This window comes from Deinococcus sp. JMULE3 (assembly GCF_013337115.1).
GTDB lineage: Bacteria > Deinococcota > Deinococci > Deinococcales > Deinococcaceae > Deinococcus.
The window spans coordinates 1,710,001-1,795,000 of sequence record NZ_SGWE01000004.1 but is presented as its reverse complement, the minus strand read 5'-3'; the positions used below and the strand labels follow the sequence as shown (position 1 = coordinate 1,795,000).

The 85,000-nt window shown below is 70.2% G+C and carries 87 protein-coding genes, 2 tRNA genes, 1 other RNA gene, 1 pseudogene and 1 riboswitch (1 of these 92 cut by a window edge); of the genes and pseudogenes, 50 read left to right on the top strand and 41 right to left on the bottom strand.

Annotated elements, in window-relative coordinates; all coding sequences use genetic code 11:
- Positions 1-172 precede the first annotated feature (172 nt).
- Positions 173-442, bottom strand: a complete 270-nt coding sequence (locus EXW95_RS11605) for a GlsB/YeaQ/YmgE family stress response membrane protein (RefSeq protein WP_058974243.1) — start codon at positions 440-442, stop codon at positions 173-175.
- Between the two features lie 324 nt (positions 443-766).
- Here EXW95_RS11605 and thrB point away from each other — a divergent pair, with 324 nt between their 5' ends.
- Positions 767-1,702, top strand: coding sequence for a homoserine kinase (gene thrB, locus EXW95_RS11600; protein WP_174367581.1), 936 nt, complete (start codon positions 767-769; stop codon positions 1,700-1,702).
- Between the two features lie 114 nt (positions 1,703-1,816).
- On the opposite strand, the gene EXW95_RS11595 is transcribed toward thrB, so the two are convergent.
- Positions 1,817-1,893, bottom strand: a tRNA-Pro gene (locus EXW95_RS11595).
- A 108-nt stretch (positions 1,894-2,001) separates the two neighbouring features.
- Between EXW95_RS11595 and EXW95_RS11590 the strand changes: the two genes are divergently transcribed.
- Positions 2,002-3,237: an aminopeptidase gene (locus EXW95_RS11590; protein WP_174367580.1), complete on the top strand. Its 1,236-nt coding sequence runs from the start codon at positions 2,002-2,004 to the stop codon at positions 3,235-3,237.
- A gap of 80 nt (positions 3,238-3,317) precedes the next feature.
- On the opposite strand, the gene EXW95_RS11585 is transcribed toward EXW95_RS11590, so the two are convergent.
- Entirely contained in the window at positions 3,318-4,040 is a 723-nt protein-coding gene (locus tag EXW95_RS11585; RefSeq protein WP_174367579.1) for a carbonic anhydrase, read from the bottom strand.
- 79 nt (positions 4,041-4,119) lie between these two features.
- Here EXW95_RS11585 and EXW95_RS11580 point away from each other — a divergent pair, with 79 nt between their 5' ends.
- Together EXW95_RS11580 and EXW95_RS11575 are read left to right on the top strand one after the other, a co-directional pair.
- Positions 4,120-4,473 (top strand): hypothetical protein, encoded by a 354-nt coding sequence (locus EXW95_RS11580; RefSeq protein WP_160977635.1) that lies wholly within the window; start codon positions 4,120-4,122, stop codon positions 4,471-4,473.
- A gap of 88 nt (positions 4,474-4,561) precedes the next feature.
- Positions 4,562-4,780 carry a hypothetical protein gene (locus tag EXW95_RS11575; RefSeq protein WP_174367578.1) on the top strand — a complete coding sequence of 73 codons (219 nt, stop codon included), beginning with the start codon at positions 4,562-4,564 and terminating at the stop codon, positions 4,778-4,780.
- 87 nt (positions 4,781-4,867) lie between these two features.
- Here EXW95_RS11575 and ffs read toward each other — a convergent pair.
- Together ffs and EXW95_RS11565 are read right to left on the bottom strand one after the other, a co-directional pair.
- Positions 4,868-4,966, bottom strand: an RNA gene (ffs, locus tag EXW95_RS11570) — signal recognition particle sRNA small type.
- Positions 4,967-5,071: 105 nt separating this feature from the next.
- Positions 5,072-5,155 (bottom strand) — tRNA-Leu (locus EXW95_RS11565).
- A 180-nt stretch (positions 5,156-5,335) separates the two neighbouring features.
- On the opposite strand from EXW95_RS11565, the gene rpsO reads away from it, so the two are divergent.
- Complete coding sequence (gene rpsO, locus EXW95_RS11560; protein ID WP_058974249.1) at positions 5,336-5,611, top strand: 30S ribosomal protein S15; 276 nt, start codon at positions 5,336-5,338, stop codon at positions 5,609-5,611.
- A gap of 53 nt (positions 5,612-5,664) precedes the next feature.
- Here the strand turns inward: rpsO and EXW95_RS11555 are convergent, their stop codons facing one another.
- Entirely contained in the window at positions 5,665-6,111 is a 447-nt protein-coding gene (locus EXW95_RS11555; protein WP_174367577.1) for a gamma-glutamylcyclotransferase, read from the bottom strand.
- 87 nt (positions 6,112-6,198) lie between these two features.
- Here EXW95_RS11555 and EXW95_RS11550 point away from each other — a divergent pair, with 87 nt between their 5' ends.
- From EXW95_RS11550 to EXW95_RS11540, 3 genes are all read left to right on the top strand, one after another.
- Entirely contained in the window at positions 6,199-7,350 is a 1,152-nt protein-coding gene (locus tag EXW95_RS11550) for a S1C family serine protease (protein ID WP_174367576.1), read from the top strand.
- Between the two features lie 232 nt (positions 7,351-7,582).
- On the top strand, positions 7,583-8,035 hold the full coding sequence (locus EXW95_RS11545; protein ID WP_174367575.1) for a multidrug DMT transporter: 453 nt from the start codon (positions 7,583-7,585) through the stop codon (positions 8,033-8,035).
- A 177-nt stretch (positions 8,036-8,212) separates the two neighbouring features.
- Positions 8,213-8,884, top strand: a complete 672-nt coding sequence (locus EXW95_RS11540; protein WP_174367574.1) for a hypothetical protein — start codon at positions 8,213-8,215, stop codon at positions 8,882-8,884.
- Between the two features lie 76 nt (positions 8,885-8,960).
- On the opposite strand, the gene EXW95_RS11535 is transcribed toward EXW95_RS11540, so the two are convergent.
- Positions 8,961-9,716, bottom strand: a complete 756-nt coding sequence (locus EXW95_RS11535) for a GNAT family N-acetyltransferase (protein WP_174367573.1) — start codon at positions 9,714-9,716, stop codon at positions 8,961-8,963.
- A gap of 95 nt (positions 9,717-9,811) precedes the next feature.
- Between EXW95_RS11535 and EXW95_RS11530 the strand changes: the two genes are divergently transcribed.
- The 5 genes from EXW95_RS11530 (at position 9,812) to EXW95_RS11510 (ending at position 15,415) form a co-directional block, all read left to right on the top strand.
- On the top strand, positions 9,812-10,285 hold the full coding sequence (locus EXW95_RS11530; protein WP_174367572.1) for a hypothetical protein: 474 nt from the start codon (positions 9,812-9,814) through the stop codon (positions 10,283-10,285).
- Positions 10,286-10,383: 98 nt separating this feature from the next.
- Positions 10,384-12,771: a glutamine--tRNA ligase/YqeY domain fusion protein gene (locus tag EXW95_RS11525; protein WP_174367571.1), complete on the top strand. Its 2,388-nt coding sequence runs from the start codon at positions 10,384-10,386 to the stop codon at positions 12,769-12,771.
- A gap of 66 nt (positions 12,772-12,837) precedes the next feature.
- Complete coding sequence (locus EXW95_RS11520) at positions 12,838-13,893, top strand: agmatine deiminase family protein (protein ID WP_174367570.1); 1,056 nt, start codon at positions 12,838-12,840, stop codon at positions 13,891-13,893.
- 3 nt (positions 13,894-13,896) lie between these two features.
- Complete coding sequence (locus tag EXW95_RS11515; RefSeq protein WP_174367569.1) at positions 13,897-14,280, top strand: hypothetical protein; 384 nt, start codon at positions 13,897-13,899, stop codon at positions 14,278-14,280.
- Between the two features lie 22 nt (positions 14,281-14,302).
- A complete protein-coding gene (locus EXW95_RS11510) occupies positions 14,303-15,415 on the top strand; it encodes a GNAT family N-acetyltransferase (RefSeq protein WP_174367568.1) in 1,113 nt (370 codons plus the stop codon).
- A 3-nt stretch (positions 15,416-15,418) separates the two neighbouring features.
- Here EXW95_RS11510 and EXW95_RS11505 read toward each other — a convergent pair whose 3' ends face one another.
- From EXW95_RS11505 to EXW95_RS11490, 4 genes are all read right to left on the bottom strand, one after another.
- A complete protein-coding gene (locus EXW95_RS11505) occupies positions 15,419-15,814 on the bottom strand; it encodes an Ig-like domain-containing protein (protein WP_174367567.1) in 396 nt (131 codons plus the stop codon).
- Positions 15,815-15,877: 63 nt separating this feature from the next.
- Positions 15,878-15,962, bottom strand: a riboswitch (cyclic di-GMP riboswitch).
- A 286-nt stretch (positions 15,963-16,248) separates the two neighbouring features.
- A complete protein-coding gene (locus tag EXW95_RS11500; protein ID WP_174367566.1) occupies positions 16,249-16,899 on the bottom strand; it encodes a DsbA family protein in 651 nt (216 codons plus the stop codon).
- 37 nt (positions 16,900-16,936) lie between these two features.
- Positions 16,937-17,920, bottom strand: a complete 984-nt coding sequence (locus EXW95_RS11495) for a TrkA family potassium uptake protein (protein WP_174367565.1) — start codon at positions 17,918-17,920, stop codon at positions 16,937-16,939.
- A 106-nt stretch (positions 17,921-18,026) separates the two neighbouring features.
- On the bottom strand, positions 18,027-19,259 hold the full coding sequence (locus tag EXW95_RS11490) for a phosphotransferase (RefSeq protein WP_174367564.1): 1,233 nt from the start codon (positions 19,257-19,259) through the stop codon (positions 18,027-18,029).
- Between the two features lie 140 nt (positions 19,260-19,399).
- Here EXW95_RS11490 and EXW95_RS11485 point away from each other — a divergent pair, with 140 nt between their 5' ends.
- Both EXW95_RS11485 and EXW95_RS11480 read left to right on the top strand, forming a co-directional pair.
- Entirely contained in the window at positions 19,400-19,645 is a 246-nt protein-coding gene (locus EXW95_RS11485) for a hypothetical protein (RefSeq protein WP_174367563.1), read from the top strand.
- Positions 19,642-20,265 (top strand): phosphoribosylanthranilate isomerase, encoded by a 624-nt coding sequence (locus EXW95_RS11480; RefSeq protein WP_174367562.1) that lies wholly within the window; start codon positions 19,642-19,644, stop codon positions 20,263-20,265. Before EXW95_RS11485 ends, EXW95_RS11480 begins: the two co-directional genes overlap by 4 nt.
- 261 nt (positions 20,266-20,526) lie before the next feature.
- On the opposite strand, the gene EXW95_RS11475 is transcribed toward EXW95_RS11480, so the two are convergent.
- Positions 20,527-21,399 (bottom strand): metalloenzyme domain protein, encoded by an 873-nt coding sequence (locus EXW95_RS11475; protein WP_174367561.1) that lies wholly within the window; start codon positions 21,397-21,399, stop codon positions 20,527-20,529.
- A gap of 135 nt (positions 21,400-21,534) precedes the next feature.
- On the opposite strand from EXW95_RS11475, the gene EXW95_RS11470 reads away from it, so the two are divergent.
- The 6 genes from EXW95_RS11470 to EXW95_RS11445 all read left to right on the top strand — a co-directional run bounded on the left by EXW95_RS11470 (position 21,535) and on the right by EXW95_RS11445 (position 28,724).
- Entirely contained in the window at positions 21,535-21,939 is a 405-nt protein-coding gene (locus EXW95_RS11470; RefSeq protein ID WP_217449191.1) for a hypothetical protein, read from the top strand.
- 951 nt (positions 21,940-22,890) lie between these two features.
- On the top strand, positions 22,891-24,882 hold the full coding sequence (locus EXW95_RS11465) for a DUF4132 domain-containing protein (protein ID WP_174367560.1): 1,992 nt from the start codon (positions 22,891-22,893) through the stop codon (positions 24,880-24,882).
- 188 nt (positions 24,883-25,070) lie between these two features.
- On the top strand, positions 25,071-25,946 hold the full coding sequence (locus EXW95_RS11460; protein WP_174367559.1) for a DNA polymerase beta superfamily protein: 876 nt from the start codon (positions 25,071-25,073) through the stop codon (positions 25,944-25,946).
- Positions 25,947-26,095: 149 nt separating this feature from the next.
- Positions 26,096-26,677, top strand: a complete 582-nt coding sequence (locus tag EXW95_RS11455; RefSeq protein ID WP_254605597.1) for an RNA ligase family protein — start codon at positions 26,096-26,098, stop codon at positions 26,675-26,677.
- Positions 26,674-27,960: an AAA family ATPase gene (locus EXW95_RS11450; RefSeq protein ID WP_174367558.1), complete on the top strand. Its 1,287-nt coding sequence runs from the start codon at positions 26,674-26,676 to the stop codon at positions 27,958-27,960. Before EXW95_RS11455 ends, EXW95_RS11450 begins: the two co-directional genes overlap by 4 nt.
- On the top strand, positions 27,927-28,724 hold the full coding sequence (locus EXW95_RS11445; RefSeq protein ID WP_174367557.1) for a DNA polymerase beta superfamily protein: 798 nt from the start codon (positions 27,927-27,929) through the stop codon (positions 28,722-28,724). Before EXW95_RS11450 ends, EXW95_RS11445 begins: the two co-directional genes overlap by 34 nt.
- Here the strand turns inward: EXW95_RS11445 and EXW95_RS11440 are convergent.
- On the bottom strand, positions 28,711-30,282 hold the full coding sequence (locus EXW95_RS11440) for a hypothetical protein (protein WP_174367556.1): 1,572 nt from the start codon (positions 30,280-30,282) through the stop codon (positions 28,711-28,713). The genes EXW95_RS11445 and EXW95_RS11440 overlap by 14 nt on opposite strands.
- A gap of 261 nt (positions 30,283-30,543) precedes the next feature.
- Between EXW95_RS11440 and EXW95_RS11435 the strand changes: the two genes are divergently transcribed.
- Positions 30,544-31,779, top strand: a complete 1,236-nt coding sequence (locus tag EXW95_RS11435; RefSeq protein WP_371810030.1) for a metallophosphoesterase — start codon at positions 30,544-30,546, stop codon at positions 31,777-31,779.
- Here the strand turns inward: EXW95_RS11435 and EXW95_RS11430 are convergent.
- Positions 31,709-32,644: a DMT family transporter gene (locus tag EXW95_RS11430; protein ID WP_174367555.1), complete on the bottom strand. Its 936-nt coding sequence runs from the start codon at positions 32,642-32,644 to the stop codon at positions 31,709-31,711. The genes EXW95_RS11435 and EXW95_RS11430 overlap by 71 nt on opposite strands.
- Before the next feature lie 233 nt (positions 32,645-32,877).
- Here EXW95_RS11430 and priA point away from each other — a divergent pair, with 233 nt between their 5' ends.
- Positions 32,878-35,355 carry a primosomal protein N' gene (gene priA, locus EXW95_RS11425; protein ID WP_371810029.1) on the top strand — a complete coding sequence of 826 codons (2,478 nt, stop codon included), beginning with the start codon at positions 32,878-32,880 and terminating at the stop codon, positions 35,353-35,355.
- Positions 35,356-35,358: 3 nt separating this feature from the next.
- On the opposite strand, the gene EXW95_RS20665 is transcribed toward priA, so the two are convergent.
- Both EXW95_RS20665 and EXW95_RS20660 read right to left on the bottom strand, forming a co-directional pair.
- Entirely contained in the window at positions 35,359-36,483 is a 1,125-nt protein-coding gene (locus EXW95_RS20665) for an ABC transporter ATP-binding protein (RefSeq protein WP_371810028.1), read from the bottom strand.
- Between the two features lie 130 nt (positions 36,484-36,613).
- Positions 36,614-37,120 (bottom strand): annotated as a pseudogene (locus EXW95_RS20660) (ABC transporter transmembrane domain-containing protein); the annotation flags it as partial.
- A gap of 231 nt (positions 37,121-37,351) precedes the next feature.
- On the opposite strand from EXW95_RS20660, the gene EXW95_RS11415 reads away from it, so the two are divergent.
- A complete protein-coding gene (locus EXW95_RS11415) occupies positions 37,352-38,317 on the top strand; it encodes a GTP-binding protein (RefSeq protein ID WP_174367554.1) in 966 nt (321 codons plus the stop codon).
- A gap of 47 nt (positions 38,318-38,364) precedes the next feature.
- Here the strand turns inward: EXW95_RS11415 and EXW95_RS11410 are convergent, their stop codons facing one another.
- Entirely contained in the window at positions 38,365-39,516 is a 1,152-nt protein-coding gene (locus EXW95_RS11410; protein ID WP_174367553.1) for a lipopolysaccharide assembly protein LapB, read from the bottom strand.
- 183 nt (positions 39,517-39,699) lie between these two features.
- On the opposite strand from EXW95_RS11410, the gene def reads away from it, so the two are divergent.
- The 4 genes from def to EXW95_RS11390 are packed head-to-tail and all read left to right on the top strand — an operon-like array spanning position 39,700 to position 42,131.
- Positions 39,700-40,353: a peptide deformylase gene (def, locus tag EXW95_RS11405; RefSeq protein WP_174367552.1), complete on the top strand. Its 654-nt coding sequence runs from the start codon at positions 39,700-39,702 to the stop codon at positions 40,351-40,353.
- Complete coding sequence (gene fmt, locus EXW95_RS11400; protein ID WP_174367551.1) at positions 40,350-41,303, top strand: methionyl-tRNA formyltransferase; 954 nt, start codon at positions 40,350-40,352, stop codon at positions 41,301-41,303. The genes def and fmt overlap by 4 nt, the downstream gene beginning before the upstream one ends.
- Positions 41,304-41,319: 16 nt before the next feature.
- Complete coding sequence (locus tag EXW95_RS11395; RefSeq protein ID WP_174367550.1) at positions 41,320-41,934, top strand: hypothetical protein; 615 nt, start codon at positions 41,320-41,322, stop codon at positions 41,932-41,934.
- A gap of 2 nt (positions 41,935-41,936) precedes the next feature.
- Positions 41,937-42,131 carry a hypothetical protein gene (locus EXW95_RS11390; protein WP_174367549.1) on the top strand — a complete coding sequence of 65 codons (195 nt, stop codon included), beginning with the start codon at positions 41,937-41,939 and terminating at the stop codon, positions 42,129-42,131.
- A 3-nt stretch (positions 42,132-42,134) separates the two neighbouring features.
- On the opposite strand, the gene EXW95_RS11385 is transcribed toward EXW95_RS11390, so the two are convergent.
- The 9 genes from EXW95_RS11385 to EXW95_RS11350 all read right to left on the bottom strand — a co-directional run bounded on the left by EXW95_RS11385 (position 42,135) and on the right by EXW95_RS11350 (position 49,653).
- The gene (locus tag EXW95_RS11385; RefSeq protein WP_174367548.1) at positions 42,135-42,674 is read right to left on the bottom strand and encodes an AAA family ATPase; all 540 of its coding nucleotides are present in this window, start codon (positions 42,672-42,674) and stop codon (positions 42,135-42,137) included.
- Positions 42,675-42,683: 9 nt separating this feature from the next.
- Entirely contained in the window at positions 42,684-43,406 is a 723-nt protein-coding gene (gene nth, locus EXW95_RS11380) for an endonuclease III (protein ID WP_174367547.1), read from the bottom strand.
- A gap of 7 nt (positions 43,407-43,413) precedes the next feature.
- A complete protein-coding gene (locus EXW95_RS11375; protein ID WP_174367546.1) occupies positions 43,414-43,593 on the bottom strand; it encodes a hypothetical protein in 180 nt (59 codons plus the stop codon).
- Positions 43,594-43,815: 222 nt separating this feature from the next.
- Positions 43,816-45,282 (bottom strand): dihydrolipoamide acetyltransferase family protein, encoded by a 1,467-nt coding sequence (locus tag EXW95_RS11370; protein ID WP_174367545.1) that lies wholly within the window; start codon positions 45,280-45,282, stop codon positions 43,816-43,818.
- Between the two features lie 163 nt (positions 45,283-45,445).
- On the bottom strand, positions 45,446-45,679 hold the full coding sequence (locus EXW95_RS11365; protein ID WP_058974346.1) for a hypothetical protein: 234 nt from the start codon (positions 45,677-45,679) through the stop codon (positions 45,446-45,448).
- Positions 45,680-45,708: 29 nt separating this feature from the next.
- On the bottom strand, positions 45,709-46,728 hold the full coding sequence (locus tag EXW95_RS11360; RefSeq protein ID WP_174367544.1) for an alpha-ketoacid dehydrogenase subunit beta: 1,020 nt from the start codon (positions 46,726-46,728) through the stop codon (positions 45,709-45,711).
- Positions 46,725-47,834: a thiamine pyrophosphate-dependent dehydrogenase E1 component subunit alpha gene (locus EXW95_RS11355; protein ID WP_174367543.1), complete on the bottom strand. Its 1,110-nt coding sequence runs from the start codon at positions 47,832-47,834 to the stop codon at positions 46,725-46,727. The genes EXW95_RS11360 and EXW95_RS11355 overlap by 4 nt, the downstream gene beginning before the upstream one ends.
- Positions 47,835-48,052: 218 nt before the next feature.
- Positions 48,053-48,529 (bottom strand): hypothetical protein, encoded by a 477-nt coding sequence (locus tag EXW95_RS20655; RefSeq protein WP_254605595.1) that lies wholly within the window; start codon positions 48,527-48,529, stop codon positions 48,053-48,055.
- Positions 48,530-48,570: 41 nt separating this feature from the next.
- Complete coding sequence (locus EXW95_RS11350) at positions 48,571-49,653, bottom strand: aminotransferase class V-fold PLP-dependent enzyme (protein WP_254605594.1); 1,083 nt, start codon at positions 49,651-49,653, stop codon at positions 48,571-48,573.
- A 135-nt stretch (positions 49,654-49,788) separates the two neighbouring features.
- On the opposite strand from EXW95_RS11350, the gene mnmG reads away from it, so the two are divergent.
- The 5 genes from mnmG (at position 49,789) to EXW95_RS11325 (ending at position 54,388) form a co-directional block, all read left to right on the top strand.
- The gene (gene mnmG, locus EXW95_RS11345; protein ID WP_174367542.1) at positions 49,789-51,600 is read left to right on the top strand and encodes a tRNA uridine-5-carboxymethylaminomethyl(34) synthesis enzyme MnmG; all 1,812 of its coding nucleotides are present in this window, start codon (positions 49,789-49,791) and stop codon (positions 51,598-51,600) included.
- A 105-nt stretch (positions 51,601-51,705) separates the two neighbouring features.
- On the top strand, positions 51,706-52,050 hold the full coding sequence (locus tag EXW95_RS11340) for a hypothetical protein (RefSeq protein ID WP_254605593.1): 345 nt from the start codon (positions 51,706-51,708) through the stop codon (positions 52,048-52,050).
- The gene (gene rsmG, locus EXW95_RS11335; protein WP_174367541.1) at positions 52,047-52,784 is read left to right on the top strand and encodes a 16S rRNA (guanine(527)-N(7))-methyltransferase RsmG; all 738 of its coding nucleotides are present in this window, start codon (positions 52,047-52,049) and stop codon (positions 52,782-52,784) included. The genes EXW95_RS11340 and rsmG overlap by 4 nt, the downstream gene beginning before the upstream one ends.
- A 34-nt stretch (positions 52,785-52,818) precedes the next feature.
- A complete protein-coding gene (locus EXW95_RS11330) occupies positions 52,819-53,568 on the top strand; it encodes a ParA family protein (protein ID WP_174367540.1) in 750 nt (249 codons plus the stop codon).
- On the top strand, positions 53,552-54,388 hold the full coding sequence (locus EXW95_RS11325) for a ParB/RepB/Spo0J family partition protein (RefSeq protein WP_174367539.1): 837 nt from the start codon (positions 53,552-53,554) through the stop codon (positions 54,386-54,388). Before EXW95_RS11330 ends, EXW95_RS11325 begins: the two co-directional genes overlap by 17 nt.
- Before the next feature lie 65 nt (positions 54,389-54,453).
- Here EXW95_RS11325 and EXW95_RS11320 read toward each other — a convergent pair whose 3' ends face one another.
- From EXW95_RS11320 to EXW95_RS11295, 6 genes are all read right to left on the bottom strand, one after another.
- Complete coding sequence (locus tag EXW95_RS11320) at positions 54,454-55,827, bottom strand: VanW family protein (RefSeq protein ID WP_174367538.1); 1,374 nt, start codon at positions 55,825-55,827, stop codon at positions 54,454-54,456.
- A 99-nt stretch (positions 55,828-55,926) separates the two neighbouring features.
- Entirely contained in the window at positions 55,927-56,925 is a 999-nt protein-coding gene (locus EXW95_RS11315; protein WP_119675122.1) for a YpdA family putative bacillithiol disulfide reductase, read from the bottom strand.
- Between the two features lie 58 nt (positions 56,926-56,983).
- Positions 56,984-57,514, bottom strand: coding sequence for a dihydrofolate reductase (locus tag EXW95_RS11310; protein ID WP_174367537.1), 531 nt, complete (start codon positions 57,512-57,514; stop codon positions 56,984-56,986).
- Positions 57,498-57,932, bottom strand: coding sequence for a deaminase (locus tag EXW95_RS11305; protein WP_062159585.1), 435 nt, complete (start codon positions 57,930-57,932; stop codon positions 57,498-57,500). Before EXW95_RS11305 ends, EXW95_RS11310 begins: the two co-directional genes overlap by 17 nt.
- Positions 57,929-58,747 (bottom strand): NUMOD3 domain-containing DNA-binding protein, encoded by an 819-nt coding sequence (locus EXW95_RS11300; RefSeq protein WP_174367536.1) that lies wholly within the window; start codon positions 58,745-58,747, stop codon positions 57,929-57,931. The genes EXW95_RS11305 and EXW95_RS11300 overlap by 4 nt, the downstream gene beginning before the upstream one ends.
- Positions 58,748-58,766: 19 nt before the next feature.
- The gene (locus EXW95_RS11295; protein WP_174367535.1) at positions 58,767-59,561 is read right to left on the bottom strand and encodes a thymidylate synthase; all 795 of its coding nucleotides are present in this window, start codon (positions 59,559-59,561) and stop codon (positions 58,767-58,769) included.
- A gap of 153 nt (positions 59,562-59,714) precedes the next feature.
- Between EXW95_RS11295 and EXW95_RS21360 the strand changes: the two genes are divergently transcribed.
- The 7 genes from EXW95_RS21360 to dprA all read left to right on the top strand — a co-directional run bounded on the left by EXW95_RS21360 (position 59,715) and on the right by dprA (position 66,316).
- Entirely contained in the window at positions 59,715-60,569 is an 855-nt protein-coding gene (locus EXW95_RS21360) for a GGDEF domain-containing protein (RefSeq protein WP_174367534.1), read from the top strand.
- A complete protein-coding gene (locus EXW95_RS11285; RefSeq protein ID WP_174367533.1) occupies positions 60,566-60,730 on the top strand; it encodes a hypothetical protein in 165 nt (54 codons plus the stop codon). Before EXW95_RS21360 ends, EXW95_RS11285 begins: the two co-directional genes overlap by 4 nt.
- A 154-nt stretch (positions 60,731-60,884) precedes the next feature.
- Complete coding sequence (fumC, locus tag EXW95_RS11280; RefSeq protein ID WP_160976062.1) at positions 60,885-62,279, top strand: class II fumarate hydratase; 1,395 nt, start codon at positions 60,885-60,887, stop codon at positions 62,277-62,279.
- Between the two features lie 260 nt (positions 62,280-62,539).
- On the top strand, positions 62,540-62,950 hold the full coding sequence (locus EXW95_RS11275; protein ID WP_046843738.1) for a hypothetical protein: 411 nt from the start codon (positions 62,540-62,542) through the stop codon (positions 62,948-62,950).
- 129 nt (positions 62,951-63,079) lie between these two features.
- On the top strand, positions 63,080-63,739 hold the full coding sequence (locus tag EXW95_RS11270; RefSeq protein ID WP_046843739.1) for a response regulator transcription factor: 660 nt from the start codon (positions 63,080-63,082) through the stop codon (positions 63,737-63,739).
- The gene (locus tag EXW95_RS11265) at positions 63,739-65,181 is read left to right on the top strand and encodes a HAMP domain-containing sensor histidine kinase (RefSeq protein WP_174367532.1); all 1,443 of its coding nucleotides are present in this window, start codon (positions 63,739-63,741) and stop codon (positions 65,179-65,181) included. The genes EXW95_RS11270 and EXW95_RS11265 overlap by 1 nt, the downstream gene beginning before the upstream one ends.
- A 37-nt stretch (positions 65,182-65,218) precedes the next feature.
- Entirely contained in the window at positions 65,219-66,316 is a 1,098-nt protein-coding gene (gene dprA / locus EXW95_RS11260; protein WP_371810027.1) for a DNA-processing protein DprA, read from the top strand.
- 262 nt (positions 66,317-66,578) lie between these two features.
- Here the strand turns inward: dprA and EXW95_RS11255 are convergent, their stop codons facing one another.
- On the bottom strand, positions 66,579-66,866 hold the full coding sequence (locus EXW95_RS11255; RefSeq protein ID WP_174367531.1) for a hypothetical protein: 288 nt from the start codon (positions 66,864-66,866) through the stop codon (positions 66,579-66,581).
- Between the two features lie 18 nt (positions 66,867-66,884).
- Between EXW95_RS11255 and EXW95_RS11250 the strand changes: the two genes are divergently transcribed.
- From EXW95_RS11250 to pyk, 5 genes are all read left to right on the top strand, one after another.
- A complete protein-coding gene (locus tag EXW95_RS11250; RefSeq protein ID WP_174367530.1) occupies positions 66,885-67,844 on the top strand; it encodes an NAD-dependent epimerase/dehydratase family protein in 960 nt (319 codons plus the stop codon).
- 124 nt (positions 67,845-67,968) lie between these two features.
- Positions 67,969-69,342 carry a chromosomal replication initiator protein DnaA gene (gene dnaA / locus EXW95_RS11245; RefSeq protein WP_058978451.1) on the top strand — a complete coding sequence of 458 codons (1,374 nt, stop codon included), beginning with the start codon at positions 67,969-67,971 and terminating at the stop codon, positions 69,340-69,342.
- A gap of 359 nt (positions 69,343-69,701) precedes the next feature.
- Entirely contained in the window at positions 69,702-70,784 is a 1,083-nt protein-coding gene (gene dnaN, locus EXW95_RS11240; protein ID WP_046843743.1) for a DNA polymerase III subunit beta, read from the top strand.
- A gap of 130 nt (positions 70,785-70,914) precedes the next feature.
- Complete coding sequence (eno, locus tag EXW95_RS11235; protein ID WP_368667979.1) at positions 70,915-72,201, top strand: phosphopyruvate hydratase; 1,287 nt, start codon at positions 70,915-70,917, stop codon at positions 72,199-72,201.
- Between the two features lie 70 nt (positions 72,202-72,271).
- Positions 72,272-73,714: a pyruvate kinase gene (gene pyk, locus EXW95_RS11230; protein ID WP_174367529.1), complete on the top strand. Its 1,443-nt coding sequence runs from the start codon at positions 72,272-72,274 to the stop codon at positions 73,712-73,714.
- A gap of 278 nt (positions 73,715-73,992) precedes the next feature.
- Here pyk and tyrS read toward each other — a convergent pair whose 3' ends face one another.
- Positions 73,993-75,246 (bottom strand): tyrosine--tRNA ligase, encoded by a 1,254-nt coding sequence (gene tyrS, locus EXW95_RS11225; RefSeq protein WP_174367528.1) that lies wholly within the window; start codon positions 75,244-75,246, stop codon positions 73,993-73,995.
- Positions 75,247-75,421: 175 nt separating this feature from the next.
- Here tyrS and EXW95_RS11220 point away from each other — a divergent pair, with 175 nt between their 5' ends.
- The 3 genes from EXW95_RS11220 to EXW95_RS11210 are packed head-to-tail and all read left to right on the top strand — an operon-like array spanning position 75,422 to position 77,232.
- Positions 75,422-75,991 (top strand): MOSC domain-containing protein, encoded by a 570-nt coding sequence (locus tag EXW95_RS11220; protein WP_174367527.1) that lies wholly within the window; start codon positions 75,422-75,424, stop codon positions 75,989-75,991.
- A 22-nt stretch (positions 75,992-76,013) separates the two neighbouring features.
- Entirely contained in the window at positions 76,014-76,568 is a 555-nt protein-coding gene (locus EXW95_RS11215; protein ID WP_254605590.1) for a YqhA family protein, read from the top strand.
- Positions 76,555-77,232, top strand: coding sequence for a tRNA (adenine(22)-N(1))-methyltransferase TrmK (locus EXW95_RS11210; RefSeq protein WP_174367525.1), 678 nt, complete (start codon positions 76,555-76,557; stop codon positions 77,230-77,232). Before EXW95_RS11215 ends, EXW95_RS11210 begins: the two co-directional genes overlap by 14 nt.
- 630 nt (positions 77,233-77,862) lie before the next feature.
- Here the strand turns inward: EXW95_RS11210 and rny are convergent.
- From rny to rpsF, 5 genes are all read right to left on the bottom strand, one after another.
- Positions 77,863-79,590: a ribonuclease Y gene (rny, locus tag EXW95_RS11205; protein WP_174367524.1), complete on the bottom strand. Its 1,728-nt coding sequence runs from the start codon at positions 79,588-79,590 to the stop codon at positions 77,863-77,865.
- A 414-nt stretch (positions 79,591-80,004) separates the two neighbouring features.
- Entirely contained in the window at positions 80,005-80,445 is a 441-nt protein-coding gene (rplI, locus tag EXW95_RS11200) for a 50S ribosomal protein L9 (RefSeq protein WP_174367523.1), read from the bottom strand.
- Between the two features lie 11 nt (positions 80,446-80,456).
- Positions 80,457-80,732 (bottom strand): 30S ribosomal protein S18, encoded by a 276-nt coding sequence (gene rpsR / locus EXW95_RS11195; RefSeq protein ID WP_046843750.1) that lies wholly within the window; start codon positions 80,730-80,732, stop codon positions 80,457-80,459.
- A 42-nt stretch (positions 80,733-80,774) separates the two neighbouring features.
- On the bottom strand, positions 80,775-81,665 hold the full coding sequence (locus EXW95_RS11190) for a single-stranded DNA-binding protein (RefSeq protein ID WP_058974292.1): 891 nt from the start codon (positions 81,663-81,665) through the stop codon (positions 80,775-80,777).
- 136 nt (positions 81,666-81,801) lie between these two features.
- Complete coding sequence (gene rpsF / locus EXW95_RS11185) at positions 81,802-82,110, bottom strand: 30S ribosomal protein S6 (protein WP_046843752.1); 309 nt, start codon at positions 82,108-82,110, stop codon at positions 81,802-81,804.
- A 155-nt stretch (positions 82,111-82,265) separates the two neighbouring features.
- On the opposite strand from rpsF, the gene EXW95_RS11180 reads away from it, so the two are divergent.
- Positions 82,266-82,769: a DinB family protein gene (locus tag EXW95_RS11180; RefSeq protein WP_174367522.1), complete on the top strand. Its 504-nt coding sequence runs from the start codon at positions 82,266-82,268 to the stop codon at positions 82,767-82,769.
- Positions 82,766-83,719 carry a GNAT family N-acetyltransferase gene (locus EXW95_RS11175; RefSeq protein ID WP_371810026.1) on the top strand — a complete coding sequence of 318 codons (954 nt, stop codon included), beginning with the start codon at positions 82,766-82,768 and terminating at the stop codon, positions 83,717-83,719. The genes EXW95_RS11180 and EXW95_RS11175 overlap by 4 nt, the downstream gene beginning before the upstream one ends.
- A 22-nt stretch (positions 83,720-83,741) precedes the next feature.
- Here the strand turns inward: EXW95_RS11175 and EXW95_RS11170 are convergent, their stop codons facing one another.
- Positions 83,742-84,704, bottom strand: a complete 963-nt coding sequence (locus EXW95_RS11170; RefSeq protein ID WP_174367521.1) for a serine/threonine-protein kinase — start codon at positions 84,702-84,704, stop codon at positions 83,742-83,744.
- 171 nt (positions 84,705-84,875) lie between these two features.
- Positions 84,876-85,000 (bottom strand): peptide chain release factor 2 gene (gene prfB / locus EXW95_RS11165; protein WP_174367520.1) (it continues 971 nt past the right edge of the window). Within the gene, positions 84,876-85,000 belong to an annotated coding region that runs on past the window's edge; the region does not span the whole gene.

The window sequence follows — 85,000 nt, the reverse complement described above, 5'->3', positions numbered from 1 at the left end:
GGGGGGTACCCGTTCTGGGTGCCGTGCCGCGCCGGTCCAAATCAGACAAGCCGTCCGAATGTAGCACACCAGGGGGCCAGCAGGCAAAGGGGTCAGCCTCTACGCGGTCCCTCCTCCGAACTGCATGAAAAACCGGACGAGCACAGGGCCCGTCCGGAAGAGGAATCGGCTGTTAGCGCAGGACGCGCAGGGCCTTCAGGATGGCGATCAGGACGACACTGCCGACCACGCCCCACACGATGCTCCAGAAGCTGAAGCCCGCACCGGCCACGCCAGCGCCGCCGATGTTCAGCCAACTGCCGAAGATGGCCTGGGCCAGGAGGCTGCCGACAATCCCGATCAGAATGTTGGCGATCGCGCCCTGCTGGGCGTCCGTCTTCATGATGAGGCTCGCGAGCCAGCCGCACAGTGCACCAACCAGAATAGTAATGATCCAACCCATGATTCCTACCTCCGTTTACTAGTTACTTGTGATGGGATTCAACGATTCCTGCGTTCGCTGTGAACCGTTTCGTTGTGAGAGCAGCATGCGACCCGCCCAGAGTGCCGATTGTGGAGACCCGTACTTTCTCAAGAGGGGTTGAAGGTGGGATGGATGTCCCGCCAACCTGGGTTAAGGACTGGGGGCCTCCACGCCCTGTCTGACGCTCATTTCTGACCTGACCCGTAAGACAGTTATTCCCCGCCGGACCCCACTGCCCTATCCCGGCCCCCCCCGCTCGGCGGGCGGCTGGGTAGCATGGCGGGCACACGGAGGCCCCACCACATGCCCGGAACACCACCCCCACCCCAGACCACACCGTTCACGGTGCGCGCCCCGGCCAGCAGCGCCAACCTCGGCCCCGGTTTCGACAGCCTGGGCCTGAGCGTGCCGCTGTACACCACGCTGCGCGTCACGCCACAGGCCACCACCCAGGTCGTTCCCCTGGGACCGGAACTGGACGGCACGCCCGCCGACGAGACCAACTACGTGTACCGCGCCATGGAACTCGCCGCGCGGCGCGCCGGTCGCCCCCTGCCCCCCGCCCGTATAGAAATAGAGACCGACGTGCCCCTCGCGCGCGGGCTGGGCAGCAGCGCCGCCGCGCTGGTCGCCGGGATCGTCGCCGGGAACGAACTGCTGGGCCGCCCCCTGGACGACCTGGCGGTGCTGGACGTCGCCGCGCGCGAGGAAGGGCACCCGGACAACGTCGCCCCGGCCCTGTTCGGCGGGATCGTCGTCGCGACACTGGACAAGCTGGGCACGCACTACGTCCGGCTGGACCCGCCCACCCACCTGGGCGTGACCGTCCTGATCCCGGACTTCGAGCTGAGCACCAGCAAGGCCCGCGCCGTGCTGCCCAAGGAGTACAGCCGAGCCGACGCCGTGCACGCCCTGTCGCACGCCGCGCTGCTGGCCGCCGCGCTCGCGCAGGGGCGCCTGGACCTGCTGCGCCACGCCATGCAGGACTACATCCACCAGATCTGGCGCGCGCCACTGGTGCCGGGCCTGAGCGACATCCTGGAAGAAGCCTGGAAGCACGGCGCGCTCGGCGCGGCCCTCAGCGGCGCCGGACCCACCGTGCTGTGCTTCCACGACACCCGCGAACCCACCGCGCCCCTGCACGCCTACCTGCACGGCGTGATGAAGCGCAACGGCCTGGAGGGCCGCGTGCTGGACTTCCCCATCGACACCGCCGGAACACTGATCGAACGGGCGTAACCGCCCGGCCAAGTCGAAAGCGCCGCCCCATGAACAGGGACGGCGCTTTCGACTGCACGGAACAAGCTGTGCGGAACAAAAAGAAGGAAGCCCCTCTAGGAGGAGCTTCCGTGCTGGTCGAGGCGGCGAGATTTGAACTCACGACCCCTACCACCCCAAGGTAGTGCGCTACCAGGCTGCGCTACGCCTCGACATCCAGCCCCAAAACTATAGGGGGCGTTCCGGAATCCGTCAAGGGCATGCCGGGCTGGCGGGACGCGCTTTGTATCTGTGGGGGTGGCGTGGCTATCCTGCCGGGCATGACCCTGACTTTTGACGAGAAGCTGCGCAACTACGCGCGACTGGCGGTGCGGGTGGGCCTGGGCGTGAAGCCCGGGCAGCGCGTGCTGGTGCAGGCCCCGGTGGAGACGGCGCAGCTGGCGCGCCTGGTGGTGCGCGAGGCGTACGCGGCGGGTGCGAGCTTCGTGGACGTCCGCTGGGACGATGACGACGTGCAGCTGGCGCGCTTCGAGCTGGCACCGGACGGCACGTTCGAGCAGATCAGCCGCTGGCGGGTGGACGCCGAGATCGAGACCGCCGAGGCGGGCGGCGCGGTCCTGGCGATCCGCGCGACGAACCCGAACCTGCTGGGCGGCGTGAACCCCGAGCGGGTGGCGACTCACCAGCGGACGGTCGCGGCGTACCGCCGCCCGTACACCGCGCAGGTGATGACGAACCGCCTGAACTGGAATCTGATCAGCGCGCCGGTCAGCGGCTGGGCGGAGCTGATGTTCCCCGACGCGAGCGCCGAGCAGGCCGTCGCGCAGCAGTGGGACGCGATCTTCGCCGCGACCCGCGCCGATCAGCCCGACGCGGTGGCGCTGTGGGAGGCGCACCTGGGTGACCTGAAGCGCCGCCGCGACCTGCTGACCGGCAAGCAGTACGCCGCGCTGCACTTCCGGGGCGGCGGGACGGACCTGACGGTGGGCCTCGCGGACGATCACGTGTGGGGCGGCGGCGCGGCCGACACGCCCGGCGGGATCACGTTCACGGCGAACATCCCCACCGAGGAGGTCTGGACCGCCCCGCACCGCGAACGGGTGGACGGCACGGTCGTGAGCACCAAACCGCTGTCGTACAACGGCACGCTGATCGACGGCATCCGCATCGAGTTCAAGGATGGGCGCATCACGGGGGCCAGCGCTGAGAAGGGCGAGGGCGCGCTGCTGAAGATGATCGAGACGGACGAGGGTAGCCACCGCCTGGGCGAGGTGGCGCTGGTGCCGCACTCCAGCCCGATCAGCCGCTCGGGCCTGTTCTTCTTCAACACCCTGTACGACGAGAACGCCGCCTCGCACATCGCGATCGGCAGCGCATACCGCTTCAACGTGAAGGGCGGCGTGGACATGAGCCTCGAGGACTTCAATGCCAAGGGTGGCAACGACAGCCTGACGCACGTGGACTGGATGATCGGCAGTGATCAGATCGACGTGGACGGCATCACGAAGGACGGCCAGCGCGAGGCGGTCATGCGCGCGGGCGAATTCGTGATCTGAACGCAGAAGGCTCATGGCAGATGCCTGGTGGCTCACCAGCCCCGGCCATCTGCCATCTGCTTTCAGCCATCGGCACCCGGTCAGGGCCGCAGGTCTTCCTCGTCGACCAGGAAATCCACGGCGCCGCTGCCGATCTCGTAGTACGCGCCGATCACGCGGATCTGCCCGGTGGCCTCCGCCTCGCGGATGACAGGCTCGTCGCGCAGGAGGCTGACCTGGTAGCGGACGTTGTTCAGGACCGCCTCGCGCATGCGGGCCTTCTTGTCGCGGATGGCGGGCATGGCCTGCAGGCTGGGCTGGATGCGGCGGATCAGGTTCTGGAGGTGGTGGGGTTCCTCCGCGACGCGTTCCTCGGGCAGCAGCGCGGCGGCGACCGCGCCGCAGGCCTCGTGGCCCATCACGACCACGAGGTGCACGTCCAGGTGGCGGATGGCGTACTCCAGGGTGCCCAGTCCGGCCTCGCCGACGACGTTCCCGGCGACGCGCACCACGAACAGCTGCCCCAGGCCCTGATCGAACACCAGTTCGACCGGCACGCGGCTGTCGCTGCACGCGAGGATCGCGGCGTACGGCGTCTGGCCCATGATCTGCGCGCGGCGTTCGTTGGCGCTCATCTCCGGGCGGGTGGCCTGACCGCTGAAGAAGCGGGCGTTGCCGTCCTTGAGGGACTGGATGGCGGCGTCGGGCGTGGCGACGTCGGACTCCTTGATGTCCGCGATGTCCTCCATGCTCGCGCCCCGGCGGATGGCGTCCAGGATGCGGCGCTCGAGGTCGGCGGCGATCTGCGTGGCGGAATCGTCCATGCGCGGCATGCTACGCCCCGGCCCGGCGCGGCCGCTGAACCCCGTCCAGTCACGTCGGGCCCCCCGGTATGCTGCGCGGATGGACACGCTGACCGACCTGCTCGAGCGTTACGCGACCCTGCGCGACACGATCCTGGGCCTGGAAGCCGAACGGGACGAGCTGGGCGCGCAGATCAAGGCGGCGCTGCAGGGCGGCGAGCACGCCGAGACGGACCTGTACCGCGCGACCCTGAAGGCCTCGCGGCGCATCGAGTACCCGCTGGACCGCTTCCGGGAGGTGTTCGGGGACGCCGCCGCGCTGGAGGTCGCCACGATCGACCGCAGGCGCGCCGACGCGCTGGTGAAGGCCGGGGATCTGGACGGCGAGCGCCTGCGGGACCTGGCGGTCGTGAAGGAGACGCAGGCGCTGGTCCTGCAGCCCAAGACCCGCTGACCGGGCGCGCCGACGTGTGCGGGTGGGCGTGACGCGGGGCTGACCCTGCGGGGACGCGGGCCTGACCGGGCGGGGGCACGCTGGGCGCATGACGCTGATCTCCCCGCTCACCCTGCATCCGCTGCTGGACCCGGCCCTGCCCGCCCACCGTCAGCTGCCCGGCGACGTGCTGATCTGGACGGGGGTGGGCGCGTGGCCGGAGCGCGGCGAGGTCTTCACGAGGGCGGCGCACGTCCTGACGGAACGCGAGGTGCGGCTGGCCCGCCTGAGCGGCGCGCAGAGCGAACTGGACCGCCTGACCCGCTGACCCCCGACCCGGTTGCACAGCCGGTTGAACGCAGGGGCGGCCCCGGACATCGCGACGGGGCCGCCCCTGATGGTTGGCATGAAAAAAGCATTGCCGGTGAGCAGCGGCACCCGCGAATCATCCCTTATGGCTGCTGCCTTCCGGCCCTGACCAGGTTCGAGCGTCCGCGCTGCGCTGCGCCAGCAATGCGTTCAGACCATAGCACATGCCCGCCGGGGCTGTGCAGTCCCTCATGCAGGGGCCGGGCGGGCATCAAGAAGAAGCGCCGGAATCCGAAGATCCGGCGCTATCTGGTGCTCGGGATGGGACTTGAACCCACACAGCTAAGCTACACGCCCCTCAAACGTGCGCGTCTACCAATTCCGCCACCCGAGCATTGGGTGAGAGGCGAAAGCAATACTAGGGGGGAAGTTCCCGCGTGTCAAGACGCGCGCTTGCACCCGCGCGCGGACGTGATATGCTCGCGTTTGCCGTCGTGACGCGGTCAGGCCCCGGCCAAAGCCGGTTTTTTCCTGGCTGACACGCACGGGACACCACAACAAGAGAGGTATCACCATGATCGACAAGAAGCAGACCATCGAGACCCACGCCAAGCACGGCACCGACACCGGCAGCACCGCCGTCCAGATCGCCCTCCTGACCGAGCGCATCAACAACCTGTCGGTTCACCTGACCGCCAACAAGAAGGACAAGCACGGCCAGCGCGGCCTGCAGCTCCTGAACGGTCAGCGCCGCCGCCTGCTGAAGTACCTCGAGCGCACCAGCTACGACGAGTACATCGCCCTGACGGACCAGCTGAAGATCCGCCGCGGCCAGCGCATCGTCCGCTAAGACCCGCGCCCCGCACGCCGCCGCCCCCCGCAAGGAAGGGCGGCGGTGTTCTGTTACCGCCCGTCGGCGCCGCGCTGGTCCCGGTCCGGCACGTCCCGCCAGTCGCCGCTGGGCACCACGCTCGCGCCCGGCGCCCGGAGGCGGTCCGCGCGGGCGTACACGTACACCCAGGCGGTGAGGCCCTCTTCGCCGTCCACCTGCAGGGACGCGAGCTGGCGGGTGTACAGGGGCGGCGTGTCGTGCAGGCCCTCCAGGTCGTCCAGGCCGGGCAGGGCCACCTCCCACGCCGGGGGGTCGTAGGTCAGGACCGCGCCGCGCACCGCCGCGTCCGCCGGGCCGGGACTCAGGGCCGGGTACCCCTCGGGGTGGAGGTGGTGCAGGGTGAAGCCGCGCAGCGTGGCGGGGCGCGCCGTGAAACCGCGCGCGGCGACGTGGGCGTTGCGTTCGCCGGGCAGCAGGGTGCCGTACACGAACACGCGGGGGGGGCCGGGATCGGTCATGCCCGGACTGTAGCGCCCGAACTGGCCGGACGTTCAGATGGAGAGTTCCGCCACAGCCGACCCCCGACTCCTCCACGACAATGGCGCATGAACCTCAAGCGCGCGCCGGGCGTCCACGCCCGCCCTGCCCTGCTGGCCCCGCTGCTCACGCTGCTGCTCGTGGCGCCGCACGCCGCGGCCCAGACGACGCCTCAGACTCCGGCGCCCACGCCCCAGGACCGCCGCGTGAAGAGCGCCGCGCCCCTGAGCGCCGCCGAACAGGCCCGGCTGCAGGCGCTGGTCAGCCGCGTGCGGCCCGCTACCGTGCGCGTCGAGCAGTGCCGCGCCACCCAGTGCGACGACCCGGACGGCCTGGGCTCCGGCGTGCTGATCAGCGAGGACGGCCTGATCCTCACCGCGTACCACGTCATCCGGGGCGCGCCGGACCTGAGCGTGCAGCTGCTGAACAAGACCCGCTACCCCGCCGAGGTGATCGGGTACAACGACCAGGACGACCTCGCGCTGCTGCGCGTGAACGTGCCGAAGGGGACGCCGTTCCTGCCGCTGGCCGCCGCGCGCCCCGCCGTGGGCGACACCGCGCTGGCGATCGGCAACGGCGGCGGGGCGTTCCTGACGCCCAAGACCGGGCGCCTGCTGGGCTTGGACAGCGACCCTGGCCGCGCGGACTTCCCGCCCGGCACGCTGGAGATGAACGCCCCGCTGATCCCCGGCGACAGCGGCGGCCCGGTCGTGAACGTCAGGGGCGAGGTGACGGGCATCGTCAGTTACATCCGAGTCACGCAGAACGGCCAGCCCCGCTCGTACGCGGTGCCCGTGAGCACCACGGACGCGCGTGTGGCCGCCATGAAACGCGGTGAGAAGCGGGACGCGCCCGTGATCGGCATCGGGCTGGGCGGCCCCTTCTCGGAGCTGTTCTTCCTGCCCAGCGCGGGCTTTCAGGAACTGACGAAACTGCTGGACCTGGGCGACACGCCCGGCGCGTTCTTCACGAGCGTGTCGCGCGGCAGTCCCGCCGCGCAGGCCGGACTGAAACCCCTGATCCTGAACGGCGACTCGAAGCGGGTCTCCGGGGACATCGTGACCGCCGTCAACGGCAGACGGATCGTGAACTTCGCGGAATTCCAGTACGCCGTGCGGTCGTACCAGCCCGGCGATACGGTGACCCTGAGCGTCCTGCGGGACGGCAAGCCGCTGGAAGTCAAGGTGACCCTGGTGGGCCGCAGCAAGCTGAGCAACTGATACGGACTCCGATTGAATGGCTTATAAAGCCGTTCAATCCGAGCGGATGCGAGCAGGAGAGAAACGGGTTCCGGACGTGGAGTTGGCAACCCGGTGCGGTTCCGGGTTGTCAACGAAACAAACGGAATCCGTATGAGGCGCGAATACATCGGGACCGGGGTCATCACGCCCCGGTCTTCACATTGTCGTAATAGGCCTTGACAATTCTGCTTAAAACAGAATAATGCGGATTATGGACACCCTGAAAAAAGCCGGAGCGATGCTCGCCCACCTCGACCTCTTCCATCAGATGCTCGACCTGCGCGGCCTCCTGCAACTCGCCGCGCACATGGAGGAACGCGGCGACCGCGTCACCCTCATCAGCCCCGAGAGCATCACCCTGATCGGCACCGACATGCACACCAACCCCACCATCACCACCAGCAAGGGCGCCACCATCCACGCCCCCACCGCCTACCGCGTCCTGCACAGCCTCAAGGGCCACGAGGCGCCCGAGTACGCCGTCACCCGCGAGGAACTCGCCGCGCTGAACGCCCGCGCCGTCACCGAACTCGAAGGCAGCGACGCCCTGCGCGCCTTCGACGCCACCCTCACCCGCATCAGCACCCCCAGCGACACCGAGCGCCCCGCCCGCACCCGCCGCACCCCCGACACCGAACCCCCCACCGAGCAACCCGCCGCCTGAAAGAACGGATGCCGTCCGTTCCGTTCAGACTCCGGAACAACACCGCAGTCCGAACTCCACTTCCGGCCTCCGTTTCACTCCCACGCGCATCCGCTCGGGTGGAACGGTCAACAGCCACCGTTCCACCGGAGGCACCTCATCAGCCGCGCTTCACGCCCAGCCGCTAGCCTGGGAATCGTGAAGCGCGGCCTCCTGTTCCCCATCACCCTCCTGCTCCTGCTCGGCACAGGCGCCGCCCAGCCCACCCCGGACCCACTGAGCGGCGGCGACTACGCGCAGGTGTACGCCCGCGCCCAGGCGGCCGGGGACGCCGTGACCGCCAGCCGCGCCGCCGCCGCCATGACCGAATACCGCGCCGGAGGCCGCGACTGGACCACCCGCGCCGTCCAGGCCGCCCGGCAGGCCACCGCCACCCACCCCGGCGACCCCGACGCGCAGCTGGCGCTCGGCAGCGCCCTGGGCCTCCAGGCCCGCGCCGGAGGGTACACGCTGGGCGCGCTGAACACCGCGCAGCAGGCCCGCGCCGCGCTGGACCGCGCCCTGAACCTCGCGCCGGACCGCGCCGACATCCAGGCCGTCCTGGCAGAGTGGCACGCCGGAGCCTGGGCGAAAGCCGGAATCTTCAGCGGCGGCAACCAGGACCGCGCCCGGACGCTGGCCACCGCCGCCGCCCGCCGCGCCCCCGACACCCTGTTCGTCCAGGCCCACGCGGGCATCGCCCTGAGCCTCATCAAAGACACCCAGGCCCGCGCCACCCTGACCCGCGCCGTCACCCTGAACGCCGACACCCCCCTGGAACGCGACCTCCAGAGCCAGGCAAAACGCGTACTGGACGGACTGAAGCCGTAAGCAACGGCTGAGAGTCCGAAGGTCGAAGAGTCCAAGGGAAAACCGGCGCCCTAAACTCCTTCAGACCTTTTGACACTCAGACCTCCCGCCCTTCACTCCACCATGTCGCCGTGCTCGTGCCGGGCAGCAGGGGCACGTCCTGCGCGTGTCCGGCGCGGTCGGCGAGGGCCTGCGCTTCGGCCTGGGCGCGGTCCGTGCCGAGCCACCCGCTCCAGTAGGCGCGCAGGGTGCCGGTCACGAGGGCCAGCGGGACGGTCTGGGCGGGACGGGCGGGCTGGTACAGCAGGTCCAGGTCGGTGAGGGGACCGCCGTCGGGACCTCCCACGGGCTGCCAGTACGGGAGGTCCACGGTCCGCAGGCCCAGGGCGTGCAGCGCGGCCCGGCGCCCGGCGGGGTCCACGCCAGTCGCGGCCTCGGCGGCGCGGTCCTCTGCGTTCTGGCGGGTGGGGTGGACGCTGTCGGCGAACATGCCCGCCAGTCCGGCGTCGCGCACGACGCGCAGGGTCTCGTCGTGCAGGGCGCGGCCCACGCCCAGGCCGCGCGCGGCGCGGGTGACGGCCATGAACGAGTTGAAGCCCGCCCCGCGCAGACTGCCGGGGAGGGGCAGCAGGGCGTACAGGGTGCCGCCCAGCACCTCGCCGCTTTGGGTCTGCGCGACGAGCAGGCGGTCCTCCCGCTCCGGGGTGCGGCGGGTGATGAGGTGCGCGAAGACCTCCGGGGGGATCAGCATGTCCGGCGCGTAGTAGCTGGCCTCCTGCACGCGGCCGAACGCGGGAATGGCCGGATCACCGGGGTCGGTCACGTGCCGCAGCGTGAAGGCGGGTGGAGTCATGCCGCGCAGGGTACCGGGGCGGCGCGCGCGGCACTGCGAGCCAGCGCGGCATTCCGACCCGGCCTGTGGGGGCGCGCCCTGTATAACTGGAGGTCATGACCCCCACCGACCTGCTGACGACCCTGGTGACCGAACTGGGCTGGAACCTCGCCGTGTGGCTGCCCACCCTGCTGATCAGCCTGCTGTTCATCCGCGCGGTGCTGGGCGTGCGGGTGCGGGAACTGATCACCGAGATCGAGGAGCACCAGACGGCCGCGATCGGCGCGGTGTTCTTCTGGGTGTCGCTGGGCTTCAGCCTGCTCCTGAGCCGCACCATCGCCAGCCCCGTGCCCGAAGGTGGCACCTGGGCGGAGGCGTTCACGTGGCTGGCCGTGGCCGTGATCGTGACGCTGCTGCTGTTCACGCTGGGCGTCCTGGCCGTGTTCGGCACGCTGGCCCGCCGCAAGGGCGAGGGGGTGCTGCGCTACATCCGCCGCGAGATGCGCGAGGAGCACAACCTGGCGCTGTCGTTCATCATGGGCGCGCTGTTCCTGGTGCCTGCGGTCGTCACGTACCACGTCACGCTGTAAACCCGGACCTGCCCGCGCCCCCGGAGACACGATTCCGGGGGCGTGAACTGTTCCCGGGCTCGGGCGCCCCCGCACCTGCCCCCGCTATGCTGGGCGGCATGACGGCCCCCGACTCCACTCCTCCCGCCGCCGGTGACCGCGCGCCGCGCGTGGCCCCGAACTTCATCACCGAGATCATCGAACGCGACCTGCAGGGCGGCAAGTACCCGCAGGTCGTGACGCGTTTCCCGCCGGAACCGAGCGGGTACGCGCACCTGGGGCATATCTTCGCGTCGTTCCTGGATTTCCAGACGGCCGCGCAGTACGGCGGGCGCTACCACCTGCGCATGGACGACACGAACCCGGAACTCGCCACGCAGGAGTACGCGGACGCCATCGCGGACGACCTGCGCTGGCTGGGCTGGGACTGGGGCGAGCACCTGTACTACGCCAGCGACCATTTCGAGCAGTACTACGCCTACGCCGAGCAGCTGGTGCGGCAGGGTGACGCCTACGTGGACTCGGTGACCGGTGACGAGATGGCCCGCCTGCGCGGCGACGCCCGCACGCCCGGCACGCCCAGCCCGTACCGGGACCGCACGCCCGAGGAGAACCTGGATCTGCTGCGCCGCATGCGCGCCGGGGAGTTCGCGGACGGCGCGCACGTGCTGCGCGCGAAGATCGACCTGGGCAGCCCGAACATGAAGCTGCGCGACCCGGTGCTGTACCGCATCCTGCGCGGGCATCACTACCGTGCGGGCGACGCGTGGTGCATCTATCCGATGTACGACTTCCAGCACCCCCTGCAGGACGCGCTGGAGGGCGTGACGCACTCGATGTGCAGCCTGGAGTTCGTGGACAACCGCGCCATCTACGACTGGCTGATGGAACGGCTGGGCTTCAATCCGCGCCCGCACCAGTACGAGTTCGGGCGGCGCGGCCTGGAGTACACCATCACGAGTAAGCGCAAGCTGCGCAAGCTCGTGGAGGCCGGGGCGGTGCACGGCTGGGACGACCCGCGCATGCCCACCCTGCGCGCGCAGCGTCGCCTGGGCGTCACGCCGGAGGCCGTGCGGGCCTTCGCGGCGCAGATCGGCGTGAGCCGCACGAACCGCACCGTGGACCTCAGCGTGTACGAGAACGCCGTGCGCAGCGACCTGAACCACCGCGCGCCGCGCGTGATGGCGGTGCTGGACCCGCTGCCCGTCACGCTGGAAAACCTGACCGAGGCGCAGACGCTGAGTCTCCCCTACTGGCCGTTCGACGTGGTGCGCGACTCGCCCGACGGCTTGGTCGCCCTGCCTGGCGGGGAACGCGTGGCCCCCGAGGTCGCCGTGCGCGACGTGCCGCTGACCCGCGAACTCGTCATCGAACGCGACGACTTCAACCCCGAGCCGCCCAAGGGCTTCAAGCGCCTCACGCCGGGCGGCACGGTGCGCCTGCGCGGGGCGGGCATCATCCGCGCCGACCGCTTCGACGTGGACGACAGCGGGCAGGTCACGCGCGTGTACGCCACGCTGCTGGGCGAGGACGCCAAAGCGGGCGGCGTGATCCACTGGGTCAGCGCCGAGCAGGGCGTGCCCGCCGAGTTCCGCCTGTACGACCGCCTGTTCCGCGTGCCCAACCCCGAGGCCGCGACGCCCGAGGAGATCGGGCACGAGGACGAGACCAAACCCCTCGACGCGGGCTTCATGGCGTTCCTGAACCCCGACAGCCTGCGCGTCACGCGCGGACTGGTGGAGCCCAGCGTCACGCGCGACCCCGCAGGCACCCGCTACCAGTTCGAACGGCAGGGCTACTTCTGGCGTGACCCGGTGGACAGCCGCGAGGACGCGCTGGTGTTCGGGCGGATCATCACCCTGAAGGACGCCTGGGCGAAAGCCACGCAGAAGGCCGAGGCGCCCGCGAAGGCCCCCAAACCTGCCAAGGCCCAGGCTGTGAAACCCGAGCCGACCGAGAAGCCCGCGCCCGCCACTCTGACCCCCGAACAGGAGGCCGAGGTGGCCCGCCTGACTGCCCTGGGCGTTCCGGACGCCGAGGCCCGCACCCTCGCGCGTGACGCCGCGCTGCTGGCCTTCCTCGGCGGGGCCACGCAGGACAGCACGTTCGCGCAGGTCGCCAGCTGGACCGCGAACGACCTCGCGCCGGGCCTGCGCGCCGGTGAAGTCCGGGTGGCGGCCGCCGACCTCGCCCCGCTGGCTGCGCTGCTGAGTGACAAGAAGGTCACCACCCGCGTCGCCCGCGACGTCCTGGCACGCGCCGCGCAGACCGGCGAGGCCCCCGCCGCGATGGTCGAACGGGAGAACCTCGCCGGGGGCCTCAGCGAGGACGCCCTGAACGCCGCCATCGCGCAGGTCATGGCCGACCACGCCGACAAGGTGGACGCCTACCGCGCCGGGAAGACCGCGCTGCTGGGCTTCTTCACCGGGCAGGTCATGCGGCTCAGCGGCGGCAAGGCCGACCCCGCCACGCTGAACGCCGCCCTCCAGACCGCACTGAACGGCTGAAGCCCCCTCCGTTCCGTGTTCCCGGCCTTCCGTTTCAGGGAGGCCGGGTCTGTTTTAATGACCCCCATGTCTGACGTGACCCCCGCCGACCTGCCCCGCGACCTGGGCTTCGCCATGCCTGCCGAGTGGGCCGAGCACGCCGCCACCTGGATGAGCTGGCCCGCCGACGACGACCTGTGGTTCGGGCATCTGGAGGGCGTGCGCGCCGAGTTCGCCGAACTGGTGCGGACCATCGCCCGCTTCGAGCCGGTGCATCTGCTCGTGCGGGACGAGGAGAGCCGCGCGGACGCCCGCGCGCGCCTGGCCGGGGCGGACGTGACGTTCCACGACGTGCCGCTGGACGACGTGTGGATGCGCGACAACGGCCCCATCTTCGTGAAGCGTGACGCTGACCTGGCGCTGGTGGACTGGAAGTTCAACTCCTGGGGCGGCAAGTTCAACTGGGGCAACGACGACCGCGTGCCCGAGTACGTCGCCGGGCAGCTGGGCACGCACCGCTGGGCGCAGCCGTTCGTGCTGGAGGGCGGCGGGCTGGAGGTGAACGGCCTGGGCGTGGGCCTGACCACCCGGTCGTGCTTCCTGACCGACACCCGCAACCCGGGCCTGACCGAGGAGGGTTACGCTTTCCTGCTGGCCGACACGCTGGGCGTGCGCAAACTCCTGTGGCTGGACGGTGGGCTGGAGAACGACCACACCGACGGGCACATCGACACCATCACGCGCTTCACCGACGAGCGGACCATCGTCACCAGTGTCGAGCCGAACCCCGAGGACCCCAACCACGCGGTCATGGCGAAGAACCTCGCGGACCTGCGGGCCATGACCGACCAGGACGGGCAGCCCTTCCGCATCGTGGAGCTGCCGCTCCCCGCGACCTACCTGGAGGGCGCGGAGGGTCGCCTGCCGCCCACGTACGCGAACTTCTACATCGGGAACGGGTTCGTGGTCGTCCCGCAGTACGGCGACCCGAACGACGCCCGCGCCCTGGAAGTCCTGACGCCGCTGTTCCCCGGCCGCGAGGTGATCGGCCTGAGCAGCCGCGCGATCATCGAGGGCGGCGGGAGCTTCCACTGCGTGACGCAGCAGCAGCCCGCCGGGACGCCCTGGATGCAGGACGCCTGAGGCGTGCCGTTCCAGCCGCTGCCCGAGGATCAGCCGAGCTGCACCGTGGCGTGCCCCGCGTGCGGGCACCGCTGGCTGGTGTACGAGCAGCAGCTGGGCCTGCTGGGTCCCTGCCCGGCCTGCGGCGCGGCCCGCCCCCGGTATACGGGCAGCGTCGCGCCGGGCAGTGGACGGCAGGTGTCGTTCGGGAGCTTCCGTGCCCTGATGGATGAACCGCGCCTGCTGAGCCTGATCGAACAGGCGCTGGGACTGCGCCCGCTGGACGGCGAGCGCTTCGCGGACGCCCAGGGCCGCGAGGTCGCCCTGGAGGACGTCCACTACGCCCTCCAGGGGGACGCCGGGTGGCAGGGTCAGGTGTACAACCTCCACATGAGCCGCGCCCGCTGACGGCGCGTGCCAGAGTGACGGCGTGACTGACCTCGACCTGGGTGGCGGGTACTCGGCCCGCCCGATCTCGCTGGTGGAGTACCGGGCGGCGTGCGCGCGGCTGGAGGACCGGATCTTCGGCGGGAATTCGCTGTTCGCGTTCGATCCGCCGGTGCGGGCGGCCCCGCCGCTGGGCGAGTCGTGGAACTGGGGCGTGTACCACGGCGCGGAACTGATCGGCTGGCATCACGCGCACGCGCGGGACGAGCGGACGGTGTACATGGCCGACACCGGCCTGTTGCCCGAGCATCAGGGGCGCGGGGTGTACTCGCGGTTGCTGCCGCACCTGCTGGCCGCGTTCCGCGCGGCGGGGTTCACGCTGGTGCAGAGTCACCACCGCGCGACGAACAACGCCGTGATCATCCCGAAGCTCCGCGCCGGGTTTCACCTTCAGGGCCTGAATGCGTACGAGGGCGGGGTGAATGCCGCGCTGACCCTGAGCCTGGACGGAACGTACGGGCAGGCGATGCACGTCCGCAGCGGCTTCCGCGCGCCCTCAGGCGAGGCAGCGCGGCGACTGGGCGTCCCGGACGAAGGACTGCCCGGTCTGGCCGACGCGCCCGACCTCCCCCTCCCGGCGGACGCCGAGACGGGCGTGGACCTGGGCGGCGGGTACCGCCTGCACCGCGTGCCGACCGCCACGTACCGCGAGGTGTACGCGCAGCTGGAGGCCAGCGCGTACGAGACGGACTCGTTCGACTGGGGCGACCGTAAAGCCGCGCCCGCGCCGCGCGGTCCGCTGTGGAGCTGGCTGATCAGTCACGCGGGACGGGTGGCCGGGTGGCAGGCCAGCCGCGCGTGGGACACCCGCACCGCGTACATGGTGAACACCGCGCTGCTGCCCGCGCACCGGGGGCGGGGCGTGTACACCCGCCTGCTGCCCGTGGTGCTGGACGCCCTGCACGGCGAGGGTTACCCGCTGGTGCGCAGCCATCATCACCTGACGAACAACGCCGTGATCGTCCCGAAACTCCGCGCGGGCTTCCGCTTCCAGGGCGTGCAGATCGACGAGCACGGCGTCATGGCCATCCTGCTGCGCAGCGCCGACCCGGCGTACGCGGCGTACATGGACCGCCGCAGCGGCCTGACCCGCTGAACGTCAGGGGCCGATCTGGACTGTGAACGTCTGAGTCTGCTCAGTGACGTTCTGGGCGCGGTCGTACACACGGACGGTGACGGTGTGCTCGCCGTTGGCGGCCGCGTCAAAATACTGCGCGTAGGAGTTGTACGCGGTGGGGTCGTCCACGAACGTCTTCCCGTCGATGGTCAGGACGACGCGGTCCACGGCGGTGTTGTCCCGCGTGCCGAGCTGGAAGTTCACAGTGCCCTGCGCCCGCAGCGTCTTCGGGAACACGACCATCGTGACGGACGGGGACTGGGTGTCAAGTGCGGGCGCGGTGGTCTGGGTGGTGGCGGGGGTGGGGGCGGCGGGCGTGTTGGCCGCGCCGCAGCTGGTGGCCAGGACGGCCAGCAGTGCCGGAACGAGTATGCGCATGAGTACTCCTGCTGCGTTGCCGCAGTGGGTCTGGTCCGTCCCGGCCGGGGGCCGGTCTGGACAGGGTCGAAAAGTCGGTCGCACCACTGGCTCCGCGCGTCCCAGGTGCCCGGATAGGGGACCGCGCTTCATCGCCTCTTCTCGCCCGGTACTCCGCAGCGAGGCCTTCATGCTGCCTTCACCTTTCCGTCAGATCTGTCACGCGCGCCGCCATGAAGCCCCGCACAGGCCACCCACAGCAGCGGGACCCCGAGGTGACACAGACTCCGGTTGAAAGGTTTGCAAAAACTTGCAACCCGAGCAGAGCGAGCAGGAGAAAACCGGGTTCCGGGGTCCCGCCGATCTCCGACACTGCCTCAACCGGAGGCCGCCTCCTCCGTTGGTTCGGTTCACAGATCGGCACCCGCTGCTCTCCTGCTCAGCCGCAGTCCGGCTCAGGCGCGGCGGGGCGGGCGGTTCTTCGCGCGTTTGATCGTGCCGATGCCCGCCTCGCTGGTCAGCACGGCTCGGTACAGGTCCCACCACTGGCGCGCCTGGGTGGGTTCGCGGGTGAGGGTCTCGAAGCGGTAGTACGCGGCCTCGCCGGTCGGGAGGACGAAGGTGGGCGTGCCGAACACCCCGACCTCGCGCGCGGCGTCCAGGTCGGCGCGCAACTCGGCGCGGCGGGCCTGCTCGTCGGCCAGGGCCGCCGCGAAGGCGTCCAGGTCCAGACCGCCCTCCTGCGCCGCCGCGTGGATGACCCCCTCGGTCAGGGGCTCCTTGCGTTCGTGGTGGGCGCGGAAGAGGGCCAGCGTGAACGCCCAGTGGGCCGCCTCGCCCTGCAGGGCCGCCGCGTGGGACGCCAGGAACGCGCGCAGGCCGGGCTTCAGGTACTTCATGTACCCCTCGCCGTCCGGGGCGTCCAGGCTCTGATCCGTGACGCGCCACGACAGCTCCTTCGCGTTGTCCGCGTGGTTCCCCTCGACCAGCGAGTAGTGCCGCAGGGTGAACGCCTCGCCCTCCGTTTTCAGGACGGCGGCGAGTTCCACGCCACGCCACGCGTAGGGGCACAGGAAGTCGAAGTACAGCTCGGTCGCTCGGGTCATGCGGGGCACCGTACACCCTGAGGTGCGCGGCGGAACGTCACGCGGGCTGCACTCCGCCCGCCGGTCCGGACTGCACGGCCTCCACCTCCGCCGCCGCGCCCGCGACCAGCACGGCGTCCCCGGCCCGCAGGACGTCCTCGGCGCGGCTGCGTAGCGGCTGCCCGTCGCGCCAGATCGCCACGACCAGCGCGCCCGTCTCGCGGCCCAGGTCAGCGACCGTGCGGCCCACCATGCCCGGCGGGACGCTCAGTTCGCGGATCGTGAAGTGCTCGCTGGTCACGTCGCCGCTCAGCAGGCGACTCAGGCGCGGCGCGAGCATCATCGCCGCGATCCGGTTCCCGCTCAGCTGGTACGGATTCACGACCTCGTCCGCCCCGGCGCGGCGCATCTTGCGGGCCGCCGACTCGTCACTCGCCCGCGCGATCACCCGCACGCCCGGGTTCAGGCCCTTGGCGGACAGCACCACGTACAGGTTGCTGGGATCACTGTTGATCACCGTGACCAGCGACGCCGCCCGCTCGATCCCGGCGCGGCGCAGCACGTCCTCGTCGGTGGCGTCCCCGACCAGGGTGTGCAGGCCCTGCGTCTGCGCCCACTCCAGGTGCTCGGGGCGGTGATCGACCACGACCACCTGGCGCCGCGCGCCCCGCAGCGCCACGCTGACCGCCTCGCCCACCTGCCCGTACCCGCACACGATCGTGTGATCCTTCAGGCTCATGATCTTCCTCTCCTTGCGCCGCCGCGCCGCGTCCGGGTCGGTCACGGTCCGCAGCATCGTCTCGGCCAGCAGCGTCAGCAGGTACAGCATCAGCCCGATCCCGACCAGCATCAGCACCACGCTGAACACCTTCCCGTCCGTGTGCAACTCGCCCGGCGCGCCGTACCCCACGGTCGTCAGGGTCATGGCCGTCATGAACAGGCAGTCCAGCCACGACCAGCCCTCCAGCACCCGGTACCCGACCGTGCCGAACACCACCAGCCCCGCGATCAGGGCCAGCAGCACGGCGGGACGGCGGTTCATGCCTCCAGTGTAGAGGGGCGCTCAGCGGTGAGTCGCGCCGAACGCGGGCACCGGGCAGCGCGCCTGCCGGACGCGGATCAGGCTCTGTCCCACGTCCGGCGGACGGTCAGGGCAGCAGGCGGCGCAGGTGCCACAGGTGCGCGCCCGCCCACTCGCGGCGGTCCTCGACGGCGTCCTGGATGCCGTCGGCGTACCCGAGCGCGCGGTGCAGTTCCCCGGCCAGCATGGCGTCGGCGTGCAGGGCGCGCAGCGTGTCCAGCGGGGCGAGGTCCGTCCATTCGCGCAGGAACGCGTCGCGCGCGGCGTCCAGCGTGGCGGGGTCGGTGCCGTCCGGGCAGAGGTAGGCGGGGTTGGCGTCCAGAAAGGGGTGGGTGAGGCTGGCGTCGGACCAGTCGAGGATGGTCACCTGATCCTCGTGCGTGGTGACGTTCCCACCGTGCAGGTCCCCGTGCCCGAGGGTGAGGGGGACCGGACTGCCGTGCAGGCGGTGCAGCGCAGCCTCCAGTTGGGGACGGCGGGCGCGGAGCGCGGCGGCCTCGTCAGGGGTCAGGGCGTCGGGGTGCGGCCCGTGCTCGTCCGCGTGCAGACTCTTGTCGCTCAGCAGGGCGTCCAGCTGGCCCAGCAGGTACGTGGGGCCGCGCGGGCGCAGGTTCAGGCCCGGCAGCAGGTGGCGCGTGTCGCGCTGCACCCGTGCCAGTTGCCGCAGCACGGCCGCCGGGTCGCCCCCGACCTCACCGCAGCCGTCCAGGAGCAGCAGGCCGCGCCGGGTGTCGGCGGCCAGGACGGGCGGGGCCGCGCCGGGCACCCCGGCCAGCGCGCAGGTGACCGTCACCTCCCGCGCGAAGAAGTCCGGGACGGCCTTGAAGTACACGTCCCCCCGCCGCGTGGGGACGCGCCACAGGACGCTGATCTGCCAGTGTTTCAGCACGACCGGGGCGCCCGTGCGGGGGCGGTCCTGCGCGGCCAGTTCGTCGTCCAGCCAGGCCAGGGCCGCCGCGTGCCAGTCCGGCCCGAACCACGGGGTGCGAGCAGGAGTCCGCGCGGCGTCCGCCAGTTCACGCAGCTCCTCCGGGACCGGCGCGCCCTCCGGAGGGTCGGGGGTGAACAGCTGCCACGCGCACGTGGCGCGGGTCACGCCGTCCCCCCCGGTCCCGTGCCGGGTGAAGTCCAGCCGCCGCCCCAGCCAGCCCTCCACCCCCGCCGCCCGCGCGGCCTCCAGCACGTGCTCGCCGTAGTAGACGGGCGTGTCCACGGTCAGGGTCCGGCAGGCGACCTCCGCCCCGCCGGGCCGCGTCAGGAGGAGGTGCAGGGTCGTCTCGCGCCGCACGGGTTCGGTCATGGACGCAGCCTCGCACGCGCCGCCCCCAGCGGGCATCTGTCAGATGACGCAGCCACCCGGCACGGACCCGGTGACGCGCCGAGCGGGACGTCCGGCGGTGGTCATGGTGGGGGGCGCGCCGTTCAGGGAGAATGACGCGCATGAGTGACCGGGAACTGAATTTCGCGCGGGAGATCATGGGCAACCGTTCCTACCGGGACGTGCCGGACGCCGAGGTGCTGCAGGAGGCCGAGCGGCTGCTGGACGGCTGGATGGCCGGGGAGCTGCGCATGGAACGCCCGAAGATCTACGACCATTACGCGCTGCTGCTGCTGGCCCTGACCCGGCAGGTGCGGTCGTTGGAGGCGCGCGTGAGCGAACTGGAAGCCGCGCGGGGGCCGCAGTGACGCGGGTGAAGGTGTGCGGCACGACCAGCGTGCACGACGCCGTGCTGAGTGCCGAGGCGGGCACGGACGCGCTGGGCTTCATCTTCGCGCCGGTCAGCAGGCGGCTGGTGTCGCCGCAGGTGGCGCGCGAGGCGGGCCTGAGCGTGGGGCCCAGCGTGGCGCGGGTGGGCGTGTTCCTGGATCAGGGGCTGGACGAGGTGCTGCGCACGGCGGAGGCCGCGCGGGTGAGTGCCGTGCAGTTGCATGGACGCCTGTCAAGTCTTTACGTGATGGCGGTCGCCGCGTATTATCCCGTTCTGCGTGTCGTGCGCCCCGCCGATCTGGCGGGCGAGGCGGACATGTGGCACGGGCACCGAGGCGTCACGCTGATGCTGGACGCGCCCGAACCCGGCGGCGGCATTCCGCTCGACTGGGACGCGTTGCGCCCCTTCTTCCCCGATGGGGCGTGGCTGGCCGGGGGCCTGGGACCGGGGAACGTGGCGGCCGCCATGACGGCCCTGCACCCCGCCGGGGTGGACGCCGTGAGTCGCCTGGAGGCGAGCCCCGGCGTGAAGAATCCCGAGGCCGTGCGGGAATTCGTGCAGGAAACGCGCCGCGCTGCCCGGAGTTATCCACAGTGAAACGGGCACCTGTGGATAACTTTCCCGGTTGTGGAAGAGTTCCACGCGAGGCGTGAAAAGTGTGTTTCACACGGACAAATAACCGGTCCCTCGGCACCGGGGGATTCACCTTATCCACAGGCTGTCCACAACGCCTGTGGATAAACCTGTGGATAACCTGAGCGAATCGCCCGGCTCATGCCCTGCACGCGGCCCCCGCAGGGCCACCTCTCACGTTGAACGGTTCCGCCGGGCACTCTAGCAACACCACCCCAGGGCCGGTCAAGCACCCGGCAGGCCGAACCAGCCCGCCAGCACCCGCCCGGCCTCCACCACATCACCCGGCTGCCCCAGATCCACCCCGGCGCCCGCGAACGGCACCCGCGCGAGCGTGTGGCCCTTCGTGCGCAGGTCCTCCAGGTTCCCGTGATCGCTACTGACCACCACCCGCGCGCCCGCATCCAGCAGGCCCAAGAGCAGCGCGTCCACCCGCCGCAGGTACGACCGCCCGGCCGCCAGCGCGTCCCCCGGCACGTCCGGCGCGCCCGCGTGCCCCAGCAGGTCACTGAACCACAGGTCCAGCGCCAGCAGATCGACTTCAGTCGCCGCGCGGGCCAGCGCCGCCCCGTGCCGCGCCAGGGTGTCCAGTGCCGCCCCCTCCTCCCCCACTACAGCCCAGGGCCGCGCATAAGGCAGACCCAGCGTCGCGCCCAGCAGCGGCACGCCCGGCGGATTCAGCGGCAGCCCCGCCGCGCGGAATGCGAACGGAAAGCAGCCCATGCGGTTGCGGCGCCCCGCCCCCGATTCCAGCGCCTGAAAGTACGCGGGGACGTACTCGTTCCCCAGCGCCACGCGCGCCCCGGCCCGCGCCAGCCGCACCGGCAGCGCCCCCTCCTGAAGCAGCCGCTGCAGGGTCGGCCCCGGATGCGGCCCGAAATGCTCCCCCATCACGCGCACCGCGTCCGTCCCGGTCAGCCAGCACGCCTGCCCCGTCCCCGACTGCGGCAGGCCCGGCACGCCCAGCGTCGCGTCCAGGCACCGCCCCGCGTCCACCAGCGGCCGCAGCGTCCCCAGCGGTTGCTCCCAGACACTCCCACCCGGCGCGTCCTGCGGGTGCCCCACGCCGTCCAGCGCCAGCCACACGATCCCGCTCACGCACGCTCCATCCGGGCAGCATAGTCCGCGCGGCCCGGATCACCGTGAGGGTCACACCGTCCGCATGCCGTGTGACCTGATCCGCAATTCACCGCCCACTGTGATACGCTGGTAACATAATCAGGAGGCGAACCCATGCGCTACGCCGTACAGATCCTCGACGAAACCACCACCCGCCCCCACCCCACCCCCGCCCTCACCCTCGACTTCACCGAGGAAACCGTCACCATCCGCGAACTCATCCGCCGCCGCGTCTACCAGGAATGCACCGACCACAACGCCACCCAGACCCAACGCTTCCGGGGGCTCGTCATCCCCGAAGGCATGGAACGCGACCTGAACAGCCCCGCCACCCCACGCCCGCACCGCATCCACTGGGAACAGCAGTACGCCCGCGCCACCGAAGCCTTCACCCGCAACGGCCTGATCATCCTGATCGGCGACCGACAGGCCGAGAGCCTCGACGAGACCGTCACCCTGCGACTCGATGAACCACTGGACGTTACCTTCCTCAAACTCACCCCACTGGTGGGGGGCTGAGCGATGATCACCACGACAACCAGCCATGGACGGCATCAGATCAACGGGCGAGAGGTGGACGAGGCGACCTTCACTGCATTTCAGCAACTTCTGACCCCTGCCTTCACGAGGCAGGAGGCGGAGGCCAACCGGATCAACACCCTGCTGGAAGGCGAAGAGTTACGCCACGCAGCGGTTCGGCATCTGCTCAGTGAGGCCATCCGGCCCCACGCGGCCCTTCTGAAACCCGATCTGGTCGCCGGGTGCGTGATGACCGCGTGGCAGCACTTCACCCCATCTGCGACGACCCTCCTGCACGAATGGTTCGGCCTCACCGCCGAGGTGCAGGGGCTTCTGCTGCCCCGTCTGCGCCACGTTGCGGCGGATGAAACCGCTCCGCTGCGGGTCGCCGCCACAGCGGCCGTCCGTCACCTGGACGAACTGCGTGATCTGGAACAGCGACTCGCTGACGCATCCGGGGAGGAAGCGGCGAATCTATGGCTGGCCCTGCTCGTGAAACAGGTGCGCCTTGGACGCTATGACACGTCTCAGGTGCGGCAGCCCCCCCCGCTCCCCAGCATCCCAGCGGGTCAGCAGGGCTACCTTCTGGGCCGGGTCCTTGACCTTCATACATCTGCACATCCTCAGACGGCGCCGCCACAGGTGGGGTGGAGGGAAGCTCCCAACGCCTGGAAGACAGCGTCTGACACGGCACTTCCTCACCTGCTTCAGGAAATTGGCGACGACGAGGTCGCCCATATCCTGGCTGTCAGGGTCGAACCGGAGGCCGCCCCTCTGAGTGCCTACGCCGATGTGCCCACCAAGGCATTCCTGCCTGCCCTGGTACAGAGGGCCACCAAGACCGCCATCTTGTCCCCATTGGCCCTGGCCGCAGCGCGCCGCTCGGCACTGGTGACCTACTGGGGACCAACGGCTGAAAAGTACCCGTGGTGGATCAGTGTTTCTAACATCTTGACGCCGGAACTGAATCCCGGTGAGGCGTGGTCGGATGCGGTGCTGGCTCGCCTGGACGCCCTGCCCCCGGAGCGGCGGGAGCCGTGGCCTGCGCTGATGGCGTTCGCACGCACGGCGACAGCGGGCAAACCCACGGCGAAGTGGCTCAGGGATGCCGGAGCGCACGTGAAGGCGGTCGGGGCGGCGCCCTTCCGGGAGGTGTTGACGGACGCGTTGCCGCTGCTGTCCAGGCCCCGGACGTTCCGCCTGAATCCCGGACAGTACGGTGGTGATCCGAACCTGCTGCTGGACGAGTTCAACGCGCTGTCCCTGAAGGGGCTGCTGTGGATGGTGCCGCTGGCGGCGGACGACGCGTTGACGCGGGCGGTGGCGGGCGTGGCAGAGGCGGCGCTGCGGAAGGTGCCGGGCGTGGGGCCGCGCGCGCCGAAGATCGCGAACGCGGCGGTGTACGCGCTGTCGCGCACGGAGTCCGGGGCGGCGCTGTCGGCGCTGGCGCGACTGAACACGACCGTGACGTTCAAGGGCACGCTGAAGGAGGTGCGCAAGGCGCTGGACGTGGTGGCGGCGCGCCTGAACGTGACGCCGGACGAACTGCTGGAACTGGGCACGCCCACCCTGGGTCTGGGCGTGGTCGGTGAGCGGGTGGAGGTGCTGGGGGACGTGCAGGTTCGGCTGAGCGTGGACGCGCGGGGCGCGCATCTGGAGTTCTCCCGCGCTGGTAAGCCGCTGAAGAGCGTTCCGGCGGCCGTGAAGAAGGATTTCGCGGAGGACATGAAGGAGTTGAAGGCCGCGCAGAAGGAGGCCGAGCAGGTCACGGCGGCCCTGGCGCAGCGGCTGGACGCGCTGATGATCGAACCCCGCACCTGGGTGGGCGCGGCGTGGCTGGAACGGCACCTGAATCACCCGCTGGCCGGGACGGTGGCGCGCCGCCTGATCTGGCTGGTGGACGGCGTGCCCGCACTGTGGGGGGACGGTGACCTGCGGGACGTGCAGGGCGAGCCAGTGGCAGTGTCCCCCACCTCGGGCGTGACGCTGTGGCACCCGATCGGGCGGGACGTGGATGAGGTGCTGGCGTGGCGAGCGCGGCTGGAGGCGCTGGACGTGCGGCAGCCGTTCAAGCAGGCGTGGCGTGAAGTGTACGTGCTGACCGACGCGGAGCGGCGTACGGGCACGTACTCGAACCGCTTCGCGGGGCACATCCTGCGCCAGCATCAGTTTCATGCGCTGGCGGCGCTGCGCGGGTGGCGCAACCGCCTGCGCCTGATGGTGGACGACAGTTACCCGCCCGCCATGCGTGACCTGCCCGCCTACGGCCTGCGCGCCGAGTACTGGATCGAGGGCATCGGCGAGAACTACGGTGAGGATTCCACCGAGTCCGGCGCGTACCTGCGCCTGACGACGGATCAGGTGCGCTTCTACCCGCTGGCCGCCCCGGAAAACCACGCGCACGCCGGGGGCGGCGGGTACACCATGTGGGTGAATCAGGCGCAGCAACCCCTGAATCCGCTACCACTGGCTGACATCCCACCCCTGGTCCTCTCGGAGGTGCTGCGCGACGTGGACCTGTTCGTGGGCGTCGCGTCCGTCGGCAACGACCCGACGTGGCAGGACGGCGGTCCGGGCGGCCGGTTCCGGGAGTACTGGCAGTCGTACTCCTTCGGGGAACTGAACGAAACGGCCAGGACCCGCGCCGCGTACCTCGAACGCCTCATTCCGCGCCTGAAGATCCGGGACCGCCTCTCGCTGGACGGCCGGTTCCTGCGGGTGCAGGGCGACCGGCGCGCGTACCGCATTCACCTGGGCTCCAGCAACATCCTGATGGAACCGGACAACCAGTACCTGTGCATCATCCCTGGCGGGAAGGGCAGTGGCCCGGACGTGGATTTCGACGGTGACCGGGTACTGTCCCTGGTACTCAGCAAGGCGTTCCTGCTGGCCGACGATACCGCCATCACCGACCCCGTGATCCTGAACCAGCTGACCCGCTGACGCCACACACAGCCAGGGCCGGGTCATGCAGCGTGCGTGACCCGGTTCACCCGCATACCCTTGACCGATCCTGCATACCGCGCTATAGTTTTGGACATCACCGCCCGAGAGGCGGATTTTTTATTGTCTGCTTCACCTGTGCCGGATGGCGGATGCCGCAGGCCCCGGCGACCCGCTAGCGTACGGGCATGACCCGTGACCTGCCTCCCGGAACGCGCGTCGCGCTGCATGTGCCCCTGCCCGGGCTGGCGCAGGGCACGTGGGGTGTCGTGACCGGCGGGGCGGGAAGCGTGTACGACGTGAGTTTCGCCGGGGTGGTGCGGGCCGTGAACCGCGTGCATCTGAAGGTGGCCCGCGCGGACGCCGAGGCGATCCCGGCCGATCACGGGAACCTGCGGCCCTTCGTGCAGTACGGCTGCGTGATGGGCAGTCGAGCCTTCGGGCTGGGCACGGACGCGTCCGACACGGACGTACGGGGCTTCTACCTGCCGCCCGCCCGGTTGCACTGGAGCCTCGCGGGTGTACCCGAGCAGCTGGAGTTCGAGTCGCCGGGCCGCGAGGAGGTGTACTGGGAGGCGGGGAAGTTCGTGCGGCTGGCGCTGCGCGCGAACCCGAACGTGCTGGAGGTCCTGGCCTCACCGCTGCCGCTGACGGTCACGCCGGTCGCGGCGGCGATGCTGAACCTCCGGGACGCGTTCCTGAGTCGCCTGATCGTCACGACGTACGGCGAGTACGTCCGGGCGCAGTTCCGCCGCCTGGAGAACGAGCGGCGCACGCACGGCGAGGCCCGCCCGAAACACCTGGTGCACCTGCTGCGCCTGCTGATCAGCGGCGCGCACGCCCTGCGGACCGGGGAGGTGCTCGTGGACGTCACCCCGCACCGGGACGCCCTGCTGGCCATCAAGCGCGGCGAGACGACCTGGGCCGAGGCGGACGCGTGGCGGCAGGCCCTGCAGGCCGAGTTCGAGCACGCCGCCGCGCACACCCGCCTGCCCGAACGCCCCGACGCAGCGCGGGTCGAGGCGTGGCTGCTGGACGCCCGCCGCGCCGCGCTCGACTGGTAGGCCGCTGCCCGGTGCCTCCGCCATCCGGCTCAGCGGGTGGTGCGCGGCTGGCCGATGCGGGCGCGCACGGGGGGCGGCTAGGCTGCCGGGCGGTGAGCCTGCATGAGAGTCAAGTACCCGTCCACCCCCACCTGCCCTGGTCGCCCGGGTTGCAGAACGATGACCGCCGCATTCCGGACCTGAGTGGCCTGGAGGGGCAGGAGGTGGTCGTCACCGAGAAGCTCGACGGTGAGAACACCAGCCTGTACCGCCATGACCTGCACGCGCGCAGCCTGGATACGCGCCCGCATCCGTCGCGGACGTGGGTGAAGGCCGAGCGGGGCCGTTTCGGGCATGAGATCCCGCCCGGGTGGCGGCTGTGCGGGGAGAACGTGTTCGCGGTGCACAGCCTGCGGTACGAGGCGCTGGCCGGGTACTTCTACCTGTTCAGCGTGTGGGATGACCGGAACGTGTCGCGCCCGTGGGACGAGGTGCGGGAGTGGGCGGCGCGGCTGGGGGTGCCCACCCCGCGGGAACTGTACCGGGGCGTGTGGAACGAGGCGGCCCTGCGGGGACTGACGGTGGACACGGCGCGGATGGAAGGCTTCGTGGTGCGCGTGACCGGCGAGATTGGGTACGCGCAGTTCGGGCGGCGCGTGGCGAAGTGGGTGCGGGCCGGGCACGTGCAGACCGACGAGCACTGGCTGAGCCGCCCGGTGGAACGCAACGGGCTGCGGGACGATCCGGCATGAGGGGGCCAGGTGGGGCCGGGGCCCTCCTCGCGCGGCTGGAGGCCGGGGAGCGGGTGCCGTTCGAGACGATCAGTGCCGGGCTGATGCCGTTCGTGCCGCTGCTGGCGCGGCTGCCGGACACGCGGCAGGACGCGCAGTGGCACGCCGAGGGCAGTGTCGCGGCGCACTCGACGCTGGTCGTTCGCTGGGCGCATGAACTGGCGGACGGGGCGGGCCTGCGGGGTGAGCGGCGGGCGGCGCTGATTCTGGCGGCGGCGCTGCATGACGTGGGGAAGGCCCTGACGACCCGGGACGTGCCGGACGAGGATGGGGTAGTGCGGGTGCGGTCGCCGCAGCATGCGCGGCGCGGGCGGGACGCGCTGTCGTTCCGGCTGCTGGACACCGGGTTTCCGGCGCGGCTGGTGCGGACCGTACTGGCGCTTGTCGCGGCGCATCACAGCCTGCACCGCGCGCTGGACGGGAACCTGGACCGCGGGGTGCCCGCGCTGGCGCGCCGCGCGCCGCTGCCCCTGCTGACGCTGCTGGCCCGCGCGGACGCCCGCGGGCGGGTGGTGCGCGGCGCGGACGCCCGCGTGGGTGAGGACACCGCCGACCTGCTGGAACTGGCCGCGCGGGAACTGGGCGTCTGGGACACCGCCGAACCATTGACCGAGTTCCGCGAGCAGCTGCGCGCCCTGCTGCCCGGCGCGGACGACGACCTGCTGGCCCTGGCGCTGGGGCGCGGCGTGGCCGACTGGGAGGCGGGCGTGATCCACACGCCACACGAGGCCGCGCAGCGCGTCCAGGCGGCCGCCCGGCAGGGCTTCGCGCGCCTGACGATGCTGTGTGGACCGTCCGGCAGCGGCAAGAGCACCCTGGCCGCCCAGCTGAGCGGGGCGCGGGTGATCAGTCTGGACGCCCTGCGCGGGCAGCTGGGGCGCAGTGCACAGGATCAGCGGGTGAACGGGCAGGTCATGCAGGCGGCCCGCGAGTCGCTGCGCGAAGGCCTGCGGCGGCGTGAACACGTCGTGTGGGACGCGACCAGCCTGCGGCGGGATCAGCGGGCGCAGGTGCTCGGGCTGGGGCATGATTACGGGGCGCTGACGCGCCTGTGGGTGGCGTGGACGCCGCCGGGCGTCGCCGCGTCGCGGAACGCCGCGCGGGCGCGCGTGGTGCCGGGCGCGGTCCTGGCCGATCAGCTGCGCATGCTGGAATTCCCGGACCTCGGCGAGGCGCACGAGGTCACGCTGCACTCCCCTGGAGGTGACGGATGGACGCTGGACTCTCCTTTCCCCCTCAGCTGACCGACGCCGTGCAGGAGCACGCGTACCCGCTGGTGTTCGCGACGGTCAGTGGGGCGCACCTGTACGGCTTTCCCAGTGCGGACAGCGACTGGGATCTGCGCGGCGTGCATGTGCTGCCGCTGGCGGAGGTGCTGGGCCTGCGGGAGGGGCCGGGGACGTGGTCGCTGGAGCGGGATGACGGGGTGGTGGAACTGGATCTGGTGACGCATGACGCGCGGAAGTTCGCGGGGCTGCTGCTGAAGCGGAACGGGTACGTGCTGGAGCAGCTGCTGTCGCCGCTGGTGGTGCACTCGTCGGCGGCGCACGCGGCGCTGGTGGCCCTGGCGCCGGGAGTGCTGACGCGGCATCACGCGGGGCATTACCTGGGGTTCACGGTGAACCAGTGGCGGCTGCTGGAGAAGGAGGCCGCCACGCCCGAGGGCCCGCGCGTGAAGCCGCTGCTGTACGCGTTCCGGACGGTGCTGACCGGGCTGCACCTGCTGCGCACCGGTCAGGTGGAGGCGAACCTGGGCGCGCTGAACGCCGGGGCGCGCCTGCCGTTCCTGGAGGACCTGATGGCCCTGAAGCGCTCGGGCCGGGAGGCGGAGGCCCTGCCGGAGCCGCTGGACGTGTACCGCGCCGCACACCGGAAGTTGCTCGCGGAGCTGGAGGCCGCGCCCCTCTCGACGCCCTTGCCGGACGCGGTGCCCGACGCGGCGCAGCGGGCCGTGAGCGACTGGGTGGTTCAGGTGCGCCTGGGGGCGCTGCCGGTCACTGCGCGCTGAAGGGGGTGGTGCGGGTCAGGATCACCTCGCCCTGCCGGTTGTGCACGGTGACGGTCAGGGTGTGCGGGCCGGGGTTCAGGGTGCCCAGCGTGAAGGGGTGCGGGAGGGTCTGCCCGACCGGGACGGGCTGCCCGTCGAGGGTGAGGGTGACGCGGGCTGGGGCGTCCACGGTCTTGATCCAGAGGTTGCCGCTGTGGGGTGCGCCGCTGCTGACGGTGGTGGGCAGCGCGCGTGGGGTGAGGGTGGCGCCCGCGCCGGGCCGCGTGAGGAACGCCGGGTGGGTGAGGAGTTCGCGGAACGCGGCGAGTTTCTCGGGGCTGCCGATCAGGCGGTAGTCGTTGCGGCGTGTGACGGGGCGGGGCTGCACGTAGGGGTTGCCGAGCATGTTCAGGTCCAGCCAGTTGATGTTCTTCACGCGGGGGTACTTCAGCGCGGCGCCCCAGTAGGCTTCGCGGAGTTTCGCGGCGGCGAATGCGGCGTACCCGGTGGCGGGCTGCGCGCCGCTGCGGCTGGAGGACGCGAATTCGCTGATCTGGATGGGGTGCGCGCAGGCGTACCGGCGGTAGATGACGTCCAGCGCGTCCAGCGGGCTGTCGGTCAGGGCGCTGTCGCGGACGTTGCCGTTGCGGAAGGGCGTGGCGTAGACGCTCAGGCCCACCCAGTCCACGGCGTCCGCGCCGGGGTAGTAGCTGCCCACGACGTCCAGGCGGGTGCCCATCGGCATCCAGACCAGCGCGACGTTCGGCGCGTGTCTGCGCATGACGCTGTGCACGAGGCGGAATTTGGCGCGGTACAGCGCGGGGTCGCGGCTCCACTCGTTGGCGGGGTCGTTGAACTCCCCGGCGAACCGCAGGTAGACCGGCACCCCGGAAGCGCGGGCCGCCTTCGCGAAGGGCACGAGGGTCTGCTCCGTGACCTGCCGCAGCGGCATTCCGGGTTCCAGGGCGATGTGCACGGCCATGCCCGCCTGCCGCGCGGCGCGCACCCAGCGGGTCGGGAAGGCCTCACCGCGGCCGGGGGCCCGCAGCGTGAAGTACCGGAAGCTCACGGCCAGCGGGGTACCCAGGCGCGGGTCCACGCGCAGCTGTCCGGTGGAGGTCAGGGCCTGCTCGTCGGCGTAGCGGCCCAGCAGGATGCCGGACGTGGGTTCCAGCCGGGCGGGCCGCGCCACGCAGCCGGGCAGGGGTTCGGGGGTCAGGGGCGCGGGGGTCAGCAGGTACGCCTGCCCTTCCTGGCGGTAGCGGGCGGCGATCAGGTCGGTGGCGCGGGCGGTGTTCAGGTCGCCGCGCGCGCGGGCCAGTCCGGCGGCCTGCGCGTAGGCCTGCACGGCCCCGTCGTAGTCGCGCAGCTGCACGCGGGTGTCGGCCAGGGCGCGCCAGTTCGCGGCGGTGGGGTTCAGGGTGGTCGCCTGCCGGTAGGCGATCTCGGCGGCCCCCCACTGTCCGGCGCGGGCCTGGGCGCGGCCCTGCGCGTACCACTGGTCGGCGCTGCGGGGCGAGGTGGTGGCCGTACTCAGCGAGCCGATCAGGAGGGGCAGCAGGAGAACGGAGCGGCGCATCGCGGGCATGGTACGGGCCGGGGGGAACATGAAGCTGCGGTGAAGCTCGCAAGATCAGCTGACGGTCAGCTTGCAGGCTGGGGTCGCCTCGTCTGCTCTGATACCAACTCCGATTGAACGGCTTGATAAGCCATTCAATCCGAGCGGATGCGAGGAGGAGAGAAACGGGTTCCGGACGTGGAGTGGGCAGATCGGTGGTGTGCCGATCTGTTCACGAAACAAACGGAATCCGTATGAGGTAGCTGTGCGAGGATACGGGGCGTGACCCTGACCGCCGCCCCCGACGTGATCGAGCTGCCCGCGCTGGCGCTGGTGCTGCTCGTGGGCGTGCCCGGCTCGGGCCGGGGGGCGTTCGCGCGGCACTTCACGCCGGGCGAGGTGTTCGACGCGCGGGCCTTCCCGGACGCGGACGCCCTGCGCGCGGCGGTCGCGGCGCGGCTGGCGGCGGGGGAACTGGCGGTCGTGATCGCCCCGACCACGCGGCCCCTGGACCGCGCGCCCTGGTCGGCCCTGGCCCGCGAGCACGACGTGAAGGCGGTCGCCGTGCTGCTCGACGAGGACCGCGCCGTGCTGGAGGCGCGCAGCGGGGGCACCCTGACCCGCGAGGAGCTGATCGCGCAGGTCTCGGAGTTGCGGCGCACGGCGGGTGGCCTGCGCGCCGAGGGGTTCCGGCAGGCGTGGCACCTGCGCGGCGAGCAGATCGGGCGGGTGGGCGTGCGGCGCGTGCCGCTGCGGGTGGACCGCCGGGACCTGAGCGGGCCGTTCGACCTGATCGGGGACGTGCACGGCTGCTTGCTGGAACTGCGCGATCTGCTGACCCGCCTCGGGTACGTCCTGGACGGGGAGTCGGTGACGCCCCCGGCGGGCCGCACGGCGGTGTTCCTGGGCGACCTGACCGACCGGGGACCGGACAGCGCGGGCGTCCTGCGACTGGTGATGGGCATGGTGGCGTCGGGCGCGGCGCTGTGCGTGACCGGCAACCACGACGAGAAGCTCCTGCGGGCCCTGAGCGGCAAGGCGGTGAAACCTCTGCACGGGCTGGACGTGACCCTCGCGGAACTTCAGGAGGCCGGGCCCACGTTCCAGGCGCAGGTGCGTACCTTTCTGGAGGGGCTCCCGGCGCACCTCGTGCTGGACGGGGGGCGGCTGATCGCGGCGCACGGGGGCCTCCCGGCGCACCTGCACGGGCGCGGAAGTGGCCGCGCGCGGAGTTTCGCGCTGTACGGCGACACGACCGGCGAACGGGACGAGCTGGGCCTCCCGGTCCGGCGTGACTGGGCCGCCGGGTACGCGGGCGCGCCTCTGGTCGCGTACGGGCACACGCCGCACGCCGAGCCGCGCTGGGTGGGGAACACCGTGAACCTCGACACCGGCTGCGCGTTCGGTGGGGCGCTGACCGCGCTGCGCTACCCCGAGCGGGAGACGCTCAGCGTTCCGGCCCGCGCGGTGTACGCGCCGCCACCACGTCCGCTGCCGCCGGGACAACCGCAGGAGTAACTTTCGCGGGCCACTGGGCCAGCAACGCGCCCGCGAGGATCAGCACGCCGCCCAGTGCCGCGCCGGGGCCGGGCTGCTCGCGCAGGATGACGGCCGCCAGCGCGACCGTGACCAGGGGTTCCAGGGTGCCCAGCAGGCTGGCGCGCGTGGCCCCCAGGTGCCGGATCGCGCCGTACAGGGCGGGCACCGCGACGATGGTGGGCAGCAGCGCCAGCGCCAGGACCGGCCCCCACTGCGCCGCGCCGACCGGGACGCGCAGCGTGCCCTGCGCGGCGGCCAGCGCGGCGAACACCACCCCGCTGACGAGCGCCATGTGCGCGGTGGCGGCCAGGGCACTCACGCCGCCCAGCAGCCGCTCGCTGGCGACCAGATACCCGGCGTACAGCGCGCCCGCTCCGGCTGCGAAACCCAGGCCCACGGCGTCCCGGTCCGCGGCGGACGGCAGGCCCACCACCAGCGCCAGCCCCGCGCCCGCCAGCGCCACCGCGCCCAGCTGCGTGCGGCGCGGCGCGCGGCCCAGCCCCCAGGACAGCAGAATCACGAACGCCGGGGCGAGGTACAGCAGCAGCGACGTCGCGCCCGCCGACACCCGCTCCAGCGCCCCGAAGTAACAGGTGGTCGCCAGGGTGTACAGCAGGCCCACGCCCAGCATCCGCGCCCGCTGCGCGCCCGTGACCCCGCGCGAGCTGAGGGGCAGGAGCAGCGCCGCCACGATCAGGAACCGCCAGCCCAGCGTCGTGAAGGACGACAGGCCCCCCTGCCCGGCCAGTTTCCCCCAGATGCCCAGCGTCCCGAACGCCGCGGCGGACGTCACGCCCAGCAGCACGCCCCTGCGCACATCCATGCCCCCCGCCGCGCCCGTCATCCGCCCGAGGGTACTGCCTCACCGTTGCCGGGGCACGGGTCGCGCTAGCCTGAGGCACGTGATGCGGCTTCCGTCTGTTTCGCCCTCAACCCGGAACGGCGCCGAGTCGAGGGCTCCACGCCCGGAAGTCGCCCTGCTCCTGCTCGCTCCGCTCGGCCCCGATCAGCGCGGCGCGCCGGTCGGGACGGAGGCTGGATGACCCCACCCGCCGCCCCCCTCTGGAATCCTGGCTGGTGGTCGTAAATCTGCCCATCGGGCCGTGTGATTTCGCCGCGCCACACGGCTGGGCCGCCCCCGCGCCACTGGGCTGCCGGGTGCTCGTGCCGTGGCGCGGCGCGCTGGAGGTCGGACTGGTCGTCGGGAGCGGCGACGGGCGCGGCGGGCACCGCCTGCGGGAGGCCGTGCACGTCCTGGACGACCCCGATTGCCCCTGGGTGACCCCGGCGACCGCATCGGGCGTGCAGGGCTGGGCGGCGGACGCCCGCATTCCCGCCGGGCTGATCTGGGGCGACCTGCTGGGCGTGGGCTGGCAGGCCGAGGTGACGCACATGGTGCGCGCGGTGGAGGGCGCGGACCTGAGCATGTTCGCGCGACGCCCGCCCACCGAACGCTGGACGGACGCGGGGGCTTTCCCGGACGCGCTGCTGGACGCCATCCGCGAGCAGGGCCTGCTGGAGGAACGCTTCACGCCCCGCCCCCGAATGCGCGGCGCGGTCGCCGCCCGCCCCCTGGACGAGGTGCCGCCCGCCAGTCGCACCGCGACGGTCCTGAGCGCCGTGACCCCGGCCCCGGCAGGCCTGACGGCGAAGCAGGCGCAGGCCACCGCGTGGCTGGCCGAGCACGGTCCCTGCAACACACTGAGCGCCTGGGCGAAAGGCGCGGGCGTCAGTAGCGGCGTGGTCACGGCGGCCCTGAACGCGGGCGGCGCGGCGTACACGCTGGTGGATGCCCCCCCACCGCCCGCCTGGACGTGGCTGCACGAGCACGGCCCGGTGGACACGTACGCCGCGTGGGCGAACAGCGCCTCGGCGGACGGGGTGCCGCTGACGCCCACGCAGGCGGGCACGCTGGCCCTGCGCGGCTGGGCCGACACCATCGAGGTGCCCCAGCCCCCACCCACCCTGCCGGAACCCTGGCCGCAACCCGACCCCGCCGGGGCACCCGACCCGCTGCCGGAAGCCCCCGTGTGGCGGCTGCACGGGGGCCGCGCCCGCGCGCGCTTCGCGCTGCTCGCCCCGCGCGTCACGCGGCTCCTCACGCAGGGGCGCGGCGTGCTGGTCCTCGCGCCGGACCACGCCACGCTGCGCCGCGCCTGGGAGGGCCTCTCCGGCCTCGCCGCACATGCGGGCACGCGGGCCGCACAGCTGAACGGCACCCTCAGCGAACCGCAGCGCGCCCACACCTGGCAGCTCATCCGCACCGGCGAGGCCCGGCTCGTCATCGGCAGCGGGCACGCGCTGGCCGCCCCGCTGCACGACCTCGCGCTGATCATCGTGCTGGAGGAAGCCAGCGACGCGCACAAACTCCTGAGCGGCAGCCGCGCGTTCCTGCCGGACCTCGCCACGCGCATCGCCGCCGCGCACGACGCCGCCCTGGCCCTGGTGGGCACCACGCCCGCCGCCGAGAGCGTCCCCCACCCCGGCGCGGTCCTCCCACCCCCACGCGCCCGCGTGCACGTTGTCGACTACGCCAACCCGCCCGAACAGCCCGAACTGGGGCCGCTGTCCAGCGTGCACCTGCGCCTCGGGGACCAGGGCTACCCCCTCAGCCACGACCTCGCCCGCGTGCTGCGGCAGGTGCAGGAACGCGGCCGTCAGGCGGCCCTCCTCGCGCCCCGACGCGGGTACAGCGCCCTGCTGCGCTGCCGCAGCTGCGACCACACCCCGCAGTGCCGCAACTGCGACGTCCCGCTGCGCTTCCACCGCGAGGGGCGGCAGCTCACCTGCCACCAGTGCGGGTACCACCAGCCCATCCCCGAACGCTGCGACCAGTGCGGCGACCCCATGTGGCAGGCGCGCGGCCCCGGCACCGAATGGATCGCTCAGGAAGTCCAGAAACTCCTCCCCGGCTTCCCCGTCTACCGCCTCGACAAGGACCGCCAGGACGACCTCACGCCCCTGATGCGCGGCGAGAGCGGCGTCGTCATCGGCACGCAACTCCTGCTGTCACACGAGCCACCGCCGGACCTCGCCCTGATCGGCGTGACCCTGGCCGACACGTGGCTGAACGTCAGCGACTTCCGCGCCTCCGAGCGCTACCACCGCCTGCTGCGGCAGCTCGCCGAGTGGCACCCCACCCGAGCGCCCATGCTGCTCGTGCAGACCTTCCAGGCGGACCACCCCGCCCTGAAAGTCATGGTGGACGGCCGCGACACCCTCGCGTACCCCGCCGCCGAGGAACGCGCCCGCGCCGCCCTGAACTACCCCCCCCACGCCCGCCTCGCGCAGATCGAGATCAGCGCCCGCGACCAGCACAAAGCCCAGGCCGCCGCGCAGGACCTCGCCGACGCCCTCCACGGCGCAGGAGCCACCGCCCACGAAGTCCTCGGGCCCGCGCCCAGCCCGGTCGCCCGCGTGCGCGGCGTGTACCCCTACCACCTCTTCCTGCGCGCCCGCAACGACACCCGCCTCGGCGAACTCCTCCGCATCCTCGACACCCGCACCTGGAAAGCGAAAATCAGGGTGGACGTCAACCCGAGGGGCGGACTGTAAGGCTCAGCCCGTCACCTCGGGCATGATTTCGCCACCCATCTGGCGTTCCAGGCGGGCGTATGCGCCGCCGCGTCTGCGGAGGGTGTCGGGGTGGCCGTCCTCGACGATCCTGCCGCCCGCGAGGACGATGACGCGGTCGGCGGTGCGGGCGAGGCTGGGGCGGTGCGTGACGATCAGCGCGGTGCGGCCGCGCGTGAGTTCGTCCAGGGCGGCGACGACCTGGGTTTCGCTCTCGGCGTCGACGGCGCTGGTGGGTTCGTCGAGCAGCAGGAGGCTGGGCCGGGCCAGGAGCGTGCGGGCGATGGAGAGCCGCTGGCGTTGCCCGCCACTGAGCCGCACGCCGCGTTCCCCGACGACCGTCTGGAGGCCGTCGGGGAGGGCGTGGGCGAAGGTGTGGGCGTGCGCGGCGCGCAGGGCGGCCTCGACCTCGGTGTCGGTGGCGTCCGGGCGGGCGTAGCGGACGTTGTTCAGCACGGTGTCGTGGAACAGGAAGGTGTCCTGGGCCATGACGGCGGCGTTCTCCCGCAGGCTACGCAGGGTGAGGTGGCGCAGGTCGTGCCCGTCGAGCGTCACGCGCCCGTGTTGCGGGTCGAAGGTGCGGGTGACGAGGGCGAGGAGGGTGCTCTTGCCCGCCCCGCTCTCGCCGAGGAGGGCGACGCGCTGCCCGGCCGGGATGTGCAGCGTGACGTCCCGCAGGATGGGCCGGGCGGGATCGTACCCGAAGGTGACGCCCTCGAAGCGCAGCTCCCCGCGCACGGGTTGCGGCAGGGGCCGCGCACCGGACCGGTCCTGCACGGGGACGGGCGCGTCGAGCACCTCGAACACCCGCCGTCCGCTCGCCTCGGCCCGCTGGAGCAGGTCGCCGATGTTCACGAGGTCGTCAATGGGGCCGTAGAAGTACCGCCCGTACCCGCGGTACGCGAGGAGTCCGCCGAGCGTGAACTGCCCGGCCATGATCAGCCACGCGCCGCCGCCCAGCATGATCACGTTCCCCAGGTTCCCCACGAAGCGCGCGCGGGGAAAGGCGCGGTTGCGGATGGTGACGGCCTTCACGCCCTCGGCGTACAGCTCGTCGCCCAGGGCGCGGATGCGGTCGGCCTCGGCGTCCTCGCGCGCGAAGCCCTGCACGACGCGTATGCCGCTCAGGCGGTCCGTGATCAGCGCGCTCAGGTCCCCCAGGCGGCGCGCGCGCGGCGCGGTACGCGGGCCGCACCGTGCGCGCGTAGCGGCGCAGCATCAGCGCCACGGCGATCATCGGGAGGGTCGTCAGGATGCCCAGCAGCGGTTGCAGCGCGATGAAGATCCCGATCACCCCGATGAGGCGCAGGGCGTTGGCCAGCACGGCGTCCGTGCCGCGCACCAGCACGTCCTGAAGCGCGTCCACGTCCCCAGTCACGCGGGCGATCAGGTCCCCGGTGCGCTGCCCCTCGAAGTACGCCGCCGACTGCCCCTGCAATTTCCGATACAGCGTCAGGCGCAGGTCGCGCGTGAACGCCTGCCCGGCCCGCTCCAGCAGCAGCCCCCGCCACGCGGACAGGCCCTGCTGCACGCCGAACACCGCCACCAGCAGAACCAGCTGCCCCGCGATGAACGTCCAGTCCCGCTCCGGAATGCCGTGATCCACCACGCGAATCCACACGAGCGGTGGGTACAGTTCCGCCGCCACGCTCCCCAGCAGCAGCAGCAACCCCGCGCCCACCGTGCGGCGGTACGGACTGAGCAGCCCGTACAGGCGGCGCAGAACAGCCGGGGAGGGGGCAGGCATACGGGCGAGGCTACGCCACTGGCGCGCCCGCACCTGTGATACGGACTCCGGTTGAACGGTTTGTAAAACCGTCCAACCCGAGCGGAGCGAGCAGGAGAGAAACGGGTTCCGGGCGTGGAGTTGGCAACCCGGTGCACTGCCGGGTTGTCAACGAAACAGACGGAATCCGTGTGAGGAGTCCCGCCTTCCCCGTTCCATTTCCCGCGCCGGTCACCTCGTATGCTGCGCGGCATGACGAGTGCGCGCCCGGATGACCGGATTCCTGTGGTGGTGGTGGGCGGCTTTCTGGGGGCCGGGAAGACGACGCTGGTGAATCACCTGATCCGGTCGCTGCCGCACCGGCTGGGCGTGATCGTGAACGAGTTCGGCGCGCAGGGCGTGGACGGCAGCCTGATCGAGCGACTGCAGGACGACGTGACGGAACTGACGGCCGGGTGCCTGTGCTGCACGGGCCGCGACGACCTGCTGCGGGCGCTGGTGACGATCGCCATGCGCGAGCAGAAACCGGACGCGGTGATCGTGGAACTGTCCGGCGTGGCCGACCCGACGCCGGTCCTGACGACGCTGCTGGAACGCTCGGTGCGCGCGGCGTTCCGCGTGACGACGCTCGTGGCGGTCGTGGACGCCCGGCACGCCCTCCAGACGCTGCGGGAGCATCCGGAGGCGGCGCGGCAGCTGGCGTACGCGAACGTGGTCGTGCTGAACAAGACGGACCTCGCCGACCCGGCCCTGCTGGACCACGCGCAGGGCGTGCTACGGGGCGTGAACCCCCTGGCCGACATCAAGCGGGTCGAGCAGGGGCAGATCGACGCGGAAGCCCTGCTGGCCCGCGACGACTTCGACCCGCGCGTGCTGGACGGCGTGGACACCCGCGCGGCGCACACGCCGGGCCTGAAGTCCTTCACGCTGCGCGCCGACCGCCCCCTGGACCCGTACGCGTGGCAGCGCTTCATGACCGACTACCTGCTGTCCCGCCCGGCCGAGGTGCTGCGCGCCAAGGGGTTCCTCGACCTGTTCGGGTACCCGCAGCGCATCCTGTTCCAGGCGGTGCGGGACCTGTTCACCGCCGACGCCTGGGAGGCAGGTGACGGCACGTCCGAACTCGTGGTGATCGGCCGGGGCCTGGACCGCGCGGAGTTCGAGGCCGCGTGGGCCGCGTGCCTGACGCCCGACCCGCACGACCTCATCCCGGACTGAACCGCGAAGCGGCCCCCTGCGACGAGGGGGCCGCTGTCCTTCCGAAATTACCTGCCCTGCTGGGCGAGTTTCAGGTAGTACGCGCTGCTCTTGTCGGTGGGGTCCAGCGCGACGGCCTGGGTGTACGCGGCGGCCGCGCCGGGGTAGTCCTTGCGTTCGTAGCGGGTGCGGCCCAGCCACGCCCACGCCTTGGCGTATCTGGGGTTCTGGGTGGTGGCGGCCTGGAAGCCTGCCTCGGCGGCGGTCTTGTCCCCGGCGGCGTACTTGGCGTAGGCGGCGCGGTAGGTCCGGACCGCCTGGAGGCCGTACGTCTGCGCTTCCTGCGCCAGGGCGAGGTTGTATCTGTCACTGGCGGTCGCGCCGGGCAGGGCGCCCAGGGCCGTGTACGCGTCCAGCGCGGCCTGGGTGTCGTTCAGGTCCAGGGCGAGGCGTCCGGCTTCGCGCTGCGCGTCGGCGAAGTTGGGGGCGCTGCGGGCGGCTTCCTGGAATCCGGCGAGCGCCTGGGCTTTGCGTCCGGCGTCCAGGTCGCCGTAGGCGCGGCTGAAGGCGCGGGTGGCGGCGGGGCCGTACTGCGCGGCCCTGTCGGTCAGGGCGCGGAAGTACGCCAGGGTCTTGTCGCCGGGGTTCAGGGTCAGCGCCCGGTCGTACAGGGTGCGGGCCTGGGTGTACTGCCCGGCTTCGAGTGCGGTGCGGGCGGCCCAGGTGGCGCAGGGGGCGCTGGCGGGGTCGAAGGTGAGGCAGGTGTCGAAGAACTTCGCGGCCTGATCCGGCTGGTTGCGGGTGTACGCGGCGTACCCGAGGTTGTACTGGACCGTGGCGGCACTCTTCGCTTCGGGAGTGTTCCGCACGGCGCTGGGCGCGGCCTGGAAGTACGCGGTCCAGGTGGTCTCGGCCTGTTTCCAGAAGCCGACCTCGGTGTAGATGGCGGCGCGGAGTTTCAGGTACTCGGGGTTGCCGGGCGCGGCGGCGACGGCAGCCTCGGCGGCGGCGGCAGCCTGTTTCCAGAGGGTCTGGTCGATGTTCGCGCTGCCCCTGGGGTAGGTGGCGCGGGCCTGGTCAGCCAGGGCGCGGGCGTCGGCGGCGAGCGCAGCAGGCGTCTGGGTGGTGGTGGCCTGGGTCGTGTCGGTCTGCGCGGCGGCCAGTTGCAGGGGGACGGTCAGGGCCAGGGTGGCGGTCAGGGTCAGCAGGTTGATTCGCATGAGGGGCTCCTTGAAGGCGGGACGGGGGGGCCGAGGGTCGTCCGGTCATCTGAGCAGCTGAGCCTGACCCGCGTGGGCCGGTTTCTTTAAGGCGCACTTCACGCTCCGCCCACCCGCCGCCCGCCGCGATCTGGATGTCAGGGCAGGGTCGCTTCCGGGGGCGTCTGGTAAAACAGGAGTATTGTGAGCGACCCTGCCTCTCCCCGCGTGTACCCGCTGCGCCTGTACGGTGACCCCGTCCTGCGCCGCAAGGCCAAGCCCCTCCAGGCGACCGACACCCTGACCGTGCCGGGTTTCGATCCGCAGACGGTGCGTCAGGTGGCGGACACCATGCTGGAGACGATGTTCGAGGCGCACGGCGTGGGGCTGGCCGCGCCGCAGATCGGCCTGCCGGTCCGGATGTTCGTGGCGGTCGAGTACGAGGACGACGAGGAGGAGAACGAGGGCCAGGACAGGCCCCTGAAGTCCCGCGTGCTGCGTGATTTCGTGATGCTGAACCCGGTGCTGAAGGTCATCGACAAGAAGAAGGACCGCTCGTACCAGGAGGGGTGCCTGAGCATTCCCGGCATCTACGAGGAGGGCGTGCCGCGCGCCCGCGCCGTGCAGGTCAGCTACACCGATCTGGACGGTGTGGCCCGCGTGGTCGAGGCGGATGATTTCCTGGCGCGGGTGTTCCAGCACGAGGCGGATCACCTGGACGGCGTGCTGTTCCTGGACCGCCTGCCGGCCGAGGTGACCGAGGACTACCGCAAGGAGCTGCTGGCGATCCAGCAGAAGTCCCGCACGTTCCTGAACGATCTGGCCGCGCACGAGCGGCAGCGCAAGGCGGGCCTTTGACCGGCGGCGGGCCGCGCGTGGCGTTCTTCGGGTCGCCCGCGTTCGCGCTGCCGGTGCTGGACGCGATCCGCGAGCGGTTCGAGGTGGTGCTGGTCGTCGCGCAACCGGACAAGCCGGTGGGGCGCGGCCTGAAGCTGACGCCCCCGCCCGTCGCGGCCCGCGCGGCCGAACTGGGCCTGCCCCTCGCGCAGCCCAGGAAACTTCGAGGGAACGCGGCGTTCGAGGCGACGCTGCGCGAGTCCGGCGCGGACGTGGCCGTTACCTGCGCGTACGGGAAGATCCTGCCTCTGAGCGTGCTGAACATTCCCCGCTACGGGTTCCTGAACACGCACACCAGCCTGCTGCCCGCGTACCGGGGCTCCGCGCCGATCCAGTGGGCGCTGATCAACGGCGAGGCGGTGACGGGCACCACCATCATGCAGACCGACGAGGGTATGGACACCGGCCCGGTCCTGCTGCAGGAAGCGCTGCCGGTCGCGCCCGACTGGACCAGCCTCGACCTCGCGGACGCCCTGAGTGCGCAGGCGTCGCGGCTGATCGTGCAGGCGCTGTCCAACCTGGATGGCCTCTCCCCCACCCCGCAGGACGAGGCGCAGGCCACGCACGCGCCCATGCTGGTCAAGGCGGACGGCTTCGTCCGCTGGGGCGACACCGCCGCGCAGATCGTCAACCGCTCCCGGGGTGTGGCCGCGTGGCCGCAGACCACGGCGTTCCTGGGTGGCGCCCGCCTGAAACTCGGCGGCCTGAGCGTCACCACCGGGTCCGGCCAGCCGGGTGAGGTGCTGGGCGTCAGCGAGGGCGGCCTGACCGTCGCCGCGCAGGAGGGTGCCGTGCTGATCCGCACCGTGCAACCCGAGGCGCGCAAGGCGCAGCCCGCGCACACCTGGGCGCACGCGGCGGGGATCAAACCCGGCACCCGCCTTGACATCTGGGAACCGACCCGCGAGTAGGCCCGTACCCGGGGGCATGAGCCTCGCCTTCCCCCTGACGCTGGAATTCAAATTCAGTCTCTTCACCGAACTGCGCGTCACCGACGCGCGCGGCCAGCTCGTCGCGGTCGTCAAGGAGAAGACGTTCAGCGTCCGCGACGAGGTCCGCATCTACCGCGACGAGCAGAAACAGGTGCAGACCCACCGCATGAAAGCCAAGGGCTTCCTCGCAGGCGCACTCGACTGGAAGGCGTCACGCCTGATCGAACGGATGGACGGCACGCCCGTCGGCGCCCTGCAGGCGCAGGGCATGCGGACCCTGTGGGCCGCCGGGTACGACCTGCTCGGCCCGAACGGCGAACCCCGCTTCGCCATCCGCGACGACCACCCCTGGCTGGGCCTGATCGAGGGCGCGCTGGACGCCATTCCCTTCATCGGGGACTTCATCGCCATGGGCTTCGACTACCTCGTGAACCCCACGTACACCGTCACCGACACGGGCGGGCAGGCGGCGTACCGCGTGCACAAGAAACGCAGCTTCATGGCCCGCCGCTTCACCGTCGAGGAACTCCAGCCGCGCGCCGGGCAGGACGACGAACTGGTCCTGATGGGCCTCATCCAGCTGATCCTGCGCGAACGCGAACGCGGCTAAGCATGCGACCCGAAGAACAGCAGACCGCCTCGGCGCTGCTGGCCTTCCTGAGCGCGTACCACCAGACCCTCGGGGCCGACACGGTCGGCACCCGGCGGGTCGGTGTACCCCCGGAAGGCCACCCGCAACCCACATGCCCCCTCATCCGCGCCGCCCGGCACGAAGGCGAGGCGCTGGCCCGCACGCACCTGAGCTGACGCTCAGCGGGGCTGGACGCCCGTGGCGTGCAGGATGGCGTCCACGGTCTCCTCCACCGTCAGTCGGGTGGAGTCGATGACGTGCCAGTCCGTCTTCGGGTGGCGTTCCAGTTCATCGTCCACGAACGCGATGGCCTGTTCCAGCAGCGGGCGGAAACTGTCCCCGTCCGTCCCCCGCGCCGACAGGCGAGCCAGCGCGGCCGCCCGCTGGGGGCGCAGCAGCACGAGGTGCAGGTCCGGGCCGAGCACCCGCGCGTAGTCCGCCTCGGGCTGCACCCCGAACCAGAAGTCGTCCAGCGCCACGGCAAATCCGCCCCGGGTGTACGTGCGGGCCATCAGCGCGGCGGCCTCGTGCGCCAGCGCCAGCTGGGCGAGCAGTTCGTCGCTGAACTCGAAACTCATGTCCACCAGCCCGGACGTCACCATGTGCCGCACGTCATCCACCGGGATGTGCACGCCCCGCGTGAAGCGGCGCGTCAGTGCCCGGGCCACCGTGCTCTTCCCGGCAGCGGGCGCACCCAGGATCAGGAAGGCGTCGCTCATGGGACGAGCCTACCCCTTCCAGGCGGGCACCCCATCCCCGTACTGGGCGTGGGCGTCGCAGCGGGAGCGCAGGATGCACGCGCTGCACTTCGGGTCGTGCCAGGAACACACGCGCTGGCCGTGGCGCAGCAGGTTCACGTGCAGTTCGTACAGGAACGCCGGATCGGGCGGCAGGAGTTTCAGCAGCGCGCGGTGCGCGGCCTGTTCGCCCATCTTCGGGATGGCCCCCACGCGCGTCGTGACGCGGTGCACGTGCGTGTCCACCGGGAAGACCGGGCGGGCGAAGTTGAACAGCAGCACCAGACTGGCGGTCTTGATGCCCACGCCGGGCAGGTCCGTCAGGAACTTCAGGGCGTCCTTGACGGGCAGGTCGCGCAGGAAGTTCAGGTCGTACCCGCCGGGCGAGTCGCGCAGCGCGGCCAGGGTCGCCTGGATACGTGGGGCCCTGCTCTCGGGGTAGTTGCTGCGGCGGATCGCGTGCGCCACGGTCTCCACGGGCGCGGCGATGATGGCGTCCCAGTCGCCCAGCGTCCGCAGTTCCCGGTACGCGGCTTCCTCGTCGGCGTGCGTGGTGCGCTGCGAGAGGATCGTGCTGATCAGCTCGTGCAGAGGCTCCCGGCGGGGTGTCAGGGGCCGCTCGCCGTACTCGGGTCGCAGCGTGTCCTTGATCCACACGAGGAACGCGGCCCGCTCGTCATCCGGGCGGGCCACGTTCAAGGGTGCTTCAGTCATCACGGACTCAGGACTGATCGGGGGTGCTGTCGCCCTCCACCTCGTCCCGGCCTCCCTCGGCGGGTTCGGGTTTCGCGGCCGGGTCGATGTTCGGCTGCTGGCCCTTCGCCTCATCGGGAATGGCGTGGCTCTGGCCCTCGGCGGGGCTGGTGTTGGCGGGGTCGTAACCGGTCTTCTGCTCGCTCATGCCCTCAGCTTGCGCCGCCCCGCCACGCCGCGGGATGCGAGGCGTCTCAGGGGGCCTTCATACGAGAGGAGGCGGACCCGGCTGACCGGCCGCCTCTCGCACACTGATGGGGTCACACGCCCCCTCACCCTTCCGGCGCTTCGCGCCTCCCTCCCTCTCCCTCAGGGGGAGAGGGGAACAAGGAAGACGCTCAGCCTTTCAGCGACGCAACCTGAATCCGAATCACATGGCTTCGAGCATCAGCCGGTCGGGGTTTTCGAGCAGGCGGATGACTTCCTTGCAGAAGCGCGCGGCTTCCGCGCCGTCCACGAGGCGGTGGTCAAAGGACAGGCTGAGGTACATCATGTGCGCCACGACGATGTTGTCGTACTCGTCCACGATGGGCCGCTTCTGGATGGAGTGAATGCCGAGGATGGCGGCGTCGGGCACGTTGATGATCGGGAAGGAGAACAGCGCGCCGATCGAGCCGATGTTCGTGACGCTGAAGGTGCTGCCCGCCAGTTCGTCCGCCTGGAGTTTGCCGCCCTGGGCGCGCACGGCGAGGTCGCTGACTTCACGGGCGAGATCGAAGACGCTCTTGTGGTTCACGTCCTTCAGGACGGGCACGGTCAGGCCCGCGTCGGTGGCGACGGCCATGCCGATGTTGTAGTAGCGCTTCTGGACGATCTCCTGGGTGGCCTCGTCGAAGCTGGTGTTCAGGCTGGGGAACTTGCGCAGCGCGACGGCGACGGCCTTGAAGATGAACGGCAGGTACGAGAGTTTCACGCCCGCCGCGGCGGCGTCTTCCTTGACGCGGGCGCGAAACTCGACGAGTCGGCTGAGGTTCACCTCGTCCACGGTCAGGGTGCGCACCGTGTACAGGTGGCTGGCCTGCATCTGGTTACTGATGGCGCGGCGCATGCCCCGCAGCGGCACGCGGTCCTCGAGGTGCTCGTAGCCCTTGGGCGTGCGGTACTGCACGGGCGCGACGGGCATGCCACCCGCAGCGGGGGCTTTCGCGGGGGCAGCGGCGGGCTGGGCGGTCTGCGCGGGCGCCTGAGCCGGGGCAGCTGTCTGGGTGGCGGCCGCCTGACCCTGGTTGATGCCCTGGTGGGCCAGCACGTCGCTCACGCGGATACGGCCGTTGGGACCGCTGCCGCGCACCTGGGCCAGGTCCAGGTTCAGTTCGCGGGCCAGCTGCCGCGCGGCAGGCACGGCCAGCACCCGGCCGTCCGCGCGGGTCGGCTGGGTAGGTGCGGCGGGAGCGGCGGGCTGACGTGCGCCGAGGCCCTGCACCTGCACCTTCTCGTCGCTGGAGAACGCCTTGAAGAGGCTGGTGGAATCGTCATCTGCCTTGTTCTGGAGGTGTCCGGCCTCGACGATGCTGCCACCGACCTGCTCGCGTTCCTCCTGCGCCTGCGTGCTCAGCGGCGCAGCGGCTGGGGCGGCGGGTGCGGGGGCAGCGGCGGCCCCGCCGGTCTCGTCGATCAGGGCGATGGCGGCGTGCACGGCCACCACGTCCCCCTCACCCGCGAGGCGCTTGCTGAGCACCCCGGCGACCGGGCTGGGGAGTTCCACGGTGACCTTGTCGGTCATGACCTCGCACAGGGGTTGTTCCAGGGCGATGGTGTCGCCCTCCTGCACCAGCCACTTCAGGATTTCGCCCTCGACGACGCTCTCGGCCAGTTCGGGCAGCAGCACTTCTTTCATGGTGGACCTCGTTTTTCGGTGGTCAGGGGTCTTGAGGGCGGTGTTCCCGAAAGCCCCTGACCCGAGCGGAGCGAGAAACCGTGATGCACAGCGGTTTGGGGTGGAGTGGACGGGAGTGCTTTCCTCACGGCCACGGAACGGAGAAGCGCGGTGGGGTGTCGGTTCAGCGCAGCACGGTGGCGCGCAGCAGTCCGTAGATGAGCAGCAGGAGGCCCAGTCCCTGAATCCAGCGTTCCCCGCGGGCGTACACCCAGGCGCTGAGGCCCAGCAGGGCGAACATGCCGCCGATGGCGACGCTCTGCCACGGTTCGGCGAGTTTGCCCGCGAGGGCGTACAGCGTGAAGCCGATCAGCAGGCCCAGGGTGCCCAGCAGGGGGCGCAGCAGGTCAGGTCGCATGGAGACAGCTTAGGGGCCAGGGGACGGGGTCAGTAATTGAGGGCCTGCACGCAGGCGGCCACGATGCGGTTCGCGCCGGGCAGGTACACCTTGTCCTGTACGTACGGGTACGGCGTGTCGAAGCCCGCTACCTGCCCGACGGGCGCGGTGAGGTAATCGAAGGCCTGTTCCTGGATGACGTACGCGACCTCGCCCATGAAGTTGCTGATGCGCGGCGCCTCGCTGACGAGGACGGCCCGGCCGGTCTTCTGGACGCTGGTCAGGACGCGGTCGCGGTCCCAGGGGACCAGGGAGCGCAGGTCGATGACATCGACGCTGACGCCCTCGGCGGCCAGGGCGTCGGCGGCCTTCTCCAGGTCGGGCATCACGCCGCCGTACCCGATGAGCGAGAGGTCGCTGCCCTCGCGGCGGATGGCGGCCTCGCCCAGTTTCACGACATAGTCGTGGTCGGGCACCTCGCCCTTGGCGGCGCGGTAGAGGCGTTTGGGTTCGAAGTAGATGACGGGGTCCTCGCCGCGCAGCGCGGCCTTCAGCAGGCCCTTGGCGTCGTAGGGGGTGCTGGGCATGACGACCTTCAGGCCCGGCGTGTGGGTGTAGTAGCTCTCGGGGCTCTGGCTGTGGTGGTGCCCGCCCTTCACGCCGCCGCCCGAGGGCGTGCGGATGACCATGGGCGCCGTGAACTGCCCGGCTGACCGGTAGCGGATCTTGGCGGCCTGCGAGATGATCTGGTCGAAGCCGGGGCCCATGTAGTCCGCGAACTGGATCTCCGCGATAGGCCGCAGGCCGCGCACGGCCATGCCGACGGCCGCGCCGACGATGCTGGCCTCGCTCAGGGGCGTGTCGAACACGCGGTTCTTGCCGAAGCGTTCCTGGAGTCCGGCGGTGGCCATGAACACGCCGCCGCGCGCGCCGACGTCCTCGCCGAACAGGACCACGCGCTGGTCGCGTTCCATCTCCTCGGCGATGGCCTCGGTGACGGCCTGGATGAGGTTGATGGTGCGGCCGGTCGTCATGGGGGCAGCCTCCGGGCGGGTCTGGGTGGCGGTCACGCGCGGCCTCCGGTCTGCTCGGCACGCAGGAACGCCTCCTGCTGGCGCAGGTGGTCGGGCAGGTCGGCGTACACGTCCTCGAACATGATGCGCCAGTCGGGTTGCCCGGTCGCCTCGGCGGCGAGGACCTGTTCGTCCACCTCGCGGTGCGTCTGCGCGATCATCGCGGCGCGGTCCTCGGCGGTGACGGGGTGGCCCAGGTGCGCCAGGAGGTTCTCCAGGCGGGTGATGGGGTCGCGGGCCAGCCACGCGTCGACTTCCTCGCGGGTGCGGTAGTGCTTCTCGGCGTCCGCGTCCGCGTTGCTGTGCGAGCCCACGCGGTAAGTCAGGCACTCGACCAGGGCCGGGCCCTGGCCGCTGCGGACCTGCTCGGCGGCAAATCCGCAGACTTCCATGACGGCGATGATGTCGTTGCCGTCCACGTAGTAGCCGGGCATGCCATAGGCTTTCGCCTTGATGTGGATGGTCTCGCTGGCGGTCTGCTCGCGGATGCTGGTGCTGATCGCCCACTGGTTGTTCTCGCAGACGAACAGCGCGGGGGCCTGCGCGGCGCCCGCCATGTTCATCCCGGCGTGCCAGTCGCCCTCGCTGGTGGCGCCGTCCCCGAAGGTGCACACCGTGATCTCGTCCACGCCGAGGTACTTCTGGGCCATGGCGTTCCCGGCGGCGGGCGGCACCTGCGACGCGATGGAGGAACTGATGGACACGAAGTTCTGACGCTGCGCGGCGAAGTGATGGGGCATCTGGCGGCCCCGGCAGGAGTCGCTGTTCGTGCCGAGGCACTGGCTGATCAGTTCGGCCATGGGGACGCCCATGGCGAGGCCCAGGGTGTGGTCGCGGTAGTACGGCCAGACCCAGTCGTGCCCGACGCGGATCGAGCGGGCGAGGCCCACCTGGGTGGCTTCCATGCCGCTGGACTGCGCGTAGAAGGTGGTGCGGCCCTGCCGGAGCAGCGTGATGAGTTTGCGGTCGAATTCACGCGCCTGAAGCATCAGGCGGTGCAGGTCGCGCAGCACCTCGGGCGTGTAACGCTCCGGGAGGGGCTGCACCGGCGTCCCGTCTTCCGCGACGAAGCGGATGGGTTCGGGGGTGAAGGGTTGAATCATGGGCTGGGGCCTCCTGACCGGTGCGCCCCACCCGCGCGGCGGGGGAGGGACCGGAAGTTCATCTGTCTAGCAAACGCTCGTTAGGCATTTTAGACGGTTTGCCCATGAGGCGCGAATCCTGCCCCGCAAGGCGAACCGGTTCCAGCCCCGCCGATTCCATCGGAAAGCCCCCTGACGTCCAGGCCAGCCGGACGCCAGAGGGCTCACTGATCTCCCCGTCAGTGTGCGAAGAAGACCAGATCCTCCGGCACGTGCGGCGGCACCGCCCTCCCCTTCCCTGCCGGGCTCAGGCCCCCGACCAGGGCACGCGCCTCGCGCAGATACTCGGCGTACGGGACCGGCCCGGACCCCGTCAGGGGCCGCGCGTCCCCGAACAGATCCAGCGGCGCGGCGTCCGCCGGGTGGGTCCACGCGCCGGACTCCCAGTCGAAGTCGTACAGCGGCAGGAAGCGCTCGCCGTGTTCCGCGACGAACTCGATGGCGTCCAGCAGGAACGCCACCTCCTCGTCCGTCGCCCATGGGGCGAGGTTCAGTCGCGTCCAGCCGGGCTTCACGCTGTCCACGTGATTGAGCGCGCACTGCAGGTACCGCTCGCTGGTCTGGTCATCCACGTTCAGCAGCACGTGCCCGTAGGGTCCGGCGCAGGCGCAGCCGCCGCGCGCCTGGATGCCGAACAGATCGTTCAGGAGCCGCACGACCAGCCGGGGGTGCAGCTGCCGCCCGCCCGGCGTGAAGGTCAGGAAGGACAGGAACGCCAGCCGGGCGCCTCCAGATTTCCCAGCAGTCGGATGCCGGGGTTGGCGCGCAGGCGGGTCAGGGCGCGGGCGAACAGCTCGTGCTCGCGGTCGGTGATCTGCCGGGCGCCCAGCTCCTCCTTGACGCGGAAGGCCAGCGCCGTGCGGATCTTCCCGAGGATCGCGGGCGTCCCGGCGTCCTCGCGGGCCTCAATGTCCTCCACGTACACCTGCCGCTCGCGGTTCACGAAACGGACCGTGCCACCCCCCGGCGTGCTGGGCACCGCCAGCCGGTACAGGTCCTCCCGGAAGCACAGCAGGCCCGGCGTGCCCGGGCCACCCACGAACTTGTGCGGGCTGAGGAACACCGCGTCATACCCGTCGGGACGGCCCGGTTTCATGTCGATGGTCACGTACGGGCCGCTGGCGGCGAAGTCGAAGAACGCGTACGCGCCGTGCGCGTGCAGGATGCGCGCCACCGAGCGGGTGTCGGTCAGCAGGCCGGTCACGTTGCTCGCGGCGCTGAACGACCCGATCTTGGGCCGCCCCGCGTAGCGCGGGTCCTTCAGCGCCCCGACCAGGGCGTCCAGATCGAGGTTCCCGCGTTCGCACAGCGGGATCTCCACGACCTCGGCCAGCGTCTCGCGCCAGCTGATCTCGTTGCTGTGGTGCTCGTACGGGCCGACGAACACGACCGGCCTCTCCCCCACCGGCATCCCGGCCAGGATCGCGGCGCGGTGGGGCGCGCCCACCGTCAGGCCCAGGATGTCCTGCATGCGCCGTACGGCCGCCGTGCTGCCGGACCCGCAGAACACCAGCTTGCAGGTGGCGTCGCCGCCCAGCTGCGCCTTGACGTACTCGGCGGCCTGATGGGTCAGGTGCGTGGAGTGCGCGCCGGTCGCGCTGTCCTCGGTGTGGGTGTTCGCGTACAGCGGCAGCGCCAGGGTCGCGACGCGCTCCTCGACGCTGCGCAGCGCGCGGCCCGACGCGACGTAATCGGCGTACGTGACGCGCCGCTCCCCGAAGGGCGTGCGGATCACGGTGTCGGTCCCGATCAGGTCGGCGCGCAGCTGCTCGAAGTTCATACCCCCCATGGTAGGCGGGCGGTCAGCGCGGCTCAACGGCCCTGATCGGCTGGGCCGGTCACCCCCATCAGGCGGCACACCACACCGCACGGGATCACCGTTTCCCATGTGCCGGACAGGTACACTGGTGGGCTGATGAGCGGCTGGAATGTCTTGGTCATAGGTGGTGGGCACGCGGGACTGGAAGCGGCGTGGGCCGCCGCGAAGTTCTCCCGCGTGGCCCTGCTGATCGGGAACCCCGCCACCGTGGGCCGCATGCCCTGCAACCCCGCGGTGGGCGGCCCCGGCAAGAGCCAGCTGGTGTTCGAGTTGCAGGCGCTGGGCGGCCTGATGGGCCGACTGGCCGACGAGACTGCCATCCACACCCGCACCCTGAATGCCAGCAAGGGCCCCGCCGTGCAGTCCCTGCGCGTGCAGAACGAACGCGACGCGTACGCCGAGCGCGCCCAGGACGTGATCTTCGGGCATCCGAACATCGACATCCTGCGCGGCGAGGCCGCCGATCTGGAAAGCGACGGTCGGGGTGGCTGGCTGGTCGTCACGACCGACGGTCGGCGGCTGGCGGCCCGCAGCGTCGTGGTCGCGGCGGGGACGTTCATGCGCGGCGTGACGTGGTACGGGCGGCAGTCCCGCGCCGAGGGCCGCCAGGGCGAACCGCCCGCGCGCTTCCTGTCCGCGCCGCTGGCCCGCGCCGGGCACGTCCTGAAACGCTACAAGACCGGCACGCCGCCGCGCGTGCGGGCCGACGCGGTGAACTTCGCCGAACTGCTGGAGATTCCCGCCGATCCCAACCCGCGCGGCTTCACCGGCACGCCCGGTCCGCGCGCCGCCGAGTCCCCCACCTGGCAGACGCACACGACCGCTGAGACGCACCGCCTGATCAACGAGAACCTGCACGAGTCGCCGATGTACTCCGGGGACATCGAGGGTCTGGGGCCGCGCTACTGCCCCAGCATCGAGGACAAGGTCGTACGCTTCGCGCATCACGACCGACACCTGCTGTTCGTGGAGCCGGACGGTGTGCAGACCAGCGAGGTGTACCTGCAGGGCTTCAGCTCGTCGCTGCCGCCGCACCTGCAGGACGCGCTGGTGCGGTCGCTGCCGGGCTTCGAGCAGGCGGTCATCCAGCGGTACGCGTACGCGGTGGAGTACGACGTGGTGGACTCGCTGGAACTGTCCCTGAACCTCGAATCGAAGCTGATGCCGGGCGTGTTCACCGCCGGGCAGATCAACGGCACGAGCGGCTACGAGGAGGCGGCCGCGCAGGGCCTGATCGCCGGGACGGCCGCGGCCCGCCGGGCACTGGGTGAGCAGGAGCAGGTCATCGGACGGGAAACCGGGTACATCGGCGTGCTGCTGGACGAGCTGGTGTTCAAGGGCAGCAACGAGCCGTACCGCATGATGACCAGCCGTGTGGAGCACCGTCTGCTGGTGCGTCAGGACAACGCCGACGAGCGCATGACGCCCATCGGGCACGCGCTGGGGCTGGTGGACGACGCGGAACTGGCGCGGGTGCAGGCGAAGTACGCGCGGGTGGGCGCGGGCATCGCGGCACTGGAGGACCAGCGGGCGCAGGGGCAGACCGGGGACGCGTGGCTGCGCCGCCCGGAGTTCAGCCTGCCGGACGTGGAGGCGCTGGGCGTGACCCTGCCTGAACTGTCCCCGGCTGAGCGTGAGGCGGTGGAGATCCGCGTGAAGTACGCCGGGTACATCCGCCGGGCCGAGGTGCAGCTGCGCGCCGAGGACCGCTCGCGCGGCCTGAGCCTGGAGGGCATCGATTTCGGTGGGATCGCCGCGCTGTCGAATGAGGCGCGCGAGAAACTGGGCCGCGCGCAGCCGCGCACCGTGGAACAGGCCAGCCGGATTTCTGGCGTGCGACACGCGGATATCAGCGCGTTGCTGGTTCACCTGAAACAGCGCGGCGGGGACGTTTCACGGGAAACCTGACGGTGAAACAAGATAGATCGGAGGGCAATCTTCCCTCCGATCTTTTCGTCGCTTGACCCCGCCTGCGTTTCACGGGAAACTTGACGGTGAAACAACGGGGGTTCGATGACCGGAGCAATCAACACCATGGACGCCACCTTCGAGCAAGGCCTGCTGCTGGGCATCCTGATCGGCGAGGGCCACTTCGGCGGGGACGGCAAGCAGGCGCAGATCACGCTGCGGATGCACACCCGCCACCAGAAACTCTTCGAGACGCTGCTGCGCCTGTGCCCCGGCTCGAAACTGTACGGGCCGTACAACCACGGCGGCAGGCGCTATTTTCAGTGGATGGCGCGCGGCGAGGTGCTGCGCGAGACGCTGCTGCCCCTGCTGGACCGGCTGCCGCTGGAGGACATCGATGAACACGTCTACGAGAGGTATCAGGATATGAAAGTCAGGTACGGCCTGTGACCCCCGAAGGTCAGGCGCTGCTGCGTCAGGGCGCGGCGGAACTCGGGCTGAACGTCGAGGGGCAACTCCCGCAGTTCGAGCAGTTGCTGGAGCTGCTGGTCGAGGCGAACAACCGCGTGAACCTCACAGCGTTGAAGACGGAATCGGACATCGTCCTGAAGCACTTCGTGGATTCCCTGAGCTGCCTGCGCGGCGGACACCTGGACGGTGTGGGCCTGCGGGTGCTGGACATCGGGACCGGGGCGGGCTTCCCGACGCTGCCGCTGGCAATCGTGCGCCCGGAGGTAGCCTTCACGCCGCTCGACTCGATCCGCAAGAAGATCGACTTCGTCCGCTCGGCCGCCGAGGCACTGCACCTGACGGGCGTCACGCCACTGGTGGGCCGCGCCGAGACGCTGGGCCGCGACCCGGAACACCGCGAGGGGTACGACCGGGTGGTCTGCCGCGCCGTGGCGGCCCTGCCGATCCTGGCCGAACTGGGCCTGCCGCTGCTGAAGCCCGGCGGGCTGCTCGTGGCGCAGAAGGGCCCGATCGGCGAGGAGGAACTGCACGCAGGTCGCTGCGCGGCGGGCGAGGTCGGGGGCCGCGTGACCGAGGTGGACGCCTTCACCCTCCCGGTGCTGGGCGACGCGCGGACGCTGGTCGTGATCGAGAAGGTCGGACCCACCCCGAAGAAGTACCCCAGACGCGAGGGCGTACCGAACGCGCAGCCGCTATTCTGGACGGCACGGTGAACGGCATGCGACACGAACACACGCGGGGGCCGCTGTGAAGGTCCTGGGCGTCGTCAATCAGAAGGGCGGGGTGGGCAAGACCACGACCGCCGTCAACCTCGGCGCGTACCTCGCGGCGGGCGGGAAGCGTGTGCTGCTGCTAGACATGGACCCGCAGGGGAACGCCACGAGTGGCCTGGGGCAGCGCGGCGCCACGCAGGGCCTGTACGAGGCGCTGGGCGAACCGGCCCGCGCGGCCGAGTACACCGTGGAGACGGTGCAGGCGAACCTCTTCCTGTTGCCCGCCACGCCGGACCTGGCCGGGGCCGGGGTGGAACTCGCGGAGGACCCGGACGCCCTGACGCGCCTGCTGGCCTCCATCAGCGGCTATGACATCGTGCTGATCGACGCGCCGCCCAGCCTGGGACCGCTGACCGTGAACGTGCTGGCCGCCGCCGACGCGCTGCTGATCCCCCTGCAGGCCGAGTACTACGCCCTGGAGGGTCTGGCGGGCCTGATGGAGACCGTCGAGCGCGTGCAGGGAGGACTGAATCCGCGCCTGAAGGTGCTGGGCGTCGTGTTGACGATGTTCGACGGGCGCACGAACCTCTCGCAGGACGTCGAGAGCATGGTCCGGCAGCACTTCGGGGAGCTGGTGTTCTGGTCGGTCGTGCCGCGCAACGTGCGCCTGTCCGAGGCGCCCAGTTTCGCCAAGCCCATCAACGCGTTCGCGCCGCTGTCGGCGGGCGCGGCGGCGTACAAACGCCTGAGCGAGGAGGTGATGCAGCGTGTCGAAAAAATCTAGCCTGGGCCGCGGCCTGGACGCCCTGCTCGGCAAACCCGCCGAGAGTGCGCCCGCGCTGGTGCAGACCCTGAAGGTCGAGAAGATCGTGCAGGCCGCTTACCAGCCGCGTCAGGTGTTCACGCCGGACTCCCTGGCGGAACTCGCGCAGAGCATCCGCGACAAGGGCGTCCTGCAGCCCCTCCTGGTCCGCCCGCGTGACGACCACTTCGAGATCGTGGCCGGGGAACGCCGCTGGCGCGCCAGTCAGCTGGCCGGGCTGACCGAACTGCCCGTGATCATCCGCGACCTCGGGGACCGCGAGGCGCTGGAGATCGCGATCGTGGAGAACCTGCAGCGCGAGGACCTGGGCGCGCTGGAAGAGGCCCGCGCGTACCAGGCGCTCATGGAGCAGGGCCTGAATCAGGAGGGCGTGGCGCAGGCGGTCGGCAAGAGCCGCAGCGCTGTGTCGAACGCCCTGCGCCTGCTGACACTGCCCGCCCCGGCGCTGCGCGCGCTGGACGACGGGCAGATCAGCGCCGGACACGCCCGCGCGATCCTCGCGCAGCCCGACACGGACCGCGCCTGGGCGCTGGAGCAGATCACGGCCCGCAGCCTCAGCGTCCGCGAGGCCGAGGCCCTGAAGCGCGAGAAGCGCGAGCCGACCCCGATCAAGGTGAACCCGCCGCGCGCGTTCCGGCAGGTGGAACTCGACCTGAGCCGCCGCACCGGCACCCGCGTGCGCATCACGGGTGAGGACAAGGGCCGCGTGGAACTGAACTACGCGTCCCGCGAGGAACTCGACCGGATTCTGGAGATCCTGGGCTACGCCGCCGAGGCATAACGGCACAGGCGACCACAACAGGCGAGAGGCGGCCCCGTGACTGGGGTCGCCTCTGTATCACGCGGTCAGCGGGTGCCGACGAGGTAGATGTTCGGCCAGGGCCGGTAGGTGCTCTTGAGGGTGTCCTGCTTGAACGCCTTGCCGTCCCGCATGAACTTGCGGGTGACCTCGATCACGGCGCCGGGGGCCGCCCAGTCCACCTGCTTCCGCTGCCCTTTCGCCAGCGTGGCGTCGGGAATCAACCGGTCGGCGGGGGCGGGCGTGCTGCTCAGGGTGCGGGGCGCACTGATCTCCACGGTGAAGTCGCGTGCCTTCCCGAACACGTTCACGGTCAGGGTGGAGGACTCGTCGTCCCAGTCGCTCTGGAACCACAGCGAACCCCCGGTGTCGTTGGCGAATTTCAGGTCCAGGCTGGGCTGGTAGATGGTCGCGTCGAGGCCCTGCGGGTCGTAGTAGTGCACCTGATAGGAGTGGTTCTGGCGTTGCAGGATCGGCAGGCCCGCCGCGTACAGCGCGCGGAACACGGTCGTGCTGACCTGACAGATGCCGCCGCCCACGCCGCTGGCGGTGCGTTCCCCGGCGATGACCAGCCCGGTCACGAAGCCCGCACCGGTGGTGATCGGGCCGACCATCTGGTTGAACGACACGGTCTTCCCGTCCAGCAGGCGGTCCTGGAAGCGACTGGTGCCCACGTGGATGTTCGTGACGCGGTCGGCGCTGCTGCCGTAGTAGTTCGTCTGCCCGGTCCCCAGGTGCGCGGTGACGCCGCGCGACGCGAAGTACTCCAGCGTGCGTTTCGGCGCGACCTGCCCCATTACGGGGATGGTCACCTTGAGGCCTTTCGGGTCCTGGATGGCCGCGAGCAGGTTCGCGCGGGCCTTCGCGACGTCCACCTTCAGTCCATTGCGCTGCACGACCGCCCAGCCGTCCCACAGCTGCTCGAAGCGGGCGTCCTGCGCGGTGGTGGGCAGGGCCTTCAGGAACACGGTGAGTTCCTGATCCAGGCTCTCGGTGATCACGCCGCGCGCCCGGATGACCTCCACGCGCTTGCCGGGAATGGTCAGGGTGCGGGTGAAGGGCACAGTCGTCTTCCTGCCGTTCACGAGCGCGGGCCACTGGGCCTCCACCGTGATCAGCAGCGGCGCCGTGATCTTCGCCGGGACCGGGGTGACCTGGGGCGTGGGGGCCGGCGGCGCGGGCTGAGGCGCCGGGCTCGGAGCCGGGGTAGGTTCAGGCGCCGGGGTGGGTGTGGGTTCCGGGATCGGCTGAGGTGCTGGCGTCGGCTGGGGAGCAGGTGGCGTGGGCGGCAGCGCGGGGATGGTCTGCGCCGGTGGGGGAGGGGAGGGCTCCGTGCCCGTCTGGGCCAGGGCAGCGGTCACGAGGGAGCCACTGAGCAGCAGGGCGCCCAGGGTCAGGGCGCGCCGGGAGGCGGGGGTCATGCGGCGAGTATTCCACGCCCCCCGGCCCGCTCCATGAAAAGAACCTCCATGAAACGGGCCGCCCGGCGGGCTGCACCGGACGGCCCACCACGACTGGATTCAGGCGGGCTGCACGCCCCGCTCGGCCAGCTGCCGCGCGATCTCCGCGACGGCGTGATCGGCGTGGAAGCGGCCGTTCTCGATGAACACCTGATTCGTCCGCCCGGCGAAGCCCGCGCTGCCCACCACGAACAGGCCCGGCACGCTGCTCTGGTAGTGCTCGTCCAGCACGAGGCACTCGTCCGGCTGCGTGGCGAGGTTCAGGCCATCCAGGAAGGAGAGGTCGGGGCGGTACCCGGTCAGCGCGAACGTGAAGTGCGTGGGCAGCTCCCAGGTGGTGCCGTCCTCGCGCTGCACGACGACGTGCTCGGGGTGGATCTCGACCACGCGGGAACTGAAGTGCGCGGCGATGCTGCCTTCCTTGATGCGGTTTTCAAGGTCGGGGCGCACCCAGTACTTGATGGTGCTCTTCAGTTCGGGCGCGCGGACGACCATGGTGACGTTCACGCCGCTGCGCCACAGGTCCAGCGCGGCGTCGGCGGCGCTGTTCCCCGCGCCGATCACGGTGACGTTCAGGCCCATGAACGGGTGCGCCTCGGTGTAGTAGTGACTGACGTTCTCGCCGTCCTCACCGGCGATGCCCAGCGCGAGGGGGTTGTCGTAGTACCCGGTGGCGACCACCACGCGCCGCGCCTCCACCACGCCGGGCGTGCCGTCACGCTTCTCGACTTCCAGCGTGAAGCCCGCCGGGGCGGCGTGCACGCGGGTCACCTCGGTGTACTGCTCGACGTTCAGGGCTTCGCGCTGCGCGACCAGCCGGTAGTACATCAGCGCGTCGCGGCGGTCCGGCTTGTCGTGCCCGGTCACCATGGGGTGATTCCCGATCTCCAGTTCCGGCGCGGTCGTGAAGAACGACATGTACGTGGGGTACTCGAAGATCGCGTTCACGACGCAGCCCTTCTCCAGCACGACGTAACTCAGGCCTGCGCGCTTGCAGGCGATGGCGGCGGCGAGACCCACCGGGCCCGCTCCGACGATGGCGACATCCACCAGACTCATGAGCGGCATTCTGCCAGCCCACGCCGCCCGAGTCTGCGGGCAAGGCACGGTGAGCCGATCAGGGGTGGCGGATCAGCGTGCGGAACGTCAGGTCGAAGGGGTTCGCGTCGTCCGCCGCGCGCGTCGTCTCCCGCGTGACGACCCATCCGCCCCCCAGCTCCGGCATGACCGTATCCCCGTCCAGCCGCGCGTGAATCAACGTGAGTTCCACCCGCGTCAGCTGCGGCAGGTACAGGGCGTACACCTCCGCCCCGCCGATGATCGCCACCTCCGGCACGTCACCAGCCAGCGCCAGCGCCTCCTGCGGCGAGTGCGCCACCTGCGCGCCCGGCGCGCTGAACGCGCGGTTACGGGTCAGGACGATGTTCGCCCGGCCCGGCAGCGGCCGACCGCCCAGCGAATCCCACACCTTGCGCCCCATCACGTTCGGCTTCCCGCGACTGTGCGACCGGAAGTGCGCCAGATCCGCCGGGAGGTGCCACGGCATCCCCCCGCCTTTGCCGATCACACCGTTCTCGGTCACTGCCACGATGCCGACCAGTTCCGGGCCAACCCGCTCAGCCTCGCCCAGTTCAGGGGGCCGGGACATGCCGCACCTCGATCCCCGCGTCCCGCAGGATCTGCTCCCCGCTCGGCAGACCCGACTCCACCCGGTTCGTCTCCCGGTACGCCGTCTCGAAGATCACGCGCCCCACCCGCCGCGAATTCACGATCAGGCGCGCGCACGCCGCGCACGGCTCGTGCGTCACGTACAACGTGTGCCCCTCCCCGTTCCAGTTCGCGGCCAACAGCGCGTTCACCTCCGCGTGAATGAACCCACTGTGCCCCTGCGACAGGCTCTCGCGTTCATTCGGTTCGCCCGCCGCGCGCCCGTTGTACCCCACGCCCACCACCCGGTGGTGCCGGTCCAGGATGCACGCCCCCACCCGCACCTTGCTGTCCGCGCTGCGCGTCGCCCACAGCCGCGCCGTCGCCAGCCCCAGCTCATCGAACGACGGGCGGGTCACAGGGTCTCCCGGTGATCCTGCTGCGGCAGGGCGTAAGCGTACGCGTACTTGGGCGATTTGATCCGGTAGATCACCAGAGCAGGCGTGACCCCGAGGTGCCGGGCCGCCGCGGTGACCGAGGGGAACCGCTGGGCCTCCACCTGAACGGGACGGGAATTCGTCGGTGTTCGTCCTCTGTTGGCCATCGCCAGTTTCTCCTTCGTTGCTGCACTGTGGGTGCGGCCGTGGAATGGATTGCGTTCGCCCGTTCGGGCCGAGGCGAGTTCAGACAGTCGAGCCCGAGTCTCGGGGGACCGTTTCAGACCGTAATTCGGACTGTCCTTGCCCCTCTTCACCGTCAGGCGTGACGTCTCGGACATTTTCCGCCGACTCTCCTCACTGTGGGTTCGGCCGTACATGCCGTTCTTCTCCCCGGGGCAACCATAGAGACGAATCCGTTCCTGTGCACTCAGGCTCCGCATGAAGCGCGCCGAGGAAGCCCTGCGGCGGGTCAGGATCGCCTCCCGATCCGGATGGTGCCGTAACAGGTCCCCGCCCCTGGACATCCGGCTGACGTTGTACCTCAGTGGATCGTCCTGCGCCAGTCGGGCCGTCTCGATGTCAACCGCTTCACTGAGACTGCACACCGTCACGATATGGAACGAGAAGGCCTGCGCGCCGTACTTGTTCCACGCCCGCTGAAGAAAGACGCAGTGGTGCCGCCCGCACCGTAGATCAGAGCGGTGCTGGCGAAAACGACTCCGGAAGCACTCGGTGCGCCCCACGTAATACCGGCCGCTCTCACGGTGGCGAATTTCGTAGATTCCTCCGGTCACGTCGCCCTCCCCGTTCACGTCAGACTGAAACGGCCATCTTGATATGAGGATGCGCCTTGTACCCTTCAAGTCGGAAATCTTCGTACTTGAAATCGAAAATGTCCTTGACCTCTGGATTCAGGTGCATCACGGGGAGGGGGTGCGGTTCGCGCGCCAACTGTTCCCTCACCTGATCAATGTGATTCATGTAGATGTGCGCGTCCCCGGACGTATGAATGAACTCACCGGGTTCCAGGCCCGTGACCTGCGCGACCATCAACGTCAGCAGGGCGTACGAGGCAATATTGAACGGCAGCCCCAGACCACAATCAACCGATCTTTGATAAAGCTGGCAGCTGAGCCGTCCGTCCGCGACGTAGAACTGGAACATGGTGTGGCAGGGGGGCAGGGCCATATCGTCAATCTGCGCGACGTTCCAGGCGTTCACGATCAGGCGGCGGCTGTCTGGCGTACGTTTGATCTGCTCGATGACCTGCGTGATCTGGTCGATGCTGCTGCCGTCGGGGGTGGGCCAGCTGCGCCACTGCACGCCGTACACGGGGCCGAGTTCGCCGTCCGGGGCGGCCCATTCGTCCCAGATGCTCACGCCGCGTTCCTGCAGCCAGCGGACGTTGCTCTCGCCGCGCAGGAACCACAGGAGTTCGTAGATGACGCTTTTCAGGTGGACTTTCTTGGTGGTGACCAGGGGGAAGCCATCCCGGAGGTCGAAGCGCATCTGCGCGCCGAATACCGAGCGGGTGCCGGTGCCGGTCCGGTCGGTCTTGTCGGTGCCGTGCTCCAGCACGTGGCGCATCAGGTCGAGGTACTGCCGCATGGCAACAGTGTAGAGGGTGGCCCCATCGGGGGCTGACGGGTGCGGGGATGGAGGGGGTACGCTGGTGGGACCATGCCGTCCTCCCGGTCACGCGCTGCCGGAACGCCTACGTGGCGTCCGCCGGAGGAGTTGCGGCGGACGCTGTATATCGCGGTGATTCTTCTTGGGCTGGCAGTGGTGGTGTTCCTGAACGTGCTGGAGCGCCGCGTGGGTGGGTCGAACCTGTACGTGCAGGTGGTGTTGCCGGTGACGATGACCACGGCGCTGTTCAGTCTGGGGTGGCTGGTGCGGGGGCGGCCGCTGGAGGTGCCGGAGCGGCTGATGTTCTTCACGGTGAACGTGCAGGTGTTCGCGCAGGCGCTGCTGGAGGAAACGGAGCGGGTGGTTCCGGCGGGCGGGACGGACCTGCTGTACTGGTCGGTGGTGGTGAACGTCATGCTGGGGTACCTGATCTTCCCGAACCGGCTGGCGGGGCTGTACAGCGTGGCACTGTTCGTGTTCAGTGCGGGCGTGCCGTGGGTGGGGGTGGCGTTGCGGGGTGGGGGCGTGTCGCCGGACCTGCCGCGGCTGCAGTTGACGGTAGGGATCGTGCTGCTGTTCACGCATGCGCTGTCGTGGTACCGGGGGCAGTTCGCGGCGCAGCAGAGTGAGGTGCGGGTCATGGCGCGGCTGGCGTTCACGGATCTGCTGACGGACCTGCCGAACCGGCGGGGAATGTACCCGGCGGTGGAGGCGTTGATCGGGTCGGGGGGCGCGGCGATGCTGCTGGACCTGGATCATTTCAAGCGGGTGAACGATGCGTTCGGGCATCAGGTGGGGGATGAGGTGCTGGCGTGGGCGGCGCGGCTGCTGGAGGCGCAGTTGCCGCCGGGGGGTCGGGTGGGCCGCTGGGGTGGCGAGGAGTTCCTGATGACCCTGCCGGGCCTGGATGGTCCGGGCGCGGCGGCGCGGGCGGAGGCGGTGTGCGCCGCGTTCCGGTCGCAGTCTGTGGAGGGGGTGGGGTGGTGACGATCAGCGCGGGGCTGACGCTGGTACATTCCGGGGATACGCTGCCGGTGCTGGTGGCGCGGGCGGACGAGTGCCTGTACGCCGCGAAGCGCGCGGGGCGGGACGGGTGGCGGGGGCAGGTGGATCAAGAGGAGATGCAGTCGGCGTTCCCGGACGTGTGACACCCGGCGGCGTTTAGAGCAGTTCTCCGAATTCCGGCGTCAGGGAAGAGCACTCCTGACGCCTCCATTCTTCGTCCTGCTCGGTTAAATTCACTCGCTCCGCTCGGCCGGAAAGGACAGAACTTTCCGGCGAATGCTCTAGACTTGCCGCACGATGACGACCTACCGCAAAGAGTCGGACACCATGGGCACCCTTGATGTGGATGCCAGCCGTTACTGGGGCGCGCAGACCGAGCGCAGCATCCATAACTTCCCGATCGGCCGTGACACGTTCGTGTGGGGCCGACCCGTGATTCGCGCGCTGGGCATCCTGAAGAAGGGCGCGGCGCAGGCGAACGCGGACCTGGGTGAACTGCCGCGTGACGTGGCGGACCTGATCGTGCAGGCGGCGGACGAGGTGATCGCCGGGACGCTGGACGAGCACTTCCCGCTGGTGGTGTTCCAGACGGGGTCGGGCACGCAGAGCAACATGAACGCGAACGAGGTCATCAGTAACCGCGCGATCGAGATCGCGGGCGGCGAGCTGGGCAGCAAGAAGCCGGTGCACCCGAACGATCACGTGAACCGTGGTCAGAGCAGCAACGACACCTTCCCGACCGCGATGCACATCGCGGTGGTGCTGGAACTGAACGAGCGCCTGTACGGCAGCGTCGGCAAGCTGCGCGACACCCTGCACGCCAAGGCGCAGGAGCACGCGGGACTGGTGAAGGTGGGGCGCACGCACCTGCAGGACGCCACGCCGATCACGCTGGGCCAGGAGATCGGCGGCTGGGTCGCGCAGCTGGATTACGCGCTTGAGCAGGTGCGGCACGCCGGTGAGGGCCTGCTGGAACTGGCGATCGGCGGTACGGCGGTGGGCACCGGCCTGAACGCGCACCCGCAGTTCGGTGATCTGGCCGCGAAGAAGTACGCCGAGGAGACCGGCTTCGCGTTCCGCAGCGCCCAGAACAAGTTCGCGGCCCTGAGCGCGCACGACGCCCTGGTGCAGACCAGCGCGGCGCTGCGGACCCTGGCGGGCGCGCTGATGAAGATGGCGAACGACGTGCGCTGGCTCGCCAGCGGGCCCCGCAACGGCATCGGCGAGATCGTCATTCCCGAGAACGAGCCCGGCAGCTCCATCATGCCGGGCAAGGTGAATCCCACGCAGTCCGAGGCGATGACGATGGTCGCCACGCGCGTGTTCGGCAACGACGCCACGGTGGCGTTCGCGGGCAGCCAGGGCAACTTCCAGCTGAACGTGTTCAAGCCCGTGATGGTGCACGCCGTGCTGGAGAGCATCCGCCTGATCAGCGACGCGTGCCTCGCGTTCAACGACAACTGCGCGGTCGGTATCGAGCCCGCCTACGAGAAGATCGAGCACAACCTCAGCATCAACCTGATGCAGGTCACGGCCCTGAACAAGCACATCGGGTACGACCGGGCCGCCGCGATCGCCAAGAAGGCCCACAAGGAGGGCAGCAGCCTCAAGGAGGCCGCGCTGAGCCTGGGCTACGTCACCGAGGACGAGTTCGCGCAGTGGGTCGTGCCGCTCGACATGACGCACAGCTGAACCCCGCACCGGCATGCAGAGGGGAGCGCCCAGCCGGGCCGCTCCTCTTTGCTGTGCCGGGGGCTACCGTGCCGGGGTGCGCCGCCGGGCAGCCGTCAGGAAGACGCAAGAGCGTACCCCCTACGCTGGGCGTGACCTGGGTGGGCCTTCAGGCCGGCGTCAGGTGCCGTTGTTACGCTGGGCAATCACAGGTTCCGTGTAACCTGAATGTCCGCCCTGCCCCCCACCCCCGACCCTGACCCCGGAGTTCCCCTGATCCCATGCGCCGCTTCCTGACTGCCCTGCTGACCCTCCTGACCCTGTCCACCCCTGCGGCGGCCCTGCAACTGATCGTGTGGGACCGCGACCTGTCCACCAAACTGGGGGACGGCGAGAGCAGCGGCGGCAAGGTCACGGTGCGGCTGGCCGGGGATTACAGCGGCCCGGTGGTGGTCCTGTTCGCCCAGAGTGACGAGGAACGCGCCCGTAACGCCTTCCCCGGCCTGAAGAGCCGTTACGCGGGCAGTCTCGTGAACGGGCAGCTGAACATCCTGGCCGAGGACCGCGGCGCGGCGCAGTCCATCACGAAGTTCCTCGGCGCGTACAGGGTCACGGCGACCGTGCAGGTCGCCTCGGCGGCCCTGAGCCTGCCGGGCCTACGCAAGGCGACCCCCCCGGCGCAGAACCGCTGACCGGCACCTGACGGAAGCTCTACGTGGGCCTCAGATATCGCGCAGATTTTATCAAGGTGCCCACGCGGGCGCGGCGGTAGGATCACGTCAACCGCGGCCACTCCCAGTGGTCGCCCTTCAAGGAGAAGCATGCTGGCTCAGATCCTCGTTGTCGAAGACGATCCCCACCTCGGTCCCCTGCTCAAGGAGTACCTGTCCGCCGACTATCAGGTGCACCACGCCGCGACCCTGCGCGACGCGCAGGCGTGGCTGGGCACCCACACCGCGCAGCTGATCCTGCTCGACCTGAACCTCCCGGACGGGGACGGCCTAGATCTGGTGCAGGCGCTGCGGCAGTACTCCTCGACACCCGTGCTGGTCCTCTCGGCGCGCAGCGGCGTGCAGGAGCGCGTGGCGGGCCTGAACGCCGGGGCGGACGACTACCTGACCAAACCGTTCGCGATGCCGGAACTCGACGCGCGCATCTCGGCGCTGCTGCGCCGCACGGCCGCCGGGACGGGCGTGAACCTGGGCAACACCAGCCTGTCCACCAGCAGCCTGCTGCTGACCGTGAACGACAAGAACATCAACCTCACCGAACACGAGGCCCGCATCCTGGAACTCATGATGCGCACGCCCGAGCGGGTGTTCTCGCGGGCGGACATCGAGTCGCACCTGTACGGCTGGGAAACCCCGAACAGCAACAGCGTCGAGGTCCGGATCTCGCAGCTGCGCAAGAAGCTGGAGCAGGCGGGCAGTGACCTGCGCATCCGCACGATCCGCAACGTCGGGTACGTGCTGCAGGCCTGATGACCCAAGGGGCGCGGCCCGTCACGACCCCGGCCGGGGCGCGGCGGGCCGCGCTGCTCACGCCCGGCGCGGGCCTGTACTCGGCGCGGGTGGCGTGGCGGCACAGCCTGCGTTTCCGGCTGGCGCTGACGTACAGCGCCCTGAGCGCCGCGCTGCTGATGCTGATCACGCTGGGCGTCGTGTCGCTGCTGCTGTCGCGCATGGAGCAGCAGTTCGTGGACCGCCTGAACGACCGCGCCGACACGCTGGCCGGGGCGTTCACGAACCTGGGGGGCGGCTTCGGGCAGTCGGCGACGGGGGCCGGGGCGTACACGCTCGTGGTGGACCGCGACGGGCAGGTCATCGCGGCCAGTCTGGCCCTGCGGGAGTTCCTGAACTCCCCGTACCCGTTCGGGACGCTGTCGCGCGTGCCGGTGCAGGGCACCACGGTGCGCGCCGTGAAACGCAAGGCGGGGGACTTCGGGACGCTGTGGGTAGGCCTGCCGGAAGATGACCTGATCGCCGCGCGCCAGAGTGCCCTGAGTGCGCTGCTGCTGGCGCTGATCACCGCGCCGCTGATCCTGCTCCTGACCGGCTGGTGGGTGGGGCAGCGGGCGCTGGCGGGCCTGGAGAGCGCCGCGAACCTCGCCGACCGGCTGGACCCGGCCCGGAACCTCAACCCGCTGCTTCTGCCGGACCGTGAGGACGAGGTGCACCGGCTGCTCGCGGCGATCAACAGTCTGCTGGAGCGCATCGGGGCGCAGCAGGCGCGCGAGAAGCAGCTGCTGGGCCAGATCGTGCATGAACTGGGCGCGCCGCTGACCGTGCTGAAGGCCAGCCTGAGCCGCGCCGAGGCCCGCCTGGGCGACCCGGAGGTGGCCCGCGCGGCGCTGGTCGCGGACGAACTGACCTTCACCACGCAGGACCTGATGCAGCTCGCGCGCGGGCAGCTGGAACTGAAGCTCGCGTGGCATTACATCCCGGCCAGGACGCTGCGCGACCGGCTGGACCGGCTGGTGCCGGGCACGACCTTCACCGGCGACTGGGGCACCGGGATCCTGTGCGACCCGGACCGGCTGACGCAGGCGCTGCGCAACCTCCTGGCGAACGGGCGGCGGCACGCGGGCGCCGACGGCACGGTCACGCTGGACCTGCGCGAGACGCCGGAGCAGCTGTGCTTCCGGGTGCGGGACTCCGGGCCGGGCCTGCCGCCGGAACTGGGCGAGCGGATCTTCGAGCCGTTCGTGAGCGGCGCGGGCAGCAGCGGCCTGGGCCTGAGCGTGGCGCGGCAGATCGCGCGGATGCACGGCGGGGACCTGACCGGCACGAATCATCCGGAGGGCGGGGCGCTGTTCACCCTGACGCTGCCCGGCGCGGCCCTGGGGGACGACAGCGACGACCTGGACGACGCGGACATGCTGGACGAACCGCCGCTCACCCCGGTCGGGGGCATGGGCACCTGAGCCACGCGCGCACCCACGCGACTCCTATGCTGACCGGGTGACCAGTCCGCTGTTCGACCCGCCGGCCCCTGTCCCCCCCGACGAGCGGCGCGCCCTGCTGGCCCTGCGCTTCGCCGCGCAGCTCGGTCCGCGCCGCATCGAGGCCCTCCGCGCGCACTTCGGTTCGGCGGCCGGCGCGTGGCAGGCGCCGCTGCGGGAGCTGCGCGAGGTGCCGGGCCTGGACGCCCGCGCCGCGCAGAGCGTCGGCAACCCCGAATTCCTGACCCGCGCCGACCAGGAACTCGCGAAGGTGGCGCAGGAGGACGTGACCCTGCTGCTGCGCGGCCTGCCCGGCTACCCGGCGGCGCTGGACGCGCTGGGCGACCCGCCGCCCGCCCTGTGGGTGCGCGGCCTGCTGCCGGACCTGCCGACCGTGCCGCGCGCCATCGGCATCGTGGGGACCCGAGCGGCCAGCCCGCACGCGCAGGCGTTCACGCGGATGCTCGCCGCGGACCTCGCCCGCGCCGGGGTGATCGTCGTCAGTGGACTGGCACGCGGCATCGACACCGCCGCGCACGGCGCGGCCGTCGAGGCGGGCGGCGTCAGCATCGGCGTGTTGGGCAGCGCCGTGAACCGCGTGTACCCCAGCGAGAACGCCCGGCTGGCCGCGCAGCTCACGCTGGTCAGCGAGTACCCGCTGGACACCGGCCCCGCGCAGCATCACTTCCCGACCCGCAACCGCCTGATCGCCGCGCTGAGCGCCGGAACGGTCGTCGTGGAGGGCGAACGCAAGTCCGGGTCGCTGATCACCGCCACGCACGCCCTGGAATGCGGCCGGACGGTGTTCGCCGTGCCGGGCCGCGCCGGGGACCCGCGCGCCGCCGGACCGCACGCCCTGATCCGCGACGGGGCCGTCCTGACCGAGAGCGCGGCCGATGTCCTGACCGAACTGGGCTGGGGCAGCGTCCCGGACGCCCCACTGCCGGACCTCCCGCCCGAGCAGGCGCGGGTGCTGGCGGCCCTGACGGGACCCGTCACGCTGGACGACCTCGTGACCGCCACAGGCCTGCCGCTGCCGGACGTACAGACGGCGCTGGTCATGCTGAACCTGCTGGGCCTCGCCGAGGAGGTCGGGGGCCGCTGGGTGCGCCGCTGAGGGCAACTTTTCTTGCTTTGCCTCAAAAAACTGCCAAACTCATCACATGTCAAAAAGAAGAAAACATAACCCCTATGGATCAGACTTCCGATACAATTCCGGAGGCGGCAAACAATTGAGATCTGTAGATAACGGATCATGGCAGCCAAAAATAGATGATGCCAATAAGGGATGTCTCATATTTTTGATCATCAGCGTGCTATTTATTGCCTTTCTTGTTTTTCTAGTGAAAAGTTCCGGCTGATTCGAAAGCGTTAAGTCTTCAAGCGTGTTGCGGGCCGAAGTCCTTCTCCACCGTGACGCGCGGCTCGCCGCTGATCGTCACGCCCTCCTGCGCGGGGTCGCTCAGCTGCGCCAGCTGTGGGGCGAGGCCCACCGCGAGTGTCCCCCCGTCGCCCGCCACGTCGTGACCGCGCGGGTCGAGGGTCAGGGTCCAGCCGCCGCCGGGCCAGCCCACGTGGGCGTGCAGCGGCTCGCCGCGCTGCAGGGCGGCCAGTTCCAGGTCGTCGATGCGGACGCGGACGCGTCCCGGCGTGAACCTCACCTTCATGGGTGACAGGATAGGCGCATGGACATCCTGGTTCTGGGCGGCACGCAGTTCGTGGGTCGGCACATCGTCCTGGCGTTCCTGGCCTCGGGGCACCGCGTGAGCATCCTGACGCGCGGCCGCACGCCCGACGAGCTGCCCGCAGAGGTCGAGCGGCTGCGCGGCGACCGGGGTGAGGCGGGGGGCCTGGGCGCCCTCGCGGGCCGGTCCTGGGACGCCTGCGTGGACGTCAGCGGGTACCTGCCGCAGGCGGTGCAGGCCAGCGTGGATGCGCTACGGGAGCGGGTGGGGCGGTACGTGCTGATCAGCACGGTCAGCGTGTACGCCGAGCCGGACCGGCACCCGGTGCGCGAGGACGACCCGCTGCTGCCCCCCGCTCCGGCGGGGACGACGGACGTGACGGGCGAGACGTACGGGCCGCTGAAGGTCGCGTGCGAGCACGTGGTGCAGGCGGCGTTCGGGGCGCGGGCGACCCTCCTGCGGCCGCAGATCGTGGCCGGGCCGTTCGATCACACCGCCCGCTACCCGTACTGGGTGGACCGGGCGAGCGGGGGAGGGGAGACCCTGCTGCCGGGGAACGGCAGCGATCACGTGCAGGTGATCGACGCGCGGGACCTGGCGCGCTTCACGGTGCGGGTCGTGGAGGGCGGGGTGGGCGGGATCTTCAACGTGGCGGGGCCGCGCCTGAGCTGGGGGCAGTTCGCGCGGCTGCTGGGCGTCCGGGCGCCGGTGTGGGTGGACGCGGCGACGCTGCGGGACCTGGGGCTGGGCTTCCGGGAACTGCCGCTGTTCATCCCGGAGGACGGAGAGCAGGCGGGCCTGATGAACGTCAGTGCGGAGCGGGCGGTCATGGCCGGACTGACCCTGACCGCCCCGGAGGTCACGGCGCGCGACACCCGGGCCTGGAGTGAGCACGCCGGGCTGAGCTACGCCCTGACCCCGCAGCGGGAAGCTGAAGTGCTGGCCGCCGCGCGTCGCTGAGCCCCGAGAGAGAGACCGCTTCTCTCTTACGGCTTCTCTTTGGCTCGGCAGAGAGGCCGGGAGAGAGGGACGGGCGGTGATATGCTGGCTCCCGCTCAAGAGTGCCTTAAGGGAGGTGCGCCTTATCTCGCAGGAAATCTGGTCGGACGTGCTGGGGTACGTCCGCAAGAACATTACAGAGGTCGAGTACCACACCTGGTTCGCGCCGGTGAAGAATCTGGGCGTGCAGGACGGCTCGCTGGTGCTGGGCGTGCGCAACTCCTTCGCGCAGGAGTGGTTCCGCAAGAACTACCTGAAACTGCTCGAGGACGCGCTGCGCAGCCTGGGCGCGCAGGACCCGCAGGTGAGTTTCCAGGTGCTGCCCGCCGCGCAGGACGCGCTGCTGCTGCCCAGCGATCCGCCCCCGCCGCCCAGCGTGCCCGCGCCGCGCGCCCCGGCGCCCACCTTCACGGAGAACCGCAAGGTGCTGAACCCGAAGTACACCTTCGAGAACTTCGTGGTGGGCCCGAACAACAACCTCGCGCACGCGGCGGCGCTGGCGGTCGCGGAGTCGCCCGGCAAGGCGTACAACCCGCTGTTCATCTACGGGGACGTGGGCCTGGGGAAAACCCACCTCATGCACGCGGTCGGGCATTACATGCTCGAGCGGTTTCCCGGGAAGCGGGTGGAGTACGTGTCCACCGAGTCGTTCACGAACGACCTGATCAACGCGATCCGTGACGACAAGATGACGCAGTTCCGCAACCGCTACCGCAGCGTGGACCTGCTGCTGGTGGACGATATCCAGTTCCTGGCGGGCAAGGAGCGCACGCAGGAGGAGTTCTTCCACACCTTCAACGCGCTGTACGAGAACCACAAGCAGATCATCCTGAGTTCCGACCGCCCGCCGAAGGACATCCAGACGCTGGAGGGCCGCCTGCGCAGCCGCTTCGAGTGGGGTCTGATCACGGACATCCAGTCGCCGGAGTACGAGACGCGCGTGGCGATCCTGAAGATGAACGCGGAGCACAACCGCATCGACATCCCGCAGGAGGTCCTGGAGCTCATCGCGCGGCAGGTGACGAGCAACATCCGCGAGCTGGAGGGCGCGCTGATGCGGGTGGTGGCGTTCTCCAGCCTGAACAACGTGCCCTTCAGCCGGGCGGTGGCGGCCAAAGCGCTGAGCAACGTGTTCGCGCCGCAGGAAGTGAAGGTGGAGATGATGGACGTGCTGCGGCAGGTGGCCGCGCAGTTCAACATGCCGCCCGACGTGATCCGCGGTTCCGGGCGCGTGCGTGAGGTGGTGCAGGCGCGGCAGGTGGCGCAGTACCTGATCCGCGAGCTGACCGATCATTCCCTGCCGGAGATCGGGCAGTTCTTCGGGCGGGATCACTCGACGGTCATGCACGCGATCAGCAAGGTCTCGGAGCAGATGGGCAAGGACAGTGAACTGACGGCGGCGGTGGACCTGCTGCGCCGCCGGATGAAGGGTCAGGACGACGAGGATTCCGATGCGTAATTCGGCGGATTCGTTCTTCCTGGCTCAGAATAAGTTCCATTTTCCGTTCCAAACACCTGTGCAGCATTTCACGAGCTGTGGAAAACCCTGTGGAAAAGCTGTGGATAACCGGGGGTTTTCCTGTGGATAAGTCTGTGGATAACTCGGCCCCCTGAGAGGTTGTGGATAAGTCCCGAAGTTATCCACAGGTTGTCCACAGGAAAGTGCCAGTTATCCACAATTTTGTCCACAGCACAGATGCGCGCCCAGCGGACCCCGAAGGCACTTATCCACAGTTTCCACAGGACCTATTACTACTACTACTATCTTTTTTTAGAATAAAGACAGATAAAAGATAGGGACCAGACAGAGAGGCACGCATGAACGTACACGTCACCAAGAAAATCCTCAGCGAAGGCCTGGGCCTTCTGGAACGCGTCATCCCCAGCCGCAGCAGCAACCCCCTGCTGACCGCCCTGAAGGTCGAGGCCAGCGAGGCCGGCCTGACCCTGTCCGGCACCAACCTCGAAATCGACCTGTCGTGCTTCGTGCCGGCCGAGGTCAAGGACCCCCGCAACTTCGTGGTGCCCGCCCACCTGTTCGCGCAGATCGTGCGCAACCTGGGCGGTGAACTCGTCGAACTGGAACTCAGCGGCTCGGAACTCTCGGTGCGGGCCGGCGGCTCGGACTTCAAACTCCAGACCGGCGACATCGACGCCTACCCCCCGCTGAGCTTCCCCGCGCAGGCCGACGTGAGTCTCGACGCGACCGAACTGGCCCGCGCGCTCTCCAGCGTCCGGTACGCCGCCAGCAACGAGGCGTTCCAGGCGGTGTTCCGCGGCATCAAGCTCGAGCACCGTCCCGAGGGTGCGCGCGTGGTCGCTTCCGACGGGTACCGCGTGGCGATCCGGGACTTTCCGGCCAGCGGGGATGGCCGCAACCTGATCATCCCGGCGCGCAGCGTGGACGAACTGATCCGCGTGCTCAAGGACGGCGAGGCCCGCTTCACGTACGGCGACGGGCAGCTGAGCGTCACCACCGACCGCGTCCACATGAACCTGAAGCTGCTGGACGGGGACTTCCCGGACTACGAGCGCGTGATCCCCAAGGAGATCCGCCTGCAGGTCACGCTGCCCGCGACGGCGCTGAAGGAGGCCGTGAACCGCGTGGCGGTGCTGGCCGACAAGAACGCGAACAACCGCGTGGAGTTCCTGGTCTCGGAGGGCAAGCTGCGGCTGGCGGCCGAGGGCGACTACGGCCGCGCCCAGGACACCCTGGACGTGGTGCAGGGCGGCAGCGAGCCCGCCATGAGCCTCGCCTTCAACGCCCGGCACGTGCTGGACGCCCTGGGCCCGATCGATGGGGACGCGGAACTGCTGTTCTCGGGCTCGACCAGTCCGGCGATCTTCCGCGCGGCGGGTGGCGGCGGGTACATGGCCGTGATGGTGACCCTGCGCGTCTGAGGCGGCGGGCGGGTGGGGCGCGCGGCCGCACCTGTCTGCACCGGAAGTTGAACCGGGTGCATCTTTCTGCGGAGGCACCCGCTTATAGTGTCTGAAGTACACCTACTCGCCTGCGGGCGACAGGGCCGTGATCCGGGAGGAAACAGGGATGAAGATTCAGAAAGTGATTGCCCGTGAAGTGCTGGACTCGCGCGGGAACCCCACCGTGGAAGCCGAAGTTCACCTCGACAGTGGCCTGCAGGGCCGCGCCATCGTGCCCTCGGGCGCCAGCACCGGCACCCACGAGGCCCTGGAACTCCGCGACGGCGGCAGCCGCTACCTCGGCAAGGGCGTGCAGCAGGCCGTGAAGAACGTCAACGAGGCCCTCGGCCCGGCCGTGGTCGGCCTGGACGCCAGCGAGCAGGCCGCCATTGACGCCGCGCTGATGGCGACCGACGGCACCCCCAACAAGGGCAACCTGGGCGGCAACGCCATCCTGGCCGTCAGCCTCGCCGCGGCCCGCGCTGCCGCCGCCGAACTGAACATCCCGCTGTACCGCTACCTGGGCGGCAGCAACGCCAAGACCCTCCCGGTCCCGATGATGAACGTCATCAACGGCGGCGCGCACGCCGACAACTCCGTGGACTTCCAGGAATTCATGGTCATGCCCGTCGGCGCGCCCAGCTTCCGCGAGGCACTGCGCTACGGCGCGGAGACCTTCCACAGCCTCAAGAAGGTCCTGTCGAAGAAGGGCTACAACACCAACGTCGGCGACGAGGGCGGCTTCGCCCCGGACCTCAAGAGCAACGAGGAGGCGCTGGACGTGCTCCTCGAGGCCATCGAGAAGGCCGGTTACGAGCCCGGCAAGGACATCGCCATCGCGCTGGACCCGGCCGTGACCGAACTGTTCAAGGACGGGAAGTACCACCTCGAATCCGAGGGCCGCGTGCTCAGCACGGGCGAGATGGTGGACTTCTGGGCCGACTGGGCCAGCCGCTACCCGATCGTGAGCATCGAGGACGGCCTGGCCGAGGACGACTGGGACGGCTGGGCGCAGCTGACCGCCAAGATCGGCGACCGCGTGCAGCTGGTCGGCGACGACCTGTTCGTCACCAACCCCGAGCGTCTGCAGCGTGGCATCGACACGAAGGTCGGCAACGCGATCCTCGTGAAGGTCAACCAGATCGGCAGCCTGACCGAGTCGATGGACGCCATCGAGCTGGCCAAGCGGCACCATTACGGCACGATCATCAGCCACCGCAGCGGCGAGTCCGAGGACAGCTTCATCGCGGACCTGGCGGTCGCCACGAACGCCGGGCAGATCAAGACCGGTTCGGCCAGTCGCTCGGACCGCATCGCGAAGTACAACCAGCTGCTGCGCATCGAGGACAGCCTCGGTGACCGCGCCGTGTTCCCCGGCCGCAAGGCGCTGCGCTGACCCCGGCGGGCGGGCGGCGGGGGAGACCCTGACCGCCCGCCGCTCTTCCCGCGCTTGGAAAGGATTCCAGATGAAACAGATTGACCGTTCCACCAAGATCGTGGCCACCGTCGGCCCGGCCAGCCGCTCCCCCGAGGTGCTGAGCCGCATGATCGATGCCGGCCTGAACGTCGTGCGCATGAACTTCAGCCACGGTGACCCCGAGGATCACCGCCAGACCGTGCAGATGGTCCGCGAACTCGCCGCCAAGAAGGGCGTCACCATCGGCATCCTGCAGGACCTGCAGGGTCCGAAGATCCGCGTGGCGCGCTTCAAGGACGGCAGCGTGACCCTCGCCCCCGGCGATAAGTTCACGATCACCATGGACGACGTCGAGGGTGACGAGACCCGCGTGGGCACCACCTACAAGGATCTCGTGCGCGACGTGCAGCCCGGCATGGCCCTGCTGCTCGACGACGGCAACATGGCCCTGCGTGTCGACGGCGTGCGCGGCAACGACGTGCTGACCACCGTCGTGATCGGCGGCGTCCTGAAGAACAACAAGGGCATCAACGTGCCCGAGGCCGACCTGAGCGTGCCTGCGCTGTCCGAGAAGGACGTGCAGGACATGGAGTTCGGCGCGGAACTGGGCGTGGACTGGGTGGCGCTGAGCTTCGTGCGTTCCCGCGACGACCTGCTGCTGGCCCGCCACTACATGTCCCGCTTCGGCAGCCGCGCCAAGCTGATGGCGAAGATCGAGAAGCCGCAGGCCGTGGACCGCTTCGAGGACATCCTCAAGGAAGTGGACGGCATCATGGTGGCGCGCGGTGACCTGGGCGTCGAGATGCGTCCCGAGCAGGTGCCGACCATCCAGAAGCGCATCATCCGCATGTGCCGCGAGGCCGGGAAGCCCGTGATCACCGCCACGCAGATGCTCGAGAGCATGATCAGCCTGCCGCGCCCCACCCGCGCCGAGGCGTCGGACGTGGCGAACGCCATCTACGACGGCACCGACGCCGTGATGCTCTCGGCGGAGTCCGCCGCCGGGCAGTACCCGGTCGAGTCGGTCGCCATGATGGACCGCATCGCCCGCGAGGCGGAGGCCAGCGAGCACTACAAGATGCTGCAGCGGTCCCTGGTGATCGACACGGAACTCGCGCAGGACGCGATCGCGTCGGCGGCGTGCAGCATCGGCGAGAAGCTGGACTCCCCGGCGATCGTGACCTTCACGAGCACGGGCGGCGCGGCGGGCCGCATCGCGAAGAACCGTCCCCCGCTGGCGATCCTGGCTCTGACGCCCAACGAGCAGACCCGCAACCAGCTGGCGCTGTCCTGGGGCGTCGTGCCGGTCCTGAGCGAGGACCCGCGCAACACGGACGACATGGTCCGCATCGCGAACGACGAGCTGCGCCGCAGCGGGCTGGCCGACGTGGGTGACCGCTACGTGATCACGGCCGGCGTGCCGTTCGGTGTGCGTGGCACCACGAACATGCTGCGTGTCGAGCGCCTGCGTGAAGACCTGCTGCAGCCCTGATCCGGGGCGGGCGGTTTCCAGCTGGTCCGGGTGCAAACTTCATCTGAGCGTCAGATTTTTATCCACAGGGACGGGGTTTTTCCACACCGTCCCTGTGGATAACTGCTGGGTTGTGCCCAGGGTTTTGCCGCGCCTGGCGGTCGTCCACAGGCTGGGACAGTTGTCCACAGCGTCCTGTGCATAACTTTCCCGGCCTATCCAGAACTAAAGCTTGGATGAAGAACGGGTCGCCGTGCCTCTGGGAAGCCCGTGAATGCCCCATGAAGGGGCCGGGTGGATCAGGACCCCAGGACCAGCCGCGCGAACTTGTCCTTGCCCTTCTGGATGACCGCACCGCCCTCCTGGGACAGCTGCTCACGGGTCAGGCTGCCGTGCGGGTCCGTGAACGCTTCCCCGTTCAGCTTCAGGCCCCGGTTCTGCATCAGCTTGCGGGCCGCGCCGTTGCTGGGCTCCAGGCCCGCCAGCACCACCAGTTTCACCATGCTGATCCGCCCGGCATCCAGGCTGTCGTCCAGATCCGCCGCCGGGACCGTCACGGTCGGGATGTTCTCGGGAATGCCGCCCTTCGCGACGCTGCGGAAGCGGGCCTCGGCGGCGTCCAGGTCCGCGTCCGGATGGAACCACGCCACGACCTCGCGCGCCAGTTCACGGTGCGCGGCGACCGGGTGCCCGGCCAGCAGCTCCTCTATGCGGGGGCGGGGCAGGTCGGTCAGCAGCGTGAAGTAGTTGTCCAGCAGCGGATCGGGCACCTTCATCAGTTTTGCGAACATCTCGTGCGGTTCGTCGGTCAGGCCGATGTAGTTGTCGAGGCTCTTGGACATCTTCTCGGTGCCGTCCAGGCCGACCAGCAGCGGCAGGGTCATCACGACCTGCGACTCCTGCCCGTAATCCCGCTGCAGCGCGCGGCCCACCAGGTTGTTGAACAGCTGATCGGTGCCGCCCAGCTCCACGTCGGCCTCCAGCGCCACGCTGTCGTAGCCCTGCGTCAGGGGGTACAGCAGTTCGTGCACGGCGATGGGCACGCCGCCCTCGAAGCGCTTGCGGAAGTCGTCGCGTTCCATGATGCGCGCCACCGTGTAGCGGCTGGCGAGGCGGATCACGTCGGCGTACCCCATGGGTTCCAGCCACTCGCCGTTGAAGCGGACCTCCAGCACCTCGGGCTCCTGGCGCAGAATCAGGCGGCACTGCTCCAGGTAGCTTTTCGCGTTCTCGCGGGTCTGCTCCAGCGTCAGCGGGGGGCGGGTCTTGCTCTTGCCGCTGGGGTCGCCGATCATCGCGGTGAAATCACCGATCAGCATGATCACCTTGTGGCCCAGGTCCTGGAACTGGCGCATCTTGCGCAGGATCACGGCGTGCCCCAGGTGCAGGTCCGGGCGGGTCGGGTCGGCGCCCAGCTTCACGCGCAGCGGCGCGCCTTTGGCCAGTTTGCGGCGCAGGTCGTCCTCGGACACCAGATCCACGACGCCGCGGCGCAGCAGGTCGATCTGCTCGTCCACGGGCAGGTTCCAACGGATGGGGGCGGGTTCTTGCATCTTCACTCCATAGGGGAGCGGCGCACCAGGACTGTCCGGATGCGCCGCTCGGGGGTTGGATTTCAGGCTGTGACTGACCCTGCTCCCACCGGTGGCGGCGGGCAGGGATACGCACGTCGGGTCAGACGCCTCATGCCGCCCAGCATAACAGGCGCCGCCCGCTAGCATGCCCGTTGTGAAGACCATTCAGGAGTTGCGTGACACCTTCCCCCGCCCCGGCGCCGTCGAGTGGCTGGGCCTGCGCCCCGCGCGCCGCGCGCCCGTGCAGGCGGTCACGGAGGTCGAGGCGCACCCGCTGGTGGGATTAGTAGGCGATCACGGCAAGCTCGCCCCGCCGCGCCTGACCGCCCTGACCGGCGAGGCCGGGGAGGAGGCGCGTCCCGCCAACGCGCCAGCGATTCCCGGTGGGCCGGGGCGGCGGCAGGTGACGCTGATCCAGGCCGAGCACCTGCCCGTGATCGCCGCGCTGACCGGGCTGGAGGCCGCGAGCCCGGAGCAGCTGCGGCGCAACATCGCCGTGCGCGGCATTCCCCTGCTGGCCCTGAAGGACCGCCGCTTTCAGATCGGCGAGGTGATCCTGGAAGGCACCGGCGAGTGCCACCCCTGCTCACGCATGGAGGAGACCCTGGGCGAGGGCGGGTACAACGCCGTGCGCGGGCACGGGGGCCTGACCGCCCGCGTGATCCGGGGTGGCGTGATCCGCGTGGGGGACGAGGTGCGCCCCCTCCCGGGCGCCGTGACCTGAAGGGCCCGCTATGCTGGGCGGCATGCCCAAACGTCCCGCCCCGCCCCTGAGCCGCACGCGGCGCGTCACGCTGGCGGGCGCGTTCGGGTTCACGCGCCTGATCGTGGAACTGGGCGTGCTGAGTTCCTTCGCGTTCAGCCTCGCACTGTTCATCGCCGCCATCGCGCAGGCGTACGTCACCATCCGCGCGGCGCTGGGTGACCTGGGCGAGGCGCACACCACCAAGACCCTGATCGTCGCGGCGGTCGAGCAGGCCGACACGCTGCTGGTCGGGGTGGCGCTGCTGATCATCTCGTTCGGGTTGCAGGCGCTGTTCGTGGGCCGCGTGCAGAACGTGCCCCGCTGGCTGCACATCGACTCCTTCGACGACCTGAAGCAGAAACTGATCGGCATCGTGATCGTGGCGCTCAGCGTGAACTTCTTCAGCGTCGCGCTGGAATGGAAGGGCGGGTCGGACATCCTCGTGTACGGCGCGGCCATCGCGGCCGTGATTCTCTCGGTGGGGGCGTACTCCGTGATCCTCTCCCGCCAGGGGCACCGCCCGGACGCGCCCGAAGACCCGCATGCCGCACCTTGACGCGCGCCTCCAGGCGGCCCTGCACCTGATCCAGGCCGACGCTCACGCGGACATCGGCAGTGACCACGCGCACCTCCCCATCCGGCTGGCGCAGCTGGGCCGCATCACGCGCGGCGTGATCGTCGAGGTGAACCCCGGCCCGCTGGAACACGCCCGCGTGAACGTCGCCCGCGCGGGCCTCACAGGCCGCCTGGAGGTCCGCGCCGGAAACGGCCTCGCCCCGCTGGCGCCCGGCGAGGTGCAGAGTGCCAGCATGACCGGCATGGGCGCGCAGACCATGCTGGGCATCCTGACCCGCACGCCTGATCGCGTGCCGGACGCGCTGGTGCTGCAACCGAACGACAGCCCGGAACCGCTGCGCCGCTGGGCGCAGGAACGCGGCTATCACGTCGCGGCGGAGGTCCTGGCGCCCGGCTTCTGGCGCTACCCGGTCCTGCGGCTGGAACGTCAGTCCGGCCCCGACCCGGCCTACGTGGCCCTGCCGGAGGAGGCGGCCCTGCGCTACGGCCCGCTGCTGCTGCGCGAGGGGGGTACCTTGCTGCGCCAGCAGGTGTGGGCAGACGTAACCCGCCTGACCCCGCTGGCCGCCCCAGGCCGCGCCGCCGAGTACGACCTGCAGGTCGCGCAGAGCGCCGCCGCGTGGCTGGCAGGGGATAGAAAATAAAAAACCCGCCTTCTTCGGCGGTGATAGGAAAAATATAGCGCGGTATGCAGGCAGCGTCAAGCCTCGCGGGACGGCTGGAAAAATGCCGTCCTGGAGAGCCTTCTTATCCGGCGCTCTTATGTCGGTATGCAGCCTCGGTCGGTGCGCCCGATGACACGGACAGCTGGTCGGTGGGAGTCACGGGGACCAAAACGAAAAATCCGCCCTTCGCGGACGGTGATAGAAATAGAATAGCGCGATATGCAGGGCCGGTCAAGTCCTGCGCGCCGACCGGAAATCTGTCGTGCTGGACGTCCTTCCAGCAGAAGCAGCCGCCGGGGGCTATGCAGTCGGGTACGCCCGACCGGTGCTGATCGCCCCGTCGCCACTGCCACGCGTCGAACTGGCTGCAGCGGCTGCCTGATCGTTAGGGGAGAGGGGCTCGCGTGGGGGTGCCCAGACCAAAACGAAAAATCCGCCCTTCTCGGACGGTGATAAAACTAGGATACCCCGGTATGCAGGGCGTGTCAATCCCCGCGCGGCGGCCTGAAAAATCTCGTGCCAGACGGGTCCTTTCCGAGCGTGTTCCGGACGGTATGCAGTGAAAAAGGCCGGAGCGCATGGCCCCGACCCTCCTCTGCCCGCTTCTGCTCAGCGGGCAACTTCCACGGCGCGGCTCTCGCGGACCACGGTCACCTGGACCTGACCGGGGTACTCCATGTCCTGCTCGACCCGCCCGGCGATCTCGCGGGCCAGCAGGGTCGCCTGGGCGTCCGTGACCTTCTCCGGCTGCACGATCACGCGCACCTCGCGCCCGGCCTGGATGGCGTAGGCCTGCTGCACGCCGGGGAACGACACGGCGATCTGCTCCAGCATCTCCAGGCGGCGCACGTACGATTCCAGCTCCTCGCGGCGCGCACCGGGTCGCGCGGCGCTGATGGCGTCGGCGGCGGCCACCAGCACGGAGTACAGCGTCTCGCCGTTCTCCGGGTCGTGGTGGTGCGCGATCGCGTCGATGACCTCGGCGGGCTCCCCGAAGCGCTTGGCGAGGTTGATGCCGATCTCGACGTGCGTGCCGTCGATCTCACGGTCGATGCTCTTGCCGACGTCGTGCATCAGTCCGGCGCGGCGGGCCATTCCGGCGTCGAGGCCCAGCTCCCCGGCCATGATGCCGGTCAGGTGCGCCACCTGAATGGAGTGCTTCAGGACGTTCTGGCCGTAGCTGGTGCGGAAGTACATGCGGCCCAGCAGCTGCACGAGGCCCGGCTTGATGCCCACCACGCCCGCCTCGATGGCGGCTTCCTCGCCCTGGGCGTGCATGAAGGCCTTCATCTCGTCCTGCGCCTTGTGCACCATCTCCTCGATGCGGGTCGGGTGGATGCGGCCGTCGGCGACCAGGGCGTCCAGGACGTGCTTGGCGACCTCGCGCCGCACCGGGTTGAAGCTCGAGAGGATCACTGCTTCGGGCGTGTCGTCGATGATCAGGTCCACGCCGGTCAGGGCCTCGAACGCGCGGATGTTGCGGCCCTCGCGGCCGATCAGGCGGCCTTTCATGGCGTCGTTCGGGATGGGGACGACCGACACGCTCAGGGCGGCGCTCGTCTCTGAGGCGCTGCGCTGGATGGCCTGCGCGATCACGTGCCGCGCTGAGCGTTTCGCGTCGGCGCTGGCGCGTTCCTGCATGGCCTTCACGCGGATGGCCTTCTCCTCTTCCAGTTCGGCGTCCAGGCGGGTCAGGATGTCCGCGCGGGCCGCCTCTGGGGACAGTCCGGCGATCTCGAAGAGTTTCAGGTCCGCCTGATGCAGGCGCGCGCCGATCTCCTGCTCCTGCTCGGTGAGGTGCCGGGCGCGGTCTTCCAGGCGTTCCTCCAGCGCGTCGAGCTTCTCACCGCGCGCGTCGAGCTGCTCGGCGCGGCGGTTGAGCCGCTCGATCTCACGTTTGAGTTCCTCGCGTTCCCGGCGGGTCTCCTGGCGGTCGCCGCTCAGCGCCTCGCGTTCACGGGCGGCGTCCTGCTTGACCTGCGCGCGTTCCTGGTCCAGCGCGGCGCGCAGGGCGCTGATCTGCTCGCGCTGCCCCTGAATCTGCGTGAGCTGCGCGTCGAACTGCGCGACCTGCACGCCCAGCTGGGCTTCGCGGTCACTGGCTTCCTTGATTCTGCGGGTGGCGTCCTGCCTGTCCTGGTCGGCCTCGGCCCGCAGGGTGCGGGCGTCGGCGTCGGCCTGCGCGCGGATGCGGTCCGCGTCGCGCTGGGCTTCCTGCTGCAGGCGAGTGTCGATCTCGGCGCGCTGCCGCGCCCCACGACTCTGCCCCGCCAGGAATCCCCCGACCAGTCCGAGCAGCAGCGCCACGATGATCCCGATAAGTCCTGGGGTCGTCACGGTGCGCTCCTTTGATGGTGTGTTGCATGGGGCCGCGCGCCGGTGTCGGGCACGCGCCCCGGGGTGGGAAACTGAGGTCGAACGCCTCCGGTGACTGCGCTGTGGGGACGTTCGCCCCAAGTGTAGCGGGAAAGCCCGCCCGGTAGACGTCGGGGCGTACCCCGGTCGGCCTGTCGGGGGCGCGGGGCAGGTGATACGGGATTAGATTGATTTGCTTCCAACGTGGTCGGATTCCGCTCTCCCACGAGGGGAGAGGGAGGGACTCGCAGAGCTGCGGAGCAGTGGAGCGAAGCGACGGAAGGGTGAGGGGGCCACCGGGTGACCCTGCCTGGTTTGGAATCAATGGAGCCCCGTATGAGAAGGCAAGAAGAAGACCCCCGCCACGTGGGCGGGGGTCTGGACGCTTGTTGGCGTTTACTTCGCGGCGTGCACCACGAGCTTCATGGGGATGCTCACTTCGGGGTGGGCGCGGTAGGTGATGTCGTACTCGCCAATTTCCTTGACGGTTTTCGGCATCGTGATGCGGCGCTTGTCCACGTCGAAGCCCAGCTTGTCGAGCGAATCGGCAACGTCCTGGTGCGTGACCGCACCGTAGATCTTGCCTTCGCCGGCGCGGACGCTGAGTTCCACGGCGACGCCGTTCAGGCGGCTGGCGAGGTCCTCGGCGCTGGCCTTCTCGGCCGCCAGGGTCTTCTGGCGGGCGCGGATGCGGGCCTCGAGGCTCTTCATGTTGCTGGCGGTGGCCGGCGTGGCGATGCCCTGGGGGATCAGCCAGTTGCGGGCGTAGCCGTCTTTGACGTTCACGACGTCGCCGGTCTTGCCGAGCTTGCCGGGTTCAAGAAGAATTACTTGCATGTCAATTCTCCTTATTTCCGGACGAGCTTCTCGGTGTAGGGCAGCAGGGCCAGCTGGCGGGCGATCTTGATCGTCTGCGCGATGCGGCGCTGGTGCTTGGCCGAGAGGCCCGTGCGGCGGCGGGGGAGGATCTTGCCCGTGTCGCTCACGAAACGGCGCAGCATCTTCACGTCTTTGTAATCGGTGATTTCCAGTTCCCCGATGGAGAACGGATCGACCTTGGGCTTGCGGGGACGCTTGGGTCCCTTGCCGCGCGGTTTACGCTCGGCGCTGTTGGTCTGGGTCATGTGTTAGTCCTTGAAATCTGCGTTCCTCTCCCCAAGCGGGGTTCAGAACGGCAGGTCTTCGTCCGGTGGGAAATCGTCGAGACCTTGGTCAATATCTAAGCCGCCCGAACGGTTCCCCGTGTTCGCTGCCCGGCTCGGCTGGCCGTAGCCGCCGCTCTGGGGGCGCGCCGCACTGCTCGCGGTCTGCGTGCGAGGTCCGGCGGGGGTGGCTGCAGGGTTACCGGCCCCTGCGCCTCGGGACAGGGCTTCGACTCGCGTCGCCTCTACTTTGGTGGAGTTGCGTTTGTTACCGTCGCGATCGGTCCACGCTTCGTTGACCAGTCGTCCCTGCACGAGCACGGGGTCCCCTTTGCGGAGGTCCTTCATGCGTTCGGCGAGGTCGCGCCACAGCGTCACGTCGATCCAGTGGGTCTTCTCCTGACGCTGGCCCTGTCGGTCGTTCCAGGTCTCGTTCACGGCCAGGCCGAGTCCGAGCACGGCGTCGCCGGCGGGGGTGTAGCGCAGTTCGGGGTCACGGGTGACGTTCCCGATGAGAATGACTTCGTTCATGCCGCTGCTCATGCGAACGCCGCCTCCGGCGTCCTGAACGAGTTCGGGGGTGTACCCGAGCTGTTCCATGCGCAGGGCCTTCACGCGGACCATGCTGCGTTTGCCGCCTTCAGGGGCTTCCCACTGGCTGTACTCCACGCTGCCTTCGACCATCACGGCGTCGCCGCCTTTCAGGTTGCGTTCGGCCTGCCACTCGGCGGGTTTGCCGAGAATGGACACGCGGTGGTACCAGGGGAGTTTGCGTTCGCGCCCGTCGTTGCCGATGACGTGATCTTCACCGGCGATGGTGGCTTCGAACACGGCGGTGCCGCTGGGGGTGTAGCGCAGTTCGGGATCGCGGGCGAGTGCGCCGATCAGGTAAACGTGGTTCATGCCTCGGGCCATGACGTGGTCTCCTTTGTTGCTGGCTGAATCCGGCAGGATTCGTACTGGGGTTTTGGATGCGGCTGGCGTGTGTGGCCCTTGCGGGTTGACCGTACGATAACAGGACCGATCTCATTACGTCAATAGCGTAAGGAGATCAGGCCTTCTTGGTCTTCCACTCCGGGCGGTCCTTGACCACCAGGACGCGGCGCACGTGGTCACGCAGACGCAGGGTGCTGGCGATGTCCGTTTCGGGGTTGCCGGCGGCCTTGATGGTGTACATCAGGTAGTAGCCCTCGCGGTCCTTGTTCACGGCGTAGGCGAGGCGGCGGTTGCCGAGCTCGTCCAGGTTGCTGATTTCCCCGCCCGCGTTCTTCACGGTGGTCTCGATGTAGTCCTTCTCGATGCCCACCTGCTCGGCGCTGAGGTTGGGGTTCAGGATCAGGTTCAGGTCGTACTGGTTCATAGTTCACCTCCTCTGTCGCCGCACGCAGGCAGAGTGTCCTGACAGGGTCAGGCCTCGCCGGGCAGCGCAACTCACCACATTACCAGAGTCCGCGCGCGGTTGCCAGCGGTCAGATGACGCATGTCCAGCCCCGCCCCGCTCCGTACGCTGGGGGCATGACCACCCCCACCCCGTCGGCGTCCAGCGCGGTCAGCGGCATCCTCGACATCCTGCGCGAGGCCGCACTGGGCGGCCACCCCGGCCAGGGCACCGCCTTCCTGGACGGCACGAAAGCCGACGGCAGCGGCAACCACGGGCTGCTCGCCACCCTGGACGCCCTGAGTGCCGAGCAGGCCAGCCGGGAGGTGCTGGGCAGCACCGTCGCCGCGCACGCCGCGCACACCGCCTACCACCTCGAAGTCATCGTCCGCTGGGAGCGCGACGGGGACCGCGGTCCCTTCGACTGGAAAGGGAGTTTCCAGCCTGCCCAGGTGGACGCCGCCGGGTGGGAGGCCGCCCGCGAACGGCTGCGCGCCGCGTACGACGCCCTGGTGACCTTCGCCCGCACCTTCGAGGACCGACCCGCCGATAGGGACGTGACCGGCGGCCTGACGGGTGCGGTCGCGCACGTCGCGTACCACCTGGGCGCCATCCGGCAGCTGATCAAGGCCGTTCCGTGACCCTCCCGGACGGCTGGACCCTGCGCCCCTACACCCCGGACGACGCCGAGACCTTCGCGGCGCTGCTGAGCCTGGGTGGCCGCAACACCAGCGGCACGGACTTGATCGCCGCCGACGCGCGGCGCGGCCCGGAAGCCCAGGCCCGGCGGGAGCTGCTGCTCGGCCCGGACGGACAGGTCCTGGGCGGCTGGCAACTGCAACACTCGCTGTTCATCCCCCCGGACTTCCTGCACCTGAGCGTCCTCGTGTTTCCCGAGGCGCGCGGCCAGGGTGCCGGGGAGGTCCTGTGGCAGGAGGCCCGGCAGGCCGCCCGCGACCTGGGCGCCCACGGCCTGAGCGTGGACGTCCCGGACCCCGATCCGGCCCACCGCGCCTGGGCCGAGCGGCGCGGCTTCACGCTGCGCACCCACCGCTACGCCTCCGAACTCGACCTGACCCAGGTGAACCTCGCCGACCATCAGCCTGCACTGGACGCCGCCCGTGCACAGGGCGTGACCTTCGCCGACCTGAGCGGCGCCGATGAACGCACCCTGGAGCGGTACGTGGATTTCGTCGCCGACCGCCTCACCGAGACGCCCGACCTCGCCGGATACCCCCGCTGGACGCCCATGCAGGTCCGGGGCGCCCTGCGACTGGAAACGGACCCCCGCCCCGACTGGCTGATCCTGGCCCTCGGTCCCGGCGGCGAGTGGCTGGGCACCACCGCCATGGTCGGCTTCCAGCACCTGCCGTTCGTGTACAACGAACTGACCGCCACGCACCCGCAGGCGCGCGGGCGCCGCTTGGCGCTGCCCCTGAAACTCCAGGTCGTGCAGCGCGCCCAGAACGCGGGCTACGCGACCATGCGGACCAACAACCACTCGCTGAACGCCCCCATGCTGGCCGTCAACCGCCGACTGGGGTTCCAGCAGCTGGCCGGACGCTACGAGATGCACAGCCTGCTGCGCTGAGCGCGGCCCCCTGACCTGCGGCTTACTTGCGGCGCTTGAAGGGATTCCAGCGCGCACCCTTCTCCGCTTCAGGTTCGGGAACAGCAGGGGCCGCCGGGCGTACCTGCGCCGGGGCGTGGCGACCCATGGGCCGCACGGCCTCTGCCTCCGGTTTGGCGTCCTCCTCGTACACCTCGTCCGCCGGGGTTTCCCCCAGGGCGCTCAGGAGTGCGCGGCGGATCCGGTCCGCCGATGGGCGGTCCCCCGGTCGTTTCGCCAGGGCCAGTTCCGCCAGGCGGCCCACCGCGCGCGGCACCAGTGGGTTGACCTGCGTCAGCGACGGGGGGAAGCGCGTCATGTGGGCCACCATCAGTTCCTCGTACGTGTGCCCGTGAAAGGGCCGGTCCCCGCCCAGCAGCTCGTACATCATCACGCCCAGGCTGTACACGTCGCTGGCACTGCTCGTCTCCTCACCCTGGTAGACCTCGGGCGCCATGTAGAACGGACTGCCGCTGGTCTTGCCGCCCTGCGCCACGAAGTACGTGTTGCCCAGGTCGCCCAGCGCCGCGCGCCCGTCGTCCGTGACGTACACGTTCTGCGTCTTCACGTCCTGATGCACTGCCCCCTGGTGGTGCAGGTACGTCAGGGCCGACGTCACGTCCGCCAGGATCCGCAGCGCCTCCATGAGCGGCAGCCGGTCCGGCATCTCGGCCAGCTGCTCGTTCAGCGCGCCTTTCGGGTAGTACGTGATGGCCAGGAACGCGTTCGGTCCGAACGGCGTGCCGCCGAAGCCGCGCACCAGGTGCGGGTGGCGGAACTGCAGCGTCAACCGCACCTCGTTCCCGAACCGTTCGGCGGCGTCCTGCACGGTCAGCGTCTCCGGGTGCGGGATCTTCACCGCGACCAGCTGCCCCTGCGCGTTCGTCGCGAGGCGCACCAGCGAGGTGTTCCCACGCCCCAGAACGCGGTGCAGGGTGTACCCGGTGATGGTGCTCGCCTCGGCCATGCTTGCCCCCAAGGGTGTCACGTTCCGCCGCCCCTGACAAGCGAGAACCTCCGGTGCCGCCCGCATCCCGGAACGTGAGGAGGCGCGTCAGCTCACGCCGCGCGCCCCCCAGTCTGGATCTCCGAACCGTGATTCCCCGTGATCAGGAGCGCCGCTCCGGATCGGCCAGGGTCACTCGTCGTCGCTGTTTTCCTCCGCGACGCGCTTCCCAGCCATCCATTCCAGCCCGGCCCACTGCAGGTCCTCGAGGTCCCCGTCAAGCACGTCGTCCGGGTTGTGCTTCATGACGCCCGTGC

Bases quoted from the DNA above. Each gene is read 5' to 3' on its own strand.
- EXW95_RS11605 (WP_058974243.1), bottom strand. From the start codon at position 442: ATGGGTTGGATCATTACTATTCTGGTTGGTGCACTGTGCGGCTGGCTC.
- thrB (WP_174367581.1), top strand. From the start codon at position 767: ATGCCCGGAACACCACCCCCACCCCAGACCACACCGTTCACGGTGCGC.
- EXW95_RS11590 (WP_174367580.1), top strand. From the start codon at position 2,002: ATGACCCTGACTTTTGACGAGAAGCTGCGCAACTACGCGCGACTGGCG.
- EXW95_RS11585 (WP_174367579.1), bottom strand. From the start codon at position 4,040: ATGGACGATTCCGCCACGCAGATCGCCGCCGACCTCGAGCGCCGCATC.
- EXW95_RS11580 (WP_160977635.1), top strand. From the start codon at position 4,120: ATGGACACGCTGACCGACCTGCTCGAGCGTTACGCGACCCTGCGCGAC.
- EXW95_RS11575 (WP_174367578.1), top strand. From the start codon at position 4,562: ATGACGCTGATCTCCCCGCTCACCCTGCATCCGCTGCTGGACCCGGCC.
- rpsO (WP_058974249.1), top strand. From the start codon at position 5,336: ATGATCGACAAGAAGCAGACCATCGAGACCCACGCCAAGCACGGCACC.
- EXW95_RS11555 (WP_174367577.1), bottom strand. From the start codon at position 6,111: ATGACCGATCCCGGCCCCCCCCGCGTGTTCGTGTACGGCACCCTGCTG.
- EXW95_RS11550 (WP_174367576.1), top strand. From the start codon at position 6,199: ATGAACCTCAAGCGCGCGCCGGGCGTCCACGCCCGCCCTGCCCTGCTG.
- EXW95_RS11545 (WP_174367575.1), top strand. From the start codon at position 7,583: ATGGACACCCTGAAAAAAGCCGGAGCGATGCTCGCCCACCTCGACCTC.
- EXW95_RS11535 (WP_174367573.1), bottom strand. From the start codon at position 9,716: ATGACTCCACCCGCCTTCACGCTGCGGCACGTGACCGACCCCGGTGAT.
- EXW95_RS11530 (WP_174367572.1), top strand. From the start codon at position 9,812: ATGACCCCCACCGACCTGCTGACGACCCTGGTGACCGAACTGGGCTGG.
- EXW95_RS11525 (WP_174367571.1), top strand. From the start codon at position 10,384: ATGACGGCCCCCGACTCCACTCCTCCCGCCGCCGGTGACCGCGCGCCG.
- EXW95_RS11520 (WP_174367570.1), top strand. From the start codon at position 12,838: ATGTCTGACGTGACCCCCGCCGACCTGCCCCGCGACCTGGGCTTCGCC.
- EXW95_RS11505 (WP_174367567.1), bottom strand. From the start codon at position 15,814: ATGCGCATACTCGTTCCGGCACTGCTGGCCGTCCTGGCCACCAGCTGC.
- EXW95_RS11500 (WP_174367566.1), bottom strand. From the start codon at position 16,899: ATGACCCGAGCGACCGAGCTGTACTTCGACTTCCTGTGCCCCTACGCG.
- EXW95_RS11495 (WP_174367565.1), bottom strand. From the start codon at position 17,920: ATGAACCGCCGTCCCGCCGTGCTGCTGGCCCTGATCGCGGGGCTGGTG.
- EXW95_RS11490 (WP_174367564.1), bottom strand. From the start codon at position 19,259: ATGACCGAACCCGTGCGGCGCGAGACGACCCTGCACCTCCTCCTGACG.
- EXW95_RS11485 (WP_174367563.1), top strand. From the start codon at position 19,400: ATGAGTGACCGGGAACTGAATTTCGCGCGGGAGATCATGGGCAACCGT.
- EXW95_RS11470 (WP_217449191.1), top strand. From the start codon at position 21,535: ATGCGCTACGCCGTACAGATCCTCGACGAAACCACCACCCGCCCCCAC.
- EXW95_RS11460 (WP_174367559.1), top strand. From the start codon at position 25,071: ATGACCCGTGACCTGCCTCCCGGAACGCGCGTCGCGCTGCATGTGCCC.
- EXW95_RS11450 (WP_174367558.1), top strand. From the start codon at position 26,674: ATGAGGGGGCCAGGTGGGGCCGGGGCCCTCCTCGCGCGGCTGGAGGCC.
- EXW95_RS11445 (WP_174367557.1), top strand. From the start codon at position 27,927: ATGGACGCTGGACTCTCCTTTCCCCCTCAGCTGACCGACGCCGTGCAG.
- EXW95_RS11440 (WP_174367556.1), bottom strand. From the start codon at position 30,282: ATGCGCCGCTCCGTTCTCCTGCTGCCCCTCCTGATCGGCTCGCTGAGT.
- EXW95_RS11430 (WP_174367555.1), bottom strand. From the start codon at position 32,644: ATGACGGGCGCGGCGGGGGGCATGGATGTGCGCAGGGGCGTGCTGCTG.
- EXW95_RS11415 (WP_174367554.1), top strand. From the start codon at position 37,352: ATGACGAGTGCGCGCCCGGATGACCGGATTCCTGTGGTGGTGGTGGGC.
- EXW95_RS11410 (WP_174367553.1), bottom strand. From the start codon at position 39,516: ATGCGAATCAACCTGCTGACCCTGACCGCCACCCTGGCCCTGACCGTC.
- EXW95_RS11395 (WP_174367550.1), top strand. From the start codon at position 41,320: ATGAGCCTCGCCTTCCCCCTGACGCTGGAATTCAAATTCAGTCTCTTC.
- EXW95_RS11390 (WP_174367549.1), top strand. From the start codon at position 41,937: ATGCGACCCGAAGAACAGCAGACCGCCTCGGCGCTGCTGGCCTTCCTG.
- EXW95_RS11385 (WP_174367548.1), bottom strand. From the start codon at position 42,674: ATGAGCGACGCCTTCCTGATCCTGGGTGCGCCCGCTGCCGGGAAGAGC.
- nth (WP_174367547.1), bottom strand. From the start codon at position 43,406: ATGACTGAAGCACCCTTGAACGTGGCCCGCCCGGATGACGAGCGGGCC.
- EXW95_RS11375 (WP_174367546.1), bottom strand. From the start codon at position 43,593: ATGAGCGAGCAGAAGACCGGTTACGACCCCGCCAACACCAGCCCCGCC.
- EXW95_RS11370 (WP_174367545.1), bottom strand. From the start codon at position 45,282: ATGAAAGAAGTGCTGCTGCCCGAACTGGCCGAGAGCGTCGTCGAGGGC.
- EXW95_RS11365 (WP_058974346.1), bottom strand. From the start codon at position 45,679: ATGCGACCTGACCTGCTGCGCCCCCTGCTGGGCACCCTGGGCCTGCTG.
- EXW95_RS11355 (WP_174367543.1), bottom strand. From the start codon at position 47,834: ATGATTCAACCCTTCACCCCCGAACCCATCCGCTTCGTCGCGGAAGAC.
- EXW95_RS11350 (WP_254605594.1), bottom strand. From the start codon at position 49,653: ATGAACTTCGAGCAGCTGCGCGCCGACCTGATCGGGACCGACACCGTG.
- mnmG (WP_174367542.1), top strand. From the start codon at position 49,789: ATGAGCGGCTGGAATGTCTTGGTCATAGGTGGTGGGCACGCGGGACTG.
- EXW95_RS11340 (WP_254605593.1), top strand. From the start codon at position 51,706: ATGACCGGAGCAATCAACACCATGGACGCCACCTTCGAGCAAGGCCTG.
- EXW95_RS11320 (WP_174367538.1), bottom strand. From the start codon at position 55,827: ATGACCCCCGCCTCCCGGCGCGCCCTGACCCTGGGCGCCCTGCTGCTC.
- EXW95_RS11315 (WP_119675122.1), bottom strand. From the start codon at position 56,925: ATGAGTCTGGTGGATGTCGCCATCGTCGGAGCGGGCCCGGTGGGTCTC.
- EXW95_RS11310 (WP_174367537.1), bottom strand. From the start codon at position 57,514: ATGTCCCGGCCCCCTGAACTGGGCGAGGCTGAGCGGGTTGGCCCGGAA.
- EXW95_RS11295 (WP_174367535.1), bottom strand. From the start codon at position 59,561: ATGCGGCAGTACCTCGACCTGATGCGCCACGTGCTGGAGCACGGCACC.
- fumC (WP_160976062.1), top strand. From the start codon at position 60,885: ATGACGACCTACCGCAAAGAGTCGGACACCATGGGCACCCTTGATGTG.
- EXW95_RS11275 (WP_046843738.1), top strand. From the start codon at position 62,540: ATGCGCCGCTTCCTGACTGCCCTGCTGACCCTCCTGACCCTGTCCACC.
- EXW95_RS11270 (WP_046843739.1), top strand. From the start codon at position 63,080: ATGCTGGCTCAGATCCTCGTTGTCGAAGACGATCCCCACCTCGGTCCC.
- EXW95_RS11265 (WP_174367532.1), top strand. From the start codon at position 63,739: ATGACCCAAGGGGCGCGGCCCGTCACGACCCCGGCCGGGGCGCGGCGG.
- EXW95_RS11255 (WP_174367531.1), bottom strand. From the start codon at position 66,866: ATGAAGGTGAGGTTCACGCCGGGACGCGTCCGCGTCCGCATCGACGAC.
- EXW95_RS11250 (WP_174367530.1), top strand. From the start codon at position 66,885: ATGGACATCCTGGTTCTGGGCGGCACGCAGTTCGTGGGTCGGCACATC.
- dnaN (WP_046843743.1), top strand. From the start codon at position 69,702: ATGAACGTACACGTCACCAAGAAAATCCTCAGCGAAGGCCTGGGCCTT.
- pyk (WP_174367529.1), top strand. From the start codon at position 72,272: ATGAAACAGATTGACCGTTCCACCAAGATCGTGGCCACCGTCGGCCCG.
- tyrS (WP_174367528.1), bottom strand. From the start codon at position 75,246: ATGCAAGAACCCGCCCCCATCCGTTGGAACCTGCCCGTGGACGAGCAG.
- EXW95_RS11215 (WP_254605590.1), top strand. From the start codon at position 76,014: ATGCCCAAACGTCCCGCCCCGCCCCTGAGCCGCACGCGGCGCGTCACG.
- EXW95_RS11210 (WP_174367525.1), top strand. From the start codon at position 76,555: ATGCCGCACCTTGACGCGCGCCTCCAGGCGGCCCTGCACCTGATCCAG.
- rplI (WP_174367523.1), bottom strand. From the start codon at position 80,445: ATGCAAGTAATTCTTCTTGAACCCGGCAAGCTCGGCAAGACCGGCGAC.
- rpsR (WP_046843750.1), bottom strand. From the start codon at position 80,732: ATGACCCAGACCAACAGCGCCGAGCGTAAACCGCGCGGCAAGGGACCC.
- EXW95_RS11190 (WP_058974292.1), bottom strand. From the start codon at position 81,665: ATGGCCCGAGGCATGAACCACGTTTACCTGATCGGCGCACTCGCCCGC.
- rpsF (WP_046843752.1), bottom strand. From the start codon at position 82,110: ATGAACCAGTACGACCTGAACCTGATCCTGAACCCCAACCTCAGCGCC.
- EXW95_RS11180 (WP_174367522.1), top strand. From the start codon at position 82,266: ATGACCACCCCCACCCCGTCGGCGTCCAGCGCGGTCAGCGGCATCCTC.
- EXW95_RS11170 (WP_174367521.1), bottom strand. From the start codon at position 84,704: ATGGCCGAGGCGAGCACCATCACCGGGTACACCCTGCACCGCGTTCTG.